86 protein-coding genes and 1 pseudogene (2 of these 87 only partly in view) are annotated in these 115343 nt (G+C 63.0%); 56 read left to right on the plus strand and 31 right to left on the minus strand.

Annotated elements, in window-relative coordinates; translation table 11 throughout:
- Together LDZ21_RS25235 and LDZ21_RS25240 are read right to left on the minus strand one after the other, a co-directional pair.
- Nucleotides 1–259, minus strand: partial view of a beta-glucosidase gene (locus LDZ21_RS25235; protein ID WP_244796846.1) — the start only. Its footprint begins 1091 nt before the window's first position; the window shows 259 of its 1350 coding nt (coding positions 1–259); the start codon lies at nucleotides 257–259; its stop codon lies off the left edge, out of view.
- 701 nt (nucleotides 260–960) lie between these two features.
- Nucleotides 961–3228 (minus strand): two-partner secretion domain-containing protein, encoded by a 2268-nt coding sequence (locus LDZ21_RS25240; RefSeq protein ID WP_244796847.1) that lies wholly within the window; start codon nucleotides 3226–3228, stop codon nucleotides 961–963.
- Between the two features lie 595 nt (nucleotides 3229–3823).
- Between LDZ21_RS25240 and LDZ21_RS25245 the strand changes: the two genes are divergently transcribed.
- Together LDZ21_RS25245 and LDZ21_RS25250 are read left to right on the plus strand one after the other, a co-directional pair.
- A complete protein-coding gene (locus LDZ21_RS25245) occupies nucleotides 3824–5014 on the plus strand; it encodes a glycosyl hydrolase (RefSeq protein ID WP_244796848.1) in 1191 nt (396 codons plus the stop codon).
- An 81-nt stretch (nucleotides 5015–5095) separates the two neighbouring features.
- Entirely contained in the window at nucleotides 5096–5959 is an 864-nt protein-coding gene (locus LDZ21_RS25250; RefSeq protein WP_244796849.1) for a class I SAM-dependent methyltransferase, read from the plus strand.
- Nucleotides 5960–5970: 11 nt separating this feature from the next.
- On the opposite strand, the gene LDZ21_RS25255 is transcribed toward LDZ21_RS25250, so the two are convergent.
- The 4 genes from LDZ21_RS25255 to LDZ21_RS25270 all read right to left on the minus strand — a co-directional run bounded on the left by LDZ21_RS25255 (nucleotide 5971) and on the right by LDZ21_RS25270 (nucleotide 10666).
- Nucleotides 5971–6942, minus strand: coding sequence for a hydroxymethylglutaryl-CoA lyase (locus tag LDZ21_RS25255; protein WP_244796851.1), 972 nt, complete (start codon nucleotides 6940–6942; stop codon nucleotides 5971–5973).
- Nucleotides 6939–8147 (minus strand): CaiB/BaiF CoA transferase family protein, encoded by a 1209-nt coding sequence (locus LDZ21_RS25260; RefSeq protein ID WP_404980593.1) that lies wholly within the window; start codon nucleotides 8145–8147, stop codon nucleotides 6939–6941. Before LDZ21_RS25260 ends, LDZ21_RS25255 begins: the two co-directional genes overlap by 4 nt.
- Before the next feature lie 98 nt (nucleotides 8148–8245).
- On the minus strand, nucleotides 8246–9574 hold the full coding sequence (locus LDZ21_RS25265; RefSeq protein ID WP_244796852.1) for an MFS transporter: 1329 nt from the start codon (nucleotides 9572–9574) through the stop codon (nucleotides 8246–8248).
- A 168-nt stretch (nucleotides 9575–9742) separates the two neighbouring features.
- Nucleotides 9743–10666: a LysR substrate-binding domain-containing protein gene (locus LDZ21_RS25270; protein WP_244796854.1), complete on the minus strand. Its 924-nt coding sequence runs from the start codon at nucleotides 10664–10666 to the stop codon at nucleotides 9743–9745.
- A gap of 348 nt (nucleotides 10667–11014) precedes the next feature.
- Here LDZ21_RS25270 and LDZ21_RS25275 point away from each other — a divergent pair, with 348 nt between their 5' ends.
- The 4 genes from LDZ21_RS25275 to LDZ21_RS25290 all read left to right on the plus strand — a co-directional run bounded on the left by LDZ21_RS25275 (nucleotide 11015) and on the right by LDZ21_RS25290 (nucleotide 15171).
- Nucleotides 11015–11851: an NAD-dependent epimerase/dehydratase family protein gene (locus LDZ21_RS25275; RefSeq protein WP_244796855.1), complete on the plus strand. Its 837-nt coding sequence runs from the start codon at nucleotides 11015–11017 to the stop codon at nucleotides 11849–11851.
- Between the two features lie 29 nt (nucleotides 11852–11880).
- A complete protein-coding gene (locus LDZ21_RS25280; RefSeq protein ID WP_244796856.1) occupies nucleotides 11881–13173 on the plus strand; it encodes an MFS transporter in 1293 nt (430 codons plus the stop codon).
- 239 nt (nucleotides 13174–13412) lie between these two features.
- A complete protein-coding gene (locus LDZ21_RS25285) occupies nucleotides 13413–13865 on the plus strand; it encodes a DUF2231 domain-containing protein (protein ID WP_244796857.1) in 453 nt (150 codons plus the stop codon).
- A 25-nt stretch (nucleotides 13866–13890) separates the two neighbouring features.
- Complete coding sequence (locus LDZ21_RS25290; RefSeq protein WP_244797299.1) at nucleotides 13891–15171, plus strand: PQQ-dependent sugar dehydrogenase; 1281 nt, start codon at nucleotides 13891–13893, stop codon at nucleotides 15169–15171.
- A gap of 146 nt (nucleotides 15172–15317) precedes the next feature.
- Here the strand turns inward: LDZ21_RS25290 and LDZ21_RS25295 are convergent, their stop codons facing one another.
- From LDZ21_RS25295 to LDZ21_RS25305, 3 genes are read right to left on the minus strand one after another with little or no spacing between them, the layout of a single operon-like run.
- Nucleotides 15318–16760, minus strand: a complete 1443-nt coding sequence (locus LDZ21_RS25295) for an efflux transporter outer membrane subunit (RefSeq protein ID WP_244796859.1) — start codon at nucleotides 16758–16760, stop codon at nucleotides 15318–15320.
- A gap of 32 nt (nucleotides 16761–16792) precedes the next feature.
- Nucleotides 16793–18382 (minus strand): DHA2 family efflux MFS transporter permease subunit, encoded by a 1590-nt coding sequence (locus tag LDZ21_RS25300; protein WP_404980595.1) that lies wholly within the window; start codon nucleotides 18380–18382, stop codon nucleotides 16793–16795.
- Nucleotides 18379–19467, minus strand: a complete 1089-nt coding sequence (locus LDZ21_RS25305; RefSeq protein WP_244796861.1) for an HlyD family secretion protein — start codon at nucleotides 19465–19467, stop codon at nucleotides 18379–18381. The genes LDZ21_RS25300 and LDZ21_RS25305 overlap by 4 nt, the downstream gene beginning before the upstream one ends.
- 250 nt (nucleotides 19468–19717) lie before the next feature.
- Between LDZ21_RS25305 and LDZ21_RS25310 the strand changes: the two genes are divergently transcribed.
- Nucleotides 19718–22069: a two-partner secretion domain-containing protein gene (locus LDZ21_RS25310; protein ID WP_244796862.1), complete on the plus strand. Its 2352-nt coding sequence runs from the start codon at nucleotides 19718–19720 to the stop codon at nucleotides 22067–22069.
- Between the two features lie 8 nt (nucleotides 22070–22077).
- Here the strand turns inward: LDZ21_RS25310 and LDZ21_RS25315 are convergent, their stop codons facing one another.
- Nucleotides 22078–23352, minus strand: coding sequence for an MFS transporter (locus LDZ21_RS25315; protein ID WP_244796864.1), 1275 nt, complete (start codon nucleotides 23350–23352; stop codon nucleotides 22078–22080).
- A gap of 105 nt (nucleotides 23353–23457) precedes the next feature.
- Nucleotides 23458–24360 carry a LysR substrate-binding domain-containing protein gene (locus LDZ21_RS25320; protein ID WP_244796867.1) on the minus strand — a complete coding sequence of 301 codons (903 nt, stop codon included), beginning with the start codon at nucleotides 24358–24360 and terminating at the stop codon, nucleotides 23458–23460.
- 175 nt (nucleotides 24361–24535) lie between these two features.
- Here LDZ21_RS25320 and LDZ21_RS25325 point away from each other — a divergent pair, with 175 nt between their 5' ends.
- The 6 genes and pseudogenes from LDZ21_RS25325 (at nucleotide 24536) to LDZ21_RS25350 (ending at nucleotide 29647) form a co-directional block, all read left to right on the plus strand.
- On the plus strand, nucleotides 24536–25657 hold the full coding sequence (locus LDZ21_RS25325; protein WP_244796868.1) for a YbdK family carboxylate-amine ligase: 1122 nt from the start codon (nucleotides 24536–24538) through the stop codon (nucleotides 25655–25657).
- A 17-nt stretch (nucleotides 25658–25674) separates the two neighbouring features.
- Complete coding sequence (locus LDZ21_RS25330) at nucleotides 25675–26277, plus strand: dioxygenase family protein (protein ID WP_244796869.1); 603 nt, start codon at nucleotides 25675–25677, stop codon at nucleotides 26275–26277.
- 163 nt (nucleotides 26278–26440) lie between these two features.
- On the plus strand, nucleotides 26441–26788 hold the full coding sequence (locus tag LDZ21_RS25335; protein ID WP_244796870.1) for a hypothetical protein: 348 nt from the start codon (nucleotides 26441–26443) through the stop codon (nucleotides 26786–26788).
- A 35-nt stretch (nucleotides 26789–26823) separates the two neighbouring features.
- A pseudogene (locus LDZ21_RS25340) lies at nucleotides 26824–27036 on the plus strand (ABC transporter ATP-binding protein); the annotation flags it as partial.
- Nucleotides 27037–27039: 3 nt separating this feature from the next.
- Nucleotides 27040–28269, plus strand: coding sequence for an acyl-CoA dehydrogenase family protein (locus LDZ21_RS25345; protein WP_404980597.1), 1230 nt, complete (start codon nucleotides 27040–27042; stop codon nucleotides 28267–28269).
- A gap of 34 nt (nucleotides 28270–28303) precedes the next feature.
- On the plus strand, nucleotides 28304–29647 hold the full coding sequence (locus LDZ21_RS25350; RefSeq protein ID WP_244796871.1) for an LLM class flavin-dependent oxidoreductase: 1344 nt from the start codon (nucleotides 28304–28306) through the stop codon (nucleotides 29645–29647).
- A gap of 27 nt (nucleotides 29648–29674) precedes the next feature.
- Here LDZ21_RS25350 and LDZ21_RS25355 read toward each other — a convergent pair whose 3' ends face one another.
- Entirely contained in the window at nucleotides 29675–30745 is a 1071-nt protein-coding gene (locus tag LDZ21_RS25355) for an MBL fold metallo-hydrolase (RefSeq protein WP_244796872.1), read from the minus strand.
- Nucleotides 30746–31055: 310 nt separating this feature from the next.
- On the opposite strand from LDZ21_RS25355, the gene LDZ21_RS25360 reads away from it, so the two are divergent.
- Nucleotides 31056–33146, plus strand: a complete 2091-nt coding sequence (locus LDZ21_RS25360) for a putative bifunctional diguanylate cyclase/phosphodiesterase (protein ID WP_244796873.1) — start codon at nucleotides 31056–31058, stop codon at nucleotides 33144–33146.
- A gap of 120 nt (nucleotides 33147–33266) precedes the next feature.
- Nucleotides 33267–34583, plus strand: a complete 1317-nt coding sequence (locus LDZ21_RS25365) for a Gfo/Idh/MocA family protein (protein WP_244796874.1) — start codon at nucleotides 33267–33269, stop codon at nucleotides 34581–34583.
- 9 nt (nucleotides 34584–34592) lie between these two features.
- On the opposite strand, the gene LDZ21_RS25370 is transcribed toward LDZ21_RS25365, so the two are convergent.
- A complete protein-coding gene (locus tag LDZ21_RS25370; RefSeq protein WP_244796875.1) occupies nucleotides 34593–34841 on the minus strand; it encodes an adhesin in 249 nt (82 codons plus the stop codon).
- Between the two features lie 337 nt (nucleotides 34842–35178).
- Here LDZ21_RS25370 and LDZ21_RS25375 point away from each other — a divergent pair, with 337 nt between their 5' ends.
- The 12 genes from LDZ21_RS25375 to LDZ21_RS25430 all read left to right on the plus strand — a co-directional run bounded on the left by LDZ21_RS25375 (nucleotide 35179) and on the right by LDZ21_RS25430 (nucleotide 49033).
- A complete protein-coding gene (locus tag LDZ21_RS25375; RefSeq protein ID WP_244796876.1) occupies nucleotides 35179–36711 on the plus strand; it encodes a complex I subunit 4 family protein in 1533 nt (510 codons plus the stop codon).
- Nucleotides 36712–37313: 602 nt separating this feature from the next.
- Nucleotides 37314–38603 (plus strand): quaternary amine ABC transporter ATP-binding protein, encoded by a 1290-nt coding sequence (locus LDZ21_RS25380; RefSeq protein ID WP_244796877.1) that lies wholly within the window; start codon nucleotides 37314–37316, stop codon nucleotides 38601–38603.
- Entirely contained in the window at nucleotides 38600–39490 is an 891-nt protein-coding gene (locus LDZ21_RS25385; RefSeq protein WP_244796878.1) for an ABC transporter permease, read from the plus strand. Before LDZ21_RS25380 ends, LDZ21_RS25385 begins: the two co-directional genes overlap by 4 nt.
- 112 nt (nucleotides 39491–39602) lie before the next feature.
- Entirely contained in the window at nucleotides 39603–40478 is an 876-nt protein-coding gene (locus tag LDZ21_RS25390) for a glycine betaine ABC transporter substrate-binding protein (RefSeq protein ID WP_244796879.1), read from the plus strand.
- 95 nt (nucleotides 40479–40573) lie between these two features.
- Nucleotides 40574–41869, plus strand: coding sequence for a serine hydroxymethyltransferase (glyA, locus tag LDZ21_RS25395; RefSeq protein WP_244796880.1), 1296 nt, complete (start codon nucleotides 40574–40576; stop codon nucleotides 41867–41869).
- Between the two features lie 58 nt (nucleotides 41870–41927).
- Nucleotides 41928–42815, plus strand: coding sequence for a dihydrodipicolinate synthase family protein (locus LDZ21_RS25400; protein ID WP_244796881.1), 888 nt, complete (start codon nucleotides 41928–41930; stop codon nucleotides 42813–42815).
- A gap of 12 nt (nucleotides 42816–42827) precedes the next feature.
- Nucleotides 42828–44159: an NAD(P)/FAD-dependent oxidoreductase gene (locus LDZ21_RS25405; RefSeq protein WP_244796882.1), complete on the plus strand. Its 1332-nt coding sequence runs from the start codon at nucleotides 42828–42830 to the stop codon at nucleotides 44157–44159.
- Between the two features lie 16 nt (nucleotides 44160–44175).
- Nucleotides 44176–45672, plus strand: a complete 1497-nt coding sequence (locus LDZ21_RS25410) for an aldehyde dehydrogenase (protein WP_244796883.1) — start codon at nucleotides 44176–44178, stop codon at nucleotides 45670–45672.
- A 20-nt stretch (nucleotides 45673–45692) separates the two neighbouring features.
- Nucleotides 45693–46460 (plus strand): pyrroline-5-carboxylate reductase, encoded by a 768-nt coding sequence (locus LDZ21_RS25415; RefSeq protein WP_244796884.1) that lies wholly within the window; start codon nucleotides 45693–45695, stop codon nucleotides 46458–46460.
- A gap of 135 nt (nucleotides 46461–46595) precedes the next feature.
- Nucleotides 46596–47600 (plus strand): LysR substrate-binding domain-containing protein, encoded by a 1005-nt coding sequence (locus LDZ21_RS25420; RefSeq protein ID WP_244796885.1) that lies wholly within the window; start codon nucleotides 46596–46598, stop codon nucleotides 47598–47600.
- A gap of 33 nt (nucleotides 47601–47633) precedes the next feature.
- Nucleotides 47634–48008 (plus strand): cupin domain-containing protein, encoded by a 375-nt coding sequence (locus tag LDZ21_RS25425; RefSeq protein ID WP_244796886.1) that lies wholly within the window; start codon nucleotides 47634–47636, stop codon nucleotides 48006–48008.
- Between the two features lie 317 nt (nucleotides 48009–48325).
- Nucleotides 48326–49033: a flagellar brake protein gene (locus LDZ21_RS25430; protein ID WP_244796887.1), complete on the plus strand. Its 708-nt coding sequence runs from the start codon at nucleotides 48326–48328 to the stop codon at nucleotides 49031–49033.
- An 18-nt stretch (nucleotides 49034–49051) separates the two neighbouring features.
- On the opposite strand, the gene LDZ21_RS25435 is transcribed toward LDZ21_RS25430, so the two are convergent.
- Entirely contained in the window at nucleotides 49052–49417 is a 366-nt protein-coding gene (locus LDZ21_RS25435; protein WP_244796888.1) for a VOC family protein, read from the minus strand.
- 363 nt (nucleotides 49418–49780) lie between these two features.
- Between LDZ21_RS25435 and LDZ21_RS25440 the strand changes: the two genes are divergently transcribed.
- Genes LDZ21_RS25440 through LDZ21_RS25450 form a run of 3 tightly spaced genes read left to right on the plus strand, consistent with a single transcriptional unit; the run spans nucleotide 49781 to nucleotide 53779 of the window.
- Nucleotides 49781–50236, plus strand: a complete 456-nt coding sequence (locus LDZ21_RS25440) for a (2Fe-2S)-binding protein (RefSeq protein WP_244796889.1) — start codon at nucleotides 49781–49783, stop codon at nucleotides 50234–50236.
- A gap of 1 nt (nucleotide 50237) precedes the next feature.
- The gene (locus LDZ21_RS25445) at nucleotides 50238–52472 is read left to right on the plus strand and encodes a xanthine dehydrogenase family protein molybdopterin-binding subunit (protein ID WP_244796890.1); all 2235 of its coding nucleotides are present in this window, start codon (nucleotides 50238–50240) and stop codon (nucleotides 52470–52472) included.
- A gap of 11 nt (nucleotides 52473–52483) precedes the next feature.
- Nucleotides 52484–53779 (plus strand): c-type cytochrome, encoded by a 1296-nt coding sequence (locus LDZ21_RS25450; protein WP_404980601.1) that lies wholly within the window; start codon nucleotides 52484–52486, stop codon nucleotides 53777–53779.
- A gap of 30 nt (nucleotides 53780–53809) precedes the next feature.
- Here LDZ21_RS25450 and LDZ21_RS25455 read toward each other — a convergent pair whose 3' ends face one another.
- Nucleotides 53810–54079: a DUF1488 family protein gene (locus LDZ21_RS25455; protein ID WP_244796891.1), complete on the minus strand. Its 270-nt coding sequence runs from the start codon at nucleotides 54077–54079 to the stop codon at nucleotides 53810–53812.
- Between the two features lie 313 nt (nucleotides 54080–54392).
- On the opposite strand from LDZ21_RS25455, the gene LDZ21_RS25460 reads away from it, so the two are divergent.
- Nucleotides 54393–54746, plus strand: coding sequence for a DUF3331 domain-containing protein (locus LDZ21_RS25460; RefSeq protein ID WP_244797303.1), 354 nt, complete (start codon nucleotides 54393–54395; stop codon nucleotides 54744–54746).
- A 31-nt stretch (nucleotides 54747–54777) separates the two neighbouring features.
- Here the strand turns inward: LDZ21_RS25460 and LDZ21_RS25465 are convergent, their stop codons facing one another.
- A complete protein-coding gene (locus LDZ21_RS25465) occupies nucleotides 54778–56214 on the minus strand; it encodes an amidase (RefSeq protein WP_244796892.1) in 1437 nt (478 codons plus the stop codon).
- A 58-nt stretch (nucleotides 56215–56272) separates the two neighbouring features.
- A complete protein-coding gene (locus tag LDZ21_RS25470; RefSeq protein WP_244796893.1) occupies nucleotides 56273–56980 on the minus strand; it encodes a YceH family protein in 708 nt (235 codons plus the stop codon).
- A gap of 400 nt (nucleotides 56981–57380) precedes the next feature.
- On the opposite strand from LDZ21_RS25470, the gene LDZ21_RS25475 reads away from it, so the two are divergent.
- Entirely contained in the window at nucleotides 57381–58853 is a 1473-nt protein-coding gene (locus LDZ21_RS25475; RefSeq protein WP_244796894.1) for a circularly permuted type 2 ATP-grasp protein, read from the plus strand.
- A 56-nt stretch (nucleotides 58854–58909) separates the two neighbouring features.
- Nucleotides 58910–59938, plus strand: a complete 1029-nt coding sequence (locus LDZ21_RS25480) for an alpha-E domain-containing protein (protein ID WP_244796895.1) — start codon at nucleotides 58910–58912, stop codon at nucleotides 59936–59938.
- Between the two features lie 8 nt (nucleotides 59939–59946).
- Here the strand turns inward: LDZ21_RS25480 and LDZ21_RS25485 are convergent, their stop codons facing one another.
- A complete protein-coding gene (locus LDZ21_RS25485) occupies nucleotides 59947–61008 on the minus strand; it encodes a zinc-binding metallopeptidase family protein (protein WP_244796896.1) in 1062 nt (353 codons plus the stop codon).
- A gap of 131 nt (nucleotides 61009–61139) precedes the next feature.
- Between LDZ21_RS25485 and LDZ21_RS25490 the strand changes: the two genes are divergently transcribed.
- From LDZ21_RS25490 to LDZ21_RS25500, 3 genes are read left to right on the plus strand one after another with little or no spacing between them, the layout of a single operon-like run.
- On the plus strand, nucleotides 61140–64571 hold the full coding sequence (locus LDZ21_RS25490; protein ID WP_244796897.1) for a transglutaminase family protein: 3432 nt from the start codon (nucleotides 61140–61142) through the stop codon (nucleotides 64569–64571).
- 42 nt (nucleotides 64572–64613) lie between these two features.
- Nucleotides 64614–67196, plus strand: coding sequence for a circularly permuted type 2 ATP-grasp protein (locus tag LDZ21_RS25495; protein WP_244796898.1), 2583 nt, complete (start codon nucleotides 64614–64616; stop codon nucleotides 67194–67196).
- Complete coding sequence (locus LDZ21_RS25500) at nucleotides 67193–68101, plus strand: transglutaminase family protein (RefSeq protein ID WP_244796899.1); 909 nt, start codon at nucleotides 67193–67195, stop codon at nucleotides 68099–68101. The genes LDZ21_RS25495 and LDZ21_RS25500 overlap by 4 nt, the downstream gene beginning before the upstream one ends.
- Nucleotides 68102–68122: 21 nt before the next feature.
- Here the strand turns inward: LDZ21_RS25500 and LDZ21_RS25505 are convergent, their stop codons facing one another.
- Complete coding sequence (locus LDZ21_RS25505) at nucleotides 68123–68875, minus strand: FadR/GntR family transcriptional regulator (protein ID WP_244796900.1); 753 nt, start codon at nucleotides 68873–68875, stop codon at nucleotides 68123–68125.
- 136 nt (nucleotides 68876–69011) lie between these two features.
- Here LDZ21_RS25505 and LDZ21_RS25510 point away from each other — a divergent pair, with 136 nt between their 5' ends.
- The 5 genes from LDZ21_RS25510 (at nucleotide 69012) to LDZ21_RS25530 (ending at nucleotide 72928) form a co-directional block, all read left to right on the plus strand.
- The gene (locus tag LDZ21_RS25510; protein ID WP_244796901.1) at nucleotides 69012–69860 is read left to right on the plus strand and encodes an NAD-dependent epimerase/dehydratase family protein; all 849 of its coding nucleotides are present in this window, start codon (nucleotides 69012–69014) and stop codon (nucleotides 69858–69860) included.
- A 121-nt stretch (nucleotides 69861–69981) separates the two neighbouring features.
- Nucleotides 69982–70728 (plus strand): amino acid ABC transporter permease, encoded by a 747-nt coding sequence (locus LDZ21_RS25515; protein WP_035969043.1) that lies wholly within the window; start codon nucleotides 69982–69984, stop codon nucleotides 70726–70728.
- Nucleotides 70725–71378, plus strand: coding sequence for an amino acid ABC transporter permease (locus tag LDZ21_RS25520; RefSeq protein ID WP_035969045.1), 654 nt, complete (start codon nucleotides 70725–70727; stop codon nucleotides 71376–71378). Before LDZ21_RS25515 ends, LDZ21_RS25520 begins: the two co-directional genes overlap by 4 nt.
- Nucleotides 71362–72090: an amino acid ABC transporter ATP-binding protein gene (locus LDZ21_RS25525; RefSeq protein WP_244796902.1), complete on the plus strand. Its 729-nt coding sequence runs from the start codon at nucleotides 71362–71364 to the stop codon at nucleotides 72088–72090. The genes LDZ21_RS25520 and LDZ21_RS25525 overlap by 17 nt, the downstream gene beginning before the upstream one ends.
- Before the next feature lie 43 nt (nucleotides 72091–72133).
- Nucleotides 72134–72928, plus strand: a complete 795-nt coding sequence (locus LDZ21_RS25530) for a transporter substrate-binding domain-containing protein (protein ID WP_244796903.1) — start codon at nucleotides 72134–72136, stop codon at nucleotides 72926–72928.
- Nucleotides 72929–72970: 42 nt separating this feature from the next.
- Here LDZ21_RS25530 and LDZ21_RS25535 read toward each other — a convergent pair whose 3' ends face one another.
- Together LDZ21_RS25535 and LDZ21_RS25540 are read right to left on the minus strand one after the other, a co-directional pair.
- Nucleotides 72971–73651, minus strand: coding sequence for a dihydrofolate reductase family protein (locus LDZ21_RS25535; protein WP_244796904.1), 681 nt, complete (start codon nucleotides 73649–73651; stop codon nucleotides 72971–72973).
- A gap of 57 nt (nucleotides 73652–73708) precedes the next feature.
- Nucleotides 73709–73933, minus strand: a complete 225-nt coding sequence (locus LDZ21_RS25540; RefSeq protein ID WP_244796905.1) for a hypothetical protein — start codon at nucleotides 73931–73933, stop codon at nucleotides 73709–73711.
- 262 nt (nucleotides 73934–74195) lie between these two features.
- Here LDZ21_RS25540 and LDZ21_RS25545 point away from each other — a divergent pair, with 262 nt between their 5' ends.
- A complete protein-coding gene (locus LDZ21_RS25545; RefSeq protein ID WP_309775112.1) occupies nucleotides 74196–74651 on the plus strand; it encodes an SLATT domain-containing protein in 456 nt (151 codons plus the stop codon).
- Here the strand turns inward: LDZ21_RS25545 and LDZ21_RS25550 are convergent.
- Nucleotides 74578–75444: an ATP-grasp fold amidoligase family protein gene (locus tag LDZ21_RS25550; RefSeq protein WP_035969056.1), complete on the minus strand. Its 867-nt coding sequence runs from the start codon at nucleotides 75442–75444 to the stop codon at nucleotides 74578–74580. The genes LDZ21_RS25545 and LDZ21_RS25550 overlap by 74 nt on opposite strands.
- 995 nt (nucleotides 75445–76439) lie before the next feature.
- Between LDZ21_RS25550 and bcsB the strand changes: the two genes are divergently transcribed.
- The 11 genes from bcsB (at nucleotide 76440) to LDZ21_RS25605 (ending at nucleotide 93362) form a co-directional block, all read left to right on the plus strand.
- On the plus strand, nucleotides 76440–78608 hold the full coding sequence (gene bcsB, locus LDZ21_RS25555; RefSeq protein WP_244796907.1) for a cellulose biosynthesis cyclic di-GMP-binding regulatory protein BcsB: 2169 nt from the start codon (nucleotides 76440–76442) through the stop codon (nucleotides 78606–78608).
- Nucleotides 78609–78611: 3 nt separating this feature from the next.
- Nucleotides 78612–79796 carry a cellulose synthase complex periplasmic endoglucanase BcsZ gene (gene bcsZ, locus LDZ21_RS25560; RefSeq protein WP_244796908.1) on the plus strand — a complete coding sequence of 395 codons (1185 nt, stop codon included), beginning with the start codon at nucleotides 78612–78614 and terminating at the stop codon, nucleotides 79794–79796.
- On the plus strand, nucleotides 79781–83596 hold the full coding sequence (locus LDZ21_RS25565; protein ID WP_244796909.1) for a cellulose synthase subunit BcsC-related outer membrane protein: 3816 nt from the start codon (nucleotides 79781–79783) through the stop codon (nucleotides 83594–83596). The genes bcsZ and LDZ21_RS25565 overlap by 16 nt, the downstream gene beginning before the upstream one ends.
- Before the next feature lie 30 nt (nucleotides 83597–83626).
- Entirely contained in the window at nucleotides 83627–85402 is a 1776-nt protein-coding gene (locus LDZ21_RS25570) for a BcsE family c-di-GMP-binding protein (protein ID WP_244796910.1), read from the plus strand.
- Nucleotides 85399–85590, plus strand: coding sequence for a hypothetical protein (locus tag LDZ21_RS25575; RefSeq protein WP_244796911.1), 192 nt, complete (start codon nucleotides 85399–85401; stop codon nucleotides 85588–85590). Before LDZ21_RS25570 ends, LDZ21_RS25575 begins: the two co-directional genes overlap by 4 nt.
- Nucleotides 85587–86351 carry a cellulose biosynthesis protein BcsQ gene (gene bcsQ / locus LDZ21_RS25580; RefSeq protein WP_244796912.1) on the plus strand — a complete coding sequence of 255 codons (765 nt, stop codon included), beginning with the start codon at nucleotides 85587–85589 and terminating at the stop codon, nucleotides 86349–86351. Before LDZ21_RS25575 ends, bcsQ begins: the two co-directional genes overlap by 4 nt.
- 6 nt (nucleotides 86352–86357) lie before the next feature.
- Nucleotides 86358–88889: a UDP-forming cellulose synthase catalytic subunit gene (bcsA, locus tag LDZ21_RS25585; protein ID WP_244796913.1), complete on the plus strand. Its 2532-nt coding sequence runs from the start codon at nucleotides 86358–86360 to the stop codon at nucleotides 88887–88889.
- A gap of 68 nt (nucleotides 88890–88957) precedes the next feature.
- Nucleotides 88958–90541: a cellulose biosynthesis protein BcsG gene (gene bcsG, locus LDZ21_RS25590; protein ID WP_244796914.1), complete on the plus strand. Its 1584-nt coding sequence runs from the start codon at nucleotides 88958–88960 to the stop codon at nucleotides 90539–90541.
- A complete protein-coding gene (locus LDZ21_RS25595; RefSeq protein ID WP_244796915.1) occupies nucleotides 90538–90741 on the plus strand; it encodes a hypothetical protein in 204 nt (67 codons plus the stop codon). The genes bcsG and LDZ21_RS25595 overlap by 4 nt, the downstream gene beginning before the upstream one ends.
- An 11-nt stretch (nucleotides 90742–90752) precedes the next feature.
- Complete coding sequence (locus tag LDZ21_RS25600) at nucleotides 90753–92873, plus strand: phosphocholine-specific phospholipase C (protein WP_244796916.1); 2121 nt, start codon at nucleotides 90753–90755, stop codon at nucleotides 92871–92873.
- 129 nt (nucleotides 92874–93002) lie between these two features.
- Nucleotides 93003–93362 carry a DUF1493 family protein gene (locus LDZ21_RS25605; protein WP_244796917.1) on the plus strand — a complete coding sequence of 120 codons (360 nt, stop codon included), beginning with the start codon at nucleotides 93003–93005 and terminating at the stop codon, nucleotides 93360–93362.
- A 13-nt stretch (nucleotides 93363–93375) separates the two neighbouring features.
- Here LDZ21_RS25605 and LDZ21_RS25610 read toward each other — a convergent pair whose 3' ends face one another.
- The gene (locus tag LDZ21_RS25610; protein ID WP_244796918.1) at nucleotides 93376–97098 is read right to left on the minus strand and encodes a tetratricopeptide repeat protein; all 3723 of its coding nucleotides are present in this window, start codon (nucleotides 97096–97098) and stop codon (nucleotides 93376–93378) included.
- 225 nt (nucleotides 97099–97323) lie between these two features.
- On the opposite strand from LDZ21_RS25610, the gene LDZ21_RS25615 reads away from it, so the two are divergent.
- Nucleotides 97324–98712 carry an FAD-binding oxidoreductase gene (locus LDZ21_RS25615; RefSeq protein ID WP_244796919.1) on the plus strand — a complete coding sequence of 463 codons (1389 nt, stop codon included), beginning with the start codon at nucleotides 97324–97326 and terminating at the stop codon, nucleotides 98710–98712.
- A 1501-nt stretch (nucleotides 98713–100213) separates the two neighbouring features.
- Entirely contained in the window at nucleotides 100214–101455 is a 1242-nt protein-coding gene (locus LDZ21_RS25620) for a glycosyl hydrolase (RefSeq protein WP_244796920.1), read from the plus strand.
- Nucleotides 101456–101552: 97 nt separating this feature from the next.
- On the opposite strand, the gene LDZ21_RS25625 is transcribed toward LDZ21_RS25620, so the two are convergent.
- The 4 genes from LDZ21_RS25625 to LDZ21_RS25640 form a co-directional block, all read right to left on the minus strand.
- Nucleotides 101553–103271 (minus strand): cellulase family glycosylhydrolase, encoded by a 1719-nt coding sequence (locus LDZ21_RS25625; protein ID WP_244796921.1) that lies wholly within the window; start codon nucleotides 103269–103271, stop codon nucleotides 101553–101555.
- 42 nt (nucleotides 103272–103313) lie between these two features.
- The gene (locus tag LDZ21_RS25630; protein ID WP_244796922.1) at nucleotides 103314–104540 is read right to left on the minus strand and encodes a hypothetical protein; all 1227 of its coding nucleotides are present in this window, start codon (nucleotides 104538–104540) and stop codon (nucleotides 103314–103316) included.
- A gap of 115 nt (nucleotides 104541–104655) precedes the next feature.
- On the minus strand, nucleotides 104656–106977 hold the full coding sequence (locus LDZ21_RS25635; RefSeq protein ID WP_244796923.1) for a polysaccharide biosynthesis tyrosine autokinase: 2322 nt from the start codon (nucleotides 106975–106977) through the stop codon (nucleotides 104656–104658).
- Nucleotides 106978–107346: 369 nt separating this feature from the next.
- Nucleotides 107347–108423 (minus strand): glycosyltransferase family 4 protein, encoded by a 1077-nt coding sequence (locus LDZ21_RS25640; RefSeq protein WP_244796924.1) that lies wholly within the window; start codon nucleotides 108421–108423, stop codon nucleotides 107347–107349.
- Between the two features lie 837 nt (nucleotides 108424–109260).
- Between LDZ21_RS25640 and LDZ21_RS25645 the strand changes: the two genes are divergently transcribed.
- Nucleotides 109261–110460: a glycosyltransferase family 4 protein gene (locus LDZ21_RS25645; protein WP_244796925.1), complete on the plus strand. Its 1200-nt coding sequence runs from the start codon at nucleotides 109261–109263 to the stop codon at nucleotides 110458–110460.
- A gap of 24 nt (nucleotides 110461–110484) precedes the next feature.
- Here the strand turns inward: LDZ21_RS25645 and LDZ21_RS25650 are convergent, their stop codons facing one another.
- The 4 genes from LDZ21_RS25650 to LDZ21_RS25665 form a co-directional block, all read right to left on the minus strand.
- Complete coding sequence (locus tag LDZ21_RS25650) at nucleotides 110485–111879, minus strand: hypothetical protein (RefSeq protein ID WP_244796926.1); 1395 nt, start codon at nucleotides 111877–111879, stop codon at nucleotides 110485–110487.
- A gap of 31 nt (nucleotides 111880–111910) precedes the next feature.
- Complete coding sequence (locus LDZ21_RS25655; protein WP_244796927.1) at nucleotides 111911–113104, minus strand: glycosyltransferase; 1194 nt, start codon at nucleotides 113102–113104, stop codon at nucleotides 111911–111913.
- A gap of 1710 nt (nucleotides 113105–114814) precedes the next feature.
- On the minus strand, nucleotides 114815–115153 hold the full coding sequence (locus LDZ21_RS25660) for a hypothetical protein (protein ID WP_244796928.1): 339 nt from the start codon (nucleotides 115151–115153) through the stop codon (nucleotides 114815–114817).
- Between the two features lie 79 nt (nucleotides 115154–115232).
- Nucleotides 115233–115343 carry the 3' end of an AAA family ATPase gene (locus LDZ21_RS25665; protein WP_244796929.1) on the minus strand. 1815 nt of this gene lie beyond the right edge of the window, so 111 of the gene's 1926 nt are visible here — the last part of the coding sequence; the start codon falls outside the window, past its right edge; it ends in the stop codon at nucleotides 115233–115235.

A 115343-nucleotide genomic window follows, 5' to 3' on the forward strand; every position in this document is an offset into this window, starting at 1 on the left:
AGCCGGCCTTCTGACCCGCGCGATAGATGACGCCGTTGGTGACGGTCCAGACCGCGTTCGAAGAATCGACGATCGACGTACCGGACGGGATCGTCGTGCCGCTCGGCGACGGTGCCCGGGTGCCGGCTTTGGCGACCGCGGCGGGATCATTCGCGCTGTTTGCGACGCTCGACGGCAGACTGTCCGCGCCGCCGCCACATGCCGAAAGGATTAACGAGCTTGCGAAGAACGAATAAACGATGAAATGGTTTTTTCTCATTCTGAAAATGGATGAACGTGTTCCAATTCCGACCGCCGAAAAAAGGTCTTCCCTGAGTGCTTTTAAAGCACTCGCAATTCGAACCTGAAGGGAATAGACAGGCGATCAACCAGTGCGCCACAGACAAAGCAGGCGCGTTTCTCAGTCGCTTTTTACTGACCGGACGAAAGCAATGGTACCCGCTCGTTATTTCTTACCGTATGAAAAAGCCCGTAACGGTATGTAACAGTGAACGTTTGCGTGGCAATTCCTGCGCTTCTGCGCATACAAATAAGGACACAAGCCGTATTTCGTCTTGCATCTGATGCCGAAGGTCGCTAAGAACCGGCGTTTTTGAACGATGTGTTCATACGAATAGCGGAATAAGTTACGCGTTATCTTGCCGTAATATTCGTCGCATAAATGAATGTTTTATCGAACGTGTGAACGGTGAAAGATTAACCTTAGGTCGATTATGGTTAAATTGCCGTTCTGAAACATCGATTAGGCGCATTCATCCATATGTTTTTCGAGACGTAATCCGGCTTCATCGCCATCTTGCGAACCGGGTGCAGAATCTTTGTGAAACTCACGTTCGGCCGAATATCGAATCCGGATTTGGCCGGATTGAATCAAGCTAGTATCGAGCCGCTATGGGCGAAAAAAAGCCCGCCATCGCTGGCGGGCCGGGCATCGAAAACGCAGATGCAGTCAGCGGATTGTCAGGACCCGTAGAGCCACCGCAACGACGGCGACAACGATCCCACCGGCAGGGCCCACGCACCCGTCGCGCTGAAGTCCCAGGTCGGACCGAAGCTCGCCGGATCGCTCATTTGCGCGTCGGTCAATCCGCTCGAAGCCGGCGTTCCCGCGCCGCGACCGACGGCCGACGCCACACCCGCTGACTCCCTGTTCCAGAACACGTTCGGAGCGATCAAGCCGCGGTTTCCGCCCACGATGCCGCCCGCCCGCGCGCCCGCGCCGACGGTGAGCGTCGACATGCCATAGGACTCGTAGATGCCGCCTGCATTGCCGCCCACCAGGCCGCCAACGGCCCCGTTGCCCGTCAGCGATTCCTGCGCATACGACTGCACGATCCTGCCGTTATTGATGCCGACGAGCCCGCCGAGCGCGCCTTGTCCGCTGGCCGTCGCGGAGCCGAGCGCGTAGGACCGGGCGATATAGCCGTCGTTGCGGCCCACGAGCCCGCCGACCGCGCTGCCGCCGCTGATGTTCCCGCCGGACCACGATTGCTCGATGCGTCCGAAGTTCTCGCCGACGAGTCCGCCCGCCACCGTCGACGCATCGCCGGTCGCATTGACGACGCCCGATGCACCCACGTTCACGAGATAGCCGCGGTTCGTGCCGACGAGCATGCCGACCGGTGCGCCCGAAGCCGTGGCCGTGGTTCCCGCGAGCACGAAGTTGCGCAGGATGCCGCTCGCGCCGACCACGCCGAACAGGCCGGTCTCGCCGGCGCCGAGGCTGAGGCCCACGGGCAGATGACCCATGCCGTCGAACTGGCCGGTGAACGGTGTCGCCGCCGTGCCGATGCCGCCGAGATCCGTCGCGCCGAAGAGTCCGAGGCTCGAACCGAGCGCGTAGGTGCCGGAAAGATCGTTCTTGACCGCGCGCAGGTCCGCGATCGAATTGACGAGACGATAAGCGGTGTACTGCGTGACGAGCCCGCTGAACGGCGCGGCGCTCCACGATGGATTGACGCGCACGTTCCCCGGTGTATTGACGCCGTTCATGTCGAACAGGACGGAAACGACGCCGTTGCTGCGCGACCAGTCGATCGTGCCGAGGTTCGTCACGCTGCCGCCGTTGTTGAACGCGTTCGCGTCCGCATACAGCTTGAGCGAGCCGGAACCGGCATTGGCGATGGTGACGCCGGGCGCGATCGTCACCGAGTGCGCGGCGTTGAGCGTCAGCGACGACGCGCCGTTCCAGCGCAGATTGGTTGGCACGACGATATCGCCCTTGCCGGTTGCGCCCGCGCTGCCGTCCGTGCCGTCGGCGTTGACGGTGATGGACGTGCCGCGATTAAGACTCGATGTGAAGGTGCTGGCCGTCGCGGCGTCGGCGGTGAATTCGCCCGTGGTGATATTGAGTGCGCTCGCGCTGATGTCCGCGCCGCCGACTCCAACGTTCCTGCCGATGACATCGACGCCGGATGGCGTGCCGTCCGCATTGCGTGCGCTGATCTGCGCGCCGCGTGCATCGACCGAGCCGGTATCGGCGACGAGCCAGACGTGCCCGTCGCGCGTCGCGGTGCCGGTCGCGCGCAATGCGGCGGAGCGGCCGGCGAGCGCGAAGATGTTGCCGTCCGCCGCCTGCAGGTTGATGACCGCCGCCTGCACTTCGCCCGCGTTCGCGACCATGCCGTGACTGCCCACCGCCACGCCGATCTGCTGGTCGTAGCCGGTATCGATCAGCGACACCGAGCGTCCCGTGACCAGATTGGCCGATCCCTCGGGCGCGTCGATGCGTCCCCCGTTCATCACCATGTTCGCGGAGATGAGATACACGTTGCCGCCCGTCGAACTGATGCTGCCGAGATTGACGACGCTCGCATTGGAGTTGCCCGTGAAGGTGGCCTGATAGCCGGAGGCGAAGTCGTCGTTGCTGATGTCGAGTGTCGAGGCGACGAAGTGGCCGCCCGTGGACACGACGCCGCGCGGTCCGATAACCACGCCATGCGGATTGATCAGGTAGACCGTACCGGTTCCCTGTAGCGTTCCGTAGATTGCAGAGACGTCGTTACCGGTCACGCGATTGAGCGTCGCGCCGGTGCCGTTGTTGATCGACACCGTGCGGCCCGAGGCAATCGAAAAGCTTTTCCAGTCGATGATCCCGCGTGCGCCCGATTGCGTGATCGTCATGTTCCCGCCGCTCTGCGCGATGCTTCCCGCGCCGGCGACGAACTGGCCGCCTTGCGGCAGAGGAGCCGCGGCGACGGCCGCCGATCCGACCGACCCGCAAGCCATGGCAATGAGTATCGAAAGAGGGCGGATTGTGAAGCGCGCCGCCCGCGTGCTTGTATAACCGGCACGGCTGCCGGTTTCGAAAGCGCTCAGGTGACGATTGAATGAATGACGCATAAGCCCCCCTTGGGCTGTGACATTCCCCGTTTGTTGTCGCTTATTGGCGCTCTAGTGGCAGGGCAGTGTAGCAGCACTAACGATGATCAAGGGCGGTCTGTTGCGCGTGTGTCGCGCATGTGTCGCGCATGTGTCGAATGGGTGGCGCGCTTCGAATTGTTATGGCACGAGGCGCTGATATCGCGGTTCGGGCGAGATCGAACGGCTCGTGAATGTGCAAGTCGGGATCGACCGGGTTTCGCAGAAACATCGCCATGAACAGGCGAAGGGGTCAGGGCATACCGGTAAAAATGCCGGCTTCGCATTGAGCGTTTCGAAGCGCACATACAAGAGACGATTCAAGCCTGTGCCCGCATGGCCGTAAACGTGAGCATCAACGCCACCTTTCGCGGCCATGCCAGTCCCCAACCAAGCCTCACGACACCGACTATCCCATCCCGCCGCTTCGCTGGATGCACCGAAGCGCCGAACCTTTCTCGCCATGATGCTCGCGTCGGCGGGCAGCGCGGTGCTGGCCGGCTGCGGCGGCGGAGGCGGCAGCAGCGATTCGCAAGCTGCCGGCAAGTCGAGCGCCGCCGCCAATTCGACGACATCGACTTCGACATCGCCTTCGACTTCGAGCGCGTCGGCAGCGAGCGGAGCGTCGGCATCGAACACGACGGATAGCAACAGCGCCGGCGACGCGACTCAGCCCTCGAACACGGGCTCGAGCGATACGAGCTCGCAAGCGTCAGGCGCATCCGACGGTCTCTTTTACGGCATCAACGGGCACATGGCGTGGGGCAACGGCATCTACCAGACGATGCCGGCGGCTGCGCAACTCGCCATCCTGCAGGATCTGGGCGTCACCAACTATCGCTGCGACATTGCCGACGGCGGCATGGCGACCACGCTCGCCAACGCGCTGACGGGCCCGTTTGCGAACAGTGGCGTGTCGATCCTGCCGGTGTTCAATCCGCTGTCCGCGCATTGGGACCCGCACAGCAGCGAAGCGGATGCGTACGCGCTCGGCTATGACCTCGCGGTGCGCTGCACGCGCCCGTTGAAGGGGCTCGTCAAGTACATCGAGTGCGGCAACGAACTCGATGTGGACCTGAAGATCGCCGGCGACGGCAGTTCGACGGCGGACTGGGACCCGGCCTGCTGGCCGTCGTTTCGCGGTGCGCTGCGCGGCATGATCGACGGCGTGCGCGCAATCGATCCGTCTATCCAGTGCGGCGTGAACGTCGGCATTCCAATGGCCTATCGCGCGCTGCAAATGCTGTGGAACGGCATTTCGCCCGACGGCACCACGCAGGGCGTGAGCGGCGCGGCGTCGCTGCGCTGGGACTTCACGAGCTATCACTGGTACAAGAGTTCGGGAGACATCCAGTGCGGCGGGCGCAACAACGCGTGCGTCGACGTGCTGCAAGTGCTGAAGGATTCGTTCAACGTGCCGATCTGGCTGACGGAATGGGGCTGGTCGGGCGCGAACGACACGCCGCAGTCCGCCGCGGCGTACACAGGCAAGGCGCTTAAGCAGTATCGATCGATCAAGGACAAATACAACATCCAGTCCATCATGATGTATGCGGTGATGGACAAGAACTACGGTCTCATGCAGCTCGACGGCGTCACGAAGAATCCGGCGTACGCCGTGTTCAAGGACTTCGTCGCAGCGAACCCGGTGTAAGCCGCGACGCGGCTCGAAGGAAAGAGCGCGTCACGCGATAAACGCGTATCGTGTCGCGTATCCCGAACTTCCTTCGACGCCATGAACGCTACTTGCCTCGACCGGGCGCGCGCAGTCGCGATTGCCGTTACCTTTGCTGCAATCGCACTGACAGGCTGTGCTTCCTCGTCCTCGCGTGATGCGCAGTCGCAAGGCGCGAGCGCCGCATCGCTCGATGCCGCCATCGGCGGATCGCAACGCAGCGACAAGGCGCGTGCGCGTGATGTCTATCGCCATCCAAAGGAAACGCTGGCGTTCTTCGGTCTCGCTCCGACGCAATCGGTGCTCGAAATCGCGCCGGGCGGAGGCTGGTACACGGATATTCTTGCGCCTTATCTGCGCGACTCAGGCCGTCTCTACGAAGCGCAATATCTGAGCACGTCCGCCGATCTCGCCGCTGAAGACAGCGCCACCGATGCCGCGTATCGGCGCAAGCTCGCGAGCGATCCCTCGGTGTATGGAAAGGTGGTCGTCGGGACATTGCATGCGGGCCGGTTCATCGACTTCGACGCCAACGAGCGATTCGACCGCGTATTTACGTTCCGCAATATCCATAACTGGATCAAGGACGGACAAGTCGATGCGAACCTGCGTGCGTTCTACGGCGCGCTGAAGCATGGCGGCGAACTCGGCGTCGAAGAGCATCGCGCGCAGCCGGGGACCAGCGAACAGCAAATGATCGAGACCGGTTACGTGACCGAGGCGTTTGTCATCGAGCACGCTCAGGCAGCCGGCTTTGTGCTCAGCGCGCGCAGTGAAATCAACGCGAATCCGAAGGATACGAAAGACTATCCGCATGGCGTGTGGTCGCTGCCGCCCACGTACAGGGGCGGCGAATCGGACCGGTCGCGCTTTGCGGCTATCGGGGAATCGGATCGCATGACGCTCAGGTTCGTCAAGCCGTAGCGTCACGTCCACTATCGGCTATGCGCGCGTTCCCGGATGGCTTCGAAATCAGCCGGTGGCCGATGCAGGTTGAGACGGCGGCCCGCCTTGACGATCTGACTCGGGATGTCGTGGCCAATGAGCGCCGGCAAGCGCCGCGAAGCATCGACGAGTCCGCCAAGGTCGACGCCCGTGTCGTAGCCCATGAGTTCGAGGCCGTGGACGATTTCCTCGGTGCACACGTTGCCGCTCGCGCCCGGTGCGTACGGACAGCCGCCGATGCCGCCGAGCGACGCATCGAAACGATCCGCTCCTGCGTCGATGGCGGCGAGCACGTTCGCCATCCCCAGGCCCCGCGTGTTATGGAAATGCAGCGTCAGTTCCATGCCGGGCCATCGCTCGCGGAATGCTTTCGTGAGTGCTACGACTTGCGTCGGATAAGCCATGCCGGTGGTGTCGCATAGCGTGACGCCGCGCGCGCCCAGATCGCCGGCGAATGCGCTGCACCAGTCCATGACCGTGTTCGCGGCGACGTCGCCTTCCATCGGGCAGCCGAATGTGCAGGACAGCGAAATATTCACCGATACGCCTGCCTGACGCGCGATCGCCGCGACATCCGAGAGCGCATTGAACGACTGGCTGCGCGTCATTCGCAGATTGGCGAGGTTGTGCGTTTCGCTCGCGGACATGACGAGGTTCAGCTCGTCCGCGCCGGCTTCGATTGCACGTTCGGCCCCGCGCACGTTCGGCACGAGCGCGCTGTACACGACGCCCGACCGCCGCTCGATGCCGCGCAGCACCGCATCGGCGTCGCTGAGGGCGGGAATCGCTTTCGGCGAGACGAAGGCCGTCACTTCGATTTTCGCCAGGCCGGAGCGCGACAACGCATCGACCAGCGCGATCTTGTCCTCCGTCGGAACGAATACCGTTTCTGCCTGCAAACCGTCCCGCGTGCCGACTTCCTGCATGTAAATGCGCCGTCCGGCGCCGTTCCAGAGCGTCATGCGACCACCTTTCTGCCGCGCAATGCGGCGATATCCTGCGTCGAATAACCGAGTTCCTGCAACACCGCGTCGGTGTCATCGCCGAGACCGGGCGCCGAACTGCGCACCGTGCCCGGCGTGCCCATCAGCTTCGGCACGACGCCGGGCACTTCGACCTCGTAACCGTCGCGCGTGGTCTGCGAGAGGATCATGTCGCGCGCCCGGTAATGCGGGTCCTCGACAATATCCTTCGCGGAATATACCTTGCCCGCCGGCACGCCCGCAGCGCCGAGAACATCAAGCACCCGCTGCACGGATTGCGTGAGCGTCCATGCTTCGATTGCCCCATCGAGTTCCTCGGCTCGCGCGACGCGTCCCGCGTTGCCGGCGAGGTCAGGGGCATTGCCGAGATCGTTGCGTCCGATCGTCTCCATCAGGCGCTTGAAGATGCTATCGCCGTTTCCCGCGATCAGCACGAAGCCATCCGTGCATCGATACGCATTCGACGGCGCGATGCCCGGCAGCGCGCTCCCGGCGGCTTCACGCACCGCGCCGAACGCGCTGTACTCGGGAACGAGGCTTTCCATCACGTTGAAGACGGCTTCATTCAACGCGACATCGATGACTTGCCCGACGCCGCCATTCACCTTGCGATGATAAAGCGCAGTGAGAATGCCGATGGTGCCGTGCAAGGCCGCGAGCGTATCGCCGATAGAGATTCCGCAGCGCACCGGCACGCGCCCCGGTTCGCCGGTCACATGGCGCAGCCCCCCCATTGCTTCACCGATCGCGCCGAAGCCCGGCAGATCGCGATACGGCCCGGTCTGGCCGTAACCGGAAATGCGCAGCATGATGAGGCCGGGATTGACGCGCGACAGCGCCTCCCATCCCATGCCCCAGCGTTCCAGCGTGCCGGGGCGGAAGTTTTCGATGAGCACATCGGCTTCGGCGATCAGCTTGCGGGCGATGTCCTGACCCTCGGCGCTACGCAGATCGAGTGCGATCGAGCGCTTGTTGCGTGATTGAACCTGCCACCAGACCGATGTGCCATCCTTGATCAGACGCCAGTTGCGCAAGGGATCGCCGCTGCCGGGCGCTTCGATCTTGATCACGTCCGCACCGAATTCACCCAGCGTCTTTCCGGCGAACGGCCCTGCAATCAGTTGCCCCATCTCGACGACGCGTAGTCCTTGCAACGCGGCGGCGGATATGCCGTTGTTCATCATCGTGCTCCTTCTATTGACGCGTTCGTATCGGGCAGCGCGTCGAGTAATTCGTAACCGGATCTACTTGAAAGTCCGTATTGAAGCGAGGCGGATGCGCGTCAGTTTGCGGACGCATGCTCTTCTCTCGCACGAAGTCTTGCGGGCAACGCGAAGAGCAGAATCGCCGCGCAGGCGATGGCAAGCGCGCCGATCGCATAAAGCGCCGGCGTCGTGCTGCCGGTGACGTCCTTGATGCGGCCGACCATCACGGGACTGACGATGCCGCCCAGCTGACCGAGCGTATTGATGAGCGCGATGCCGCCGGCGGCGCCCGCGCCGGTCATCAGCTTCGGCGGCAGCGCCCAGAAAGCCGGAATGGAAGCGATGATGCCCGCGCCCATGACCGCCAGCGCGCCGATCAGAAAGGACGTGTGCTTGTCGAAGATGCCGGCGCACAGGAAGCCCACGGCGGCGAGCAGCATGAGACCGGCGACGAAGCGGCTGCGATGTCCGCTCGCATCGGACAGCCGGCCAACCACGACCATCGTGATTGCGCCGCAGATATACGGTACCGCGGTGAGAAGGCCAATCGTCGTCGGATGCGTGATGCCCGATGTGCGAATCAGGTGCGGCGCCCAAAAGTTGAGGCCGTAGGAGCAGACTTGAATCATGAAATAGACGAGGCCGAGCTTGAGGAAGCCGGGCGTTTTCAGCGCGCCGAGCAGCGAGTGCCCGCCGATGTGCCGGTTCTGGTCGGCGATACGCTGTGAAAGCAGCGCTTGCTCGTCCGATGTGAGCCACTGCGCATCCTCGATACGGTCTTTCAGCACCTTGAACACGAGATAGCCGAGCGCAATGCAGGGCAGGCCGCCCACCAGAAAGAGCCAGTGCCAGCCGCGCATGCCGAGCACGCCTTCCATCTGCGACAGCACGAGCCCCGCAACGGGCGCGCCGAGAATGCCCGCGAAAGCCGAGGCGAGGAAGAGCGTCGATGTGATGCGGCCGCGATACGCCACCGGGAACCACAGCGTCAGATAGAACAGGACGCCGGGCGCGAAGCCGGCTTCCATCGCGCCGATGAGAAAGCGCAAGGTATAGAACTGCCACTCGGTCTGCACGAACGCCATCAATGCGGTGGCGATGCCCCACGAAATCATGATGCGGCAGATCCAGCGGCGCGCGCCGACCTTGTAAAGCATCATGTTGCTGGGGACTTCGAACAGCACGTACCCGACGACGAACAGGCCCGCGCCGAGGCCATACGCGGTGTCGGTCAGCGAGAGATCGCTCTGCAACGCGAATTTGGCGAAGCTGATGTTGATGCGGTCGAAGAACGCAAAGAGATAGCACACCATGATGAGCGGCATGATTCGCCAGGCGACCTTGCGAATGGTGCGGGCTTCGTCGGGAGGCGCCAGGTCGATGCTGGCGGACAGGGCTTTGTTCACGTTTGTCTCCGGTTTGCACCGGACCGCGCGATGGAGGTCCGGCGGCCAATCAAGAATCGTGCGCTTCTCGTGGCGCATGGAGACATGGTGATGGCGCGCTCGTCGATGGAAAAGCGCAAAGCGGTGAAACCAGCTTTCGCGTATCGCGAAAGCAGGAACGTCTGCCGGTTATCCGCGCGATGACGCTGAGGGGACGGTGCCGGCGTTGCAGAGATGATCGACGAGAAGGCGGGCATGGCGCGGGACGGCGGCCGGATCGCGCATGCCGATCAGCAGCCGGCGTTCGGCCCATGCGTCTTCCAATGCGACTTGCCGCAGATTCAGCGATCGCACGAGCGCATGCACGGCAAGCGATGGCAGCACGGCGACGCCCATGCCGGCGGCAACCATCTGGCACATTGCGTCGAAACTGCGGACCCGGATGCGCAGCTTCAGATGACGCCCGAGCGCTTCGGCCTCCACCTGCATGCGCTCGGCCAGCGACGTCCCCTTCGAAAGACTCACGAAATCGTATTCGAGCGCTTCTTCGAAGCAGATCGAGCGTCGCGCGGCCAGCGGATGTGTCCGCGGCATGACGAGCACCAGACGGTCCACGCGATAGTCCGTCAAATGGATGCCCAGCGCCGGCGTGCGGTCCGCGAAGATGCCGAGATCGGCGCGGCCATCGAGCAACGCCAGCACGATTTCCCTGCTGTTCTGCTCTTCCAGCTCGATGCGTATGCCCGGATTCGCTTCGGTGAACGCGGCGATCTCGGACGGCAGAAACTGCGTAATCGCCGATGTATTGGCCCACAGGCGAACGATGCCCACCATCCCGGATGCGTAGTCGGACAGGTCGGCGGCGAGTCGGTCGACATCGTGAAGAATGCGTTGCGCGTGGTCATACAGCGCCTGTCCGGCGACGCTGAGCGTCACGCCCCGCGAATGGCGCTCCAGCAAGCTGGAACCTACGGCGCCTTCCAGATCGGAGATGCGCTTGCTTGCCGCGCCGACAGCGAGGTTGGCCAGCGCCGCACCCTTGCTGATGCTGCCGGCGCGCACGACCAGATTGAAGAGCGACAGGGAGACGAGATCGAGGCGGTGCAGGTTCATCACGAGGAACTCGGGGGACGATTCGCGCCATTGTGCGCTAGCACGCGGGGTTCTTCGTATCTCCGCGAAAGCGCCGGATGAAACGCACCCGCCAGAACTGCCCGCCCTGCCGCTGTCGCGAAAGCCTTCCGAAAAGTCGCCGTAGGTCATATGACATCTCATACCGTCAATTGAGCTTCTTGTGGATACAAGGCTAGTTAAACGATATCCTTCTACGGGTAATTGCCTAGTGAATTCGCATCCGCGGTCGGCGATAGTACGTCATCGTATGAGTTAGCTAGGGCATTGACTGCAAACGCGCAGCCGTATCGTCCGCAGTCATCGTCATCTTCCCGGAAAAGGTTTTCCATGAAAAAGATTGCTCTCAGCGGCGCCGGAGGGCAGCTCGGCGCTGTTGTCCGTGCTGCGCTCGTTGCGCGCGGCGTTCTGCTGCGCTCGGCCGCCGGCTCGAAAGCGCTTACGCCGCTCGTCGAAGGCGAGGACGTCATGCACGGCGATCTTCGCGATCCCGCCGTGGTGGATCGGCTGCTGAACGGCGTCGATGTATTGATCCACTTCGCCGGCACGAGCGTCGAACGGCCGCTGCCGGAGATCATCGAGAACAATTTGCGCGGGCTCGTCGAAGTGTACGAAGGCGCGCGCCGGCATGGCGTGAAGCGCATCGTCTTCGCAAGCTCGAATCACGCGATCGGCATGTATCCCGTCACCGAGCGTCTCGGTCTCGATTGCGAACTGCGTCCGGACGGCTTCTACGGCCTGAGCAAGGTGTGGGGCGAAGCGCTCGCGCGCATGTACTGGGACAAGCACGGCATCGAGAGCGTCTGCGTGCGCATCGGCAGTTGCCTCGAGCGGCCGACCGAGCCGCGGCATCTGAGCACGTGGTTCGGTCATCGGGATCTGCTGCACTTTCTCGACCGCTGCATCGAAGCGGACGACGTGGGTTTCCTCACCATCTGGGGCGTGTCCGCGAATACGCGCAGCTGGTGGGACAACAGCGGCGCTGCACGTCTCGGCTATCAACCTCTACAAAACGCCGAGGACTACGCCGACGAGATCCTCGCCCGTCCGAATCCGCTCGATGCGCTCGGTCAGCGCTTTCAGGGCGGCAGCTTCGTCGGCATCGACTATTCGCGTAACGATGCAGCCGCAAGCGGTCAGCCCGCTTCGACGGTTGCGCAAGCCTGAGCGCATCCGGACTCGGGAGGAGACTTCACATGAAAATCAAGGGCATTCGCTGGTGGATGGTCAGCCTCGTCGCTGCCGGCCTCATCATCAACTATCTGGCGCGCAACACGCTGTCGGTCGCGGCGCCGAGCCTCATGAAGGATCTGAACGTCACGACGGAGCAGTACGCTCACGTCGTGGTCGCATGGCAGCTTTGCTATGCGTTCATGCAGCCGGTGGCGGGCTTCATCCTAGACACTATCGGGACCAAGGTCGGCTTCGTGGTCTTCGCGCTTGCATGGTCGCTTGCGTGTGCGGCGGCGGCCTTGTCGACGGGCTGGCGCAGCCTCGCGTTCTTCCGCGGGCTGCTGGGCGTGGCCGAGGCGGCGGGCATCCCGGCCGGCGTCAAGGCGACGAGCGAGTGGTTTCCCGCGAAGGAGCGATCGGTCGCGATCGGCTGGTTCAACATCGGCTCGTCCATCGGTGCGCTGCTTGCGCCGCCGCTGGTCGTGTGGGCGCTGATGCACGGCGAGTGGCAACTGGCGTTCGTGCTGGTGGGTGTGGCGGGCATCGTATGGTCCGTGCTGTGGATGGTGCTTTATCAGCATCCGCGCAAGCAGAAGATGCTGGGCGATGCCGAGCGCGACTACATCCTGAGCGGCCAGGAAGCCATTCATGGCGATGCGGCCGGTGCGAAGCGAAGCCGTTTCGCCATGCTGCGCAGCCGCGACTTCTGGGCGATCGGCATCCCGCGCATTCTGTCGGAGCCGGCGTGGCAGACCTTCAATGCATGGATTCCGCTCTACATGATGACCGAGCGGCACATGAACCTGAAGGAAGTCGCGCTTTATGCGTGGATGCCGTTTCTCGCCGCCGATATCGGCTGCGTGCTCGGCGGTTATCTGAGCCCGATCTTCCATAAGTACGCGAAGGTATCGCTCTTCACGTCGCGCAAGATGGTGTTCGTGGTCGGCGCGTTGTGCATGGTCGGACCGGCGTGCGTCGGGCTCGTCGCGAGTCCTTATGCGGCGGTTGCGCTGCTGTGCGTCGGCGGCTTCGCTCACCAGACCTTGTCGGGTGCGCTCTATGCGATCACGTCGGATATGTTCGGCAAGAACGAAGTCGCGACGGCGACGGGCATGGGCGGCATGGCCGGTTATCTCGGTGCGGCGGCGTTCACGGCGCTCTTCGGCGTGCTCGTGACGCGGATCGGCTATAGCCCGCTGTTCGTCGTGCTCGCCGTGTTCGACATCATCGCGGCAGGCGTCGTGTGTCTGCTGGCGAGGCGCGATGACACGACGACCGCGCCGAACTGGGCCGCAGCGGGAGCAGCGGCGAAGTAGGCTTGCATGGCTCCTTGCATCGACGCCGTCGTTTCGTGCAGGAACGAGGGCGTTTTTGCGTCCAAGCGCGCGATGGCCCGTCCCGCACCTCAGGCATCACCGACCTTTTTGTCGGCCTCGTGTCGGACAGCGAAAAGCCCGCTGTAAGCAATGCATCCCATAAGACCGACGACGCTCGTCAGGCACGACTCCTGCAGCTTCCGCATGGCCGTTTCCTTCAACCACAAAGGGATTCGTCCATGACTTCGCTCCGTCCGCGATACCGTTCGCGACTGGCCACGGCGCTCTTCGACTGGCTCAATCCAGTCCCGTATGGCCTCTTCGTCGGCACGCTCATCTTCGACATCATCTACGCGAACACCGCTGTGATCTTCTGGGCCAAGGCCGCCGCCTGGCTCGTCACCGTGGGCGTGCTCTTCGCGATCGTTCCGCGTTTCATCAACCTCGGCCATGTCTGGTTCGCCCCGCGCGGCACGGTCACGAGCCTCGAACGCACCGACTTCTGGCTGAACTTCGGCGGCATCACCGCGGCGATCGTCAATGCGTTCGTCCATTCGCGCGACGCCTATGCGATGGTCCCGCTCGCGACGATTCTTTCCATCGTGACGGTGGCGCTGCTGAGCGTCGCGCAGATTGCGCTCGCACTCGACCGGTTCAACCGCTTCAACTTGCCGGAGGCCGCCCGTGAATAAGCCTACGTTGACCGGCGTGCTGTCGATGGCCGTTGCGCTGTGCGTTGCCGGATGCAACGAGCACGCCGCTTATGATTCGCAGCATCAGGCCGGCGCGAATCCGCCGCTGCCCGGACCGCGCAATTTCTTCACGCCGCCGATGCAGGTGCCGAAGCATGTCGGCTGGAAGAGCGGCGAAGCGCCGAAGGTCGCGGACGGCCTGAAGATCGAGAACATTGCTTCGGGCCTCGAACATCCACGACAGGTGCTCGCGCTGCCGAACGGCGATATTCTCGTCGCGGAATCGAGCAGCCCGCAGGAAGAACCGGTGACGACGCCGAAGCAGCTCGTCGCGGGCATGGTGCAGAGCCGCTCGGGGAAAGAGGCGAAGGGCGGCAACCGCATCACGCTTTTGCGAAAAGGCAGCGGCGGCGCGTGGGAGAAGCATGTGTACATCGAGCATCTGCATTCGCCGTTCGGCATGCAGCTGATCGGCGATACGCTCTACGTCGCCGATACGGATGCGATCCTCGCGTTTCCGTACCAGGCCGGCGCGACGAGCATCGCGCAGCCGGGCGTCGAACTCGCCGACCTGCCGAGCACGATCAACCATCACTGGACGAAGGCGCTGCTCGCAAGCCGCGATGGCAAGAAGCTCTACGTGGGCGTCGGTTCGAACAGCAATGTCGGCGAGAACGGTCTAGAGGTGGAGTACCGGCGCGCGGCGGTGCTGGAAGTCGACATTGCGACCGGCGCGAGCCGCGTGTACGCGTCGGGCATTCGCAATCCCACCGGCTTGCAGTGGGAGCCGAAAACAGGCGCATTGTGGACGGTCGCGAACGAGCGAGACGAGATCGGCGCGGATCTGGTGCCGGACTATCTGACATCGGTTCAGGAACACGGTTTTTACGGCTGGCCCTACAGCTACTACGGGCAACATCTCGACGAGCGCGTGCATCAGCAGCGGCCCGATCTCGTCGCGAAGGCGCTGAAGCCGGATTATGCGATCGGTTCGCACGTCGCGCCGCTCGGCCTGCTGTTCTATACCGGGGGCAACCTGCCGGCGCAATATCGTGGCGGCGCGTTTATCGGCGAGCACGGCAGTTGGGACCGCTCGCCGCTTTCGGGCTATGCGGTCGCGTATGTTGCGTTCGAAAACGGCAAGCCTGTGGGCGAGCCGAAGCCGGTCGTTACCGGGTTTGTGTCGGCTGACGAGAAGGAACTGCGCGGCGCGCCCGTCGGACTCGCGCAGGATCGGGACGGGGCGCTCATCATCGCGGATGACGCGGGTAATGCGGTCTGGCGTGTGACTGCGGCCGGAGGGTGAGGGCGGATAGCGTCTCGGTGCGCAGCATGCTGCATGCAAACGATGATGCCTGTGGCCGCGTTATGTGCAGTGCGCACACGACGCGCCGTCAGACGATCAGCTGTTTCGCATGCAGTGCGCTGCAAGCCGAGTTCATACGAAGCACTTCAATTTGCGGCCACCTGCCCGCTCACCGGGCCGCGCTCGTCCGGCGCGTCCCAGCCGCCGCCGAGCGAGCGGTAAAGCGCGACAGCCGCCTGAGCATGGTGGCGTTTGGCATCGTTCAATGCGTCGGCGTCGCGCAGATACGCTTCTTGCGCGGCGAGCACGTCGAGAAAACTCGATGCCCCGCCTTTGTACAGTTCGTTCGACAGGCGCAGCGCATGGTTCGATGCCTCGAGTGCGCCGCCGAGCCTGACGACTCGCTCGTCGCCATTTACCAGATCGCTGCGCGTGTCCTCGATGTCCTTCAGCGCGTCGAGCATCGTCTGCTGAAGGCCAAGCTGCGATTCACGCATGCGGCTTTCGTTCCGGTCGATATCCGCGGCGATGCGGCCCGCGTTGAAGATCGGGCTCGTCGCATTCAATGCGGCGCTGAAGAGGTTATCCGTCAGCGTCGGCAGTCCGAGATACGACGATGCCAGAATGCCATCGCTCAGGCTCAACCGAAACTTCGGATAGCGCTCGGCTCTCGCGACGCCCAGTTCCGCCGCGCGCTGCTCGACCGTTGCATACGCGCTGCGCACGTCCGGGCGGCGCAGCAGCGCTTCCGATGGCAGCATGTTCGGCACGCTCTGTGCCGGAACAGGGATCGGACGCGCTTCGCCGAGCGTCAGTCCATCGACGCTTTCCGGAGTGCGACCCGCATAGACGGCGATCAGACTCATGTCGTGCTGAATGGCGGCGCGAATCGGCGGGATCTGCGCCTGCAAGTCCTGTAGCTGGTTCTGCGCGCGGGCGACATCGAGCTGCGTCGACAGTCCATAACGCAGACGCTGCTGCGTGAGCCTGAGCGCGCGGCTGCGTATCTGCTCGTTGTCGCTGATGATCTGAAGCTGCGCCTGCGCCCATCGCAAGTCGATATACGCGCTCGCCGCATTCGCCGCCATCGCGAGCCGCAATTCGTCGAGCGCGGACCGGCGCCCGGTGGCTTGCGCTTGCGCCGCCAGCACGGCGAGGCGTTCACCGCCGAATACATCCGGCTGCCACGACGCCGTCAGGCCGACGCCCGCCTGCTTCACATAGCCGAGCGGCGGCGGGGTGTTCTGCCGTGCGTATGATGCGCCTGCGTTCGCGTCGAGTTGCGGCGCGAGCGCGGCATTCTGCTGCTTCACGATGTCTTGCGCCTGCCGCACGCGCTCGACGGCGGCTTTGATGTCGAGATTGCCGTCGAGCACAGTGTCGATCAGCCGATGCATCACCGGATCGCCGAATTGCGACCACCACGCGTTTGCATCAATGCTGTCGACGGGAGCCTCGACGCTCCACGCATCGGGCGCGATGGTCCTGGCCACTTCGGGCAAGTCCTGATGCGATGCCGGCGGCACCGCGCAGGCAGCGAGCGTCATCGCGGCCGCGACGGCAAGCAGTTTTGGAGCGATGGCTTTCATGCTGCACCTTCAATAATAAGGGAGACTAACTATCAATGCGCATCCGGCGGCGGGGCCGTGTTGCCGAACGGGCGTGAAAAGAAAACGCTGACAAGCCCGACCGCAAAGCAGAGCGATACAGCGAGGAAGGTGTCCGAGAACGTCAGCACGAGCGCTTCGCGCATCAGCAGCGCATGCAGTGCGGCGAGGCTTGCAGCAGCGCCATCGAGCACGTCGCCGCCGGCCGCTGCCAAATGGGCGGCCTGATCGCGCAACAGCGCCTCGATGACCGGACGGCCCGCAGTCACGTGCTCATCGAGCCGCTGATAGTGCAGGTTGAGGCGATCGTTGAGCATCGTGCTTGCAACGGCGATGCCGATCGCGCCGCCGAGATTGCGCATCAGGTTGAAGAGGCCGCTCGCCGATTTCAGCCGCGAAGGCGGCAACGAGCCAAGCGCCATCGTGACGATGGGCGGCACGCAGAATTGTTGCCCGATACCGCGAAGCGCCTGCGGAAGAAGCAGTTCGCGCCATCCCCATTCACTCGTCAGCGGCACATAGAGATAACAGCCGACGCCGAAGCAAACGAGACCGAACACCATCAAAAGGCGCATATCGACGAAGCGAGCAAGAAGCGAATAGGCGCTGAGTGCAATGAGCTGGAAACAGCCGACCGAGAGCAGCGCGATACCAATCTGAAGCGAGTCGAAGCCGCGCACGCGCGAAAGAAACACGGGCGTCAGGAATACCGTGCAGAAAAGACCAATGCCCGTGATGAACGACAGCAGACTGCCAATGCCGAAATTGCGAATGGCGAGCGCCTTCAGATCGACGATCGGTTCTTTCGCCGTGAACGCATGCACGAGAAAGAGAAAGCCGCAGATAGCGGATATCCACGTGCAGAAGAGAATCACGTCATCGCCGAACCAGTTCTTGCGCGGCCCTTCCTCAAGCACGTATTCGAGGCAACCGAGAAAGCCCGACATCAACACGATGCCCACGTAATCGCCCTTGCGCAGCAACGAATGGTCGGCGACATCGACATCGACGAAGCGCGGAACCAGTATCGTCACTACCGCGCCGGGCACGAGGTTCAGATAAAAAAGCCAGTGCCACGACCATTGTGACGTGATCCAGCCGCCGATCACAGGGCCGATGGTCGGCGCGAGTGAGGCGAGGGCACCGATCGTTGTCGCGGCGATCAGACGTTGCTTGCCGGGAAAGAGCATGAAGGCTGTCGTGAAGACGGTCGGGATCATCGCGGCGCCGAGCGCGCCTTGCAGGCCGCGAAAGATGATCATCGAGTTGATGTCCCACGCGAGACCGCACAACATGCTGGTCAGCGTGAAGCCGAACGCGGAGAACGTGAAGACCGAGCGTGTCGAGAACACGCGCGTGAGCCAGCCCGACATCGGTATTACGAGAATCTCTGCAATCAGATACGAAGTCTGCACCCACGACAATTCGTCCTGACTCGCCGACAACCCGCCGCCGATATCCTTCAGCGACGAAGCCACGATCTGGATATCGAGCGTCGCCATGAAGAAGCCGAGGCACAGCAGCGAGAAGGCGAAGACCCTGGTCCGCATCGGCAGATCGGCGGGATTCATCGGCGCGTGAGGCGCGTGCGTTGCGCGGCTCATGATGCGCTGTCCGTGCGCAGATGCACTTTTACCATCGCTGAAAGGCCGGGACGCAGCACGCCCTGCATGTCCTTCGGAACGGACAGCCGCACGCGCACCGGCACGCGCTGCACGATCTTCGTAAAGTTGCCCGTCGCGTTCTCGGCGGGCAGCACGCTGAAAGTCGCGCCCGTCGCCGGGGCAAGACTCTCGACCACGCCTTCGATACGGCGGCTCGATGCGTCGAGATCGACATCGACCTTGTCGCCCGCTCTCATCTTCTTCAACTGGTCTTCCTTGAAGTTCGCATCGATCCACAGGCCGCTCGACGGCACCACCGTCAGGAGCGACACGCCGACGTTCGCCAGCGCCCCGACACGCGCGCTGCGGTTGCCGACATAGCCGTCGATCGGCGCGCGGATCGTCGTGTATTCGACGTTTAGCGCGGCCACGCGCCGCGTCGCTTCAGCGGTGGCGATACGTGCGCGCGCATCGTCGATTTGCGCATCGAGCACGCTAAGCTGGCGTTGCGCGGCGGTCAGCGCCGCGTTGTTGCGGTCGACGGCCGCGCGTGCCTTGGCGAGATCGGCATCGGCGCGTTCGACCACCTGATTCGACACGGCATCGTCCTTGACGAGCTGCCGGTATCGTGCGGAGTCCGAAGCGCTTCGTGTCAGCTCCGCGCCCGATGCCCGCACTTCGGCCGACTGCGCGCTGATCGTCGCGATCTGCAGCGACTTCCTCGCATCGAGTTCGGTGACGGCGGCCTGCGCGCGCTGCACTTCGGCGCTTGCCTGGGCGAGGCGGGCATCGTAATCACGCGCATCGAGACGGATCAACACCTGGCCCGCGCGCACAAACTGGTTGTCCTGTACGAGCACGTCGGAGACGAAGCCGTTCACTTTCGGCGCAAGCACCGTCACGTCGCCGCCGACATAAGCGTCATCCGTCGATTCGACATAACGCCCGACGAGCAGCCAGTACGACACGGCCGCCGCAATGACGATGGCGACGGAAATCAACGCGAGCAGCATCCACGGGACGCGCCGGGCGGGTTTTGCTATGCCCGCGACGTCGGGCGAGGCAACCGAAGGAGATGTCGACATTGGCTATTGTGCATGTGCACTGATGAAGGTAGAAAAAGACCGGTCTGCGGATTGGTGCATGCTGGCACGCTGACATGCCGTAAGCCATTGCAATCATCCTGAAAGGCCGGTGAGTTCATCTTCGGCAGTGTATTTGTGCATATGCACTTTGTCAAATGACTTCGCTCCCGACCTAAGCGTTTATGAACTATGCTTGAACGCACTGCGGGACGTTCGTCCGCGGATCGATGGCCTCAGACGGAGGTGCGTCATGTCATGGATGACCGGGCGAGCGCATCGCGCTTGTTTGCCGCGCGATAGTATCGCTTCGCCGTTCTCTTTCTCGCTGACTTCCATCGCGCTTGCCGTGATGTTTGCGTCGAACGCGGGCGCAGCGCCGCCATTGCCCCAGTGCGGCCAGTTCGTGGCGGGGCAAGGTTCCATCAGTACGCAAGCCAAATCCGTCAACATCACGCAGACGACATCGCGCGGCGTGATCGACTGGCGCAGCTTTTCTATCGGCAAAGGCAATACGGTCGATATCAGCAACGGCTCGGGCGCGACGCTCAATCGCGTGACCGGGCTGGATCGCTCGGTCATCGACGGAAAACTCAGCGCGACCGGCAGCCTTTACCTGATCAATCCGCAAGGCGTGGTGATCGGACGCACGGGCGTGGTGACGACCGGCGGGCGCTTCGTCGCATCTTCGCTCGATGCGTCGAACAGCGCGTTCATGGCCGGCGGCGACCTGACGCTTACCGGAACCGGCGATGGCGTCGTGGCGAACCTCGGCAAGATCGGTTCGAGCGGCGGCGATGTGTTCCTGATCGCGCGGACGGCGGTCTTCAATCGCGGCGAAATCAACGCGAAAGAAGGCACCGCGGAACTCGCGGTCGGTAGCCAAGTGTTGCTGCATGACGCAGCGAGCGGTCAGCAAATGTTCGTGCAAGCCGGAAGCCGCGGCACCGTCGATGCGTCCGGCGCCATCGACGCCGCGCAGATCAGCCTGCAAGCCGCCGAGGGAAATGTCTTTGCGCTCGCCGGCCGCCCCGGCGAACTGCGCGCAACCGGCACCGCGACGCGCGATGGCCACGTGTGGCTCGTCGCGGAGAGCGGCGCGGTACACGCGCACGGCCGCATCGGCGCGGCTAATGCGGACGGCAGCGGCGGCACGGTCGACATGAACGGTGCGACGCTGCACGTCGACAACGCATCGATCGACGCCGCGAAGTGGAATCTCGCCACGCCGGTCTTCATGGTCGATGGCGGCGCGGCCGGCGCGCTCGCGAACGCGCTGTCGCACGGCACGTCGGTGGCCGTCGATACCACCGGTAAAGGCGGCAAGACCGGCGACATCGACGTGAACGCGAGCGTGCGGTGGAATGGCGACGCATCGCTTGCGCTCAACGCATTCCACGCGGTCACGATCGCGCCCGCTGCGACCGTCGCGAACAACGGCGCAGGCAATCTCACCTTGCGCGCGGACGCGAGCGGCGTCGGCAACGGCGGCGGCGTGGTGAATGGGGGCGTTATCGACTGGTCGCGCAGCGTGGGCATCGTGTCGATACTGCGGGACATGAACAGCGCGTACACGCCCGGCACGATCACCACGAACGCACAGTGGACCGCCGCACCGTACAGCGGTCTCGCGACGCAGCTCACGGCGTATCGCCTCGTCAACACGCGCGCCGATCTCGACGCGATATCCGCCGATCCCGGCGGCGTCTATGCGCTTGGCAAGGACATCGCGCTGACGACGCCCTACGCGGGCATCGGCGTGTCCTCGCAAACCGCCTTCAGCGGACAGTTCGACGGCATGGGCCACACGATCTCCGGCTTCAGGCTCGTCGATCCGCCCGCCGGAAGTTATGCGCGATTGTTCGGCACGATCGCGACCGGCGGCATCGTGCGCAACCTGAACGTGGACGGAACCGCCGCGACGTATGCGGGCGCGAACATCGGCTTGCTCGCGGGCCGGAACAACGGACACGTGGCCGGCGTGCACACGGCAGGCGCCGTCTATAACGGCCAGGGCATCACTTCGCTGATCGGTGGCGGCCTCGTCGCGGTGAATGGCGGGACCATCGAGCGGTCGTCGAGCACGGCCAGCGTGTCGGGGCTGGAGACGATGGGTGGACTCGCCGGCACCAACTCCGGCGTCATCACTCAGTCGTACGCCACCGGCTCAGTCACCGGCGGATCGCACGCGGATGCGGTCGGCGGGCTTGTCGCGCGCAACACCGGGACCATCGCGCAGTCTTACGCGACCGGTTCAACCTTCACCATTCTCGGCGTCAGCGGCGGGTTCGCCGGCGATAACGCCGGGACCGTGAACCAGTCTTTCGCGACCGGCCCTGCCACGCCGTTCGGCCCGAATCCGATTGGCGGATTCATCGGCGTGAACGGCGGTTCGGTGTCGAATGACTTCTGGGACGTGCAGACGACCGGCAAGACCATCGGCGTGAACGGCAGCGGCGCGGAAGGCGCCACCGGTCTCACGACGGCGCAAATGAGCACGGCGCAGAGCTTCGGGCCGCAATGGGACTTCGGCCCGAACGGGACATGGGTCATCCCGGCGGGCGGCACCCATCCGATCCTGCGCTGGCAGTTGCAGACGCCTTGAAACGCCGGTCACGCACGCGCCGCTTCGCGCTGCGGCAAGTCGATGGTGACGGCTCTGTCGTCGATAGGAAAGTGCAGCAGCGCCGCGACCAGCCCCGCGATCGCCGTCGCGCCCCAGATGAGCGAGTACGAGCCGGTGGCGTCGAACACATAACCGCCAAGCCACGCACCGAGGAACGAGCCAAGCTGATGGCTCAGGAACACGACGCCGAACAGCGTGCCGAGGTGCCGCGTGCCGAACACTTTCGCGATCAGGCCGTTGGTGAGCGGCACGGTGCCGAGCCACGTCAGGCCCATGACGGCGGCGAAGACGACGACCGAGACGCTCGTCGTCGGCAACAGGACGAACAGCGCGATCGCGCCGCCGCGTATCAGGTAGAGCCACGCGAGCACATGATGCTGCCGCAAGCGTCCGCCGAGCCAGCCGCATCCCCAACTGCCGATCATGTTGAAGAGGCCGATCAGCGCGAGCGCCGTCGCGCCGAGGCCGACCGGCATATGGCACAGCAGCAGATAACCCGGCAGATGCGTCGCGATGAACGCAAGCTGGAAACCGCAGGTGAAAAAGCCCAGCGTCAGCAGCCGATAGCCGCGATGACGTGACGCGTAGGCGAGCGTATCGCGCAGCGGCATCGCAAGCTCCTCCATGCCGGGCGATGCCGCAACCGAAGCGCTTCGACGCCGGCTCGCGCGGTCCAGCACGATGCCGAGCGGCGCGGCCAGCAGAATCGCAAAGGCGAGCGCATAGAGCGATGCCGGCACGCCGGCGTGCACGCGGATTTCCTGCGCGAACGGCACCATCAGCACCTGACCGAGCGAGCCGCCCGCGCTGGCGAGGCCCATTGCGACGCTGCGCGTTTGCGGCGACGCGGCCCGTCCCACGGTGGCGAGCACCACGCCGAAGCTGGTGCAACTGATGCCGATGCCCACGAGCAATCCGAGCCCGAGCACGAGCATCCATCCCGATGTCGATGCGGCGGCGAGCGCGAGCCCGGCGGCGAACGTCGCGGCGCCCGTGGCCACGACCGGCGCGGCGCCGTAGCGATCGGCGGCGGCGCCCGCGAACGGCTGCGCGAAGCCCCACACGAGATTGTGCAGCGCGATGGCGAACGCGATCAGCGTGACGGGCAAACCGCGATCGAACGAGAACGGCCCGATGAATAGCCCGAAGGTCTGGCGCACGCCCATCGCGGCGCTCAGGATCAGCGCGGCCGCGCCGATGAGCGCCCAGGTCGCCGCGCGGTTCGTGCGGTTCGTATGTGTTGCCTGCGTTAGGGACGGCATGATCGCGTTCCTCCTTGCGGCAATCGTCGCAGGCCCCGGCACGCGCTGACAAACGAAAAGTTTTCGCGCACGGATGAGCGGCGTTCAACCGTCCGCGCATTCGCTTCAGATACGCCCGGCGAACTCCGCCGCCTGTTCGATCAGCCAGCTTCGGAACGCCGCGCGTTCGGCGCGCTCGCTGGCCTGCGGCGTCTCGCACAGCCAATAGGCGGTTTGCGTTTCGACCGTCGTCGCGAGGGCTTCGACGAGCGTGCCGTCCGCAAGCTCGCGGTCGACGAGCGGCCGCCTGCCGATGGCGACGCCGAGACCGGCGGCGGCGGCATCGAAGGCGAGCTGCACGGTATCGAAGCGCAGCCCGCCCTGGGTGTCGAGCCCGTCGATGCCCGCGCCGTCGATCCACGCCTGCCAGTCCTGGCTCGCGGTATCGACATGGATGAGGGTCGCGTGCGCGAGATCGGGCGCGCCGGTATCGTTGCCCAGCATCGCGCGATAAGCCGGGCTGCACACCGGCACGAGCCGCTCGCCGAAGAGACGCAGCCACGATGCGCCGTCCACCGGGCCGCGACTCAGGCGCAGGCCGAAATCGAAGCCGTCGACGGGAAAGCCGGCCTGGCGGCGTGACGTATCCACGCTCACGTCGATGTTCGGCCAGCGCGTGCGAAAGTCCGCGAGACGCGGGACGAGCCAGCGCGCGGCGAGCGTCGGCGCGCAGGTGACGGAGATCGAGCGGCGCTTGCGCCTGTCGGGCAGCGATTGCGTGCCGATCGCGATCAGCCCGAACGCCTCCGCGATATACGGCAAGTACAGCTCGCCCGCCGCGCTCAGCGAAAGTCCCCGCGCCTCCCGCACGAACAGTTCGACGCCGAGCATGTCTTCCAGCGCGCCGATGCCATGACTCACCGCGCCCGGCGTCAGGTTCAGTTCGGCGGCGGCGAGCTTGAAACTCTTGTGCCGCGCCGCGGCTTCGAAGAGGCGCAGGGCGTTGAGCGGGGGCAGGCGCTGGGGCATGAGCGTGCTTTTCCGGATGGACGGTGACGTTATCGTACAGCCGCCTTGCGTCGCACTGCCCGCGTTGGGATTCGCCTTCCTGTGCGTTCGCAACATCGGCCTTAGCAAACTGAAAGGAGACGCCTAGAATCAATGCACCGCGTACTGCCTCCGTCCCCGTTCAACAGGACAAGACATGCTGCAGCCATTCGCCTCCTCGCAATCGTTCACGATCGGCGTCGAACTCGAAGTTCAGCTTGTGAACACGCATGACTACAACCTCACGAAGGCGACGACGGAACTGCTGAACCGCGTGCGCGCGGAAACCTTCGCGGGCGCGATCAATCCCGAAACAACGGAAGGGATGATCGAGGTATCGACCGGTGTGTGCAGCAACTTCGAGCAGGCGCGGAGCGAACTGCTTGGGCTTCGCGACACGCTGGTTCGCGCCGCCGACTTTCTGAACGTCGGCGTGTGCGGCGGCGGGACCAACTTCTTCCAGAACTGGTACGACCAGCGTTCCGACGGGCGCGCGCGTTCCGAATATCTGATGGGCCTGTACGGCGCGCTTTATCAGCAGTTCACAATTTTCGGCCAGCACGTGCACGTGGGCTGCGCCGATGCCGACTCGGCGCTCGTGCTGTTGCATTCGCTGTCGCGCTATGTCCCGCACTTCATCGCGCTGGCTGCGTCATCGCCCTTCGTGCAGGGAAGCGACACGCGGTTCCAGTGCGCACGCCTGAATTCCGTCGCGCCGTTCCCGTTGGCGGGGCAGGCGCCGTTCGTCACGAAGTGGTCGGAATTCCAGCAGTACTTCGATCGCATGACGAAGACCGGCCTCGTGAACAGCCTCAAGGATTTTTACTGGGACATCCGTCCGAGCCCGGGCTACGGGACCATCGAAGTGCGTGTGATGGATACGCCGCTGCGCGTCGAATGGGCCGCCGCCATCGCGGCTTATATTCAGGCGCTTGCGCGATTCGTGCTCGTCGACGAGCCGCTGCGTCTCAGTGAGCGCGATTACGAGGTGTATCGGACGAACCGGTTCATGGCCTGCCGCTTCGGGCTGGAAGGAACCTGTGTGAATCCGGAGACCGGGCAAAGCGTTCTGATACGCGACGACATTCTCGCTACGCTGGACGCGGTCGCGCCGCACGCGCGGGCGCTGGGAGGAGAGGAGGGGCTCGAGCAGATCAGGCGCACCGTGACCGATGGCCTGAGCGATGCGACGTGGCTGCGGCGTGTCTATGGCGCGCATCATTCGTTGCATGAAGTGGTGCGTCAGCAATGCCGGATATGGCGTGGCGCGCAGGCGTGAGAGCGAGGGCGTCTTCGATGTCGAAACGATTCGTCAGCCAGGGACGGCGCAGATTCTTGCTCGAGTCGCGTGTCTTGCCGTCCGCGCTGCTGCTGATGGCTTTCGGCGATGCGAGGCCCGCGCTCGCCGCCACGCCCGCCTGCAGCGACGGACACGAGCCGACGCCGCGCCAGACGGCGGGTCCGTTCTTCCTGCCGCGCTCGCCGAAGCGGACATCGCTGCTGGAAGCGGGCATCGACGGGACGAAGGTCGTGTTGAGCGGGCGCGTATGGTCATCGCAATGCAAGCCGGTGCCGGGCGCGTTGCTCGACTTCTGGCATGCCGACAATGCCGGCGAGTACGACGTCGATGGCTTCCGGCTGCGCGGGCATCAGTTTGCGGATGGCGAGGGACGGTATCGACTGGAGACCATCGTGCCGGGGTTGTATCCGGGAAGAACGCGCCATTTTCACGTGAACGTGCAGCCGCCCAATGGAGCGGTGCTGACCACGCAACTGTACTTTCCAGACGAGCCGCGTAACGCGCGCGATTCGCTGTTCGACCGGCGCTTGCTGGTCGCGACAGGCGACGAGGGCGGGCGCAAGACGGCGCGATTCGATTTCGTGTTGACGCTCGCATAGCGATTCATCGCACTAGCTTATTCGACGATGTGCGCTTTAGTTATGCATAAGCATTTGTTCCTTTGCACGCCGGTCCGTCTTACCGTGAGCGCTGCGGCAGCAGCACGTTCTGCACGCGCAACGCGAACCGGACGCTCAACGATAGGCAAAGGAACGGCATTACATGGCAGGCTTCAATCGACGTGACTTCCTGATTTCATCCGGTGCGGCCATCGCATCGACGGGACTGTCTTCACTGGCATTCGCACGGAATGAGGGCGCGGCGCCCCGGCGCGGCGGCACGCTCGACGTGCTGATCAACGCCGAGCCGCCCGTGCTCGTGCCGATCTTCCGCGCTCGTCGCAAGCTCGAAAGTGATCGAAGGGCTGCTGCATACGACTTCGATCTCAAGCCAATGCCACGATGGCCAGCCGTTCACGTCGGCAGATGTCGCGGTCTCCATCGAACCGCCGAAGTCCATTCATCCGCGCCACTTCGAGTCGTGGACGCGCGGCGCGAATATCGTCTATGAACGCAACCCGGATTACTGGGACGCGGGCAAGCCCCGAACTGAAACGCGACCTCGGGCTCGCGTATCACTTCATCTCGCATGACCCCTCGGTGGTGCGCTACATCGCGGATCGCGTGCATGTGATGCACGGCGGGAAGATCGTCGAGCGTGGCGATCACCGTGAAATCTGGCGCACACCGCGACACGCGTACACCCGCGCGCTGCTCGATGCGGTTCCCGTCAACCGGTTCGACGCCCAAGCCGCGTAAAACATGACCCAACAAGGAAACCAGATGCCGGAACATCATCACTCCTCGGCCTTGCAGCAGGCCCTCGATGCGCTGCCCGCGCTTGCTGCGGCGATCGGAGAAGAAGCGGCGGCGCGCGAAGTGCGTCGCGAATTGCCGTTCGAAGCGTTCGCACGCTTTCGTGAATCGGGGCTCGGCAAGCTGCGTCTGCCGGTGGAATGGGGCGGCTTCGGCGGCTCGCTCGAAGATGTCTTCCACGTGATATCGACGCTCGCCGCGCATGAGAGCAATGTCGCGCATGCGTTGCGCATTCATTTCGACCAGACCGAAGCGCTCTTGCTGTCACCGCGCACGCCGTTCAACGAACTGCAGATCAGACGCGTGGCGGAAGGCGCGATCTTCGGCGGCGCATCGACGGAAGCGGGCACGTCGCGGCCCGGCGAAATCACGACGCAACTGAGGCGCGACGGCGATCACTATCGCCTGAGCGGCCGCAAATACTACGCGACGGGCACAGCGTTCTCCGACTATGCGCGTCTCAACGTGCAGGACGAATCCGGCGAGCCGGTCATCGCGATCGTGCCGACCAAGCGCGAAGGGCTGAACGTGCTCGACGACTGGGACGGCATGGGCCAGCGCATGACCGCGAGCGGCAGCCTCGTGTTCGACGACCTGCTCGTGCACGCCGACGAAGTCACGCCGCGCACGCTGACGACGCTCGCGGGACGGCACGGCGGCGCGCTGCGGCAACTGCATCTGGTGGCGGTGGCGGCGGGCATCGTGCGCAACGTCGTGGCCGATGCGAAGCGCTACGTGCTTCGTCACGGGCGTCCGGTGCTGCACAGTCCCGCGCCGTCCGCGCGGGAAGACGGCTTCATTCAGCAAGTGACCGGCGAGTTGTCGGCGCATAGCCATGCGATCGATGCGCTCGTGCGCGATAACGCACGCGTGCTCGATCGCTCGTCGCGGGCGATTCGCAACGGCAGCGCCGATGCCGATGCCCTCGTGCTCGAAGGCGCGCTGGCCACCGCGCGCACGCAGCTCGTCGTCAGCAAGCTGGCGCTCCATGCAGCGGAGCGCATGTTCGAGGCAGGCGGCGCATCGGCGACGGCGCGCGCGCATAACTTCGACCGTCACTGGCGCAATCTGCGCACGATCTTCAGTCACAACCCGCTGCTGCACAAATCGCGCGTCATCGGCGATTACGAGCTGAACGGCGTGACGACGCATCTCACCGAAGGACGCGTGTTCTGACGCGCTTCGCCCATCACTCGAACCGGAGTCTTCCATGAGCGGCGAATTTCCGCGCCAGTTGCATCTGAACATCAACGCGCTGCACTCGGGCTTCGTGCCGTCCGCGTGGCGCGTTCCCGACGCCGATCCGCGCGCCTTCCTCGACGTGAACCATTACGTGCGCCTGGCCCAGACTGCGGAGCGCGCGTGCCTCGATGCGATCTTTCTCGCCGATAACGCCGCAATCTCCGATCAGCTCGACATGCGTCCGATCACCGCGCTCGAACCGACGCTGCTGCTCACGAGCATCGCCGCCGCGACGACGCATATCGGACTGATCGCGACGGCATCGACGAGCTATAACGAGCCGTACAACATCGCGCGGCGCTTCGCGACGCTCGACCTCGTCAGCAAGGGGCGCGCGGGATGGAACATCGTGACGACGGCGGATCTGCCTTCCGCCCGCAACTTCGGGCTCGACGCCGTGCCCGATCATGCGCAACGCTATGCCCGCGCCGACGAATTCGCGTCGCTCGTCAAGGCGCTGTGGAATAGCTGGGAAGACGACGCGTTCATCGCGGACAAGGCGAGCGGCCGCTTCGTCGATCTCGGCAAGCTGCATCCGGCTGCGCATCGCGGGCGCTTCTTCGGCGTGCAGGGCGCGTTGAATCTGCCGCGCTCGGCGCAGGGTCATCCGGTGCTGGTGCAGGCAGGCGCATCGGGCGACGGGCGCGATCTCGCCGCGCGTCACGCGGAAGCGGTGTTCTCGGCGTCGCAATCGTTCGATGAGTCGCGGGCGTATCGCGAAGATCTGAACGCACGCGCCGCGCGTTACGGACGCGGCCCGCACGCGGTAAAAGTGCTGGCCGGGCTGACGACGATCATCGGCGCGACCGAGGCCGAAGCGCTGCGCCGCCGCGACGAACTCGTCGACCTGATTCCGTGGCGCTACAGCCTGAACCGGCTGGCGGGAACGCTCGGCGTGCCGGTCGATTCGCTCTCGCCCGACAAGCGGCTGCCCGACGATCTGCCGCTGCCCAATAACGGCAACGGCAATCACACGTTCTTCAACGCGACGCTCGCGCAGGCGCGCACGCACGGCTACACCGTGCGTGAGCTGGTACGGGCGCTGGCGGGCGGGGGCGGGCATCGCGTGATCGTCGGAACGCCGGAACAGGTCGCCGACGACATCGCGCACTGGTTCGAGAACGGCGCCGCCGATGGCTTCAATCTGATGCCCGACGTCCTGCCCGACGGGCTCGAAGCATTCACGGAAGGCGTCGTGCCGATCCTGCAGCGGCGCGGCATCTTCCGTCGCGCTTATGAAGGCGATACGCTGCGCAGCCACTTCGGGCTCGCAAAGCCGGCAGGGCATGCGGCGGCGCGCGAGGCGGCGTAACGAAGCATCCGGCAGCGACGCGGCCCGTCACGGCGAGACGGCGTCCGCCTCCACCGGCAAGCCCTCCGCCTTCCACCTCAACATCCCGCCGGCGAGATTCGCCACCTTCCCGAATCCGGCTTTGGTCAGCAGCACGCTGGCCTGAGCGGACCGCACGCCCGAGCGGCACACCGTCACGACCGGCCGCTCGCGATCCAGTTCGTCGAGCCGGCCGATCAGATGCGACAGCGGCACGAGCTTCGCGCCCGGCAAATGCCCCAGCCGGTCGATGAACTCGGGCGCCTCGCGAACATCGACGATTTGCAGCGCGTCTTGCCGCTCCAGCAGCGCCGTCGGTTCGATCTCCCATACGCCGCTGAATCGCAGCGTGAGCGGCGCCCAGTCCGGCATGTCGTCGGCCTGCGCGTCGTCTTCGGGCTGTCCGCAGCGCAGGTTCGCTGGTACCGCCACGGCCATCCGTTTCGGATGCGGCAGATCGAGGTGGCTCATATGTCCCATGAAGTCGCCGATATCCACGTCGCCGCCGAGTCGTGGATTGAAGCGCCGCTCCTCCGCGACGCTCGTCACGGTGATGCCGCGATAGTCGTGCGCGGGGTAGAGCAGGCAGTCGCCGGGCAGCGTCAGGATTTGCTCGCGCACCGAGGCGAACAACTGGCGCGGATTGCCGTGCTGGAAATCGGTGCGGCCACAGCCGCGAATCAGCAGGCTGTCGCCGGTGAAGGCCATGCGCTCATCGTCGAGCACATAGGTGAGGCAGCCGTTGGTGTGACCGGGCGTTGCGCGGACCGTCAGATGGCGGCCGCCGAAGCCGATGCGATCGCCGTGTTTCAACGGCCGGTCCACGCCCTCGGCGCCCGCTGCTTCCGCAAGCGCGATCGAGCTGCCGCATCGACGGCGCAGCCGCCACGCGCCGGTCACGTGATCGGCATGCACATGCGTGTCGAGCGTGGCGCACAGCCGCAAGCCGAGCTCTTCCAGAAGCGCGAGGTCGCGCGGCGCCTGCTCGAAGACGGGGTCGATCAAGAGCGCCTCGCCGGCATCGCCGAGCAAATACGTGTAGGTCGAGGACGCGGCATCGAAAAGCTGACGAAAGATCATCGCGGGTGTCCGAAGGATGAAGGCGCGTACCGATGCGGGCGGCCTTTACCTTCATTCAAGCCGGTTCGTGGCGAATGCTCAAGCCCGTCGCGCCGCCGCTTTTCGTGACCAGGACAAAGTGCTGTCGAAAAGGCAATCCTATGAATGTTTTCGATTGCCAAGCCTCATGGTTGGCAACATACTTGCTCGCTCGTGGGGCCGCGTTTTTGCGTAGTTTCGGGCAAGTTCGCCCGGCGGCCAAAACCTCCGCTCCACCGACATCCGCGCATGAGCGATGATCGAAGATTGGCGCTTCCAACGATAACGGCCGATGCTCGCCAATACCTATAACCCGCTGTTGGTCGTCTGTTCGCTCCTCGTGGCCATGCTGGCCGCCTACACCGCGCTCGACATGGCGGGGCGCATCGCGCTCGCCGAAGGTCGCGCCGCGCGCTACTGGATGATCGGCGGCGCATGCGCGATGGGCCTCGGCATCTGGTCGATGCACTTCATCGGCATGCTCGCGTTCAACTTGCCGATTGCGCTCGGCTATGACCCGGCGATCACGCTGCTGTCGCTGCTCATCGCCATCGCGGCGTCGATGTTCGCGCTCTGGCTCGTCGGCCAGAAAACGCTTCCTTCATCGCGGCTGATCGTCGGCGCCTTGCTGATGGGGCCGGCCATCGCGGGCATGCACTACACCGGCATGGCGGCCATGCGGATGCGGCCGGGCATCGAGTACGAACCGGCGCTAGTCGTGTTGTCCGTGACCATCGCCATCGTGGCGTCGGGCGCGGCGCTGTGGATCGCTTTCCGCTTGCGGGAGGCGTCGGGCAGGCTCTTTCTTCGCGGGATCGCATCGCTGGTGATGGGCGTCGCAATCGTCGGCATGCATTACACCGGCATGGCCGCCGCGCATTTTCCGCTCGGCAGCGTCTGCGATGCCGCGCGGGACGGCGCCGATCCCGCGTGGCTCGCGCTGGTGGTGATCCTCGTGACGCTGGCGGTGATCGCCATCGCGCTGATCATCTCCGTGCTCGACCTGCGGATGGAAGCGCGCACGGCGGTGCTCGCGGCGTCGCTCGCGGAGGCGAACAAGGAACTCGCCTTTCTCGCGCTTCACGACAGTCTCACCGGCTTGCCCAACCGCGTGCTGCTCGAAGACCGGCTCGAACAACTGGTGCGGGGCGCGCGGCACACGAAAGGCCGCTTCACGCTGATGTTCATGGACCTCGACAGCTTCAAGGCGGTCAATGACGCGCTCGGTCATCGCGTCGGGGACAAGCTGCTCGTCGACGTGTCGCGGCGGCTGCGGGATGCACTGCGATCGCACGATACGATCGCCCGCGTCGGCGGCGACGAGTTCGTGCTGCTGTCGGACGTCGGGGACGAGACAGGCGCGGCGGCGGTCGCGCAGGCGTTGGCCCGGGCGATCGAAGCGCCGTTTCAGGTGGAAGGCCACGATGTCCGCATTTCACTCAGCATCGGCATCGCCATTTATCCGGACAACGGCGCGGATCAGGAGGAACTGCTCAGCAACGCCGATGCAGCGATGTACCACGCCAAGGCGCTCGGCAGCGGCAGTTGCTGCTTCTTAGAGCCGTCGATGCAGGCCGACGTCTATGAGCAGATGCAACTCGCGCATGAGTTGCGTTCGGCGCTCACGGCCGGCGAGATGGTCCTTCATTTCCAGCCGAAGTTCGCCGCGCTGAGCGGCGTGGCGGTCGGCGCCGAGGCGCTGCTGCGCTGGAATCATCCGGTGCGCGGGTTGTTGTCGCCGGACCGCTTCATCGCGCTCGCGGAGAAGACCGGGGCGATCGTGCCGATCGGCATGTGGGTGCTCGACGAAAGCTGCCGCCAACTGAAGCTGTGGCATTGCGCGGGGCACGTCGACTGGAGCATCGCGGTCAATCTGTCGCCCTTGCAATTCATCGACGACGGTCTCGTGCAAGCCGTGCAGGACGTGCTGCGCCGGCACGACCTGCCGGCGCATAGCCTGATTCTCGAAGTGACGGAATCCACGGCGATGCGCGACGTCGATGTCAGCCTCGCGGTGCTGCAACAGCTTCGGCATACCGGCGTGCAGATCGCCATCGACGATTTCGGCACCGGCTATTCGAGCCTGCTGTATCTCAAGCGGCTGCCCGCGACGGAACTGAAGATCGATCGCGGTTTCGTGGGGCAACTGTCTCACGGCACCGAGGACGCGGCGATCGTATCGGCGGTCGTGGCGCTCGGGCGTACGCTCAATCTGCGAATCGTCGCGGAGGGCGTGGAGACGCGTCAGCAGCGCAAGCACCTGACCGAAGTCGGCTGCGACATTCTGCAAGGTTATTTGCTGGGCCGGCCGATGCCCGCGAATCTTTTCGTCGAAGCGGTGCTGAATGCGCGTGCGCCGCTCGCGTCGACGCTCGTGCGTTAGCCTCGCATTTGTCGTTGTTTTGCCCATCCCGGTGTCCTCGACAGGGCGATGTAACGGAACGGCGCTTGCTCGAACACGTGTTCGCATCGAGCGCCCATCCAACCATCACCGATCCCTCCCATGCCGACGACTCCGCCTCTCGACGACGAGCACGCCCCGCTCGACCCACACACTCCCCGCCGGCGCTTTCTTCAGCGCACCGGAACTGGCGTCGCGGCCGCGCTGCTTGCAGGCGGCGCGGGCACGGCGCGCGTTGCGAACGCGGCGCAAGGCACGCCCGGCGACGCCGACGCCGTCAAGCTGCCGCCCATCGCCGATATTCAGACCGAGCAGCAGGAAGAGACACCCGATCCGCGCGCTCGTCCGGATGAGCGCGTCGGCTTCGCGGTAGTCGGGCTCGGGCGCTTGTCGCTGAACCAGATTCTCCCGGCGCTCGCATCGTCGAAATATGCGAAGTTATCCGCGCTCGTCAGCGGCGACGCCGACAAGGCTCGCAAGATCGCGCGTCAATACGGGCTGCCCGACACCGCCATCTACGGCTACGACAGCTTCGAGCGTCTCGCCGACAATCGCGACGTGCAAGTCGTCTATATCGTCCTGCCGAACAGCATGCATCGCGAATACACGGAGCGCGCGGCGAAGATCGGCAAGCACGTGCTGTGCGAAAAGCCGATGGCGACGAGCGTCGCCGACTGCCAGCGCATGATCGACGCGTGCCGCAACGCGAACCGGCTGCTGATGATCGCGTATCGCAGCCAGTACGAGCCGATGGACCGCCTCGTCGCGAAGTGGATCAAGGAGAAGCAACTGGGGCCGGTGACGGAGTTCATCGCCGGCAATTCGCAGAATGCGGGCGATCCCGGCCAGTGGCGGCTCAAGCGCGCGCTGGCGGGAGGCGGGCCGCTGCCGGACGTCGGCATCTATTGCATCAACGCAGCGCGATTTCTGCTGGACGAGGAGCCGACGGAAGTCATCGGCACCGTCGTGCAGCCGGCTTCCGATCCGCGTTTCCGGGAGGTCGAGCAGAGCGTGCATTTCATCCTGCGCTTTCCGAGCGGCGCGACCGCAACGTGCGCGTCGAGCTACGCGACCCACGAAGCGCGATTTTTCCGCGTGCAGGGCGCGAAGGCATGGGCCGAGATGAATCCCGCGTTCGCGTATAACGGGCTGCGGCTGCGCAAGGGGATGCTGATCGAGGAGAAGAACGCGGCGACAGAAATCACGATCGATCCGGTCGATCAGTTCGCGCGCGAGATCGATCACATGGCGCTGTGCGTAGTGCGCAATCGCACGCCGCATACGCCCGGCGAGGAAGGGCTGCAGGATCAGCGGATCATCGAGGCGATCTACGAATCGGCGCGCACCGGGCGCGTCGTCAGGCTCGTGCCGCCGCCGGGACCGACGCGCGGGCCGATGCCCGACGAAGAGAAGTTCTAGCGGCGCGCGTCAGCGCATCGCCTGCCATGCGGCCGGTCGCGATCCGCCCGTCACCAGGCATTGCGACCGGAAGGCGCTGCCCTGACTGCTGGCGGCGGCGTGGCTGAAGCCCTTGTCGAGCGCATCCATCCGGACCTGCTCGGCGCCTCGCACGCACGACGAGGCGTCGACGTCGCGCGCCTGGGCGTGCAGCATGGCGCGATCGGCCACGAGATAAGCGACGACGGCAAAGACGACAGCGTTGAATACCTTTCTCATTCTTTGTCTCCTTTGCCGCTAGGCTAAGGGCCACACCGCCCGGCGCAAATCAGGGCAAGCACGGAGCAAGGCGAACCGTCGGTGAGGCGTCAATCGATCTGGCGCGGCTTGTCAATGCCGCCACGCGCAATGACTTTGATCCCCGCCAATTCCCCGAAAACTTTTTCTTTGGGTTATTCTCGTTAACCCTAGAAAAACGTAGCTTTCAATTCGGTTGCGTTCCGGACTTCGGATCAACAGCACAACCGTTCCGCCTGTCAGCTCATCGTCAACTTCGCAGTCCCTGCGCGTCCACGCGGCGTGCGGGAGGCGTTTTGCGCTTCAAACCGCTCAAACTATGCATCTGCCGTCTGTACTCAGTTTTCTCATCTGGATTCCAGTGGTGTCGGGCATCTTCGTATTCACCTTCAGCCCGTCCGCCACGCTGTCGCGCGCTGCCGCGCTGTTCGGCGCGGTGCTCGGGCTGCTCCCGGTGGCGCCGCTGCTCGCGCGCTTCGATGCCTCGTCGAGCGCGATTCAGCTCGCCGAAAGGATCGACTGGCTGCCGCAGTTCGGTATTTCGTACCACCTGGGCGTCGACGGCATCTCGCTGTGGTTCTCGGTGCTGACCGCGGTGACGACGCTGATCGTGTTCGTCGCGTCATGGCGCAGCGTCACGAAACAGGTCGCGCAGTATTACGGCGCGTTTCTCATACTGTCGGGCTGCATGCAGGGCGTGTTTCTCGCGCTCGACGGCATGCTGTTCTTCGTCTTCTTCGAGGCGACGCTGATTCCGCTGTATCTGCTGATCGGAACATGGGGCTCGGAGCGTCGCGTGTACGCGGCGATGCGCTTTTTCTTCATCTCGCTGTTCGGCTCGCTCGCCATGCTCGCGGCGCTCATCTATCTCTGGAGCCAGTCGCATACGTTCGATATCGACGCGTGGCGGCACCTGAAGATCGGCTTCGCGCCGCAACTGGTCGTGTTCGTGTGCTTCATGGCGGCGTTCTCGGTGAAGGTGCCGATGTGGCCCGTCCATACATGGCTGCCCGACGTGAACGCGGAAGGTCCGACCGGCGCGGCCGTGCTGCTCGGCATGTTGAAGATCGGCGGCTACGGCATGCTGCGTTACGTGTTGCCGATCGTGCCCGATGCATCGCACTTCTTCGCTCCGGCGATGATCGCGCTCGCGCTCGTCGCCGTCCTCTACGGCAGTCTCGTCGCGCTCGCGCAGACCGACATGCGCAAGCTGCTCGCGTATTCGGCGGTCGCGCACATGGGCCTCGTCACGCTCGGCCTCTTCACCTTCGACCCGATGGGCACCGAAGGCGCGGTCGTGCAAATGCTGTCGTACGGCGTGGTGTCCGGTGCGATGCTGCTGTGCACCAGCGTGCTGTTCGACCGCACCCGCAGCGGTTCGATCGATGCTTATGGCGGCGTCGTCAATACGATGCCGAAGTTCGCCACCTACGCGATGCTCTTCTCGATGGCCAACGTCGGCTTGCCTGGCACGTCCGGCTTCGTCGGCGAATTTCTCGTGCTGATGGGCGCGATCCGCTTCAACTTCTGGGTCGGCGCGATTGCCGCGCTGTCGCTCATTCTGAGCGCGGCCTATACGTTGTGGATGTACAAGCGCGTGATGTTCGGCGCGATCAGGAACGAGCGCGTCGCGATGCTCAAGGACCTCGGCAAGCGCGAGTTCGTCGTGCTCGGCGCGATGGCCGTGCTCGTGCTCGCCATCGGCGTTCATCCGAAGACCTTCACCGATGCGATCGGTCCGTCGGTCGAAGCAGTTGTATCGGCGGCGCAGGCATCGTCCCTGCCGGCGAATGACAACGCGCCTTCTTACGACGCGCATCGCGCGGAAGCATCGAAGCGCTTGCCCGGATAAAACGAGAACACCGCGTTCTCTGCGACGGCCTCGGCGTGAATGCACGTCGAGGCCGTTCTTCTTCTGGGACGTATGCGCGAATCATCGCCATGCCCCGGGCAAGACGGTTCATTACCGTAAGCCGACTAAGGGCGATCCCTTAGTCGTTCGTTTAAGGACATTCCCTAGGTCCGCTGTTTCAGGCGCGAAGCATCGGCCATGGCGATCGATGCAGCCGGGCGGTTCGCACGCGCCTCCAAGCCTCACTCCATAACGCTCCGGGCGATATAGCTCTGAGGTGGTGCGTCTGCACGCGTGAATTCCCTCAAAAGCAGCATTACCAAAAGTAGGGCATATGGCCAAGGAAATGTTAGTGGGCGTTCGAATTTGACTTGATACGCTTTGACCCGTGCATGAATGAACCGATGACAAGCACTGACGAATCAGATGCTTTGATTTGCAGGCGATAAGAACACTGTGTGATTCGCATGCGCCACATTAGACGAGCAAAGCCGTTTGGTGACAGGGCATAAAGCCGGACAGCAAGGCCACGCGATGCGCTCGATGCGGGCCGCGCCGGACAGTGTGCTGCCGTATTCGTTGACTATCAGTCGGAACAGAAGATGACACCCAACTTGACCCTTGCGCCGGAGAACCTGGCACACGTAAGTGTTCCTGAGGGCACGGCCGCCGCTTCCAGCAGGGAAGCCGGCATTGCGGCCGGCGCGGAGATTCTGCAAGTCAGGAACCTCTCGAAGATCTTCGGACAGAAGCCCGAGCGCGCGCTCGACATGATGCGGCAAGGCCGCGGACGCAACGAAATTTTCGAACTCACCGGCAACATGGTTGCAGTAGACGATGTCAGTCTCAGCGTCCGCGCCGGGGAGATTTTCGTCATCATGGGGCTGTCCGGATCGGGCAAGTCGACGCTGGTTCGCCTGTTGAACCGCCTGATCGAACCGACATCCGGAAGCGTCATTCTCGAAGGCCGCGACATCGCCCCGATGTCCACCATCGAGTTGCGCGAAGTGCGGCGCCAGAAGATGTCGATGGTGTTTCAGTCGTTCGCGTTGCTGCCGAATCGCTCGGTGCTCGACAACATCGCTTACGGGCTCGAAGTGTCGGGTCAGAAGAAGGCCGAACGCTATGAGACCGCTCGTGCAGCGCTCCAGCGCGTCGGGCTCGGTTCGTACGAGAAGCTGCTGCCGAGCGAACTGTCGGGCGGCATGCAGCAGCGCGTCGGTCTTGCGCGCGCACTCGCCGTCAATCCTTCCGTACTGCTGATGGACGAGGCGTTCTCCGCGCTCGACCCGCTGATCCGCTTCGAGATGCAGAACGAGTTGCTGCGTTTGCAGAAGGAAGAGCAACGCACGATCGTTTTCATTTCGCACGATATCGAAGAGGCAATCAAGATCGGCGGCCGTATCGGCATCATGAAGGACGGCCGGCTCATTCAGGTCGGCACGCCCGCCGAACTCATTCAGACTCCCGCCGACGATTACGTGCGGGACTTCTTTCGCAACGTGGACGTCTCGCGTTTCCTGACGGCATCGAGCCTGATGGAGAAGCCGCAGAAGGGCGTCTTCGCGTGCGACGTGGGCGCGTCAGCGGAGCGCTATCTCACGGACATGATCGATTCGAACGTCGATTGCGGATACGTCTGCGACGAGGCCGGCCGCTTCGTGGGCTGCGTGACGCTCGACCGGCTGCACAAGGCCGGCAATCGCACCGTTCGCGATGCGCTGCATCCGGAACTGCATGCGGTGCAAGCGGAAGCCGACCTGCACGAACTGGCTTCCGTCGCGCTCAACCGCGAGTACGACGTCCCGGTCGTGGACGGTGACGGCAAACTCGCCGGCGTCGTGTCGTGCCGGACCATCCTCAGGCAAGTGTTGGAGCGGAGAGCAGCATGAACTCGTCATCATCGATTTTCGGTAAGTTCGCGGAAGACCTCGTCAACTTTCTGTTTCAGCATTTTCGCGGCGGATTTGACGCCTTTTCGTCGGTCCTCGGCGCATTCGTGAAGCTGTTCGAAGATGGACTGGCCGCGGTGCCGTTCATCGCCATGCTCGTGATTCTGATGGCGCTCGCGCTCTGGCGCCGCGGTGTGGCGTTCGCGGCCTTCGTCGGCGTGGCGCTGTACGTCATCAACTACATGGGGCTGTGGGCGCAGACGGTATCGACACTGGCGCTCGTCATAGCTGCCACGTTCTTTAGCCTCGTCATCGGCGTGCCCATGGGAATCTGGGGCGCGCGCAACCGGCGAGTCGAAGTGGTGCTGCGTTCGCTGCTCGACTTCATGCAGACGATGCCGGCCTTCGTGTATCTGATTCCCGCGGTCATTCTGTTCGGCCTTGGCCGCGTGCCTGCGGTGATTGCAACGATCGTGTTCGCGATGCCGCCGGTGGTGCGCCTGACGACGCTCGGCATCAAGCAGGTGCGCGAAGAACTGCTCGAAGCGGGCCGCGCGTTTGGCAGCACGGATGCGCAATTGCTGTGGAAGATTCAGCTTCCGAACGCATTGCCGTCGATCATGGCGGGTGTGAATCAGACGATCATGATGGCGCTGTCGATGGTCGTCGTTGCATCGATGATTGGAGCGGGCGGTCTTGGCGAGTACGTTCTGAGCGGCATTCAGCGCCTCGATATCGGCATCGGCTTCGAGGGCGGGCTGGGCGTCGTGCTGCTGGCCATCGTGCTGGACCGCCTCACCGAGAGCTTCGGCGTCAAGTCGAAGAAGAAGCCGCGCAAGTCGGCGAAGTCCCTGAAGCAAGGCGCGAGCAGCGCCGCGCAGACCTGAACGTCCGGCTTCGCGAGGGTGACGAATCACCTCGCGCAGCCGATGAAAGAACGGCAACACTCACGATTAACCACGCGATCTAACGACTGTACGAACTATAAAGGAGTGCAAAATGGCGGACGGCTTCCTCAAAGGCTTTTTAGCAAAGACGGCATTGGCCGTGACGTTCGGCGTGACGGCGATATCGGCGGGTGCTGCCGAGCCCATCAAGATCGCCGTGACGAACTGGGCGGACGTGCTCGCGGTCGCGAACGTGGCGAAGTACGTGCTCGAGACGAAGCTGCAACAGCCGGTCAAGTTAGTTCAGGCCGACATCGGTATTCAGTATCAGGGCGTTGCGCGCGGCGACCTCGACATCATGGTCGGCGGATGGTTGCCGGTGACGCACGGGGCGTATTACTCGCGTTACAAGAACGACATGGCGGACACCGGCATCATCTATACCGGCGGCAAGAACGGCTGGGCGGTGCCGGACTATATCCCCGAGAGCGAACTCGGTTCTATCGCCGATCTCAACAAGCCCGAGGTCAAGAGCAAGCTGAACGGGACCATTCAGGGCATCGAGCCGGGCGGCGGTCTGATGCAGGCATCGGAAAAGGCGATGAAGGAGTACGACCTGTCCGGCTACAAGCTGCAGTCATCGAGTGAAGCCGGCATGCTCGCCTCCATCTCCCGCGCGTATCAGTCCAAGAACTGGGTCGTCACGACGGTGTGGAGCCCGCACTGGCTGTGGCAGAAGTTGAAGATGCGCTACCTGAAGGACCCGAAAGGCGCACTCGGTGGCGAAGAACAAGTGCACGGCTTCGCATCCAAGCAGTTCGCGACGAAGTTCCCGCGCGCCGATGTGTTCTTTCGCCACTTTAAGCTGACGCTGGCGGATGTGGAGTCTATCGAGTACGAAGGCAACACGACCAACGATTGGCCCGGCGCCGCGAAGAAGTTCGTCGAAGCGCATCCGGAGAAAGTCAAAGCGTGGCTCGAGCAGTGAGCGTCGCCGGCGCTTTCTTTCGCTGAAGCTGTCCGGAAGAAGGCGCCAATGGAATATCGACTACGTTTTATCAGCAAGTCGTCGGAGTCGGATACATGAATCAAACAGAACGCTTCTTCGCGGAGACGCTTCAGGACCGCGATCCGGTGATTGCCTCGGAAATTACACTGGAATTTTGCCGCCAGCAGACGCAGATCGAGTTGATCGCTTCGGAGAACATCGTCTCGGCAGCGGTCATGCAGGCTCAGGGCACGGTTCTAACCAATAAGTATGCCGAAGGATACCCGTCGCGCCGCTATTACGGCGGTTGCGATCACGTCGACCGGATCGAATCGCTGGCGATTGATCGCGTCAAGGCCCTTTACGACGCGGAATTCGCGAACGTGCAGCCGCACTCCGGCGCGCAAGCCAACGGCGCGGTGATGCTCGCGCTCCTCAAGCCCGGCGACACGGTGATGGGCATGGCGCTCGACGCCGGCGGTCACCTCACGCACGGCGCGCGCCCGGCGTTGTCGGGCAAGTGGTTCAACGCGGTGCAGTACGGCGTGAGCCCCGACACGTATCGCATCGACTTCGAGCAGGTGCGGCGGCTGGCTGAAGAGCATCGTCCGAAGATGATCATCGCCGGTTATTCGGCTTATCCGAGGGCGCTCGATTTCGCCAGATTCCGCGAGATTGCCGATAGCGTCGGCGCGTTGCTGATGGTCGATATGGCGCATATCGCGGGCATCGTCGCGGCGGGCCGTCACGAGAACCCGATCCGCTTTGCGGACGTGGTCACGTCGACGACGCACAAGACGTTGCGAGGCCCACGCGGGGGCTTCGTGCTGACGAACAACGGCGATATCGCGAAGAAGATCAACTCGGCGGTATTCCCCGGCTTGCAAGGTGGACCGTTGATGCACGTCATCGCGGGCAAGGCGGTGGCTTTCGGCGAAGCGTTGCGGCCTGAATTCAGGACCTATATCGATCAGGTGTTGAAAAACGCGGGCGCGCTCGGCGATGTACTGAGCGCAGGCGGCGTGCGTCTCGTCACGGGCGGCACCGACAACCATCTGCTGCTCGTCGATCTTCGCACCGAAGGACTTACCGGCACGCAAGCGGAAAAGGCACTGGAGCGCGCCGGCATTACCTGCAACAAGAACGGCATTCCGTTCGACACGGAAAACCCGACGGTGACATCGGGCGTTCGTCTCGGCACGCCAGCGGGCACGACGCGCGGCTTCGGCGCGAGGGAATTCGAGCTGGTCGGCGAGATGATTCTCGAAGTTCTGGACGCCCTCGAGAACGATCCGCAGGGCAGCGACGCCGTCGAGCGTTCAGTGCGCAGCCGCGTGCGCGATCTGTGTAGCCAGTTCCCCATCTACTCGCCTGCCGACGCGCTCGTCTGAGAACGGCGTACGTACGGACTTTTACCGCAACTTCATAACCGAATCGAGAGAGAACACGATGGTCAGCTTCGAAGGAGTTCACGCACCGCTGGTAACGCCATTCACTGGAGACGGCGAAATCGATCACGCACTGCTCGCGAGGCACGCGAACGGACTGGTGGGCCGGTTGAGCGGCCTGGGCGTCGGTGGCACGACGGGTGAGTATTACGCGCTGACGCTCGACGAACGCGTGAAGACGTATCACACGGTCGTCGATGCGGTCGGCGGCAAGACGGTGCTATCCGCCGGCATCAATGCAACGACGACGAAGGACGTGATTCACCTCGGTCTTGCGGCAAAGCGGGCGGGCATGTCGGCGCTCCTGATGGCCACGCCTTACTACGCTCAGCCGACGCAAGAAGAGCTTCTGACGCACTTTCTCAAGGTCGATGACGCCGTCGATCTGCCGATCATGCTGTACAACTTTCCCGCGCGAACGGGCACCGAAATCAGCGACGCGGTATTGGAAAAGCTGCTGGAACGCCCGAATTTCCAGGCGATGAAAGAAAGCACCGGCGATATCGGCCATCTGCATCATCTGGCGACTCACTTCAAGGATCGGCTGGTGCTGAGTTGCGGCATGGACGATCAGGCGCTCGAGTTCTTCGCGTGGGGCGCCAAAAGCTGGGTCGGCGCGGCGGCGAACTTCATTCCCGAGTCGCACGTCGAGTTGCTGGAAGCCTGCACGCAAGGCGATTTCGTGAAAGGCCGTCAACTGATGAGCGCACTGCTGCCGGTGCTCGAATTGCTCGAACGCAGCGGCAAATTCATTCAATACGTGCGATACGGCTGCGAGCTCGCTGGCGTGGCCGTCGGCAACGCGCGTGCGCCGCTCGGCACGCTGACGGACGAAGAACGAAAGGCATTTGCTGCCGTCGTCCAACCCTTGCTGCGCAACGCACAGTAAACAGAAGATCGTATGAGCTCCAAACTGGACTTCGGGCGCGTACCGACTCCCGATGGTGTGAATGGCTGGTGGGAAAGTCTTCCGCCGCCGGCCAATGCGGTGAAAGTCGCTTCAACCCTTCGATTCGATTGGGTGGTCATCGGCGGAGGCATTACGGGACTGTGCGCGGCCCGGCGTCTTGCGGAGCTCGGTCCTGATTCGTCGATTGCACTGGTGGAGGCGGATCGCATCGGACGCGGCACGGCCGGACGCAACTCGGGCTTCTTCGTCGACCTGCCGCACGATATCAGCAGCGAAAGCTATTCGCGCAGCGTCGAAGCCGATAAAGCCGACATCCGCTTGCAGCGTCATGGAATCGACTATGTGCGGTCCGCCGTCATCGAACATGGAATCGACTGCGACTGGCGCGACGACGGCAAGTATCACGCCGCCGTCAACAAGCGCGGCAAGGGGGCGCTCGAGCACTTCGCCAAGGGGCTGGAGACCATTGGTGAAAAGTTCGAATGGCTCGACGAAGCGGCGATTCGCGCGGTGACGGGCAGCGATTTCTATAAAGCGGCCATCCTCACGCCCGGATGCAGCACGGTACAGCCCGCCGCGTTGATGCGCGGGCTGGCGGCTGCTCTGCCAGACAACGTCAAGGTATTCGAATCGAGCGCGGTGAAGGGCATCGAATCCGGCGCTGGTGTGAAAAGGCTTACGTTCGCCGAAGGAGAGATCGTCGCGAAGCAGGTGATTCTATGCACGAACTCTTACGCTGCCAGATTCGGGAAGGACGCCAACGGCTTGCTGCCCGTGTACACGTTCGCATCGATGACCCGCGTAATGAATCGCGATGAAGTGGCGAGGCTCGGCGGTCAGTCGTCGTGGGCGCTCATCCCGGCCGATCCCGTGGGATCGACGGTGCGCAGGTTGATTACCGATCGCATCTGTGTCCGCAATCATTTCGCGTTCCGGCCAGATGTAAGTATTTCGGACGCCGATATAAACAAAGCCAGGGCGATGCACCAGCGGTCTTTCGACCGGCGTTTCCCGATGTTGAAAGACGTCGAATTCGAATACACGTGGGGCGGCGCGTTGTGTCTGTCGGCGAATAGCGGATCGCTTTTCGGCAAGCGGGACGACGGCATTTATCAGTCGATCGGCTGCAATGGGCTTGGGCTCAGTCGCGGTTCGTCGGCGGGAAAGCTGATCGCCGAGTACGCACTCGGCAAATCGAACGAACTCGTGCAGCAGGTGTTGAAGCAACCCAAACCCCGTCCGCTTCCCGGCCGGCCGATCTCTGACATCGCTGTATCGACAGCCATTTGGTTCAAGGAACTCTCGGCAGGCGCCGAACTTTGATTTCGCGAGGTCAAACATGAGCACATACGAAGAATGGAAGCAGATGGCCGCGAACGCATCACTCGATGGCCGCGCGTTTATCAACGGCCAACGATGCGCGGCTGCATCCGAGGCAACGTTCGAAACACTCAATCCTGCCACGGGCAAAGTGCTGGCGAAGATCGCCCGGTGCGAGCAGGCCGATGTCGATCGCGCGGTGATTGCGGCCCGCGAAGCGTTCGAAAGCGGCGTCTGGGCGAAGGCCGCGCCGTCACATCGCAAGGCGGTCTTGCTGCGGCTCGCGCAACTCATCGACCAGAACGCCGAAGAGCTCGCGCTGCTCGAAGCGCTCGAAGCGGGTAAGCCCGTCAGCGAGTGCATGGGCCTCGACATTCCCGAATCGGCAGCGTGCATCCGTTGGCATGCCGAAGTAACGGATAAGCGCTATGACGCATTGTCGCCGTCCGGCGCGGGCGTCGTAAGCATGATCACGCGCGAGCCAATCGGCGTCGTGGCGGGCGTGCTGCCGTGGAATTTCCCCGCGCTGATGCTCGCATGGAAGATCGGTCCGGCGCTATCGGTCGGCAATAGCGTGATCATCAAGCCTGCGGAGCAGACGTCGCTTTCCACGCTGAGAATCGCGGATTTCGCGGCCGAAGCGGGATTGCCTGCGGGCGTGTTCAATGTCGTCACGGGCTTTGGCGAGGGCGCGGGTCAGGCGCTGGGCCTTCATCCCGATGTCGATCTCGTTGCCTTCACCGGTTCGACGGAAACCGGCAAGCGGTTCCTTCGCTATTCGGCCGATTCGAATCTGAAGCGCGTCGTGCTGGAATGCGGCGGCAAGAATCCGCAGGTGATCCTGCCCGACGTCGCGAATCTCGATCCCGTCGCGGAGAACGCAGTCGCCGCCGCGTTCTGGAACATGGGCGAGAACTGCAGCGCGGGCTCACGCATCATCGTGGCGTCGAGCAAGAAGGCGGAATTGCTCGAAAAGGTGCTCGCGGTGCTGGACGGCTGGAGAACCGGCGATCCGCTCGATCCTGATGTCAAGCTCGGGGCGCTCATCGAATCCGGTCATTACGACAAGGTGCTCTCGCACATCGAAAAGGCCAGGAAAGAAGGCGCGAATCTGGTGTGCGGCGGTAAGGCTGTGCAAACCGAATCGGGCGGCTGGTTCGTCGGGCCCACAATCTTCGACAAGGTCACGCCGGACATGAGCATCGCTCGCGAGGAAGTGTTCGGGCCGGTGCTCTGCATCATCGAATACGACGAAGTAGAAGACGCCGTGCGTATCGCCAACGATACGTGCTACGGCCTGGCCGCGTCGCTGTGGACCGACAACGTCAATCTTGCGCACAAGATCGCATCGCGGATTCGGGCAGGCACGGTTACGGTCAACTGCTTCGGTGAAGGCGACTTGTCGACGCCGTTTGGCGGCTTCAAACAATCCGGGTTCGGCGGACGCGACAAGTCGGTGTATGCACACGACCAATATTGCGAACTGAAGACGACGTGGATCAAGCTGGAAGACTAAGCCAAAAGGACAGGAAGAATATGCGAATAGGATTCATTGGGTCAGGCGGCATCACGCGTGCAGTCGTCACGGGTCTTTGCGATGGCGGCGCGAAGCATGAAATATCGCTTTCGCCTCGTAATGCCGAAGTGGCCGCGCAACTCGCGCAACTCGATGATCGCGTGCGGGTGTGTGAATCGAATCAGCAGGTTGTCGATGCGAGCGATGTCGTGTGCATCGCCGTCGTCCCGAACATCGCCGAGGAGGTGTTGCAAGCGCTGACGTTTCGGGCCGATCAGATCGTCATCAGCTTCGTGGCGGGCCTGACGGTCGAACGCTTGAAGCGATGCCTTCGCGGCGATCCAGCGATGGTTCGCGCCATTCCCTTGCCGGCGACGGCGCACGGAAGTGGCAGCACCGTCGTCTATCCCCGCAACGCGCAAGCGAAGGCGATATTCGATACGATCGGCACGACCGTCGAAGTGACAGAGGAAGCGCAGTTCGACTTGTTCTCGGTGGCGACTGCGACGATGTCGACTTACTACGGCTTCGTGGAGGCACAGGCGAAGTGGCTCGCGGCAAGAGGCGTTCCTTATGAGGGTGCGCGAGCATTCCTTGCGGGCTATTACTCCGGATTGGCAAAGCTGGCTCAGGTCAGCAACGACTCGTTCAGCGGACTGGCGAAGCAGTGCACGACCGAGGGCGGCATCAATGAACTGATGCAACAGAAGCTGCAGTCCGAAGGCTTCTTCGATCAGGTCGGCAGCGCGATGGACGCCGTCGAGAAGAGACTCTTGAACGGGAAGTGACACGGGCGCTTCGGAGCGCGACACGGATCCGGCTCCCCATAAAAAAAGCTGCGCGGTAAGATATGGAAGCTGTCGAGCCTATCGGCAGATTCCCGGAGCGTTGAATGCTCGCCGCGCGACAAGAGGTTCCAGACCATGCAGAAGAAGCAGATCTTCACTGACCGGTTGCTCGCGCAGATGCCTTCGCTGCGAGCCCTTAAATGCTTCGTGACTGCCGCGCGTTACGAGAACTTCACGCAAGCTGCCGACGTATTGTGCGTGACTCAGGCGGCGATCAGCAGACAAATAAAAGAACTCGAGGACTCTCTCGAAGTCGCGCTGTTCGATCGCTCCGGAAAACATATCGCACTGACCGAGGCGGGGCGTCTGCTTTACAACGCGTCCTATCTGTCGATCATGAATATCGCGGAGACCGTGGAGACGGTTCGGCGAGCGGGCCGCGCCGCGCTGACGATCTGTGTGTCGCACACGTTCTCCGCGCTTTGGCTTGCGCCGCGCATGCAAGCCTTCAGGAAACACTTCCCCGATGTGAAGCTGCATGTGATCGTCACCGATCACTTCATGGAGTTCGACAGGCTCATTGACCCTGACATCATCATCACGAAGAACCCGCCGCGCGAAGCCGAATACGAAGTCGAACGCCTGTTTCATGATGTCGTGTACCCGGTCTGCAGCAAACGGTTCTTCGACGAAGAATATCGCGGCAGAAAGGTGTCCGCGCTGGACCTGCTCGTGCATCCCACCTTGAACCTGTCGCCTTTGGGCCGAACGCAAGTGTGCGAGCACGTCGACTGGCGCGTATGGCGCAACTGGTTTCAGCAGGGCGAATCCGGCGAGCGGCTGGTCGAGACGGATCATCTCGAGAGCAATGACTATCGCCTGCTCGTATCGCAAGCCGAGGAGGGCGAGGGCACTTTGCTCGGATGGCATCACCTCGTGCATCGGCAAGTGCAACAGGGCGTGCTGGTGCGCCCGGTCGAAGAAAGCCTCGTATTTCGCGATCGATATCACTATCTCATCACGCATAAGAACGCAGTCGAGCGGCCCGAATACGAGCTGTTCCGGACGTGGCTCGTCAGCGAGGTCAAGGACATGATGGCGAGCTGGCGCGAAGACGCCGAAGAACGTGTGGTCTCGTGAAACGCCTTTTTCGTTTCAATACAACCGACGCATATGACCGACAAAGACATCGCCTTTGATGAAGCGAATATTGGCCGCCGGCTTCACACCATCGAGGACGACGCGTGGGAACCCATGCTCATCGAAGGAAAGCGCCACCCCGGTTTCTGGATCATCCCGTTAGTCGACGATGAAAGCGGCGCCTGGACAAGCTACTGGATGCGGCTGGAAGCAGGCGCAAAGTCTCTGTTTCATACGCACACGTCGACGGAACTGCTGTTCATCAAGGACGGCGTGTACACGGACCAGGACGGTACAGACGTGACCGCGGGCCAGGTCGTGACGTTTGCGAAGGGCACATCGCACTGGGCTTATTCGCGGGAAGGATGCACGGTGCTCGTCGTGACGAACAGCGAATCAGCGTTGTAGGCGAGGGTTTTTTGTAAGCGCAGTGCTGTTCAAGTTTCGTCGGATGAATGCGCGGTCACGCACTTAAATAGTGCGGTGGGTGGGTTACGGTAGCGCAACAGAAAACAGAACAGGTCAGTTGCGCCATGAACCTTGTCAAAGTTGCCCCGCACGAACTAAAAATTGGAACGCCCCTGCCTTTCGCGGTGTATTCCGCAACCGGCAAATTGCTTCTCACGCGAGGCTATTGCGTGCGATCGGAAAGCCAGCGTGACAGGATCCTCACGGCAGGCGGATTCCGCGACGACGCTGCGCCAGCGGATCGTACCGAAGCGCCCATGCCTGCGCCCGCCAACCTGCTCATCTCGACCGCGAAGCACGACGCTCCCGCACGAGAAAGCGCCAGCCCGGTGACGAGCATTGCAGGCACCTTGCCGAAGGTGATCGACGCGATGCAGTTGTCGATTGTCGGACACACGCACGCGCCCTTGCAGACCGATTACGTCGGCTCGATTGACGGACAAGCGCTTCTATTGACCGCCACGACCGGACACGAGCTATTCGAACCGGGTGTGGAAGTCGAGTGCAAGGCGCTGCGCGGCCGAAAGGTTTATATGTTCCGCAGTACGGTCATCGGGCGAAGCGAGTTGCCAGTAAGACTCGTCTATCTCGCGCAGCCGGACATCGTGCGTACGCATATCGTGCGAAAGCATGTGCGTGTATCGACGGAACTGGCGGGCAGGCTCATTCGAAACGACTGTATCGCGGCGGGCTTCGACGTCACCGTCGTCAACGTGAGTCTTGGCGGCGTAGCATTGAGCGCAACCGATGTCATCGTGAACGTCGGCGAGCACTTCAAGCTCTCGCTGCGGCTGCGCGCCGACGGCAAGCTCCATGCAGTCGTGTTGAACTGCATCGCGCGCAGTCTCCGGCATGTCGACGGTGCGGTGCTCGTCGGTGTCGAGTTCAGCAATCGCACTCCGGACATAACGGCTCTGCTCAGAGCACATCTGTTCGAAATGGCGACGGGCAGCGGGGCCGACTGAATGCGAATGCCTGCGTGCTTAAAACGGCACTTCGCCGACATGCCATAGCACGCCCGAAGGATCGAATACGAATCCGACCTTCATGCCCCAGCTTTGCATGGCAGGCGGACGTGCTGCGTTCACTTGAAAGCGGCCAGCGAGCGCTTCCGGGTTCATCTGCTGCCACCATGCGTCGACGTCTCTCACCAGCAACTGCAGCATGCAGTTTTCAGCGAACTCCTTCACGTAGTAGTTCTGCAGGATAAAGCTGAAGCTCTCGGCTTTGAGCATCGCGATCTCGCCGTCCTCGTGCGAAATGCGAAAACCGAGTGCCTGATAAAAGCGCTTCGACACGTCGAAATCTTTCGCGGGCACGAATGGCCGCAGGGAGAGAAGTTGGCTCATCGTTCGAATGGGGGACGAGTGGAAGAGCGGACAGTGTAATCGACGTCTTCTTTTTCTCGCGCAACTAACTGTCTTTCGCATCGCCCGACTATATAAACGACGAGTGAATTCATCGCCATTCAGGCTTTGCATTGAACTGTCTCTGGTCTGCAAGGCCATCGTCATGTCAGCTTGATTCTTTGAGCGGCGCTACAATCCCGAAGCCTTGCAATGCACAGCCGCCGGTGCCATCGCGTCAAGCGGCGGTCGAACTGATAACGACTCAACCCCGCGACGCATGTCACCCTCAGGCCGTTGGCCGCCGTCCACGCGGCCAACCAATTGCGCTACCGCTTTAGTCAACGCACAAGCCCGGAGCCGCTCATGACCACGCTTTCCATCAATGGCCAGTCTCATACCGTCGATGCGCCGCCCGATATGCCGCTGCTTTGGGTGCTTCGCGATATCGTCGGCCTGACTGGCACCAAGTTTGGCTGCGGCATTGCGCAATGCGGCGCTTGCACAGTGCATCTCGATGGCGTCGCCGTGCGCTCTTGTGTGCTGCCGATCGCGGCTATCGGCGATCGCAAGGTCACGACGATCGAAGCCGTCGGCGAAACGCCTGCGGGCAAGAAAGTGCAAATGGCATGGAATCAACTGGACGTCGTGCAGTGCGGCTATTGCCAGTCGGGGCAGGTCATGTCGGCGGCAGCCTTGATCGCGACCGTTCCTCATCCGACCGACGCGGATATCGACGCTGCAATGGCCGGCAACATCTGCCGCTGCGGAACCTATAGCCGCATTCGTGCGGCGATCAAGCAAGCAGCCAAGGAGGCGTGAGATGTCGCGAGGATTACTCGAAGCGGGACGCCATCACGCTTCTGCAGGCTTTTCGCGCCGGTCGTTCCTTAAGTTCGGATTGACAGCGAGCGTTACCGCGAGCGGCGGATTTCTCATTGGCTTTAGCGTGCCGGCCGCGAGTCAGGACCAAGGAAAAGGCAAGTCCGTCATTGGCGGCGACGGAGTAGAGACGCCGCAAGACGGTGTCTTCGCGCCGAATGCTTTCGTGCAGATCGACAAGACCGGCAAGGTCGTGCTGATCATGCCGAAAGTGGAAATGGGGCAGGGTGTCTACACCGCATTGCCGATGCTGATTGCAGAAGAGCTCGAAGTGCCACTGGATAGCGTGACGATCGATCATGCGCCGCCCAATGAGAAATTGTTCATGGACCCGCTGTTGGGCGGGCAATTAACGGGCGGTTCCACCTCCGTTCGCTATGCATGGGAGCCGATGCGCAAGGCGGGCGCCGCCGCGCGCATGATGCTGGTTTCGGCAGCCGCGCAGCAGTGGCAATGCGATGCGTCGACGTGTCGTGCAGAGAACGGCAAGGTCGTTCATGCAGGGGACGGCCGCAGCGCAAGCTATGGCGAGCTTGCGCAAGCGGCAGCGAATGTGCCGGTGCCTAACGATATCAAGCTGAAAGACCCGAAAGACTTTCGCATCATCGGCACGCCGGTCAAGCGCCTGGATTCGCCCGAAAAATCCAACGGCACAGCGGTCTTCGGCCTCGATGTCCGTTTGCCTGGAATGGTCTATGCGGTCATCGTGAACTGCCCGGTATTCGGCGGCACGCTCGCCTCCGTCGACGACACTCACGCCAAGAAAATCCCGGGCGTGCGTCAGGTCATCAAGTTCGATAACGGCGTCGCCGTAGTAGGCGACCACACATGGGCCGCCAAGCGCGGGGCCGCGGCGCTTGCGATTCAATGGAATGAAGGCGCGGGCGCGAACGTATCGACTCAAATGCTCTTCGATGAGATGGCGAAGGCATCGGAGAAATCAGGCGCGGTCGCGCGCAAGGACGGCGATGTAGGCAAAGGCTTCGCTAATGCCAAGACACGGGTCGATGCCGTATATCAACAGCCGCTGCTCGCGCACGCAACGATGGAGCCCGTCAATTGCACGGTGCATGTGCGGCCCGATGGATGCGATATCTGGATTGGCACGCAAGTGCCGACGCGCGTTCAGGGCGCAGGCGTTCAGGCGACCGGATTGCCGCCCGAGAAGGTCGTCGTGCATAACCATCTGTTGGGCGGCGGCTTCGGCAGACGGCTCGAATACGATATGGCGACGCAAGCGCTCAAGATCGGCAAACAGCTTGGCGTGCCCGTGAAGCTGACTTATTCGCGGGAAGAAGACATACAGCACGACATGTATCGTCCGTGCTACTACGACAAACTCTCTGCGGCGCTCGACGCAAACGGAAAGCCGATCGCGTGGACGCATCGCATCGTGGGATCGTCCGTGCTTGCACGATTTGCGCCGCCTGCGGTGAAGGACGGACTCGATCCTGACGCGATCGAAGTTGCAGCCGACCTTCCCTATGACTTGCCCAATCAGGTAGTCGACTATGTGCGTCAGGAACCGCGCCATGTGCCGACTGCGTTCTGGCGCGGTGTCGGGCCTACGCGAGGGACGTTCGTCGTCGAAAGTTTTATCGATGAACTCGCGGTGCAGGCAAAGATCGATCCGGTTCAATACCGGCGCGACTTGCTAGGCAAGACGCCGCGTGCACGAAACGTACTGGACGTCGCGACGCAAGCGGCAGGCTGGGGCAAGCAATCCATGCCGCAAGGACAGGGACGCGGTGTATCGGTGATGCACGCGTTCGGCAGTTACTTCGCGATGGTCGCGGACGTCACGGTCGACAAGGAAGGCGGCGTGAGAGTGAATCGCGTCGTATGCGCGGTGGACTGCGGCATGGTAGTGAATCCGAATACAGTGGAAGCGCAGGTGCAGGGCGGCATCATCTTCGGCATCACCGGGGCGCTTTACGGAGAGATCACCATCAAGAATGGCCGCGTCGAACAAAGCAACTTCACCGACTACCGCATGCTGCGCATCGATGAAACGCCGCCTATCGAAGTGCATATCGTCAAGAGCAGTGAAGCGCCGGGTGGTATCGGCGAACCCGGTACAGCCGCGCTGGCGCCTGCCATCACGAACGCCATCCACGCAGCAACCGGCAAGCGGCTAAGGCAATTGCCGGTCGGTTATCAATTGCGCAGCGCCTGAGGAGGCCAGTCATGACGAACATGTTCACGCCTCTCAAGTTGACGCTCGCCGCAGCGAGCGTTGCGCTTGCAATGGTTCCGCTGGTCGCGCGTGCCGATGCCGCCAGCGATGCGCTCGTCTCGCGAGGCGCTTATCTGGCCAAAGCCGGCGACTGCATCGCCTGCCATACTGCGCCGCGCGGCAAGCCAATGGCAGGCGGCTTGCCGATGACGACACCGCTCGGCGCGATCTACACCACGAACATCACACCGGACCCGGATACAGGAATCGGCCGTTATAGTCAGGACGACTTCTCGCGTGCCGTGCGTGAAGGCGTTGCAAAGGATGGCCACAATCTCTATCCCGCGATGCCTTACCCGTCCTATGCCAAGATAAGCGACGCGGACATGCAGGCGCTTTATGCTTATTTCATGCATGGGGTATCGCCTGTCAAGCAAGCGAATCGTGAGCCCGGCATGAAATGGCCGCTCAATATGCGCTGGCCGCTCAAGATCTGGAACGCGTTCTTTCTCGACAAGGGCGTCTACAAGGACAAGGCCAACCAGGACGTCGCGTGGAATCGCGGCGCTTATCTGACGCAAGGCCTGGGACACTGCGGCGCGTGTCATACGCCGCGTGGCATTGCGTTCCAGGAAAAGGCACTCGATGAAAGCGGCGGCGCCTATCTGACCGGAGGCTTGCTCGATAACTGGTTCGGCTCGAACCTGACCGGCGACCACAACACCGGACTCGGGCGATGGTCGGAGCAGGAGGTCGCGACGTTCCTCAAAACGGGCGCGAATGCGCACGCGACCGCGTTCGGTTCGATGACGAGCGTCGTCAACAACAGCACGCAAGCCCTCAGCGACAGTGATGTTGCCGCAATGGCGCGCTATCTGAAGTCACTGCCGGCTGCTGGCGGCAATGGCAACCCGCCTTATTCGTATGATCCCAAGGCAAGCAAGGTGTCGTTGACACGGCCCGCTCCGACTGAGTCTGGCGCGCGCGTGTATGCGGCGTTCTGCATGCACTGTCACGGGATCGACGGTCGCGGGTTTGCACCGATGCTCGCGCCGCTCGCCGGCAACCCCAACGTGCTGGAGAAAGATACGTCGTCGCTGATCAACGTGACGCTGAACGGCACCGAGGATCTCGTGATTCAGGGCGTGCCCGCGCCTTATCCGATGCCGCGCTATGCGCCGGTATTGAATGATCAGCAGATAGCCGACGTCGTGACGTTTATTCGCGGCGCATGGAACAACAACATGCCGGCTGTGAAGGTCGAAGACGTGGCGAAGATGCGGAAGTCGACGGAAGCGGCACGTTGAGGCCCGCCGTTTTTTCCGATTCGAAGGCGCTCAGGAAGAAAAATCAATGACGTCGAGGTGGATCGAGTTCGACGGATGGGCCAGGAATTTCCGATGCACGCGGGCGCTGATGCGCTCGTAACCGTCGCTCAACGCTTTTAATAGGCGCTCGTCGCTGGCCCCGGCGGGCGCCCAGAAACACTGCTCCAGTGCCTTGCGGGTGATGTTGCATTGGATTTCCCGTTCGCGCGTGAAGGCGACGAAGCTGACCGAAGCGCGGTCCGCCGATATAGTGGCATTGATCGAGAGCTTGCTTGTCATGATTCGACAGGAGTGTCCGGTTCGCTTTATTTTATTTTGTCAGAATTCAGCGTTTTTGCGCATCCTTCTTGCAGCGCGCAACGTGCGCAAGCGGGCATATGTTGAACGTATGCCTTTGCTTGGTAACTAAACGATCGTTCGTAAAAACCGCTATCAATAATCGTCGCGAGTCCGGCCTCGACAAAACGCGGGCAAGAAAACGAAACGAGACTTGCTCAGGTGTACTACTCTAAGAACCGTCACCGAAGCCGAGCCGCAGGGAGAAACCATGAGGCATGCGTCGCTGATGGACCCGTGGAGTTGCACCCTCGCCATGCTGGACGACCGAGCGAGCCGTGGCGTTCGCTCGAACGATATTCACGGCAGCCGCAATGACGCTCATTGCGCGCGTTCGGTCAATATCCGGCTCGTGGAGCGTTTGAGCGAGTCGACACTTGCACTATCGTGGCACGACCCGACGTCGTTCAATTACTCGGAGCAAGTCTGGGCGCTTTGCACTGCACGCAAGCGGGGCGTATGCGTGCTGAGTGGCGAGACGATCCGGCGCGGGCAACCTGTGTATCGGCCAAGACGCGTAGGCAGTTGTGTGCCGCTCAATAGCGGAGCGATGATCCTTGCCTTTGCGCTTGCACCTTGGGATCAGGAATCGCACGCGGAGTCGGAGTGATGCCTGGCCGTTGGCGGTCTCTATTCTGAACTCAATCGAGTAACGTACTCCGTACGCGCGAGTAGCCGCTTGCACGATCATAAGCCAGTCCCATCTGCATGACGGCCAGATCCATCTGAGCAGGACCGATAATCTGCAATCCGGCCGGCAAGCCATTCGGCCCAAAGCCGGCCGGGGCGCATAACGCGGGCAAGGAAGCCATCGTCGCCGCAACGACCGCTTCCATCCAGCGATGATACGTATCCATTTCGCGGCCGCCTATGCTGGCGGGCCAGTGGAGTGTTGCATCGAACGGAAAGACTTGCGTTGCGGGCATGACGAGAAAATCGAAGCGCGTAAAGAGCGCATTCAACGTCTGATACCACGCGGACCTGTCGCGTGCGGCGCGCGACACGTCTTCGCCCGACAAGCGCAAGCCGCGTTCGATCTCCCATACCGCCTCGGGCTTAAGCTGCGCCCGCTTCGCGTCGTCGCGGTAAAGCGGCGCATTCGTACCCGCGAACGCAAAGCTGCGCAGATCGAGCCACGCTTGCCACAAGCGTTCGAAATCGAAAGGCACGTGAACCGGTTCGACGATGCAACCCACGGCCTCGAAATGCTTCAACGCCGACGCGCAGGTATCGGCCAGGCCCGCTTCCATCGGCAAGTGGCCGTTGAGATCGCCGAGCCATCCAATGCGAACGCCGTGCATATCCCGTTCTAGCGAATGTGCGAATGCGGCGGGGGTGTCGCTTCGGCGCGAGAGTGGTGCGCGTGCGTCGAAGCCCGCCTGCGTCGAGAGCAACAGGCCGAGGTCTTCGACCGTGCGCGCGATCGGACCGACGACGCTGAACTGCTGGAAGAAGACATCGTCGGCTGGCGCATACGGCACGCATCCCGGTGACGTGCGGAAGCCGAACACGTTGTTGAATGCAGCGGGCGTGCGAAGCGAGCCCATCATGTCCGATCCATCGGCGAACGGCAGCATGCATAGCGCGACGGCGACTGCAGCGCCTCCGCTGCTTCCGCCTGCCGAGCGCGAGAGATCGAACGCATTGCGCGTTGTGCCATAGACGGGGTTATAGGTGTGCCCGCCCAGACCGAATTCCGGCGAATTCGTGCGTCCGATAAAGATCGTTCCCGCGCGACGCATGCGCTCGTACACGATGGCGTCTGTCTGACTGATCTCGCCCGCATAGATTGGGGAGCCTTTAGTCGTCACCATACCGGCGACGGGCAAGATGTCCTTCGGCGCTTGCGGAAATCCGTGCAATGGTCCAAGACTCTCTCCGCGCGCGAGTTGTTCGTCGCGTTGTCTTGCCTGGCCGATGAGCGCATCGCGATCCTGCATCGCGACGATCGCATTGACTTGCGGATTGAAGCGCTCGATGTGAGCGAGATAAGCCTGCATGACTTCGACGCACGATACATCGCGCGTCTGAATGGCTTTCGATAGTGCGACCGCTTCGAGTGCAACGATATCGTTCATCGCGTTAGTCTGTTGGTAGCGCGTTGAGCTGCGTCGAATAAGGGGCTCAGGAAGGCTGTCACGCTTGCGACGATGGCTTCTCGAACGTTACGCCCAGTTCATTCGCCATGCGTTCCACCATGGCGCGTAATTCCGCGACTTCATGCACGAGGCGCTTCTGTTCAGCCTTGAGCGCCTCGAATTCGGATGGCGCATAGCTTTCACCGGCGTCGGCCTGACGCACAGGCATGTCGCTCACGCTCACTGCGCCACACAGAAGATGCACCCAGCGGCTTTCCCGCTCTCCGGGAGTGCGCGGCAGTTTGACGACGCGCGGCGGATCGTTCGCAGCGAGTTCATCGAGAAAGCTTTCGACAGACGATATATCCGCGAAGCCATGCAGCCGCGCGCTGTTGGCGCGCAATTCGGCGGCCGTTTGCGGGCCGCGCAGAAAGAGCGTCGCGAGCAACGCAACGGATTGACTCGGCACGCCAAGCACGCGGTTGATGTTGTGCTCGAAACGCGGCACGCGGCTGCTGCTGCCCTCGATCAGGAGCGAAAGGCGCTTGAGGCCGTCGATGGTCGTCAGCACTTCGTCCTCGGTGACATTCATCACCGGTGAGCGCGCGGTCTTCTGATTGCAGCCGGCGATAAGAGAATTCAGCGATAGCGGATAGGTGTCCGGGACGGTCTGCTGCTTTTCGACGAGGACGCCGAGCACGCGCGCCTCCAGCGGCGTCAATTCACGCAAGGCGGGGCGAGGTGCGGCTTCGGAAGGTGTATTCATCGTGTCCAGGGATCGTGCGTTCAGATCCCTATCATACCGGCGTGGCGACGCTTAACATTGGAACGCGCACCATCGTGCGGCATGGACGTGCGCTGCCAGGTGTGCAGATGCTTCAAATGCCGCGCTGTTTCGGTGCAGTGGGACATACCGCGGGCCGAAAGGCTGACATGGCACCGATGTTGCTCCTGTTGAATCGGCACTGGGCCGCCCGCGCAATTGAAGCCGACGCAATACGGCATCGTGCTTAGAGGTTGCCTGAGGAAAACCGCATGTCGGCATGGTGCATGATTGCATCAGGCTTGCCGCGCCGTTAGGCTCTTCGATCATTGCGAGTGCAACCAGATTGAGTAGATAAGAGAGGGATCACGATCCCGGCCCGCACTGATAGGGAAGTCCGCCCATGACGCAAGCATTCTTCAACGAGATGTTCGAGCGCAATACTCTGGAGGTGCGCGGCGTGCCTCCATCGGCGTTTCGGGGTGTCGGCGATCCGCGCACGCATTACCGCGAATTCCTGGACTGGCTGAGCGCGCAAAGCGAGCAGCAAATCGACTTGAAGCGAGCGGAAGCGGACCTGAATTTCCGCCGCGTCGGCATCACATTCGCCGTCTATGGCACGAGTGATCTTCCCGGCATCATCCCCGAGCGAACCATTCCGTTCGACGTCATTCCGCGCATTTTTCCCGCAGACGAATGGAGGGCGCTCGAACGCGGTCTCAGGCAGCGCGTCAATGCGCTGAATCGTTTCATTCACGACATCTATCACGATCAGGACATCGTCCGCGCGGGCATCATTCCCGAAGCGCAGATCGTCGGCAACGCGCAGTATCGGCCGCAGATGCGGGGTGTCGACGTGGCGCGCGATATCTATGCGCATATCGCCGGCATCGATATCGTGCGTGCGGGGCAGGGCGAGTTCTACGTGCTCGAAGATAACCTGCGCGTGCCGTCTGGCGTGTCGTACATGCTGGAAAACCGCAAGATGATGATGCGGCTCTTTCCCGATCTCTTTGCGCGCAATCGCGTGGCGCCGGTCGCGCACTATCCCGACTTGTTGCTCGATACCTTGCGCGCAGCGGCGCCTGCCGGCGCGGACAACCCCAATGTCGTGGTGATGACGCCGGGCATGTACAACTCCGCGTATTTCGAGCATGCGTTCCTGGCGCAGCAGATGGGCGTTGAACTGGTCGAGGGACAAGACCTGTTCGTCGATGGCGGTTACGTCTTTATGCGCACGACGCAAGGGCCGCAGCGTGTGGACGTTATCTATCGCCGCATCGACGATGACTTTCTCGATCCACTCGTGTTTCGCTCGGACTCGGCTTTAGGCGTCGCGGGACTGATTTCCGCTTATCGCGCGGGCAAAGTATCGCTTTGCAATGCGGTAGGCACGGGCATCGCGGATGACAAATCCATTTATCCGTATGTCCCGGACATGGTGCGCTTTTATCTCGGTGAAGAGCCGATACTGAACAACGTGCCCACATGGATGTGCCGCAAGCCGGATGATCTGAAGTACGTGCTCGCGCATCTGCCCGAACTGGTCGTCAAGGAGACGCACGGCGCGGGCGGTTATGGAATGCTTGTCGGACCGGCGTCGACTACGGCGCAGATTGAAGAATTCCGCGCCGTGCTCGAAGCCAATCCCGAGAAGTACATCGCGCAGCCCACGCTTGCGCTTTCCACTTGCCCTACTTATGTCGAAACGGGCATCGCGCCGCGCCACATCGACTTGCGACCGTTCGTCTTGTCCGGGACCGAAGTGCGGATGGTTCCTGGCGGCCTGACGCGCGTTGCGTTGCGAGAAGGCTCGCTCGTCGTCAATTCGTCGCAAGGCGGGGGCACCAAGGACACGTGGGTGTTGGAACGCTAAGAACACTAAGGCGCTGAAGGGCGGATGGACCACCAAGACACAAAGCGAGAAAACCCATGCTAAGCCGCACCGCGGATCATCTCTTCTGGATGGCGCGTTATACCGAGCGCGCCGAGAACACCGCGCGCATGCTCGACGCAAACTATCAACTCTCGCTCTTGCCGCAATCGGACGAATACGCGGAACTCGGCTGGCGCGCAATGCTGTCGATCTCGGAGTTGAGCGGCACTTACTCGGCGGCGCATCACGGGATGAAGAGCCGGGAGGTGATTGAATTCATGGCGCGCGACATGAAGAATCCGTCGTCGATTCTCAGTTGCCTGCGCGCCGCGCGGGAAAATGCACGTGCGGTCCGTAGCTCGACAAACAGCGAACTGTGGGAAACGCTCAATACGACATGGCTCGATGGTCAGCGCATGCTTGCCGATGGCATTCTAGATCGCGAGCCGTATACGTTCTTCGAATGGGTGAAGTTCCGCTCGCACTTGTCGCGCGGCGTTCAGCTCGGCACGCTCGTCAAGGACGATGCGTTCTATTTCATGCGGCTGGGCACGTTCATCGAACGTGCGGACAACACGGCGCGCATCCTCGACGTCAAGTTCGAGATGATGGAGCAGCGAGCCGACACATCCGCACAGCCCTTCGACTATCACCATTGGACAGCGGTGCTCGGTTCGGTATCCGGCTTCGAGGTTTATCGCAGGGTATATCGCGATGTCATCACACCGGAGCGCGTCGCCGGCTTGCTGATTCTTTATCGTGACTGGCCGCGTTCGATGGCCGCGAGCATCGCGGAAGCCGAAGAACTGATCGCGCGAGTCACCAAAGGCCGCCAATCAGACGCCGCACATTTAGCCGCGCAATTGAGCGCGGAACTAAAGAACGGCGACATCGGCGCGATTCTGCAAGGCGATCTGCACGCCTATCTCGTTCACTTTCTTGCGAGAGTGAATGATCTCGCAAGTCAGATCAGCCGCGAGTTCCTGCTGCCTATCGCACCGGAAACGACAGAGACACCGCAAGCGCCGGCGTCTTCGCCGACGCCGACACAGTCGCAGTCACAATCGCAAAGCTCGTCGAGTTGAACGTGCTCTTATCGCCTGGCCGCCGCCGCCACGACACGATGCACGAAACGCAATTTGTCGATCACGGGCGGCGCAAGCGCGAACGGATAACCGTCCGGCATGCCGAGACTGCGGTTCAGGCTGTTCAGTACATACGTGAGCGGAAACCAGCGAGTCATGAGGTTATCGAACGTTGTCTCTTCGACAGGCGTTTGATCGGTGAGCGTCGGTTCATTCGGACTGTCCGGCACCAGCACGAGACCGCAGGACACGGCCGTATCGAGCGTATCGACGATATGCAGATAATGGGCCCACGTCTCCGCCCAGTCTTCCCAGGGGTGCATCGTTGCATACGCGCTGATGTAGTTGTCGGCCCAGTTGGGCGGCGGACCTTCCTTGTAATGGCGGTCGAGCGCCGCCGAATAGTCTTGCTGTTCGTCGCCGAAAGCGGTGCGAAACGCCTTGACGCGGGGCGTATCCGCGATCAGGCGATCGAAGAAATAGTGCCCTGTTTCATGGCGGAAATGGCCGAGCAGTGTGCGATACGGTTCGTGAAGCGAAGAGCGGACCTTCTCGCGATGGGCGTCGTCGGCCTCGGCGATGTTCAGCGTAATGAGGCCATTGTCATGGCCCGTCATCACGCCTTTGCCTTCCGCATCGGCTTCGAGGAACTGGAATTCGAGCCCGTGCTCCGGATCTTCCTGACGCGACTTTACATCGAGGCCGAGTTCGTCGAGCGTGTAAAGCAGACGACGCTTCGCGTTCTCGAGCCGATACCAGTAAAGACGGTTGTTGGGCTGCGTGAGATTGGGAATGGTGCTCGTCAACTGACAGGAACAGCACAACGTATCGTCGGAGTCCGCAGGAATGACCCAGTTGCAGACGTTCTCCACGGAATAGTTGTGACAGGGCTTATAGAACGAATCTTCAGCGAGCGGATGCAGGCTTTTCCAGCGGCCGTCTTCATTCTCCTCGAAGGCGCTGATCTGGCTCAACTCAGGCACAAGCCCGAGTCGTGCGCCGCATTTTTCGCAGTGCGTGTTTTCAAAGAACACGAGTTGATTGCATCGATTGCAATGGAAGGTCTTCATGTTGGGGACCGGAAGGAGGGATCGGGCCGAATGTTGCGCGGTGGGCCAGCGCGATGGTTGCAAGGAGCGTGCCGCTCGCCCGGCGATGCCCGAGCCCGCTAACAGAACGAGAACTGATCGAGGAGTTGCGTGTGTCTATTCGCGTCGCGTTGAACCATGTCACGCATTACCACTATGACCGCCTTGTCGGCCTCTCGCCGCAAGTGGTGCGCTTGCGGCCCGCACCGCATTGCCGTACGCCAGTGCTTTCGTATTCGTTGCGCGTGGAGCCGGAAGAGCACTTCATCAACTGGCAGCAGGATGCGTTCGCGAACTATCAGGCGCGGCTCGTTTTCCCCGAGAAAACACGGGAATTCAAAGTAACGGTCGATCTCGTCGCGGAGATGGCTGTCTACAATCCATTCGATTTCTTTCTTGAACCGTCTGCGGAAACGTTTCCCTTCAGCTACGCGCCGGATCTAAGGCACGACCTCGCGCCTTACATGATCAAGCGTGAGTTGACGCCGCGCTTTGCGGCTTTCATCGAGAGCATCGACCGGTCCTCGGCACATCCTACGGTGGACTTTCTCGTCGAACTGAATCAACGCCTGTCGCAGGACATTCGCTATCTGATTCGGATGGAGCCGGGCGTGCAGACGCCGGAGGAGACGCTTGCGCGCGCGGCAGGGTCATGCCGCGATTCGGGATGGCTGCTCGTGGAAACGCTGCGGCATCTGGGGCTGGCGGCGCGTTTTGTATCGGGCTATCTGCTGCAACTCGCGCCCGACACGAAGTCGCTCGATGGTCCGAGCGGCACGGAAGTCGATTTCACCGACTTGCACGCCTGGTGCGAAGTCTTCCTGCCTGGCGCAGGCTGGATCGGCTTCGATCCGACTTCGGGACTGCTTGCGGGCGAGGGGCATATTCCCGTTGCCTGTACGCCGGAACCGGACAGCGCAGCGCCGGTGTCCGGCGCCGTCGAAAAGTGCGAAGTCGAGTTCAGTCATGCGATGTCGATCGAACGCGTGCTCGAAACACCGCGCGTCACGAAACCCTATAGCGAGGAGGAATGGGACGCGGTGCTGCGCACGGGGGCGCAAGTCGATGCGCAACTCGACGCCTCTGACGTACGCCTGACGATGGGCGGCGAGCCGACCTACGTCTCGGTACGCGATCGCGATGCACCCGAATGGAACACCGACGCGCTCGGGCCGACCAAGCGCGCGTACGCGGTATCGCTGATGAACAAGCTGCGCGCGCAGTATGGCGATGGCGGCTTTCTGCACATCGGTCAGGGCAAGTGGTATCCGGGCGAGCAGTTGCCGCGCTGGGCCTTGTCGCTTTACTGGCGCGCGGATGGCGAGCCATGCTGGACCAACCCCGCGCTTTTCGCCGACGAAAGACATCCGGCGAACTACACATCCGACGACGCCGCCCGTTTCATCCAGCATCTCGCCGGCAAGCTGTCATTGAATTCTGAATTCATTCAGCCCGGCTATGAAGACACGTGGTATTACCTGTGGCGCGAACGCCGGCTGCCCGTCAACGTCGATCCTTTCGACTCGCGCCTCGACGATGAGCTGGAACGCGTGCGCCTGCGCCGCGTCTTCGATGCGGGCTTGCCATCGGTGATCGGCTATGCGTTGCCGATTGCGCGTGTCGAAGCCGATGCCGCGCAGCCTGCGCGATGGACGAGCGGCCCGTGGTTTCTGCGCGACGAGCGCATGTACCTCGTCCCGGGCGATTCCCCGATGGGTTATCGCCTGCCCCTCGATTCGTTGCCGTGGGTGTCGGAAGGCGACTACCCGTGGCAACACGAGCACGATCCGTTCGCGCCATCGGTCCCGCTGCGACGGGCTGCCGAGCTTCGCGTGCAATACGCGGATTTGAATGCGGCATCCGGCATGCCGCATTCAAAAGACCGCATGCAAGTGGATTCGACAACGGCGAACACCGAGCGCATGCCTGCGCATGGCGAATCGGCCGCATGGGTCGCGCGCACGGCGGTGTGCGTCGAAGCACGCGATCCCGCGCGCGCCGCTGGCCCCAAGGCTGAAGCGCAAGCGTTGGAGAAGGGCGGCCGGGCGAGCAAGCTGATTCATGTCTTCATGCCGCCGCTGACCGGTATCGACGATTACCTCGACCTGCTCGCCGCCGTCGAAGCGACTGCGGCAGAGCTTAAGGTTCCCGTCATCATCGAAGGCTATCCGCCGCCGCGCGATGCACGGCTGAAAGTGCTGCAAGTCACGCCCGATCCCGGCGTGATCGAAGTGAACATTCATCCGGCGTCGAACTGGCAGGAACTCGTCGACCACACCGAATTTCTCTACAACGCAGCGCACGAGTCGTATCTGAGTCCCGAGAAATTCATGCTCGATGGCCGGCACACCGGAACGGGCGGCGGCAATCACTTCGTGCTCGGCGGCGCCACGCCGCCTGACAGTCCGTTCCTGCGACGCCCCGATCTGCTCGCGAGCCTCATCGCGTACTGGCACAACCATCCGTCGCTGTCGATGCTGTTCTCCGGTCTATTCATCGGCCCGGCGAGTCAGGCGCCGCGCGTCGACGAGGCGCGCAACGATCAGGTCTACGAGCTCGAGATCGCATTCGCGGAACTTCAGCGACAGATCGACCTGCTCGGCGGGCGCGACAGCGCGGCCGTGCCGCCGTGGCTCACCGATCGCATTCTGCGCAACATTCTGATCGACGTGACGGGCAACACGCATCGCGCGGAATTCTGCATCGACAAGTTGTATTCACCGGACGGTTCGACCGGCCGGCTCGGGCTGCTCGAACTGCGCGGCTTCGAGATGCCGCCGCATGCGCGCATGAGTCTCGTGCAGCAGTTGCTGTTGCGCGCGCTCGTTGCCCGGTTCTGGCAGACGCCGTACACCGCGCGCCTCACGCGCTGGGGCACGGAATTGCACGACCGCTTCATGCTCAGCACTTTCGTGCAGATGGACTTCGACGACGTGCTGACCGACCTGCGCGACGCGGGCTCCGCATTGGAGCGCAACTGGTTCAATCCGCATTTTCAATTCCGTTTTCCGCTCGTGGGTGAATACGATACGAACGGCCTCTCGCTCAGCATCCGCAATGCGCTCGAGCCGTGGCATGTGCTGGGCGAGACGGGGGCGATCGGCGGCACCGTGCGTTACGTCGACTCATCCGTTGAGCGGCTCGAAGTCCGTGTCATCGGCATGAACGATAACCGCCATGTGGTGACCGTCAACGGCGAGCGGCTGCCGCTGCAATCGACGGGGCGTGTGAGCGAATACGTCGCGGGCGTGCGCTTTCGTGCGTGGAGTCAGGCGCAATCGCTGCATCCGACAATCGACGCCCATGCGCCGCTCACGTTCGACATCGTCGATACATGGACTGGCCGCTCGATCGGCGGCTGCCAGTATCATGTGGCGCATCCGGGCGGGCGAAACTATGCGACGTTCCCCGTCAACGCCTATGAAGCCGAAAGCCGCCGGCGAGCACGCTTCTTCGCGAGCGGCCATACGCCGGGACGCGTGGAGACGGAGCCGCTGGAACGCAGTATCGAGTTTCCGTTCACACTCGACATGCGCCGTCTTTGAACATCGCCAACAGCGCACGCATACAACACGGAAGAGACGACCTTGGCGTTTCAATCGACACTGCCATTCGATGCGACGGCCTCGCGCATCGAGCTGCTCACGCTATTGCGTGCGTTGCCCGCTCGCGAGGGCCGTTGGGACGAATTGCGCGATGCATCGGGACGATTGCGCGAGCCGTGGCGTCACTTCTTCGAGCTGCTGGGCGAACAGGGCATCGCGCGTCTCGACGATAACGTCGCCGCAGTCGCGCAACAGGTCCGCGACAACGACATCACGTACAACGTCTATGCCGATAACGGCGAGCCGCGAGCATGGTCGCTCGATCTGCTGCCGCTCGTGATCGACGAGGACGAATGGGCCGCTATCGAACGCGGCGTGGCGCAGCGCGCGCGTCTGATGGAGGCCATCGTCGCGGATGTCCATGGTCCTCAAACGCTCCTTCAGCGCGGGCTTTTACCGGGTGCGCTCGTGTTCGGGCATCCTGGCTATCTGCGTTCGGTGAAGGGCTTCTTGCCGCCGAACGGGCGCTTCCTGCAGATCGTCGCGGTCGATCTCGCGCGATCGCCATCGGGTACATGGACGGTCATCGCGCATCGCACGGAAGCGCCTTCGGGACTGGGCTATGCACTGGAGAACCGGCTGATCGTCGCCAGCCTCTTCACCGAGCCTTTCCGTGCGATGCGCGTAAGCCGCCTCGCATCGATGTATTCGCAACTCGTGGCCACGCTCGCGCAAGCGGCACGCGCGACGATGCGCGACGACGAAGCCGATCGCAACGATGCGCCGCACATTGCGTTGCTGAGTCCGGGCCCTTTCAGCGAGACCTATTTCGAGCATGTGTTTCTCGCGCGCTATCTCGGCGTGACGCTCGTCGAAGGCAAGGACCTCACGGTGCGTCAGGACAGGCTCTACCTCAAGACGCTTGCAGGGCTCTCGCGTGTGCATGCCGTGCTGCGCCGTCTCGACGATGCGTTCTGCGACCCGGTCGAACTGCGCGCGGATTCCAGCATCGGCGTGCCCGGTCTTTTGCAGGTGATGCGCGCGGGCAACGTGGCAATATCGAACGTGCCGGGCGCGGGCTTCGCCGAATCGCCGGCGTTCAGTGCTTTCTTGCCCGGCATCGCCGATGCGTTGCTGGATGAAGCCCTGGAACTCCCGACGGTCCCAACATGGTGGTGCGGCGAAGAGGCGGCCCGCCGTGAAGCGTTCGAACAGCTCGATGCCGCGTTGCTCGTGCCGACGTGGCCGGGTGCGCAGGCGAATCACGTGCCAGGCATCGAAGCGGGCGTGCAGCAGCTTGCGCAATGGCGCGAGCGCATCGAGAATGCGCCCGATGGGTTCACGGTGCAGGAGAACTTGCCGTTCTCGTGCGCGCCGCGCTTCCACGATGGCGCGCTCGGCGCGCGTCCGTGCGTATTGCGCGCCTACGCGATCGCCGATATCGACGGGACATGGCGCGTCATGCCCGGAGGCTTCACGCGCCTTGCAGCCGATCAACGTGCGACGGTGTCCATGCAGTTCGGCGGCAGCAGCGTCGATACATGGGTGCTGTCGAGTCATGCCGTACCGGCCGCGCCGCTGCGCCCTTCGATGCAGCCCGGTGATCTGCGCAAGCATCGCATCGTATCGAGCCGTGCCGGCGAGAATCTTTTCTGGGCAGGCCGCTATGGCGAACGCGCGGAAAACAACGTGCGCCTGTGCCGCCTGTTGCTCGGTTCACTCGATACGAGCGACGCCGATGCGATGTTCAGCACGCTCGTCGAACTTGCGACGCAATGCGGACTCATCCCGTCGATCGACACGCACGCACGCAGTTCGCCGCATGCGTTCGAGCGTATGCTCGTTGCGGGGCTCGCGGAGCATGCGACGGCGACGAGCATCGGCGGCAATCTCGCGGATCAGACGCGCGCATGCGGCGAGATACGCGACAGGCTTTCGACCGATCACTGGCGCACCATCCTCGCATCGCGCAACGACTTCCGCGATGCGCTTGCGCGTCTCGGCCTGACATCGCCGGAAGCGGGCGCCGATTATGACCGCGTGATGCTCGCCGGCGCGCTCGAACATCTTGCGACGCAACTCCTTGCGATCAGCGGCGCGCAAGGCGATCGCATGACACGCGATCAGGCATGGCGGCTCATCTTCATCGGGCGGATGATCGAACGCGTATCGACGATGGCGACCTTCCTACGCGTCGCCGCCGGGCACAACACGCTCGGTTTGCCTGCGGGCTTCGATCTGCTATTGCAGCTCTTCGATAGCACGCTGACGTATCGCTCGCTTTATCCGGGGCGGATAGAAGTGCCTGCGCTCATTGATCTGATCGTGGTGGACCGGACCAATCCACGCGGACTCTATGGCGTCTACGCACGCCTGTGTGCGAAGCTCGATGAACTAGCCGCTGCGGCGGGCGGAAGGCGGCACGGAATTTTCTCCGGAATCCTTAGCGAACTGAATGCGTTGCCTCAACTCGAAGCGCTTTGCGAAACGGGCGGCGACGGCCGCCATGTCAATCTCGTTCGCTTATGCAATTCGATGATCGCATCGGTGAGCGCCGCGTCGAGCGAGATCAGCGCGCGCTATTTCAGTCACGCAAACCCGCTTGCTGCGCAGGTTTCATCATGAACGCGACGCTCGACGCCAGCGATAAATCCACGACGCTTGCAGTCACCCATCGCACGACCTATCGCTATTCGACGCCTGTCGAAATCGCGCAGCATCTGGCGACCATTCGTCCGTTGCATTGTCCGTGGCAGCAGGTGATCGCGCATACGGAGCGCATCGAACCGCCGCCGTCGTACGTGCACAGCCGTGTCGATGCATTCGGCAATGACGTGCTTTACTTCTCGCTCGATGCGCCGCACGAACGCCTCTCGATGACGAGCGAAACTACGGTGCGTCTGAGTCCGCGCTGGAACAAGCTCAATCCGAACGCGACGCCAGCCTGGGAAGACGTCGCCCACAGGCTGCGCTTTTGCGCGGGTGCGGCTTTCGTGGCGGAGAGCGAGTACTGCTATGCGTCGCCCAACATCGTGATGAACGAAGCACTGCGCGATTATGCAGGAGCGAGCTTCACGAAGGGCACGCCGCTGATTGCGGGCGCTATCGACCTCATGCATCGCATTCATGCCGACTTCGAATACCGTCCCTTGTCGACCGCATTCGACACGCCGGCCACGCGCGCCTTCGAACTCAAACATGGCGTATGTCAGGACTTCGCGCAAGTGATGATCGGATGCCTGCGTGCTTTGGGCCTGCCCGCGCGCTATGTCAGCGGCTATTTGCGCAACGATCCGCCGCCGGGCCATCCACGTCTGATCGGCGCGGATGCCTCGCATGCGTGGATTTCACTGCATTGCCCGCAAAGCGGATGGATCGACCTGGATCCCACTAACGATGTCCTTGCCGATCTCGATCACGTGACATTAGCAACGGGCCGCGATTACAGCGACGTCTCGTTGTTGCGCGGCATGATATTGGGCGGCGGTTCGCATCATGTCGATGTGGCGGTGAATGTGCTCGCACTGTGAGCGCCTCGTACCGGTGACGCGTCAGCTCTGCGCGCGTCGCAGTCGCTCCCTGCTGTTGATGAGATGCAGACGCATCGCGGTGCGGGCCGAATCGGCGTCGTTGCGCTCGATCGCGTCCGCGATCTGCTCGTGCTCGCGATTCACCCGCAGCAGATAATCGGCGTACTCGTTGTCCGGAATCGCCGTGGCCGTCAGCCGCGTGCGCGGGAACATGCGCAAGCCGAGATGCTCCATGATTTCGACGAAATAGCGATTGCCCGTCGCGTGCGCGATCTCGAGATGGAAGCGAAAGTCCGGTGAGACCGTGTCTGCCGCGCTGTCCACGCTGGCCGCAAAATCGTCGAGCGCGGCGCGCATCTTCATGAGCCTCGCGGCATCGCTGCGCATGGCCGCAAGGCCCGCGGATTCGGTCTCAAGACTGATGCGCAATTCGAGGATCGCGAGCGCATCCATCGAGCCGGCGACATCGGCGGGATCGAGTTGCAAAAGCGGTGATGCCGCCGCGTCACACACGAACGTGCCGATGCCATGCCGCGTCTCCACGAGCCCCGCTGCCTGCAACCGCGACAAGGCTTCGCGCACGACAGTCCGGCTCACGCCGTAGCGTTGCACCATCTCGGCTTCCGTCGCGATCCTGCTACCCGCCGATAGCGCATGCGATTCGATCTGCGCGCGCAGCGCATCGACGAGTTGTGTCGTCAGACTGCGCCGCGCACCGGGCGCGTGTGATGTTGCTGCATTGGCTAAGACAAACGAATCGGGCGGTGGCGTCACGGCGCTCCTGTGTGGTTTTGACAAGCGTTGACAAATCGTCCGGTAAGTGATGATATGCGGCATGTTGTGATATGACAACGTACAAGAAACGCGCGCAGGGTAATCCCTAGTCGTGAATGCAGGAGACAAAATTCGCATGGCATACCAAACAGACGCGCCGGGGCAAGGCGACGGCTTCACACGCTTGCTGCTGACGGGCGCAGCGGGCGGCATCGGCACGGCAATCCGGCATCGCGTGGCCGAGTTCGCACGAAGCATTCGAATCTCGGATTTGCCCGGCGCGATCTCGAACGACGTCGTGCCGCACGAGGAAATCGTGCCCTGCGATCTCGCAGACCGCCAGGCAGTGGACGCACTCGTCGCCGGTTGCGACGCGATCGTTCATCTAGGGGGCGTATCGGTGGAGCGGCCCTTCGAGGAAATTCTGGAAGCGAACATCAAGGGCGTCTTCCATCTCTACGAAGCGGCGCGCCGGCATGGCGTGAAGCGCATCGTGTTCGCAAGCTCGAATCACGTCACCGGGTTCTATCGGCAGGACGAACGGATCGATGCCAGCGCGCGCAAGCGGCCCGATGGCTACTACGGACTGTCGAAGTCGTTCGGCGAAGACATGGCCCAGTTGTACTTCGACCGCTACGGCATCGAGACCGTGAGCATTCGCATCGGCTCGGTGTTTCCGGAGCCGAAGGACCGCCGCATGATGGCGACGTGGATGAGCTACGACGACTTCCGCGACCTCCTGCGGCGCTCGCTGTTCACGCCGGACGTGGGACACACGATCGTGTTCGGTATGTCCGCGAACGCGTACACCTGGTGGGACAACCGCGAGGCCGCGCATCTGGGATTCACGCCGCGAGACTCGTCCGAGCAGTTCCGCGCCAAGGTGGAAGCGACGCCGCCTCCCGCCGCCGACGACCCGGTCGCCGTCTTCCAGGGCGGCGCATTCACGACGATCGGGCCGTTCGATCCGCTGCCGCCGGTTTAATGCATGCCGCATGCAACATGCTGAATGCCATCGAGCGTAGTCAGTCGTCATACGTCAACTACGCTCGTTTGGCATAGCTGGCCGAACCGAAGTCTGCGCCCCGTCAAAGGACATCGCTGTCATGTTTTCTCTCGACTTCTCTCCATTGCTGCCGTACTGGCCGACGTTCCTTCTGGGTGCTTGGCTCACGCTCAAGATGACGTGCGTGGCCGTGTTCTTCGGCCTGATACTCGGCATGGCCGTGGCCTTCGCCAAACGCGCGAAAGTACCCGTCGTGTCGCGCCTTTGCATCGTCTATGTTGAGGCCGTGCGCAACACGCCGTTTCTCGTGCAAATCTTCCTGCTGTACTTCGGGCTCGCGAGCATCGGCTTGCGCATGCCGACCTTTGCGGCTGCCGCGCTCGCGATGACCATCAACATCGGCGCTTACGCAGCCGAGATTATTCGCGCCGGTCTCGAATCGGTGCCGCGCGGACAGATCGAAGCCGCCGAATGTCTTGGGCTGCCGAAGTGGCGTATCGGCTGGCATGTGATGCTGCAGCCGTCGATCGAAAAGGTGTATCCAGCACTCACCAGCCAGTTCTTGCTGATGATGCAAGCCTCCGCGATTGCCTCGCAGATATCGGCTGAAGAGCTCACGGCGGTCGCCAACACAGTGCAGTCCGATACGTTCCGCTCGCTGGAAACTTACATCGTGGTGGCTGCGCTCTATCTCGCGCTGTCTTTGCTGATCAAACTCATTGCGTGGGCCATCGGCGAGCATGTGTTCAAGCGCCGCCGCGCGATCCGCCTTGCGGCCAAACGTGCGGGCAAGACGCCGCCGGACCAGCAACGCATCGATACGGTCATTCCCGGAGGCGCGGCATGAGCGGCGGATTCACATACTCTCATCTCGTCTATCTGGTGCAATCCATCGGCTGGACGCTGGTGTTGTCCGCGCTTGCCTTCGTGCTCGGCGGAATAGGCGGCTTCGCCGTGATGCTCGCGCGCATCTCGCCGCGCCGGTGGCTCGCGCGGGCGGCGCTCGTGTTCATCGAAGCGATTCAGGGCATCCCGTTGCTGATTCTGCTGTTCATCGTGTACTTCGGGCTGTCGGTCTATGGCTATCAAGTGCCCGCCCTCGTCGCGGCAGGCATGGCGTTGATGGTCTATTCGAGCGCTTATCTCGGCGATATCTGGCGCGGCTGTATCGAAGCGATGCCAAAGCCGCAATGGGAAGCCGCTGAGTGCCTGTCGCTTTCGCGCTGGCAAAGCCTGCGGCTCGTGATCATTCCGCAGGCCATGCGCCTCGCCTTGCCGCCGACAGTCGGCTTTCTCGTGCAGCTCATCAAGATGACGTCGCTTGCTTCGGTGATCGGCTTCATCGAATTGACGCGTGCGGGCCAGATCATCAACAACTCGATTTTCCAGCCATTCCTCATCTTCGGACTGGTCGGCGTGTTCTATTTCCTGCTGTGCTATCCGCTCTCGCGCTGGAGCCAATCGATGGAGAACAAGCTCAATGTCAGCAATCGTTAAGGTCGACGATATTCACAAGAGCTTCGGCTCCAATCACGTGCTCAAGGGCGTTTCCTTCGAGGTCAACAAGGGCGAGATGATTGCTGTGATCGGCGCGAGCGGCTCCGGCAAGAGCACGGCGTTGCGTTGCATCGACCGGCTCGAGACCGTGGATCAGGGGCAAATCGAAGTGTGCGGCATTCGCGTCGATGATCCCAAGGTCGATTTGCATCACTTGAGACGCGAAGTCGGCATCGTATTTCAAAGCTATAACCTGTTCCCGCACCTGACGGTCGAAGAGAACATCATGCTCGCGCTTCGGCACGTCAAAAAAATGCCGCGCGACGAAGCGCGGCGCATCGCTATGAACGTGCTGGAGCAAGTGGGACTCGGGCCAAAGGCCGATGCGTATCCCGAACAATTATCGGGCGGACAGCAGCAGCGCGTGGCGATTGCGCGTTCGCTTGCCATGTCGCCCAAAGTCATGCTGTTCGACGAAGTGACCTCCGCACTCGACCCGCAACTCACGGGCGAAGTGCTGCGCGTGATGGAGGACCTCGCGGCTGACGGCATGACGATGCTGCTCGTCACGCATGAAATGGCCTTCGCCAAGCGCGTGGCGGATCGCATCATCTACATGCATCACGGCAAGGTCTGGGAAGTGGGCGATGGCGGGATGCTCGACGCCCCGCGCACACCCGAACTGCGAGCGTTCCTCGATAACGGTCTTTAATCGGCTTCAACTTCTTGCACATTCATAACGACGGAGACACCACTTGAAAGCCAGTAAATTCATTGCACGCGCTGCTTTGGCAACGTTCATGTTCGCGGGCGCGATGCATGGCGCGATGGCCGAACAACTCGACGACATCAAGAAAGCGGGCGTGGTTCGCGTGGCCATCGCGATGGGCACGCCGCTTTTCAGCTATGCCGACGAGAACCTCAAGCCGGCCGGCTCCGATGTCGATACCGCTGCGGCGCTTGCGAAAGACCTCGGGGTGAAGCTGGAACTCGTGCAGATCACCAACGCCGCGCGCGTGCCGACGTTGCAGGCGAAGCGCGCGGACCTCGTCATCGCCGACCTTTCCATTACGTCGGAGCGTGCGAAGGTAGTCGATTTCTCGACGCCGTACGCGGTCATCACGATCATCGTGGGCGGCATCAATAGCGCGAAGGTCAGGGACTATGCCGATCTCGATGGCAAGACCATCGGCCTCACGCGTGCAACCGTCAACGACACGCTGACGACGCAACTCGCCAAGGGCGCGCAGATTCAGCGCTATGAAGACGACGCGACGCTCATCACGTCGATGGTGACGGGCCAGATCGACGTCTTCTCGAGCACGCCGTCGAACCTGCAGGAAATGCAGCGCCGCGCGCCGCAACGCCACATCGAAATGAAATTCGAGCAAAAGAATTTCGATCTTGGCATTGCGATGAACAAGGACCAGCCGCGTCTGAAAGAGTGGGTGAACAACTGGGTCCACACGAACATGCAGAACGGCAATCTCAATACGATCTACAAGAAGTACCACGGCCGTGACTTGCCGGATGCCGTGCGCAAGAGCTAAGTCGTTCTGGAGGCGGCGGATATCCGCCGCTTCGTCAGGCCATCAGGCCTTGCGCGTATAGCGCAGCCAGACGACGTCATTGTCGAGTGTCTGCACTGACTCCAGTTTCAGATATGCCGGCTTTTGCCACTTGTTCATTGCGACTTCGAACGACGACGGATGCGCTTCGCGTCCGTCGACGAGTGGAATCAGCAGGACGCTGACCTCGTCGGCCAATCCCGCATTGACAAAAGCGCCCGATACGTGGCCGCCTCCTTCGACGATCAGCTTTTCGATTGCCAGTTCGCGCTCCAGCGTATCAACGACGCGTTCGAGATCGAGATCTTCTTTCCCGCCGAACACATACGACGCGCCAATGGATTGCAAGTAGGCGAGATAGTCGTCCTCCACCGTTTCAGCAAGCACTTCGACGATATGGGAATCGAGTGCGGTGCTGCTTTTCCATGCGACACGTCCCTTCGGATCGATGGAAATGGCATATTGACTGGCGTCGCGCGTAGCGAAGTGGTCCGTGCGTGGAATCGGCTCTTTAGCCAGGCCGCGCGGATAGTCCCGGTCCTTGCCGTGTGAGATTTCCTGCATCGTCGCGCGGCCGCACGCCCACGCGTCGGCCTTGAACGTGGCAGCGGCTTCTTCATAGCAAGGGGAGGCGAAGCTGAGATGCCAGCCATCGGTCAGGCTGCGGCCATCGACCGACGACATCATGTGGCAAACGATATGCATGGCTACTCCAGCGTTGTCGAGTGCAACGCTGGCGCAAAGCCTGTGCCTATATCGGACTCAGGCTGGCTTCTGATCCGGCGGCAGCGGCCCTTCCTCGTCGATGGTGCTTCCCTGACGCCAGACGTCCTTGCCGGCCTCGGAGAGTTTGCCGCTGCTCGAATTCTTGCCCGCCTCTGTGCCTTCGACCGCCATATCGCCGCCTGCCTGCTCTTGCGACGGTAGCTTCTCGCCTTCGCGCGCCGCGATGCGATCTTCCTGCGACCTGCCTGCATGTGTTGACATAGGCCCTCCATGAAATGGAACTACTGGCCGATACAGCAAGCGTCAGGCCCATCACACGCGAAGCACGTAAAAGACGATAGATGTCTCTGTCGCCATGCACAGTGTCAGTCATTAACCATAAAGTGCTTCAAACATGACTGACTTTGCGACGAGCACGGAGCAAGCTAAAGACTGCCTCAAATGTCATCCGCCGGACGATACTCGATCGTTACTGCTTCAATGGATAAGACGCGCGCGCGATGCGCAAATCCGCCACTATGCAATGGCGGACCGGCTATCGGCATACGGGAGACACCTCGGGCTTGCAGTGATCGGAATGACCGCGCTAACGGGTACGTCGTCGTTTCTATCGCTGGTGACGACTGCCGTGTCACCCGAGTTGAGAATCATCGTCGGGATGACGAGCATGGGCGCGGCCGTTCTCGCTTCGTTGCAGACCTTCTTGCGCTTTAGCGAGCGCGCTGATCTGCATCGAAGAGCCGGCGCTCGCTATGGCGCTGTCCGGCGACGACTCGAAGCGATGCTCGTGCGCAGCACGAACGGCCAGGACATGTGCGACATGACGGCGGTGCGCGATGAACTCGATCGCATCGCGCAAGCGGCGCCGCATGTACCGCGACGCGTCATGCGCTGCCCGCCGCGCGTCAGCTCATCAACCGGCCCCATTCATAGTCGACGGCATCGGGACGCATCGGAAACACGCCCGCCCCCGGCGTGAACGTCAATTCGCCGAAGTAGATCTTGTCGCCGGGCGCATACAGATCGACTCGCACGTATTCGAAGCCTTCGGCAAGCGCGGTCGCAATCGACAGCAGCTTGTCGAAGTTGTCCGGGCGAGGCAGCGGCACGTCGCTGCGCGCGTAATGGCCAATGGCGATGTCGAGCCGGTTCCAGTCGCCGTCGTACATGTCGCCGCGCGGATGTTCGCCGAAGCGGTCCGAAATGAGCGCGGTGAAGACCGTCGGCTTGCTCTCGCCGGCGCGGAAGAAGCAATGCATCTTGATGTCCGCGGGCACGATGCCGGTCTGCTCGAGCAGCAGCTCCTCGAAGAAAATGCGCGGGCTGATAGTGCGGTAATGGCGTTCGCGCGCCACGCGATAGAAGTCCGTTGCCAGCCACTGCTGCGCCAGCGCATGCAATTCTTCGAAGGTCGTCTCCGATTTGTTGCGGACCAGCTTGACGAAGCCGCTTCCGTGATTCGCCTTCATCACGAAGCGATCGGGAAGGGCGTCGAAGACATCGCGCGTGAACTTGTCCGGCGCGGCGTAGAGCTTCGGCAAGTGCTCATCGCCAATCTTGCTGCGGACATAATCGCGCACGGTCAGCTTGTCCGTCAGATCGACGAACCTCGGGTCCGGATACAGGCAGCGGTAGAGAATCTTCTCGTTGAAGGTCTTCGGCGCTTTGATATTAGGAAAACGGCCGACCTTGTGCAAATGAGCGATGCGCAAGAAAACGCTATCGGGCAGCCAGTCCTTGGCGCCGTCGACCAACCTTTTGGAAAGCGACATTCTTTCTCCCGGATAGGACGCGGTGTGTCGTTGTGTCAGTGATCGAACAAATGATACTTACGTTTGTAAATTAGGCAACGGTTTGACCACCTGAAAATGCATCCGCTTGCGCCGTGCGGGGTATCGCACAGACATCGGGTTATTCGCCTGACCTTGCGCTAACAGAACGGTCGTGCGTACGGAATTAGCCAACGCATTAATACCGGAATGGAGATCGTAGCCCGAACCCCACGCAAACGATGCAAGCAATAGTAACGAGGCTTTGCCAAAATCTTTGCGTTCGTAAAACCGGTCATGAAGTCCGCTAAATGCGACCGATTTACCGTTTAACGGCTTCCGTTCAATTGGCGAGTGATACAGGTGAATAGGTAAAAGCGGTGATGTCAAGGACAGCGATCAATGGCGCGAAAATGGCGGCGGTGACATCTGGACAGAAGCGAGCATCTTGCGGTCTCGCGTAAAGGGCCTTACTAAATTCGCAGAGAAACCAGACACTAATCACCGCGCTACCATCCGTCGTTTTCCAATCCTCAACGATTGCTTCTAGCGATTCACCGGCGAGGTAGTAGTTGCCTGGAGCATTCAATGCCGGGTTAAATGGAGTCGAATCACTCCACTTAGGACGACACATCGTTAATGCCGATTTACGTAAAACGCCTCACAGCTTTTCCACGCCTTTTTGACAAACGTGTGAAACGAAATGAGAATTCGTAAGCCTGCGTGCGGAACCGCACATTGCCGCTTATCCTGTGTTTATAGAGTTGTTTCCGGGACGCCCACGCCAACGAACTCCAGATTGCACGGGCCAAGCGGTAAGAAAGACTGAGAGCTTTGAAGACAGGCCCGCAAAAACGAGGTCGGAATTAGTGATGCTAACGATTCAAACAGAACCGAAGGGGGGCGGGGCGGGCGGGCGTCCGAACGTGCGCTCTAAACCGAGAGTTCGGCCGTTAGTCTGGATAACGGAAAGATTCGGCTTCCCGTTCGTCGTCGCGATGATCGCGTGGCTGGCAACCGTTCTGACACCTCCCGCTCTCGCTGCACCGAACGCTACGCAGGCATCGCTCACGGGGACCGGGGACGCGAGCGACGGCAAAGTCCACATTCCTTTCTCTGCGCTGGGCGCATACCGCACGCTAAGTCTTCGCGGACTGGAAGACGTACGCACGGTGAACGTGGGCGTGAGGCGCGATCGCATCGTCAAGGCTGCGCGTCTGCGGCTTGTTTATTCGTATTCGCCAGCATTGCTGTTCCCGATGTCGCATCTGAAGGTGTCGATGAACGACCAGGTCGTCGCGACGCTGCGGTTCGCGCCTGAAAGCGCGGGGCGGACGGTGACGCAGGACATCGAGATCGATCCGCGTCTGATGACCGATTACAGCGCGTTGCAGCTGAAGCTGATCGCGCACTATTCGATGGAGCACTGTGAAGACCCGGGCAATACTGGTTTGTGGGCCGATATCAGTTCGAACAGCGAGATCGTGCTCGACGAAGTCCCGATCACGTTGCCCAACGAACTCGCGCTTTTGCCCGCGCCGTTCTTCGACGAACACGACGTCAACCCGTTGCGGCTGACGTTCGTGCTGCCGTCGAATGCAAGCGATGCCACGCTGCGCACCGCATCGGTGATCGCATCGTGGTTTGGATCGCTCGCGGATTACCGCAAGGCCCGCTTCCCCGTCACGCCCGACTTGCCGAAGGACGATCACGCCGTGCTCGTCGGCCGTCTCGAGGACTTGCCGCCGAACGTTCGTCCCGTCGGCGTCAGCGGACCGGCGCTCGTCATCGCCGACAACCCCGCCGCGCCCGGCCACAAGCTGCTGATCGTCACAGGGGCGAATGCACAGGATGTCGACAGCGCCGCCTATGCACTGGTGCTGCGCACGCCGGGCCTTTCGGGGCCGGTTGCGAACATTGGCCGCCGCGATCCCGAACCCGAGCGCAAGCCCTATGACGCGCCGCGCTGGACGCCCGTCGACCGGCCCGTTCGTTTCGCTGAAATAGTCAAGCGTCCTGAACAATTGCAATCGCTAGGCGGCGCGCTCGAAACCATCAGCCTGGAATTGCGCGTGCCGGTCGACCTCACGTCGTGGAACGAAGTCGGCGCGCCACTCGACGTGCGCTATCGCTACACCGCGCCGAGCGTGCAGAACAACTCCGCGTTGTCGATCGAGATGAACAAGCAGTTAATCAAGTCGTATCGCCTGACGCCGAACGGCGACACAGCCGGTGTGAAGTCGTCCGGTGCGCGCGGCTCGACGGCTGAACTGGAAGTGCCGGCCTATCAGCTCGTCGGCGATAACCAGCTAGATTTCCGCTTCAATCTCGATTCCGAAAAGAGCACGCTGTGCGCCGGCGCGACCGGCAATCCGGCGCGCGCGTCCATCGATCCCGAATCGACCATCGACTTCAGCCGCTTCGTGCACTACGCATCGATGCCGAATCTCGCGTACTTCGCCAACAGCGGTTTCCCGTTCTCGCGCATGGCCGACCTGTCGCAGACGGTCGTCGTCGTGCCCGTGCACCCCGCGCCTCACGAACTCGAAACCATGCTCACGATGCTGGGCCGTATCGGCAAATGGACCGGCTATCCCGCGTTACGCGTGCAGGTCGCGCGTCCGTCGGAAACCGCGCGTTTTGCAGACAAGGACGTGCTGATGATCGGCGGATCGCCGGCCGCGCCGCTCGTCAGCGCATGGAGCGAGTCGATTCCGCTCGCCGTCGATACGCGCGCCGCCGATGTGAAGCGCGTCGGCTTCTCGAAGGCGCAGCAAGCGGGAGCCGGCGCGCTGCGCCTCAACGTCGACGCGGCGCTGTCGGCGGTGTATGGCTTCCAGTCGCCGGCGGCGAAGGGGCGCTCGGTCGTCGCGCTGGTGGCGAGCGACGCGACCCGCGCCCGCGAACTGCTCGATGCGTTCGATGACCCGCAGCTCGTCGGCCTCATCCGCGACGATGTCGCCGTGATCCAGCGCGACAGCGTCGAGAGCGCGCGCATCGGCGAACGCTATGCGGTGGGGCATGTGCCCTGGCGAGACCGGGTGCTAGGCTTCGCGTCGCGTCATCCGGTGCTGCTCGGCATCCTCGGCGTGCTGGCGGGCCTGCTGCTCGCGGTCGGCGCGTTCAACTTCCTGCAGCGTCTCGCGCAGCGTCGACAGGAATTCTGAGCGATGAACCGCCGCCCCACATCCCCTCTTAGTTTCTGGCTGCTCATCGGCGTGGCCGGGCTTATTCTTGCGCTCGTCTTCGCGCCCGCCGCGCGCGTCGAAGCGGCCGAAGGCTGCGGCCCATGGCCCGCGTGGGAGCAGTTCAAGCGCGATTTCCTGTCCGACGATGGCCGCGTGATCGACGCCAGCGAAGCCGACCGGCGCACCGTGTCGGAAGGGCAGTCCTACGCGCTCTTCTTCGCGCTGGTCGCCGGGGACCGCGCCGCCTTCGACAGGGTCATGCACTGGACCGAGAACAATCTTGCGGATGGCGACCTGACCGGCCATCTCCCGGCGTGGCTGTGGGGACGCGCGAACGACGGCTCGTGGACCGTGCTCGATTCGAACCCCGCTTCGGACGCGGATTTGTGGATCGCCTACGCGCTGCTCGAAGCCGGCGCGCTGTGGGGCGAGCGCACCTACTCGCTACGCGGCGCACGACTCGCGGCGCGGGTGCTGGAAGACGAGACGTTTCCCGTCGCGGGCGTGGGGCGGTTCCTGTTGCCGGGCACGACGGGATTTCGTCCGACCGACGATACGTGGATCGTCAATCCGAGTTATGCGCCGTTGCAAGTGCTGCGCGCACTGGCGACGCGTTTTCCGGCCGAGCGCCGCTGGCAGCAGCTGGTCGATGGCAGCGCCGTCATGCTGCGGGATTCCGCGCCGCGCGGCCTCGCGCCCGACTGGGCGACGTATCGCGCGGGCCATGCATTCGACCGTGACGCAACCGCCACCGACGACACGACCGGCTCCTACAACGCAATTCGCGTCTATCTGTGGGCCGGAACGCTCGATGCGGACGACCCCCGCGCTGACGGGCTGCGCCGCCATTTCGTGCCGTTCGCCGACTTCATCGCGGCGCGCGGCGCGCCGCCCGAAAAGATCGATGCCGCAACCGGCGCGGCAGCGGCCAACGACGGCAACGCGGGCTTCTCGGCGTCGGCGGTGCCGTTCCTCGTGTCGCTCGGGCAGCGCGCGCTGGCGGCGGGACAGGCCGCCCGCGTCGCCCGGCTGAACGCGGAGAGCGCACCGGGCTACTACACGAGCGTGCTGACGCTGTTCGGCATCGGCTGGTACGAGGGGCGCTATCGCTTCGCCGCCGATGGCACGCTGCGTCCCGCATGGAGCGCCACATGCACGCCACGGTGAAACAGGGCGCCTGCGGCGGCGCTGTTGCGGCGTTGCTCCTCGCTCCGGGCGCGGGGCGAGCGTCGGGCGCATCGCCGCCGGACGCATTGCCCGAGGATGCCGGCCGCTTCTACGACATGTCGCGGATGTGGGCGGCGAAGCATCGCGACGATCTTGCGCTGTCGCAGCTTCAGAAGGCGCTGCTGATCGCCCCGGACGATCCGATGCTGCTTGCCGAACAGATCCGCATTCTATTGCGGCTCGGTCAGCCGGACCCGGCGAAGGCCATTCTCGACGGCTTGCGCAAACGTTCTCCTGATGCCGTGGAGACGCGCTGCATCGAAGAAGAATATCGGGTTGCGACCACGGGCCGTCAGGAGATGGCGGGTATCCGCCTGCTGGCGCGCAGTGGCCGCGCGGACGAAGCCCTGCGCCGGCTGAAGGCGTTCTTTCCGAACGGCGCGCCGTGCGGGCCGCTCGGCGCGGAGTACAACAAGATTCTCGGCTCGACCGATGCCGGCCGTCCGCAGGCGGTTGCCGCGCTGCGCCGCGCGCTGGCCGCGAACCCGAACGACGTCGACGCCGCGCTCGTGCTGTCCGTCCTGCTCAACGAACGCGCGACGCGCCCGGAAGCCGAACGCATCGCGCATGGGCTCGTCGGACGCGACGACGTGAGCCGCGAGGTATCGCTCGATGTCTGGCGGCGCGTGCTGAAGGCGGGATCGGACGAGCCGGTGTTTTTGCCGTCGTTGCGCGCGTATGTCGAGATGGTCCCCGACGACGATCAGATGCGCGAGCGCCTTGCCGGGCTCGAAACGGCTGTCGGCGCCCAGCAGCGCGCCGAACGCGATCCGGCGTATATCGCGCGTCAGCATGGCCTCGCGGCGCTTGCCCAGGGCGATCTGGCGCGCGCGGAGCCGTTGCTCGTGCGTGCGGCGGCGGCCCGTCCGGACGATCCCGACGCCGTCGGCGGACTCGGATTGCTGCGCCTTCGCACCGGCGATCAGGACGCCGCGCACGCGCTCTTCATGCGGGCGGCGGAACATGCGCCGGACAATCGCAGCAAATGGGTCGGCCTCGCGCGCACGACCGAACTCTGGGGCGCGCTCGCCAAAAGCCGCGAGGCGCTGGCGAATGGCCGTCCCGCCGATGCCGAACGCGCCGCCCGCGCGGGCCTGCGCATCCAGCCGAAGAACGACGATGCGCGCCTCCTGCTCGCGAACGCGCTCGTCGCCCAGCAGCGATGGACCGACGCGGAGCCGATCCTGCGCGGTCTGCTGGCCGCGCGCAAGCCGAATCTCGACGCGGTCGCGCCGCTGCGCGTCGTGTACGAGCGGACCGGCCGCACCGCCGAGCTGGATAGCCTGTTCGATTCGCTGCAGCGCCGCGTCACGTCGCCGAAGGAGAAGCGGGAGATCGCGCAGATGCGCGCGGAGCTGCTCGTCAAGCAGGCCGAGCGATTCCACGCCGATGGCCGGGACGGTCCCGCCGCCGATCACTACGAAGCCGCGCTCAGGCTCAATCCCGACGCCGCGTGGACGCGCTTCGCGCTGGCGCGGCTGTATCGCGATCTGGGTTCGCCGGACCTGGGCCGCCGCGTGATGGAGGACGGGCTCGCGGCGAGTCAGGCGCCCTCGATGCGCTATGCCGCCGCGCTCTACGACAACTCGCTCGACGACGTCCGCAGCGCGAAGGCGCTGATCGCGCCGCTGCCGGAAAGCGAGCGCACCGACGGCATGCGCGAACTGGTCCGCAAGCTAGACGTGCACGAGGCGCTGGAAACGTCGCGCGAGGCGGCATCGCACGGAGAACGCGAACGCGCCGCCGCCGCGCTGAAGGAAGCACGCGACAAGGCGGGCGACGATCCGTATCTGCTCGCGTCGGTCGGCGCGGCGTATATCGATCAGGGCGAGCCTGACCGGGGCGTGGTGCTGCTGCGCGACTGGATCGACGCACACCCGAACGCCGCCGATGCCGACATCCGCCTGCGCTACGGCGATCTCCTGAGCAGTTCGCACCGCGACCGCGAGTTGCAGGCGTGGCTCTATGCGTTGCGCGAGCGCGGCGGACTGAATAAGCGGCAGCTCGCGCGTCTGGAAGATCAGGCGCTGCGGCTCGCGCTGCGACAGACCGACGAAGCACTGGAGAACGACGACTTCGAACGCGCGCGCAAGGTGCTCGCGTCGGTGAGTCCGGCGGGCCGGGCGGACCGGCGCTACACGCTGGAACTCGCGGATGTCGAGCGCAGGCAGGGCAATTTCGCGGTGGCGCGCGAGCAGCTCGAACCGGTGCTCGCGAAGGCCCCCGACGATGCCGAAGCGCAACTCGCGCTCGCCCGCGTGCTCGAAGACAGCGGCGAGCGCGCGGAGGCGTTGACGGTGACGCGCCGCGTGCTGTCGCAAGTGCCGCCCGATGACGTCGACACGCGGCTCGGCGCGGTGCGCCGGCTGGCATCGCTCAAGGAGACGGACGAGGCGCGGGCGGTCACGGCGGGCTTGCGGCAGGAATATCCGCAGCGGCCCGATGTGACGGTGCAGGCCGGGCGGCTTGCGCAGCGCGCGTATCACTTCGACGAAGCGGCATCGCTCTACAAGACGGCGATCGCGCAGGAAACGGCGACCGGGCTTGCCGCCGATCGTGGCACGTCGCCCGCGCAGCGCGCCCTCGATCAGCTCGAAGCGCGCCGCGAGCCGGACGTGGAAGCGGGCCTGTTGTTCGCCTACAAATCGGGCGATGCTGGCATTTCCAATTACCACGCGCAGCAGGTGCCGGTGTACGGACAGGTGCCGATCGGCTACGCGGGCCATCTGTTCGCGCACGTCGACACCGTGCATCTCGACGCGGGCACGCTTCAGAATCCCGACATCGACAGCTATACGCGCAACACGTTCGGCACCTTCGCCGCGCGTGCAGCCGGCACGCCGCTCGTCGCGTCGGTGCATCAGCGCGCGTTCGGCGTCGCGATCGGGGCAGGCTACCAGTCGGACGCGTGGCGCTTCGATCTCGGCACGACGCCGCTCGGCTTCCCGGTGCAGTACGTCGTCGCGGGCCTGCGGTATCGCTTCGAGACCGACAAGGCGAGCGTCACCGTCAGCGCATCGCGGCGGCCGGAAACCAGCAGCGAGCTGTCGTACGCGGGGGCGCGCGATCCGGTGACGGGCGTCGTGTGGGGCGGCGTGCGGCGCGATGGCATCGACGTGCGCGGCTCCGTCGATATCGGCAAGATCAACGTGTTCGCGAGCATCGGCGGCGGCGTGCTGACCGGGCACAACGTCAAGACCAATCAGGAAGTGACGGCGCGCGCCGGCTTCGAAGTGCCGGTCTACGAGCGCCCGGACATGCGCGTATCGACGGGTCTCGTCGGCAATGCGTGGCACTACACGAACAACCTGCGCTTCTATACCTACGGACAAGGCGGCTATTACAGCCCGCAGCGCTATCTCGCGCTCGGCGTGCCGGTCGAATGGACCGGACGGCGCAACGCGTTCACGTGGGACGTGGAGGCGGTCGTCGGCATGTCGTGGACTTACGAGCGCGATTCGCCGTATTTCCCGATCGGCCTGCCCGCGTCGGCGAATGTCCAGGGCGGCGGCAACAACGTGTTCAAGGGCGGCTCGGGCGGCGGCTTTTCGTATGCGTTTCGAGGCGTGCTGGAGTATCGCTTCAATCCGAAGCTCGTTGCGGGCGTGCGGCTCTCGATCGAACATTCGCACGATTACATGCCGAGCGCGGGCATGGTCTACGTGCGATACGACTTCGATGCCCGCAAACGCGACACCAGCATGCAGACGCGGCCCGTCCGTCTTTATTCGAGCTACTAACGAAAAATCATACAACGAGGGAAAAAAATCATGAACGACGCGACCTGCGCCAGTTATAGCCGGACGACCACGAGGCCGACGGGATGGCTCGCCGGCTTACGCGCCTCGGTGCAACGCCTGCCGCACGCGGGGCACACTGAACGTCTGGGCATCGACGGCTTGCCGGACAGGTGGTCGACGCTCGCACGCGGCGCGGTGCACGGCATCTACACGACGCCCGGCGCCCGCGCCTGCGATGCGCTCATCTGGAACACGGCGCGCAAGGCCGGGGCCGAGCACGTGACGGTCGTGCGCGCGCTTGCGAGCGGCGAGATCGCAGCGCAACTGCGCGCGCGCGGCTTGTCCGCCGACGAACGCGCGCCGGGCTGGCCGCGTCATCTGACCGTGCTGGCTATGCCTCCGGACGATATGGACACGCCGCTTCGCGCAGCCTTGCGCGCGCTGTGCAAGCGCGGCTTGCGCTCGCATTCGCTGTCGATCATCGAGGGCGCGGAGCGCTGGTTCAGTTGGGACGATCCGGCCGCGCTCAGCCGTGAGGGCGAGTTCCTCGCGCGCTGGTGCGCGAAGCGCCGCGTCTCGATGCTCCTCGTGTTCCGCGCCGAGCCGCCGGCGCGCGCCTACGCTAGTTCCGAGACGCTTCACGTGCGTTTCGCGGGCGTCGCGCGAATGGGCGAGATGGCGGGCGAATTGCGCTGGCACGTCGACTTCTGGCGCACCGGGCAGACGCTCGTCGCCAACGAGACCTGCGCGCTGCGGCTCAACGCGGCGGATGCGCTCGTCGCGGAGCCGGAGTCGCCGTCGCATGGACGCATTCCGTCGAAGCCCTTCACCGACGATGAGCATCGCGTAGTCATGCCGCGTGCGCTCGCCAACACCGAAGCATGGTTTCCGGGCGACTGGGAACTGCACGCGGACAACGCGTCGGTGTTTTCCGCGTGTGCCGAGGCGCGGGCCGCATCGGTGTTCTTCACGCTCGACGCGCAGTCATCGCTTGGAGAGTTGTGCTCGATGATCCACGCGCTGCGCAAGCAATGCGGCGGCGCCCTCAAAATCGCCGTCGCGCAAAGCAGCGACGCCATCGCGCTGAATCACGAACTGCTGCTGCTGCGCGTGGGCGCGGACGCGGTGCTCGCCAGCCGTGACCTGTCCATTTCGCGATTGCTTTGCACGCTGCGCGCGCTGCAGGGGCATATTCACACCGGCGCGACCGTCGAAGATCCCGCCGCCGCGCTCGCCGCCGCTCAGCCGGACCCGGTCGGCGGTTATGCGCCGCTCGCGCGCTTCTGCGATCGCGTCGCGGCGGTGCTGCAACGCAGTGCGCTGCTCGCGCTGCCGCATGTGCTCGTCGAGTTGACGCTCGGCCCCGATGTGTCGCATCTCGATGCGCTGTGCGCCACGCTGTCGCGGCAACCGGGGCGGCTCGCAACCGTCGACGCCACGCGGGTCTATCTGTTTCTCTTCGGGTGCGAGCCGCCCGACGCGCAAGAACGTCTCGCGCAGATGCTCGGTACGTCTGCCGCCAGCTTCTTCGCGGAACGCAAGCTGTACGCGGGCAGCGCCATTGCGCGGCAGATCGAGGCGATGCGCGACCGCGCCCGCCATGCCCACGCGCCCGACTATAGCGACGTGCTGCCGGTCGCGCCCGCATCGATGCCGCGTGCGCCATTGGGCGGCGGTGCGTCGTCGCGCGTGCTGGATTGGGCGCCTGTCGCTGTCGCTGGCGCGGCGGCGCCGGAGCGTGAGCCGGGCCGATCACGGCATGCGGAGCGTTGCGCGCTGCCGATCCGGCGAGAGGTGGACGCATGATGGGGATGCTGCTGGCCTGCGTCGGCGCGGGCGTCGCCATTGCGATACCGCTCTGTCTCATCGGTCATCGACGGCGGGCGCGCCGGGACGCGCTGCCTGAACCGCGGCTCGAGCGCGTCGTCAGCGAGACGCGGCTCGTGCGCGCCGAGGGCGGCGCAAGCAGCCAGCCAGACGGGAACCCGCGATGACCGTGATCGCAGTGGTATCGACGGCGGGCGGGGCGGGGCGCACCACGATTTGCAGTGCGCTCGCGGTGCTGCTCGCGCGGCGGGCGCGTCAGGTTTTCGCGATCGAGCTGGACGCGCAGAATATCCTCGGGGCGTATCTGGGCCTCGAAACGCTTGCGCCGCGCGGACTCGTCCATGCGTTGCTCGACAGCAGCACCGACTGGCACGCGGAGTCATTCCGCAACGACGACGGCGTGATGTTCGTGCCCTACGGCGCGCTCGACGCGGAGCAGATCGGTGCGAGCGAAGCCGCGTTCGCCGCGTTTCCGGGCTGGCTCGCGGGCGCGCTCGGCGACATCGACCAGCGGCCGGATGCCGCCGTGCTGATCGACGCCGCGCGTTATCCGTCGCAGCAGGCCGAACAGGCGATGCGCGCCGCCGATCTCGTGCTGTGCGTGACGACGCCGGAGCCGGCGGGATGCGTGTCGCTGGCGGCGTCGATCGGACCGATGCGGCGGGGCGGCGCAGCGTTTTTCATCGTCGTCAATCAGTTGCATCCGACGCACGAGATGCATCGCGATGCGCTGGCCTTGCTGCGGGCGCGCGTCGGCGACGGGGTGATCCTGCCGCAGCGGCTGCATCGCGATGCGGCGCTGCCCGATGCGTTCGCACGCGGCGCGTGGGTCTTCGACGCCGCGCCGCATGCTCAGATTTCCCACGACCTGCACGGCCTCGCCCGCTGGCTCGACGGCTGGCTGTCCGCGCACGCCGAAACGGGTTGATGCGCCATGCAGCCCATCGACGCGACCCGCCCATCGCTACGTTCGAGATTCGCGAACTGGCTCGCGCCGCGCCTCGGTCTCGACGGCACGCGCACGCCTGCCGACTGGCTCGTGCGGCTGCTGTTTCATGCGCCGCGCCCCGGCCGCCGCGATGTGCCGCAGCTCGTGATCGCCGCGTTCGTCGCGCGGCTCGCGAGCGAGTGGCAGATCGCAGCGCGTGCGCCGCTCCCGGTGTGGTTGTGGCGCGCGTTCGTGAAACCGGCGCGCGCGGGCGGCGTGAGGACGTCGGTGCGCGCGGGCATCGCGGGAGCGTCGCTCGTGTGGAGCATGGCGACCGCCTTCGCGCATCGCCAGCAGCGCCGCTTCGATGCCGCCCTCGCGCGGCTGCCGTGGGCGCCGCTATCGGCCGCACTGGAAGGCGCGAGCCGTGTCGCGGGCCGTGGGCGGCTCGCGATGTTCGTCGTCGTGCTGACGGGCGGCGCGCTTTTCGTGCTGGCCAGCACCGCGCCGCTCTCGACCACCGCGCAGTTGCAGTTCGGCGCGGTGTCGCTCGCGGCGTCGCTGCTCATTCGGCGCATGCCGGGCCGGCTGCCGCTCTTGCTGCTGTCGTCGCTTGCGCTGCTGATGACCGCGCGCTACGCCTACTGGCGCGCCACCGCGACGCTCGATTTCCGGTCACCCGGGGATACGCTCGTCGGCTATGCGCTCTTCGGCGCGGAAGCGTACACGTGGATGATCCAGTTGTTCGGCTTCATCCAGACCGCCTGGCCGCTCCATCGCGCGATCGTGCCGATGCCGCCGGACCCCGCGACATGGCCGACCGTCGATGTCTATATTCCTACGTATAACGAACCGCTTTCGGTCGTGCGGCCGACGGTGTTCGCCGCGCAGGGCATCGACTGGCCGGCGGACAAGCTGCGCATCTACCTGCTCGACGATGGCCGCCGTCCCGAGTTCCGCGCGTTCGCGCATGCGGCGGGCATCGAATATCTGGTCCGCGACGACAACCATCACGCGAAGGCGGGCAACATCAATCGCGCGCTGGAGCGCACGCACGGCGAATACATCGCCATTTTCGACTGCGATCACGTGCCCGCGCGCTCGTTCCTGCAAACGACGATGGGCACCTTCCTGCGCGAGCCGAAATGCGCGATGGTGCAGACGCCGCATCACTTCTTCTCGCCCGATCCGTTCGAGCGCAATCTCGCAACGTTTCATCGCGTGCCGAACGAGGGTTATCTGTTCTACGGGCTCGTGCAGGCGGGCAACGATCTGTGGAACGCGTCGTTCTTCTGCGGCTCGTGCGCGATCATCAAGCGCAGCGCGCTCGAGGAAGTCGGCGGCGTGGCGGTCGAGACCGTGACCGAGGACGCGCATACGGCGCTCAAGCTGCATCGCCGGGGCTACACGACGGCGTATTTGCCCACCGTGCAGGCGGCGGGCCTCGCGACCGAGAGCCTCGCGAGCCATATCCGCCAGCGCGTGCGATGGGCGCGCGGCATGGCGCAGATTTTTCGCATCGACAATCCGTTCTTCGGGCGCGGCCTGAGCATCTTTCAGCGGCTGTGCTACGGCAATGCGATGCTGCATTTCTTCTATGGCATCCCGCGCCTCGTCTTTCTGACGATGCCGATGGCCTATCTCTTCTTCCACATGCATTTCATCCACGCGCCCGCGCCCGCGATCGTCGCGTACGTGCTGCCGTATATCGCGCTGGCGAATGTCGCGAACTCGCGGCTGCAGGGCGGCTTCCGGCATTCGTTCTGGGCGGAGGTCTATGAGTCGGTGCTGGCGTGGTACGTCGCGCTGCCGACGACCATCGCCGTGCTCAGTCCGAAGCACGGCAAGTTCAATGTCACCGACAAGGGCGGGCGCATCGATCAGGGCTATTTCGACTGGTCCGTGTCGCGCCCGTACATCCTGCTCGTCGCGCTCAACGCGCTGGCGCTCGCGGTCGGCTGCTGGTCCCTCGTCGCGGGCGATCCCTACGAGGTGCCGACAGTGCTGATGAACATGCTCTGGACCACCTACAACCTCGTGCTGCTCGGCGGCGCGCTGTGCGTGGCGCGCGAGGCGAAGCAGACGCGGGCCAATCAGCGCATCGCGATGCGCCTGCCCGCGACGCTCGTGCTTGCCGATGGCCGCTCGATCGCCTGTACCACGCGCGACTGTTCGATGGGCGGCTTCGGCCTCTCGCTGCCCGAGGGACAGCGTTTCACCAGGGACGAGCCGATGTCGGTGTGCGTGAGGCGTCCCGAGCAGGAGTTCAGCTTTCCGGTGCGCGCGGTCTGGCAATCGGGCACGCAACTCGGCGTCAAGCTCGAACAGCTCGATCTCGAAGCGGAGCGGCGGCTCGTGCAACTGACGATGGGCCGCGCGGATGCGTGGATCAAATGGCACGACACCGAGCTTGCCGACAGGCCGCTGCGCGGATTGCGCGATGTCGTCGGCGTGGGCGTGCGCGGCTACGGACGGCTCGGACACGATGCGGTGCGCGCGACGCGAGCGTGGTTCGCGGCTGCGAGAGCACGATCATGAGCACGCCCGTAAGCACGAGAAGCGCACGCCGATGAGCACGCGCATGACATGAACCGGAGCACGAAGCGATGGCGTTCTGGAATCTCTACTTCATCCTGAAGCTGTATCTGTGGGCGAGCGGCCATCTGACGCCGGTCTGGTTAGCCAATCTCGCGTTTGCTCTGACGCTCGGCGCCACGTCGTTCTGGCGCGCGAGGCTGGCGCGCATCGCACGCTTTGTCGTTGCGCTCGCAATCGCGTTGCCGCTGATGTACAGCGAGTCGAAGCTGCCGCCGTTCTCGCGGCTCGTGAGCGAGCTTGGCGCGATGCTGCACTTCAGCGCCGGTTACTGGCTCGAACTGGCGCAGCGCTTCGTGCCGCCGGCGCTTCTCGTGGCGGGCGTGGGCGCGGTCGTCGTGTATGTCGTGGTGAATCGCTGGGTGCGCGTGTCGACGCTCGTGATCGCGGCGCTGATCACCGCGCCGGTCTATGAACTGGGCCGCGCGATCCAGTTGCCGGGCAACGCGGCCTCGCCCGCCGGAACGTCGCCGCAGGCGCTTTCGGAGAAGATGCGCGCGGGCAATGCAACGGGGCAGCCCGGCGCGGCGGGCCACGACACTGAACTTGCCGCTTTCCGCACCGAAGAATCGAAGCGCCGCGTGAGCTTCCCGCCTCTCACGAGCGATGCGGGCGGGCAGTTCGACATCATCGTGCTGCATGTGTGCTCGCTGTCGTGGAACGATCTCGATGTATCGAAGGCGCGCGAGCATCCGATGCTCAGTCACTTCGACTACGTGTTCACCAACTTCAGCACGGCGGCGAGCTATAGCGGCCCGGCGGCCGTGCGCGTGTTGCGTGCGGCGTGCGGGCAGGAGCCGCACCAGAAGCTGTACGAACCCGCCGATGCCGATTGCTACCTGATGAGCGCGCTCGCCCGCGCGGGCTACACGCCGCAGGTGCTGCTCAATCACGATGGCCATTTCGGGGATTTCGCGCAGACGGTCGCGCGCAACACCGGCGCGCCGAACGTGCCGTTCCTTCCGAACGGCGCCGCGCCGGTGCAGATGCGCTCCTTCGACGATTCGCCGATCCGCGAGGACTACGGCGTACTCGCCGGCTGGTACGCGCAGCGCGCGCAAGTGCAGGGGCCGGTCGCGCTGTACTACAACACGATCAGCCTGCACGACGGCAACCGGCTGCCGGGTGTCGCGGGCACGAGCCTGCAAACGTATCCGCGCCGCGTGCAGAAGCTGATGACCGATTTCGACCGCTTCGCTGATCTCGTCGCGACTTCGGGCCGGCGCGCCGCGATCATCTTCGTGCCGGAGCACGGCGCGGCGCTCGCCGGCGACAAGGATCAGATCGCCGGGCTGCGCGAGGTGCCGACGCCGCATATCGTGCATGCGCCGGTCGGCATCCGGCTCGTCGGATTCAGCGGGACGCGTCCGGCGGCGACGGTCATCGCGCAGCCGTCGAGCTTTCTCGCGCTGGCGCAACTGCTCGCGAATCTCGTCGCGCGCAGCCCGTTTCAGCCCGGCGCGACGCTTCCCGAGTACGCGGCCAATCTGCCGCGCACGCGCATGGTCGGCGAGAACGAGCAGACGGTGACGATCGGCACGGCGCAAGGCTTCTCGGTTCGCACGCCGGATGGCGTATGGGTGGATCAGCAATGAACGATACTTCGAACGAGCCCGACGACTGGCCCGAGAACGACGTCCGCGGTCTCGCGGCCCGTCTGCCGGGTCTCGATCCGCAGACGTACTACGATGACGAAGCAGCGCGTGCCTACGATGCCGCGTTGCGCCGCTGCCCGGCGCTCGCGCGGCTGCTCGGACTTCCCGCGCCCCCGGCCGGGCACGCCCCGATTTCCTGACGGTGAACGCGATGGCCGCCACGACCCGAAGACAATTTCTGCGTACGATGTCCGCGTGCGCCGGCGCGTTGCTTGCGCCGCCCGCGCCGCCGATCCGCGCCGCGCTCACGCTGCCCGCGACCGGCCGCACCGGCACGATCCGGGACGTGGGGCACGTCGTCATTCTGATGCAGGAGAATCGCTCCTTCGATCATTACTTCGGCACGCTCGGCGGCGTGCGCGGCTTCGAAGACCCGCGGCCGCTGGTCCTCGCGAACGGCCGGCCCGTGTGGTATCAGCCGGGGGCGTCGGTGTTCACGAGCGAATATCAGAGCCGCGGCTTGCCGAATCATGCGCCGTATGTGCTGCCGTTTCATCTGGATTCCAAAGCAACGACCGAATTCACGCCCGGCACAGACCATAGCTGGAGCACGGGCCATCTCGCGTGGAACGAGGGCCGCTACGACGCGTGGGTCAATCAGAAGCAGGACCCGCTGACGATGGCCTTCCTGCGCCGCGCGGATCTCGCCTATCACTACGCGCTCGCCGATGCCTTCACGGTCTGCGATGCCTACTTCTGCTCCGTTCACGCCGATACCGCGCCCAACCGGCTGATGCTTTTCAGCGGCACGATGGACACGCGCAACCGGCTGGGACCCTTGCGCACCGGCCCGGGTTTCAGCGAGCGCGACGCAGGCGATCCGTATAGCTGGACCACGTATCCGGAGCGGCTGGAATCGGCGGGCATCGAATGGAAGGTGTATCAGGGCGGCACAGGCTTGCCCGGCGACGCGACCGACAACTACACGAACAACTCGCTGGAGTTCTTTCAGCGCTTTCAGGCTGCGCATAACGCGCCGGCGTCGCTGGTGCAGAAGGGCGCATCGCGGCATACGCTGCTCGAGTTTCAGCGCGATGTCGATGAGAATCGCCTGCCGGCGGTGTCGTGGGTGATTGCGCCGAAGATTTATTGCGAGCACCCGAACGGCTGTCCGGCCGATGGCGCGTTTTACATCAACCGCATTCTCGAGGCGCTGACGTCCAATCCGGGGGTGTGGGGCCGCACGGTCTTCTTCATCAATTACGACGAGAACGACGGCTTCTTCGATCACGTCGTTCCACCGATGCCGCCGCTCACGAGCGCGCAGGGCAATGCGGGACTGGTGTCGCGCAAGCTCGTCGACAGTCTGGGCGATGAGTTCGTCGATCTGGACGAGTATCCGCGCCACAAGCGGCCGCTGATTCCGAACGCCGATCCGGGCGGGCGGCAACCGATTGGCCTCGGGCCGCGGGTGCCGATGATCGTCGTGTCGCCGTGGACGAAGGGCGGATGGGTATGCTCGCAGGTCTTCGATCACACGTCGGTGCTGCAGTTCCTGGAGGCGCGTTTCGGGGTGGCGGAGCCGAACATCAGCGCGTGGCGCAGGGCGGTGTGCGGCGATCTGACATCCGCGTTCGATTTCACCGTGAATCCGGATACGGCGAAGGGCCCGTTCGGGCCGGTGGCGCGCGTCGGGTCGCGGGGCGCGGCCATCGCGATTCCCGATCCGCAGGCGATGCCCGGCTGCGAGCGCACCACGCGGCCCGCGCGGGCGCTGCCCTATGCGCTGGCGATGAACGGCCGTATCGCCGATGACCTCTTCTTGCTGGACTTTCGCAATGGCAGCCGCGTGGGCGTCGCGTTCTATATCTACGACCGGGTGCGTGCCCCGAGCGCGCCGCGCCGCTACACGATGGCGGCAGGCGACGCGTTTTCCGACTTCTGGCCGCTGCGCGATTCGCAGGGCCGCTATGACCTGTCTGTCTACGGGCCGAACGGGACCCTGTTCGAATTTCGCGGTTCTGCCGAGGGCAATGCGTTGCCGGAGGTTCAGCTTTCGCTCGATCCGGGCGCTTTGCTCGCGACGCTGCGCGTGACGAACGGAGGGCGCGTCGCGTGCCGGTTGCGAGTGGCCAATGCGTACGACACGGCGTCGGCGCGCGCGATCAGCGTGAGTCCGGGGGAGACGCTGATGGATCGATGGGATGTGTCGGGGCGATCGGGGTGGTATGACCTGAGCGTGTCGTCGATCGACTTCGACGGGTTCGCGCGGCGCTATGCGGGGCATGTGGAGACCGGCGCGCCGTCGATGAGCGATCCGGGGCCGGTTTGAGGGGGAGGCGCTGAGGTGGGCGTTGCGTGTCGCAGCGCTTGATCGTTGACCTTCTGTTGCAGTCGAGACAAGGGAATCGAAGTAGTATCGCCATCGACTTGCAATGCTCACAGGTTCAAAAGCAGACCGATGACGCAACCGTCGACGCTCTGGGCTGAACTCGAAAAATTCATTCGCGCCCGGATAGGTCTTTTATCGACACCAGCACTGAGTGTGTCGAGCAGTCTTGAACGCGATCTGGGCCTCACCGGCGACGATGCCGCTTACTTCATGGAAGCCTGTTTCGAGCAGTTCCACGTCGAAGTGAGCGATTTCGATTTCCCTCGATACTTCGTGGAAGAACGCGCGCCGGGACCGTTTCTTCTTTTAGCCAGCCTGGTTTTCAAGCCGGTTCGAAAGCGCTACGAACGCGAGCCTGTGACCGTTGCGATGCTTCAGCGCGCAATCGATATCGGCGCATGGTATAGCGCCCGGCTTCGAATTCAATAAAGCCGCCGCGGAATCACCGCCCCGAATACGTCGCGGCGATCAGCTTCAGATACCGGCGACAGTCTTCCACCGCAATCCGTCGCTCTGCGATCGCATGCGCTCCGTCAGCGTACGTGCGATCCACCCACGCAAGCCCGTTCGCCTTGCCGAGGCCAGCCGCTGCCTCCAGATCGCGTATCGCGCCTTCCGTATCCCCGCGCTCACGACGAAGCAAACCGCGATTGCGATGCGCGAGCGCATCCCCGGGCGCGAGGCGGATGGCTTCATCGAAATCGCATAGCGCGCCGTCCGTGTCGCCCAGATTCCGGCGGACGACGCCACGGTTGTTCAATGCATCCGCGTGAGCGGGCGCCACGCGAATCGCTTCATGCAAGTCGAGCAGCGCGCCGTCGATGTCTCGCCGTTCGAGCCGCGCGACGCCCCGATCGTTCAGCGCATCCGCGTGACCGGGCGCGAGGCGGATCGCTTCGTCGAGATCGGTTAGAGCGCCGGGCACATCGCCCGCGTCGTGGCGTGCTCTTGCCCGGCGCGTGTAGGCGTCGGCGTAGGCGGGGTCGAGGCGAATCGCTTCGTCATAATCGGCGAGCGCGCCGTCGATATCGCCCGCGCCCGCCCTCGCCGCGCCACGATTCGCATACGCGACGGCGTGATCGGGCGCGAGTTCTATCGCACGATCGAAGTCGTTCAGCGCGCCCTCGATGTCGCCGCTGGCGTGGCGCGCGTTGCCCCGGTTACAGTGCGCGTCGGCGCGGCGGGGATCGAGACGGATCGCTTCGTCGAAGTCGCCCAACGCACCGGCCAGATCGCCGTTGCGGGCGCGGATCACGCCCCGGTCGTTATAAGCCGCCGCGAAATCGGGCGATCGCGCGATCGCATCGTCGAGGTCCCGGAGCGCGCCCGGCGTATCGCCCAACTTCGTGCGCGCGACGCTGCGGTCATAGTATGCGGCGGCAAGATCGGGCTGGAGGCGCAAAGCCTCGTCGAAATCCCGCAACGCATCGTCGGGCAAATCATTCGCCATACTGACGATTCCGCGATTCGCGTAAGCCTCCGGCCGATCGGGAGCGAGACGGATGGCCGTGTCGAAGTCCTGCATCGCGCCGTCGAAATCGCCGACGCGTCCGCGCGCCGCGCCGCGATCCACATATGCCCCCGCGAAGTCGGGCGCGAGAGCGATCGCACGGTTGAAGTCGCCGAGTGCACCGTCGATGTCGCCGTCTTCGCTGCGCAGCGAGCCACGGGTGTAATGCACGCCGGGATCGTCGGGCTCGAGGCGAATGGCTTCGTCCAGATCACGCAGGCCGCTCTGCCGGTCGCCACGTTTGGCATGCAAAAGACCACGCGCTATATAAGCGTCCACAAAATGCGGTCTGATGCGGATGGCTTCGTTCAGATCCGCGAGCGCGCCTTCCGTATCGCCGCTGCCGGCGCGCATATCGGACCTGAGCACATAAGCCGATGCGCGGCCCGGTTCGAGCCGCACCGCTTCGTCCAGATCGTGCAGCGCGCCTTGCGCGTCGTTCATCGCGAGCCGCAATGGTGCGCGCAACGTGTATGCATCAGCCCAGGCGGGATCGATGCGAATCGCGTCGTTCAGATCGGAAAGCGCGCCCGGCAGGTCGCCCCGCTCGCGACGCGCGTTCGCACGGTTGAACCACGCCACCGCGTAATCCGGATCGAGACGCAGCGCGACGCCGTAATCGCGCAGCGCGGCGTCGAAGTCGCCCTGGTCGCAAAGCACGTTGGCGCGGTTGTTGTGCGCGACGGCATCGTCGGGACGCAAGCGGATGGCGGCGTCGAAATCACGCAGCGCGGCGTCGAAGTGGTCTTGCTGGACGCGCACGAGGCCACGGTCGTGATAGGCGGCGGCATCGTCGGGAGCGAGGGCGATCGCGCCATTGAGATCGGCGAGCGCGCGTTCGGTGTCGCCGAGCTTCGCGCGTGCATTGCCGCGTCGTGCGAGGGCGCGGGCGTCGCGTGGACGCAGTGCGATCGCTGCGTCGAAGTCGTGCACGGCGGCTTGCCAGTCGCCCAGCGACTGCCGCGCGACGCCGCGTTCGACATACGCATCCGCCAGATTCGGCTGCGCGACGATCGCTGCATCGTAGTCTTCGATGGAGGTCGCGACATCGCCGCGTTCGAGCCTGAGGCGTCCCCGCTTCAGCCGGGCATCGGCGTCATCGGGCGCGATGCGCAAGCAGGCGTCGTAGTCGCCGAGCGCGGCGTCGAAATGGCCGGTCGCGTGATGCACGTCGGCGCGTCCACAGTAGGCTCGTGCGTGGCCCGGGTCGAGCGCGAGCACGGTGGCGAAATCGTCGAGCGCGCCATCGGCATCGCCCTGGCGCGCACGCACCAGTCCGCGTTCATACGATGCCCGCGCGTTGCGTCCGTCAATGCCGATCGCATGATCGAAGTCCCGCAATGCGCCGTCGAGTTCGCCGATGCACGCCCGCGCGATGCCCGATTCGACATACGCGGCGACGTGGCCGGGCGCGGAGCGGATCACATCGCCGAAATCGCGCAGCGCGCCCGCGACGTCGCCCAACTGGCGGCGCAGGCAGCCACGATCCATTTTTGCGTCGACGAGTCCCGGCTGAAGGCGCAGCGCCTTGTCGTAATCGAGCAGCGCGCCGCGTGCGTCGCCGCGATTGCCGCGCACGTTGCCGCGCAGTCGATACGCAGCCGCGCAGTCAGGCTCGATACGGATCGCGCGATCCAGGTCGGTCAGCGCGCCATCGAAATCGCCCTTAGCGGCGCGCACGCGTCCCCGATGACGCAGCGTGTTCGCATCGCCCGGCGCGAGCCGCAACGCGCGGCTGAGATCGACGATCGCGCCGTCCGCATCGCCCTTCGCATGACGCACGAGTCCGAGCGCAACGTGAGCGTCGATACACCCGCGTTCGATATCCACCGCGCGGCGATAGTCGAGCAGCGCGCCGTCGAGATCGCCGTTGGCTTCGCGCGCATGGCCCCGGCCGAGACGGCTCGATAGCTCGTCCGGCTCGCTGCGCAGCGCGGCGTCGTAGTCGAGCAAGGCGGCGTCGAATTGCCCTTGCATCTTGTGCACGCGCGCCCGTTCGCGAAACGCGGGCGCGCAGAGCGGATCGAGCCGGACCGCTTCGCCGTACAAGCGCAATTTCTCGTCGATGGACGCGGCGGCGACACCCTGCTCGAAGCATTGCTGCGCGGCGAGTTCTTCCATCGCGACAGCCCGCGCCGAGCGCGCGGCGGCGCGTTCGTTCAGCGCGGCGTCGTGCGCAAGGTCGATTCCATCCGCCGGCAGCGGCGCGCGCCACGCATCGCGAGGCTGGTAGTGCTGGCACCGGCGATGTATCTGCGCGATGCCTTCGTCGCACCGATGCGCGTCGATTGTCAGCGGGTCGTGTTGTCCGAGCTTCGCCAGCTTGCCTTTGAGCTGGCCGCCGATCGCAGGCGACTCGAACCCGCAGCCCTTTACCACTAGCGGAATCACGTGGCAGCGGGCGTCGAGCGCGGCCTCGACCTCGCGGCGCAGCCGGTCGTCCGGGCCGGAAAGGTCCTGGAGCGCCGATGGCGTTAGCAGGACGACGAAGTGCGCGCAAGTCTGAATCTGTGTGCGGGCGATGCGTTCATAGGCGGTATCGGCGACATCGAGAAAGTCGAAGATTACGTCGTATCCGTGCCGCTCCAGATGCTGGAACATCGCAATGGCCCAGGGCCGGTTGCCGCGGTGATAGCTGATGAACAGAGACCGCATGAGACGCTCCATTGAGGACGGTCGTTCGATGAAGCGGTCGCGTCGATGGCAAGCGGCGGATGTGCGTGTGTGCGCTTCGATAACGCTTTTGTAGCAGCAACAAAACGCTGCGACAACTCGGTCCGGTCCGGATATGACGATGTCCGCAGCTTGCCGCGCCCGAGCACGCATGCTTTACTGCTGTTTGATAAGCAAGAACCCATTGAACACGGAGACACGCAGCACATGACGGCAAGCGAAGCTGTAAGCGCATTGCGCCAAACCCTCGGCGCGGACGTGGTCGCGCTGCCCGGCGAATTCGGCGAGCGGCGGGTCGTCGACTGGAGCGGCTTGCCCGGCGAAGTGCCTCTCGCCATCATCCGGCCGCGCAATACGGAAGAGGTCGCACAGGCGCTCGCCATCTGTTCGCGCTACGGGCAATCCGTGGTCACGCAAGGCGGACTGACGGGACTCGTCGGCGGGGCGAACGCGCGGGGCGGGGAGGTCGCGCTGAGTCTGGACCGCATGAACCGCATCGTCGAGATTGATGAAGTGTCCGGCACGATGACCGTCGAAGCCGGCGCGGTGCTGCAAACGGTACAGGAAGCGGCGAGCGCGGCGGGCTTCTACTTTCCGCTCGATCTCGGCGCGCGGGGAAGCTGCACCATCGGCGGCAACCTCGCGACGAATGCGGGCGGCAATCGGGTCATCAAGTACGGGATGATGCGCGATCAGGTGCTCGGGCTCGAAGCGGTGCTCGCGAGCGGCGCGGTCGTCGGCGGTCTCACGAAGATGATCAAGAACAATAGCGGCTACGATCTGCGGCATCTTTTGATCGGCAGCGAAGGGACGCTTGCGGTCATCACGCGCGTCGTGCTGCGGCTGCGGCCCAGGCCGACCGCGACCGCCACCGCATGGTGCGGCCTGCCCGGCTTCGCAGCGGTGACGACGCTGCTCACGCGCGCGCAGGCGGGACTCGCGCCGGGCGTATCGGCGTTCGAAGTCATGTGGGCCGGTTATCACGATGCCGTGCTCGGCAATCTGCCGAATCTGCGCGCGCCGCTCGGGTCGCCGCATCCGTTCTATGTGCTGCTCGAAAGCGTCGGCACCGATCCGGTTCGTCACAACGAGGCGTTCGAAGAGTTTCTCGGCGCGATGCTGGAAGAGGGCATCGTGACGGATGCGGCCATCGCTTCATCGGAAGCGCATGCGCTGGCATTCTGGGCGATTCGCGATGCGCCCGGCGAGTATCAGCGCTTCATTCCGAATCACGCGGCCTACGACGTGAGCTTCTCGATCGGGCAGGTCGGCGAGGCGGCCGCGCGTTGCGAGGCGCGTCTGCGCGAACGCTGGCCGCAAGCGCTTGTTCTGATCTACGGACATCTGGGCGATGGCAACATTCATATCGTGGTCGACGTGCCGGGCCTGGGCGCACACGATCACGACGACATAGACCGCGTCATCTACGATGTCACGCGCGAACTCGGCGGATCGATTTCGGCGGAGCACGGCATCGGCGTGAAGAAGCGGCATTACCTGCCGCAAAGCCGTCGCGAGACGGACATCGACGCGATGCGCGCGATCAAGAGCGCGCTCGATCCGCTTGGCATTTTGAATCCAGGTAAGGTCGTCTGAGGCGGGGTGTGCGGGCGCTGCGTATGGATTATGCGGCGCTTGCTTGTTGTCAGAGCGCCGAATTGGTTCGCCTCTCGATAGCTGGGTCTTTTTCCTGCATTTCTGCACGCGTCGTCGTTATGCAGTGCCATCGACGGCTGTGCGCAATTCGTGGCAATCACAACGGTCCCTATAGATCGACCCTCCCTCGCGGAAAAGCGTGCCGGCTTGCCTGGTCGCCTGTATATCGACTTATGGTTGGAATGACGCGTGAACTTGCTCCGCTAGTGGATAGAACGTAGGCAGGCGTCGTCGGCTCTCTTCCATAGTTCTTGCGAACGGTACCGCATCGACCGGTGAAGAAGCCTCAACTCACGCGTGCCTTGCGATGCACGATCCAAAGTGCTCCTAAGCCAGATGCGCGAAGCGATTAGGTAAAGGATCGGTGATGCGCGATCTCCACGGCGTCAGTGTCCTCGTAGTGGAGGGTGAGAAGGCGATCGCCACGTTCATGCAAGACATACTCGAACGGCTCGGGTGCAGCGCCGTTGATTGAGTTTCTACGCTGCACGATGCCTGCGCAAGCGCGATTCGACTCGTTCGACGTCCCTATTCTCGACACAACCCTCCACGGTAATCGCGTGAACGCGGCTGCCGAACCCGTGAGACAGCGCGCTCGTCGCTCGCTGCACGGGCGTAAGTAAGTTCTCGGCGCGACTTTGTGACAAGACTTTTCTTCGCATGGACCGAAGCGCACGCGCTGTACGGTAGGAACTCACTAAAGCGCCAACTTTTCCAAGAAGCGGCCCGGAGAGAATTCTTTCCGGTAGTAGCTCAGCAAGGGACGTTATTTCCGCTCGCCGGACTTCTCTAGACCTGTCAAGGGCGGCTCGACAAGGGTTAACGCTGTTTCACCTCTTCCGTCTTCGTCTTTTGCATCGGAAAAAACTGCCTGTGGAACGTTATCGCTCATCGTTGAGACGCTCAGTCAAATCTCCCGATCCTAAGCCCAGTAAGCGTTAGCCCGGTGTTTTCCCGCGTATTCAATCGACCGAGCCGTTTCGCGAACCTAACGATCGGTCGAGCGACTAACCGCGTTTCGCGCATATTTCAGGTACTTTTGACGTACGAAATGATTCGCATCTTTCGAAACCGGACCAATATTGACCGATTCACTGTCATTCGTCTTAAATAACGCGAACGTTTGTTCCGGCTCTGCAAACGTTTGCAGGAGGATTTCCCGCCTACGGTATGAATAAAGCAAGCGATTACTTTTCTGCCTTCCTGTTACATTCAGAAACGTCTTAGGGAGTTTTAGGACTTTATACTCCGGTCTCCTTAACGCAGACATGAATAAATTCCCGTGCCTTCGAACCAGCCCACCCGATCGCAAGACGAAAATTCCTTGTTTCCCGTGCTCAACCGCGAGAACGCTCCCGTTTCGCGTAGAGGCTTCCTGTCTCTGATGATGGCGAGCGCCGGGAGTGCCGCGTTGGCCGCATGCGGCGGCGGTAGCGAAGCAATGTCTGCGGATAGCGTCGTCAACGCTCAGGCCGTCGCAAAGAGCGCCTCGGCAAGCGGTACCGTCATCCCGCCCGCAGCCTCCATCACCGATAGCTCAGGCGCCGTGTGGACGCTCGTCGGTGGCCGCGTGAATCGCAACGGCGCTGGGGTAGCGACCGGTTCGCCCGCGGCGCTCACCACCATCCTCTATTACAACGGCGCGATCTACGCGAAGAACTCCGCCGGCACGTGGTTCAAGAACGGCAGCACGTGGCAGAACGTCGGTACCACGGACCCGCGCGGCGTGGCGTCGGCGGCAGCAGCGACTTCCGGTTCGAAGTTCTACGGCATCAACGGTCACCTCGCTTACGGCTCGGGCATCTACAAGACGATGTCGGCGGCGGCGCAGCTCGCGATCCTCAAGGATCTCGGCGTGACCAACTACCGTGCCGACGTCGCCGATTCCGGCATGGCGAAGACGATTGCAGCCGCGCTCACCGGCGCCTTCAAGGGCAGCGGCGTGTCGATCCTGCCGGTTCTGAACCCGCTTTCGTGCGGCTGGAATACGTCGCTCAGCGAGTCGTCGGCCTACACGCTCGGCTACAACCTTGCGACGGGCGCGACGACGCAGCTCAAGGGCCTCGTGTCGCACATCGAATGCGGCAACGAACTCGACGTTCCGCTCAAGATAAGCGGCGACGGCAGCAGCGCGGCAAACTGGAGCGCCTCGGCATGGCCGTCGCTGCGTGGCGTGCTGCGCGGCATGATCGATGGCGTGCGCGCAATCGATCCGTCGATCAAGGTCGGCGTGGGCACCGGCATTCCGCTCTCGTATCGCGCATTGCAGATGCTGTGGAACGGCGTCTCGCCGAACGGCACCACGAATGGCGCGAGCGGCGCGGCGTCGATTCGCTGGGACTTCACCTGCTATCACTGGTACGAAAGCTCGGGCGACATGCTGTGCGGCTGGCAGAACAGCAAGTGCTACGACGTGCTCCAGGCGCTCAAGGATTCGTTCGGTGTACCGATCTGGTTGACCGAGTGGGGCTGGAATGCTCAGAAGGACACCGCGGACCAACAGTCCGCATACATCCCGAAGGCGCTGGCTCAATACCGGTCGCTCAAGGACAAGTACAACATCGAATCGATCATGATGTACGCGGTCATCGACGACAACTACGGCCTGATCGCGGGCGATGGCGTGACGAAGCGCGCGTCGTACAACAACTTCAAGAACTTCATCAAGGCGAACCCGGTTTAAGCGGACGCTTCGACAGCACGGGCTTTGAACGCTCTGACTCTTCGCGAGTCGGAGCGTTTTTTTATGCGTGCGTGAATCGCGGTGCTTTATCGCTTCGTTACTTCGCCGGGATCAGATACTTGGGCAGCGCCCCCAGTTTCCACTGGAAGCCTTCCTTGACCGTCAGCGTCGACGTCGCCCCTTGCCAGTCGATCTGCTTGTACGTGCCCGGCGGAACCGGCACTGACGTCGGCACCGGGTCCGCGTCCACATCGCTTCGCCAGCCGACGATCACGCGGTCATCGCCGCCATACTGGAAGACCTTCGTATCGCCGTTATCGACGAGCGCGCGGTCCCATGCACGCGAGCCGATGTTGCGCATGAGCGTCGTCACGGCGACGTACGCGGGCTTCGGCGTGAGATCGAGCCGCACGAGGCCGAAGTTCGCTTCCTTGTCGGCCGGCTTTACACCGTCGTCGACGAAGTCGTACCACATGACGGTTTCCACCGCGTTGAAACGCCGCGAGAGCAGGAACGTGCGGGCCGCGTAGGCGGCCTGCTTCTGCTCCGAGAGACCCGCTGCCGCCGGGCTCGACGGCCAGCCGATCTCGGTGATGTACACCTTGAGCCGCCCGATGTCCGGCCGCGGATGGGACTTCGTCATGTCACGGAGATGCGGCCATACCGTCGGCACGTTCACGCGCGGCAGCGGCGATCCTTGCGCGCTGTAGCCGTGATCGGGATCGTAGGGCGACATGTACGGATGGATACTGAAACCGTCCTGATACTCGAGCGCACCGGCTTTGACGATCTGCGCGATGCAGTCGCCACCCGGCCCGCCGCCCGCGCCGCCTCCGCCGCATGACACGACGTTTGCATCGGGGCTGACCTTCTTGATCGCGGTGTAAACAGGCTTCAGCAGCGCAACGTAGTTGTCGTAGCCGATGCGCGAAAACGCGGGCTCGTTCCAGATTTCCCACGTCTTCACGTCGTCGCCATAGAAGCCGACGACCTTCTGCGCATAGCGCACGAAAAGATCGCGCTCCTGATCCGTTCGCGGAAAGCCTTGCGGTCCCCTGAAGAGAGCAGGGTAGGCGCGAGCGTTGCCGTAATCGAGCACGATCAGCGGCTTGATGTTCATCTTCGCCGCCTGACGCACGTATCCGCCGTAGTCGTTTTCGTTGCGCCCGAACTGAAACTTGCCCGGCGTCTTCTCGACTTCGCTCCAGTACAGTTCGTCGCGTATCCAGGTGAAGCCCGCGCGCTTGATGAGTGAAAGCACCGTCGCCGGGTTGCCCTTGCGCTGGCCGAAATGCGTGGCGACGCCCGCGTCCTTGAAGGTGCCGTTGCCCGATGCAAGCGCGGCGAGACTCACCTTGACCGATTCGCCTTCCCCGCCGCTCGCGGATACGAGTTTCGCATCGAGAACATACAGGCCGGGACCGGGCAAGGACACGTTCACCGCCACTTGCGCGCCCCCTTTGCTATTCGATGCCGACGCGCGGTAAGTATCGACTGGCGTCTGTGAAAGCTCGGCGTTGTCGTCATAGCGATACAGCGTCGCGACGACCTGCGCACCTTCCGATGCGCTTCCCGGCGCGAGCTTGAACGTGATGCGCTTGCTGCCGGCATCGTCGCTAATGAGCGTGCCAGGGGCATTCGATACGGTCAACGCGCTGGCGGCGAACGCATCGCTGGTGAAGGCGAGTCCTGCGAACTGCGCCGCGAGCATCAGCGTGGCCGATGCAATGAGGCGCGGACGAATCGATCGGGTGTAAACGGAGCGGGCGTGACGCGGGCCGCGCGACACGGCCCGCATCGTGCGAGGCACTTGCATTGAAACTCCTTCGGACTGCGTACCTGTGGATGGTTCGGCGGGTCATTCGCCTTCTACGACACGCATCGCGCGCGCGCGAGGCGTGCGCGGCGGCGAAAAGCGCCGCGCACGCGTGATTGCGCTGCGCGGTCCCTTGTGCCATGCCGCGAGCCGTTGCTCCGCGATATAGGCCTGGAAACGCGGCCAGTACAGAAGCAGGTAGCCGAGCGGCACGAACGACGTGACCGTCGTGATGCTGACGGTCGACGATATCAGCAGGAACAGCAACAGAACGAAGCCATCCGATGCGGTGAACGCCACCACGCCGAACAACAGAAGCGCGCTGAAGAGACCCATGTCCGCGACGGACGCCGGCAGACCCGCGAACGGCACGCCCGCCACCATCATGTCCGCTTCGATGAGGCGGATATAAGGCAGATAGCGGTAGTGCTTGAGAATCTCAGGGGCGCTAATGCCGGAAATGAGATCTTCGAGCTTGGCTTCGACCATGAACGGATAGCCGCCGAAGCGATGCCCGAACGTCTCCGAACCGAAGAAGTTGTGGTTCCCCATGAAGACCGACAGCGCCGTGATCGAGACTGCAAACGCGCAGAACACGACGAGCGGATGCGCTGCGCGCAGCGGCTTGCGGAAAGGGTAGAGCGCAGCGAACAAAAACAACAGCATCGAGGACTTCGAGAAGCTGATGATCAGGCCGAACACGTAGAGCGCCACCACCCGCTTGTCGATGCGCTCGCTCGTCGCGAGATAGACGACCAGCGATGCAACCAGCAGCGACGAGAAGAAACCCGCTTCACGCGACAAGCCGGAGACGCGCGCAAAGTAGAACACTTCGAAGAAGTTCGTATAGGCGGCTGTCGCATACGAACCCCAGATCATCTGTCCGAGCGCGCGCGGACCCAGCGCCATCGCGAGATCGCGGTTCACGTAGTACAGCACGAACTGCAGCGCGGCGAACCCGATGTTGATCAGCATCCACACGTGCAGATAGAAGATGCGCCGCTGCTTCGAGTACAGCAGATAGCCGATGCATATCGCGAGCGAAATCACGCGCACGGCCACCGTCGGCGATCCGATGAGACTGACCGCAACCGCGACCGCGAGCGGCCCGCTCCAGCGACGCACGGTGCTCGTCAGAAAACGCGTGAAACCGGGATCGAAGAACGGAATGAAAAGATAGAAGTAAACCGTGAAGCCCCCCACCTGCGGATTGAGAATCACGCAGGTAAAGAACATGTAGAACAACATCGAGATGGTGCGTGCGTACATGGGTCTCTCCGGACGCTAGCGTCCATCGACTCGAATTGTTATGACGCCTTTGGCGGGACCGCGCGCCGGTGAATCGGCGGCGTTCCGGCAGTCTTGTCCAAAGGTGACGATGAGCTTAGTCCTCTTCCGTCGTCACGTTGGACATGTAGGCGCTCGCGTACGCATACGTGCGTTTCTCGCTGCGGCGCTTGGGAACCGCATTGAAGATCACGCCCGCGATACGTGCGCCCGTCAAATCGAGGCGCTTGATGGCTTCCTGCAACTCGCCTTCGCTTTGGGCGCTCGGCCGCACGACGACCACCGACGACCCCGCGTTCGCGGCGATCAGGTTGGCGTCGCTGACAGCGAGCACGGCGGGCGTATCGATGATGACGAGGTCGTAACGCTGTTGCAGCAGATCGAGGATCAAAGGCAGACGCGGCGTCGACAGCATCTTCGACGGGTTCGCCGGGAAGCGGCCCGAGGTCATCAGCGAGAGACCCGGCACATCCGTTTGGCGAATCGCCTGATCGATCTGGATCTTGCTCGCGAGCACTTCCGCGAAGCCGTTGCCGCCGTGTTGCCCGAAGATCGAAGCGATGCGGCCGCGTCGCATGTCGCCGTCGATCAGCAGCACGTTCTTGCCGGTTTGCGCATGAAGCACGGCGAGGTTCGACGCGACGAAGGTCTTGCCGGTGCCCGGTGTAGCGCCCACCACGGCGAGCACGTTGTTCGGCGCCGGGCCGATATCCAGCATCAGCGATGCATGCACCGCGCGCAACGCTTCAACGGCCATGTCGCGATCGCCGAGCGCGGAGAGCGGGTGATGACCCACGTCATCGGAGGAAAGTCCTTGCGCATCGCGCTCGTCGCTCAATACGCGGCGCGACGGGTCGCTCGTCAAGGCACCCGGCCGGCTCTTGCCAGGCAGAAGCGATGCCTTCGAAGGACGATCGAGACGCGCCTGAATCGGGCTGAAGCTGACCGCGCCGAACACCGGCAGGCTCAGGCGGCTTTCGACCGAGTGCGGGCTCTTCACGCTGCGCGAGAGTTGATCGCGGAAGAACACGAACAGAATACTTAGGACTACACCTGCAGCCGCGCCGCCAGCGATGACGAGCGGACGCTTCGGCTTCGACGGGTCCGTCGGATAGATCGCCGAGTCGATCAGATGCACGTTGCCGATGGTGCCGGCGCGCGTGACTGCAAGCTCGCTCGCTTTCTGGCGCATCGCGACATAGATGTCTTCCGCGACCTTCGAATCGCGCGTCAGGTCCATCAGCTTGCGTTCGGAGCCCGGCAACTGGCCGAAGCGCTGATCGAACGCCTGCTTTTGCGCCCTGAGCGTGGCGAGTTGCTCGTCGATCGTGCGCACTTCACGCGTGTTCGGTGCAAAACGGGCCGCCGTCTGCGTGCGCTGCATCTGCAGCGAAGCGATTTGCCGTTCGATGTCGAGGCTGCCTTGCAGGTACGAGGTCGCTTCCGTTCCCGGCTGCATCGAGTTGGACGAGCGGCGATAGTTGGTCAACTCGCTCTCGGCGCGTTGCAGCTCGCGCTCGAGCCGCGGCAGTTCGCCCAGTATGAAGTTGCGCGTGACGCTCGCTTCTTCGCGATGCTGATCGACATGCGCCGCAATATACGTCTGTGCGATCGCATTCGTGATTTCCTGCGCGAGACGGGGATCTTCGTTCTCATACAGCACTTGAACGACGCCCGAGTCCTTCGTCGATTCCATCACCTTCAGGTTCTTGGCGAAACGCGTCACAGCCTGATATTCGCTGAAGCGCGTGACGTTGAACTCAGTGCCGGGACGAGCGACGAGTTTGTCAATCATCACCGAGATGCCGTCGGCGTTCACTGCGCGGCCTACGGTGCCGTGCAGGATGGAATTGCCGTCGGGATCGACCAGCTCGTATGCGCCTTGCGGCAGCACGCGCAGCATGAGCTTTCTGTTTTCGAGGCGCGGGGGCACGTCGAGCTGGCTGACGTTCACTTCTTCGCCGCCCCATGCAAACGAACTGAAACCAAGCACGGGCGCAGAAGGCTGGCCAGGCGTAGCCAACAGTTCCGAGACGCGGCCGGCGAGCGGCATCTCGCGCGGCGCAACCAGCACGTCCTGGTGATACTTCTTGATGACCGGCAGAAGCACCGCGCGGCTTTGAATGATCTGAATCTCGGCGTCGGTCGGCAGCGTCGACGGAACGACCTGCTGCTGGCCTTGCGTGTTGTTCACGCCAAGCGCATTGGGGTTCGGATAGTCCACCTTGATGAGCGCATCCGATGCGAACATCGGTGTGGCGAGGTAGGCGTAAGCCGTCGCCAGCGCCGTGATGCCGATGATGATCGACACCACGAGCCAAGCGTTATCGACGATGAGCTTCCAGAAGTCGCTCGCGGAGAACCCGTCGTCTCGGCTGCGCACAGGGACTGGATCGATCCCAAGAACTGGTGTGTTCATTAGAGAGTTTCCTTATGGATTCGAATGTCGGTCCAAAAAACCAGCGGCGTGCGGTGCAAGGAATACCGATCCCGCAATCGCACGGCTAGTAAAAAATTCCAACGTTTGCTAAAGAAGGAGATGTTTGGGACGTCGAAACACCGGACGGAACCCCCGAAAAAGACAAAACTCGGGAAAACGCGTAGCCGTCGCAATACTGCTTACCTTCAAGCCTCGTCAAATTAAGGTACGTGCGCTAACGCACACTCCGAATAAAGGGACGTAGCACAGGCAATAAGTAATAGTTGGTTGCATTGTTGCCCTTGACGCGCCCGCTCTTTTAATCCAAGTGCCAATGTTGCATTGAACAAGAAAAGCGAACGTGTAATCTCAACGGGCCGTTTGTAGAATCTGCATGAGTTTCTTTGCGGCGCCGTCCCAGCGAAATTGCGCTGCATGGGCGAGCCCCGCGCGGCGATGCTGCTCGCGAAGCACGTCGTTCGTCGCCATCAATTCGATCTTCGCCGCGATGTCTTCGACCGACGTCGCATCGCAATACATAGCCGCGTCGCCGCATACCTCGGGCAACGAGGCTTCCTTCGACACGATCACCGGACAACCGCAATACATCGCTTCCAGCGGCGGCAATCCGTAGCCTTCGTAGAGAGAAGCAAATACCAGGCACGCCGCGCTGCTATACAACGCCTTCAGTTCACCATCGCTGACGAAGCCCGCCCAGATCACCCGGTCGGAGTACGACTGCGGAGTGGAATCGCTATTGGCGAACACACGCGGATTCGCGCCGCCGGCAATGACGAACTTGAAGTCCTTGTCGAGATGACCAAGCAGCTTCGTGGCGGCCAGCACGCGTTGCAGGTTCTTGCGCGGATCGAGACTGCCGACGAGGATGCAGTACTTGTCCTTGCTCAGTGAGAGTTTCTCAAGAATCGATGGCTCTGCCGTGACACGGTCCATGTGATCGGCGCCGGGCCTGATGACTTCGACACGCGATTCATCGAGGCGCAGGTGATGGCAGATGCGCTCTCGCGAGAACCGCGACACCGTCAGTATCAGGTTTGCTTGTCGGCGAAGAACAGAAAATCTAAGCCGATACCACATCACGAACTTCTTCGAAAACCCATGCGGCACGTCGTAGACGGCCATGTCGTGGATCATCAGCAGATGGCGGCGCTTGAACAGCGGACCGGTATTGCAGAGACTGATCAGCGTGTCCTGCCGCGATTCGAGCGGCAGCGTGATCTGCTCCCAAAGATTTCCTTTGAGATTGCGCGCGATGTGCGTAGTGCGCGCGGCCAACCCGAGATCGGTTGCGTCGGGAGGCACCAGCACGGGGAGTTCGGTCGGCGATGACGCGCGTGACTGCATGGCGCGCGTCAATTCATACGCCACGCGTTGCACGCCGGTAATGCGCTGTGAGGCGAACTTGCCGTTGATTGCAAAGCCCATCGAGTGTCCTTGGTTTTTTGCGAATGCCAATGCTGCCTATGACGCGGACGCCGGCCCTCGCATCGACAGGCGTGCGCCAACACGCAGACGAACGAAGGAGCCTTTCTATCAGACAAGAATTGATTTGTCATTCGCATTCAGTGCGCTTGTGTGCGGTAGCGGACGCCTGAGGATCGTTTCTTCGAATCCGTGAACCTATTTGAACGATGTCAGTCACTTACTGCTTGTGACCAGCTTCGAGGACAGCAGTTCTCTCCCGGACGACCGATCGTTTTTATTCATATCGGTGGCAATGCGCTTCATTGCCGAAGTTCAGCACTTCGCTTAGAGTGTCGACTTTGCAGCGCGCCATTAAGGGCGATTGCTCTCGTCAATGCGGGCGCCTGAAGCTCGTCTTCGCATCGAGCCGGCGCGCACTTGCGCGTCTTGGCATCAAGCGTGCTAGTTGTCGATGCCGCGTCGTTACCCTCGGATCAGGCGTGCGAATGTTGTCGTCGCACGGAGAGTCGCGAGCGCCGTGCCGTGCCTTCTCCGGAACGACACATATGAACGTATGGAACAAGCAATGTCATTCGTCACGCGTGTGAACTCGTTCGTCGGGCTCATCGCACGCGCACTCGAAATCGTCCGGGTAATGGGCCTCTTTTTCCTGGCGACTCTGTCGATGTGGCTCTTCGAGACCGCAGAGAGGATGTGGAGTCGGGTGAAAGGTAGTCGTCAGTAATTCAGGCGGCGTCGCACTGCGTCTTCTGTTCGCCGCAAGCGGCGCTGTCGTTGCAACTCAATACACCGTTGACAGTCTTCCAATCCGGAAGCGTCCATGTATCAGGAGAGACTGTGAAAGTTGCCATTGTCCACGACTGGCTCGTGGTGACCGGCGGAGCCGAGAAGGTATTGCAGCAGATCATCGACTGCTACCCCAACGCCGACATCTTTACCCTCGTCGACTTTCTGGAAGACCGGACCTGCCTCAGGAATCGTCCGGTCAAAACGTCTTTCATTCAGAAGCTGCCTTCAGCCAAGAAGCGCTATAGAAGCTACTTGCCGCTGATGCCGCTGGCCATCGAGCAGTTCGATCTTTCCGGCTATGACCTCGTGATATCGAGCTCGTATGCAGTCGCGAAGGGCGTCATCACCGGACCGGATCAGTTGCATATCAGCTATATGCACTCGCCGATTCGCTATGCGTGGGACTTGCAGCATCAGTACCTGACCGAAGCAGGGCTCTCGAAGGGCTTCAAATCATTGCTCGCGCGGGGCCTGCTGCACTACATTCGCGGCTGGGATGCACGCTCGACGAACGGTGTCGATCACCTGATCGCGAATTCGCATTTCATTGCACGGCGCATCAAGAAAGCATATCGCCGTGACGCGACGGTCATTTATCCGCCGGTCGATGTCAGCGCATTTGCGATGCGGCCGCAGAAGGAAGACTTCTATGTGACCGCGTCGCGCATGGTCCCGTACAAGCGCATCGACATGATCGTGAAGGCGTTCTCGATGACGCCCGAGCGGCGTCTCGTCGTGATCGGCGACGGTCCGGACATGCACAAGGTCCGCGCGGCCGCGGGCCCGAACATAACGATTCTCGGCTATCAGTCGTTTGAAGTCTTGCGCGATCATCTTCAGCGTGCGCGCGCCTTCGTCTATGCAGCCGAGGAAGACTTCGGCATTTCGATCATCGAGGCGCAGGCATGCGGCACACCTGTCATCACCTATGGCAGGGGCGGTGCGCTGGAAACGGTGATCGGCATCCCGCGCGAGCGGCCCACGGGCGTGTTCTTCAAGGAACAGACGCCGGCATCGCTGAATGAGGCGGTCACGCGCTTCGAGCGCAATCTGCACGCGTTCGATCCGCGCGTGTGCCGAGAGAATGCCGAGCGCTTTTCCACCGAGATCTTCAAGGCGTCGCTCACTTCGTTCATCGAAATGCGCTATGCGCGTTTCCAGGCGGAAGCGGCGGTCGACCGGCGGCCCGTGCATGGTGACGTTGCGGTGCATGAGGCTGCGGTCGCATCGGTCGAGCCTCTGGAGTAAAGGCGTTCGGTCGAGGCTGATCGACTAGCTGGCAGTCTTTGCCGTATCGATGAGTGACGTGGCGGCGACAGGCCTGAAGCCTGTCGCTATCGCAGCAAGCGCCGCGCCGACAGTACGCGCCGCCACGGGCACCTGAACAGTCGACGCAGATCGCGCCGTCTCGGAGCGTTCCCGCGCGGTGACGGGCGTGGGTCCGTAGAAGGACAAAAACGGGCCTGCGTTGGCTCTCGCGCGAAGATACATGCGCGACTTCTCGGTCAGAGCAATCAGCATCCTCTGGTCAATCACGCTCTCATGGCGTCGAAGCACATCGAGCGCATTGGACGCAACGGTCAGTGATTGCGCGAGCACGGGCAGCGCGCGCCCGATGCCCACATCCAGCAGGCGAAGGACGCGCGAAAGATCGGAGGGGCTATCCGCAAGCTCACGGTTCGCTAACAGGATGGCCGCGTCGGCCGATCCCCGCGCGCTCTGAAAAAGCCCCACTGCATCCGCAAGCGTGAATCTGTCTCGTGCGCGGAGCCGGATGGCCGCATGGGCCAGCGCGCACCCAATCAGCGGATCGTCGCGCACGCTGTTCCAGTCGAATCCATTAGTCAGTTCTTCGGCAAGGCGTGGCGCTTGCACCATCTCGTCCATTGCCAGAAGAGACAGCAATGCGTTGCGAGGCCCTTCCGAGACACGCGAAACAACGATGTTCAACGGGTAGTCGTCTGCCTGAGCGTTCAAGCCCGGCGTCAGCAGCACCTTCACGTGACCGGTCGGAAGCGATACGAAACACGCGGGAAGTTCGGGTCCGCCGATCTGCAACAGTGAAGGCTCGCCTGTGATCAATTCGAACTGCTTTGCATAGTCATTCGATCGATGCTCCGTGCTTACGAGCTCGACCGGCCGCCATGCACCAAAGCGCTGCGTCCAGAGTCTTCCCCAAACCTGATATGCACGCGTCCTACTGAAGGAGAAGCGCGATGCTTCCGCCAGATCGACATGCGCGGCCGCCCACGTGAGCCAGTCGGGGACATCGTCAGGTACGAGGTCGATCGTATGTTGAGCGAAACGTCCGATGAACGGAATGCGGCGTGTGATGTTCGGGCCGTTCATCGTCGCCACCTTGACGACCACTGCCGATAAACCGCTGTGACCGGATCGTCCGACGCTTTCCGCTTGTCTTCTTGTCATGCCCGCGTCGTCCGGCAGTTCCACTGTGGTTGCGTGTCGCGTCGAGATGATGACCCGTTCGACAGCCGACCCCAGTTCGCTCTTGACCTCCGCAGGCAAGGCGACGTCTTCCTTATCGTCATCACTCAACGACGCGAGACTGAGGATAACGACTCGGCTCATGACATGAGGCTCTTCTGAAAGGGAAGGAGCATAGTAGTTCAAATTAAACGCTTTTACTATGAGCAAAGTCGCTTGCACGTATGCGGTGCAAGACGCTGAACTGGCAACGCTACTTCTTCAGAACGTCCGGGCTCGGTGCGGAGGCAGGATCGAATGTGTCCGCCGGCGGAGCAGGAAGCGTCATCACACGTTGTGCCTGTGCATCGAATACTTCCCTCGAAAAGCGGCGGCGAAACTCTTGCGCAATCGACGCGACCGGTACTTCGCGCGCCGCAAAGATGCGCTCGACGAATGCGTTGTGATCGCCGGGCGGAAAGAGCAGTGCGTTCGGCAAGTACGCATCCAGTCCCGAAACGCGCGACACGACAATCGGACGCTCCGCCAGTATCGACTCGATCATGACGAGCGGCACGCCTTCAAATGCAGAGGGAAGCACGAGCGTATCGGTTGCGACGATATAGGGAAGCACGTCGGTCTTGCGCCCTAATATACGCACGCATTCCGACAACACGGGGCTTGCTTCCACCATTGCCGCCAGACGCGCGGAATCCGGTCCTTCGCCAATGATGATCACGATGGTGCGTTGAAACGCAGCGGCATGACGTTCGATCGATTCGAGCAGGAAGTCGTGCCGCTTGTGCTCGAAGTCGACGCGTCCGATATGAGCGATGATCCTCGTGCCGTCATCGGGCAAGCCGAGCTTCGCACGCGCCTCGGATCGAGTCAGCGTCGAATGGCCGAAGCGCGGATCGACGTAGTTCTCGAGGATCATCGTGCGCGCGTGTGGTGCGAGCAGACGCAGCTTGGCGCGCAGATGCTCGTTCAAGGTGACGTACTCATTGGGCATGCGGTACACGCCGCGCTTCGCGAGCCACTTCACTTTATCGATGAAACGAGTGCTCTTGGGACTGTCATCGACGAGCGGCAGATAGCTCACGCTTCGCGTCCCCGACAGGCGCGCGGCAAAAAGACCCGCGAGGCCGGAGACGATGGTGCCCTGGGCGATCAGCAGTTTATGCAGGCGAAAGTCGCGCAAGATGGCCGCTGTCGATCGCGACATGCGAAGCATTGCCCAAAGATTGCCGCGAATGGACTCTGCGGTATAGGGAAGGGCAATCGTCTGTACTTTGCGGTGGTCGCGTGCAAGGTCGACCACGTAGCGAAAGAGCGCTGCATTGTCTCTCGGCACGAAGATGTGCAACGCATCGATCTCCGCGCTTTGTACGAGCGCAAGCATGAAGCGCTTGAGCATCTCTTCGTGCCCGCCGTTTATGCCCGAGTCGCAATAGATTCCGACCTTCACGACATTCTCCCTTTGTGCGCGCCTTGATGCGCGTCTTCACGGCCTGTCTGTCGTTGTGGATGAACTCGTCTGTGCATGAAGACCTTAATGACCGCTTGCTGTCGATGTCCGGGAAACATCATTGACCGACGCCTCTGAAGCTTAGGCAAGAAAAAATAGAAATATTAGAGCGTAATGGTTTCAAAAAGGTCTCGCGTGGCCACTCGCGATCTTGCACGTGCATCGAAACCAGGAAAAGCGTGCTGCAAGAGCATTATTGGGGCCACCTATGCACGCGGCGATGCCATTCCCACAATCGACACGTCGTATCAAAGCAACGCACGTGTGTTCAGCTTACAGTCTTCCTGCGTCGAACGCTTGCACGATCGTTCGCAGGGCTATCGATTGTACCGGCCGGGAGCGTTTTTTTGGCTATCTAACGGTGCATCGGTGTGCTAACGTCGAACGAAACATCAAACGCAGCCGTTAACAAAACAGTTGAAGCGGTCCCGCCGCTGCGCCTCGACCACGAGCGCGGCTTGTAAAAGGTGAGAATAGTGCTGCCGGGCTTTCGCGCTCCAACGGGTATGACCATGGATCAGCAGGAAGAGTTGCGGTCGCTTTACTCCGTGATCTGCCCGCGTTGCCAGAGCGTCTCGCAGGCAGGCGATATCGCATGTCCATACTGCGGGGCCGATCGACACGGAGCCGTGCTCACAAGAGCCGACGAACCACTCGTGTCCCCGGAACGCATCGCAAAGGCGGTCATGCCCTCTTTCGAGGCAATCGGCGATAGGCACAATATGGCGGCGCTCCCGCCGGTTGGCGCCACTGCGACCACAAGAGATCGTGCTGCTGTCCTGGCGGTGATCCTGTGCATCATGGTCAGCGCTTATGGATTAGTGCGCGCGTTTTCACAACATGGCGTGCATGGGACAAGAGACGATGGCGTGAGTGCTACAGGAGCCGTATGGCCGGTCTCTTCAGTGAAAAACGCAGCGCGCGCCAATGACAGTGACGCGGCGCAAGCGTTTCAGCGCGATCGAACAAGCTCGATTCCGCGGGACCGCTCGCAGCCAAATCAAGGATCGCCGCAGTCAGTAGCGTTTAACGTGCCCGCTCCATGGGGAGCCCCGGCGTGCACCGTTGACGGCGCGGCGGCGTTCGGGATTGGACTGTTCTGGTGCGGCTCGCGATCAACGCAGGGCGTGCCCCGCGCTATGGATGCAGTGAAGTCGGCTCAAGCGTCCGAAGGTGAGCGTTCAGCAAAGGCGTTACCCTCGACCAAGACGGGACGAGACACATCGCGTATTTACGCGGGTACTAAAGACAAACGAAGCTCGACGCAGCACGTAGGGCGATACGTCGCTTTCTCAAAGCCGCACACGTGTTCGCACAGGAGAGGGGACGTTTGTGGTGGCAAGGATCGGCCCCGCAAGACACAACAGCGAACGGTGGCCTGGAATCACGCGCTATCGTCAGACGTAAAGACGGGAAGCGTTGAATACTCTCGTGACCCTGTCATCGTCCCGTCAATGACCAAGCCGGCGATGACATCAACGGGCAGCTCGACGCCCAGTCCCGACTCACCTGCTGTCACCGGGAGGGCACAAAACAGTGCATCGGCTCAAGGCGCGCATGCGGGTGCGCCGAACCGGGGTCGAGGTGAAGCGCATTGACGCATCGGGTCGTGCGCTTGGACGTTCATCAATCAGGATGACGAACCGAGAGCTAGGGCACTCTCTTCCTTGAGTATTTGCCGGCCGCGAAACCCAGTATTAACCCTATCAGCAGAAGCACGACGCCTAGGCCGCTTAGTGATAGAACCTCGATTCTATCGAATGTGAAGCGTGGCGATACGACTGCGGCGAACTCGCGTGTATCGATTTGCGTCATAGTGGGAATTTCAGCGACACCATAGACGCATATTTCGCCGGTAGGCAGCGAGCAGAAGCGGTCAGCGGGGCATTGCTTGAGGATCTTTTGCGGCGCGCCGTCGCCGCATGCCGCGCCGGCGCCTTTCAAGACCCGAAGCGTCACGTCCGGGTATTTGGTGATCTGTTCCGGCATGAGATAGCCGCCTTCGTCGAACGAACACGGACCATCACCAATACGCGTTCAACGCGAAGGCTGCAAGCGGACGTCTCTTTTATGCCGCGAGCGCCTCGTCGATTTCGTCGATATCTGCGATCGCTTTCCCAGCCGCCGCATGCTCGCCAATCAACGCATACACCGTTTCGCCCGGCACCGTCTCCGATTC

The sequence above is a fragment of the Caballeronia grimmiae genome (assembly GCF_022879615.1).
Taxonomy (GTDB): Bacteria; Pseudomonadota; Gammaproteobacteria; order Burkholderiales; family Burkholderiaceae; genus Caballeronia; species Caballeronia grimmiae.

Coding starts and splice junctions, on each gene's coding strand:
- LDZ21_RS25325 (WP_244796868.1), top strand. CDS start 24,536: ATGCTGCAGCCATTCGCCTCCTCGCAATCGTTCACGATCGGCGTCGAA.
- LDZ21_RS25520 (WP_035969045.1), top strand. CDS start 70,725: ATGAGCGGCGGATTCACATACTCTCATCTCGTCTATCTGGTGCAATCC.
- bcsB (WP_244796907.1), top strand. CDS start 76,440: ATGATCGCGTGGCTGGCAACCGTTCTGACACCTCCCGCTCTCGCTGCA.
- LDZ21_RS25535 (WP_244796904.1), bottom strand. CDS start 73,651: ATGCATATCGTTTGCCACATGATGTCGTCGGTCGATGGCCGCAGCCTG.
- LDZ21_RS25525 (WP_244796902.1), top strand. CDS start 71,362: ATGTCAGCAATCGTTAAGGTCGACGATATTCACAAGAGCTTCGGCTCC.
- LDZ21_RS25370 (WP_244796875.1), bottom strand. CDS start 34,841: ATGAGAAAGGTATTCAACGCTGTCGTCTTTGCCGTCGTCGCTTATCTC.
- LDZ21_RS25270 (WP_244796854.1), bottom strand. CDS start 10,666: ATGAACCTGCACCGCCTCGATCTCGTCTCCCTGTCGCTCTTCAATCTG.
- LDZ21_RS25425 (WP_244796886.1), top strand. CDS start 47,634: ATGACCGACAAAGACATCGCCTTTGATGAAGCGAATATTGGCCGCCGG.
- LDZ21_RS25605 (WP_244796917.1), top strand. CDS start 93,003: ATGACGCAACCGTCGACGCTCTGGGCTGAACTCGAAAAATTCATTCGC.
- LDZ21_RS25240 (WP_244796847.1), bottom strand. CDS start 3,228: ATGGCTTGCGGGTCGGTCGGATCGGCGGCCGTCGCCGCGGCTCCTCTG.
- LDZ21_RS25500 (WP_244796899.1), top strand. CDS start 67,193: ATGAACGCGACGCTCGACGCCAGCGATAAATCCACGACGCTTGCAGTC.
- LDZ21_RS25260 (WP_404980593.1), bottom strand. CDS start 8,147: ATGATGAACAACGGCATATCCGCCGCCGCGTTGCAAGGACTACGCGTC.
- LDZ21_RS25350 (WP_244796871.1), top strand. CDS start 28,304: ATGAGCGGCGAATTTCCGCGCCAGTTGCATCTGAACATCAACGCGCTG.
- LDZ21_RS25595 (WP_244796915.1), top strand. CDS start 90,538: ATGAACGATACTTCGAACGAGCCCGACGACTGGCCCGAGAACGACGTC.
- LDZ21_RS25335 (WP_244796870.1), top strand. CDS start 26,441: ATGGCAGGCTTCAATCGACGTGACTTCCTGATTTCATCCGGTGCGGCC.
- LDZ21_RS25255 (WP_244796851.1), bottom strand. CDS start 6,942: ATGACGCTCTGGAACGGCGCCGGACGGCGCATTTACATGCAGGAAGTC.
- LDZ21_RS25455 (WP_244796891.1), bottom strand. CDS start 54,079: ATGACAAGCAAGCTCTCGATCAATGCCACTATATCGGCGGACCGCGCT.
- LDZ21_RS25315 (WP_244796864.1), bottom strand. CDS start 23,352: ATGCCGTCCCTAACGCAGGCAACACATACGAACCGCACGAACCGCGCG.
- LDZ21_RS25415 (WP_244796884.1), top strand. CDS start 45,693: ATGCGAATAGGATTCATTGGGTCAGGCGGCATCACGCGTGCAGTCGTC.
- LDZ21_RS25445 (WP_244796890.1), top strand. CDS start 50,238: ATGTCGCGAGGATTACTCGAAGCGGGACGCCATCACGCTTCTGCAGGC.
- LDZ21_RS25310 (WP_244796862.1), top strand. CDS start 19,718: ATGTCATGGATGACCGGGCGAGCGCATCGCGCTTGTTTGCCGCGCGAT.
- LDZ21_RS25360 (WP_244796873.1), top strand. CDS start 31,056: ATGCTCGCCAATACCTATAACCCGCTGTTGGTCGTCTGTTCGCTCCTC.
- LDZ21_RS25470 (WP_244796893.1), bottom strand. CDS start 56,980: ATGAATACACCTTCCGAAGCCGCACCTCGCCCCGCCTTGCGTGAATTG.
- LDZ21_RS25390 (WP_244796879.1), top strand. CDS start 39,603: ATGGCGGACGGCTTCCTCAAAGGCTTTTTAGCAAAGACGGCATTGGCC.
- LDZ21_RS25625 (WP_244796921.1), bottom strand. CDS start 103,271: ATGCAAGTGCCTCGCACGATGCGGGCCGTGTCGCGCGGCCCGCGTCAC.
- LDZ21_RS25320 (WP_244796867.1), bottom strand. CDS start 24,360: ATGCCCCAGCGCCTGCCCCCGCTCAACGCCCTGCGCCTCTTCGAAGCC.
- LDZ21_RS25420 (WP_244796885.1), top strand. CDS start 46,596: ATGCAGAAGAAGCAGATCTTCACTGACCGGTTGCTCGCGCAGATGCCT.
- bcsQ (WP_244796912.1), top strand. CDS start 85,587: ATGACCGTGATCGCAGTGGTATCGACGGCGGGCGGGGCGGGGCGCACC.
- LDZ21_RS25570 (WP_244796910.1), top strand. CDS start 83,627: ATGAACGACGCGACCTGCGCCAGTTATAGCCGGACGACCACGAGGCCG.
- LDZ21_RS25615 (WP_244796919.1), top strand. CDS start 97,324: ATGACGGCAAGCGAAGCTGTAAGCGCATTGCGCCAAACCCTCGGCGCG.
- LDZ21_RS25640 (WP_244796924.1), bottom strand. CDS start 108,423: ATGGGCTTTGCAATCAACGGCAAGTTCGCCTCACAGCGCATTACCGGC.
- LDZ21_RS25450 (WP_404980601.1), top strand. CDS start 52,484: ATGACGAACATGTTCACGCCTCTCAAGTTGACGCTCGCCGCAGCGAGC.
- LDZ21_RS25305 (WP_244796861.1), bottom strand. CDS start 19,467: ATGTCGACATCTCCTTCGGTTGCCTCGCCCGACGTCGCGGGCATAGCA.
- LDZ21_RS25330 (WP_244796869.1), top strand. CDS start 25,675: ATGTCGAAACGATTCGTCAGCCAGGGACGGCGCAGATTCTTGCTCGAG.
- LDZ21_RS25460 (WP_244797303.1), top strand. CDS start 54,393: ATGCTGGACGACCGAGCGAGCCGTGGCGTTCGCTCGAACGATATTCAC.
- LDZ21_RS25380 (WP_244796877.1), top strand. CDS start 37,314: ATGACACCCAACTTGACCCTTGCGCCGGAGAACCTGGCACACGTAAGT.
- LDZ21_RS25405 (WP_244796882.1), top strand. CDS start 42,828: ATGAGCTCCAAACTGGACTTCGGGCGCGTACCGACTCCCGATGGTGTG.
- LDZ21_RS25375 (WP_244796876.1), top strand. CDS start 35,179: ATGCATCTGCCGTCTGTACTCAGTTTTCTCATCTGGATTCCAGTGGTG.
- LDZ21_RS25385 (WP_244796878.1), top strand. CDS start 38,600: ATGAACTCGTCATCATCGATTTTCGGTAAGTTCGCGGAAGACCTCGTC.
- LDZ21_RS25575 (WP_244796911.1), top strand. CDS start 85,399: ATGATGGGGATGCTGCTGGCCTGCGTCGGCGCGGGCGTCGCCATTGCG.
- LDZ21_RS25300 (WP_404980595.1), bottom strand. CDS start 18,382: ATGAGCCGCGCAACGCACGCGCCTCACGCGCCGATGAATCCCGCCGAT.
- LDZ21_RS25295 (WP_244796859.1), bottom strand. CDS start 16,760: ATGAAAGCCATCGCTCCAAAACTGCTTGCCGTCGCGGCCGCGATGACG.
- LDZ21_RS25345 (WP_404980597.1), top strand. CDS start 27,040: ATGACCCAACAAGGAAACCAGATGCCGGAACATCATCACTCCTCGGCC.
- LDZ21_RS25600 (WP_244796916.1), top strand. CDS start 90,753: ATGGCCGCCACGACCCGAAGACAATTTCTGCGTACGATGTCCGCGTGC.
- LDZ21_RS25400 (WP_244796881.1), top strand. CDS start 41,928: ATGGTCAGCTTCGAAGGAGTTCACGCACCGCTGGTAACGCCATTCACT.
- glyA (WP_244796880.1), top strand. CDS start 40,574: ATGAATCAAACAGAACGCTTCTTCGCGGAGACGCTTCAGGACCGCGAT.
- bcsA (WP_244796913.1), top strand. CDS start 86,358: ATGCAGCCCATCGACGCGACCCGCCCATCGCTACGTTCGAGATTCGCG.
- LDZ21_RS25275 (WP_244796855.1), top strand. CDS start 11,015: ATGAAAAAGATTGCTCTCAGCGGCGCCGGAGGGCAGCTCGGCGCTGTT.
- bcsZ (WP_244796908.1), top strand. CDS start 78,612: ATGAACCGCCGCCCCACATCCCCTCTTAGTTTCTGGCTGCTCATCGGC.
- LDZ21_RS25620 (WP_244796920.1), top strand. CDS start 100,214: ATGTCTGCGGATAGCGTCGTCAACGCTCAGGCCGTCGCAAAGAGCGCC.
- bcsG (WP_244796914.1), top strand. CDS start 88,958: ATGGCGTTCTGGAATCTCTACTTCATCCTGAAGCTGTATCTGTGGGCG.
- LDZ21_RS25435 (WP_244796888.1), bottom strand. CDS start 49,417: ATGAGCCAACTTCTCTCCCTGCGGCCATTCGTGCCCGCGAAAGATTTC.
- LDZ21_RS25635 (WP_244796923.1), bottom strand. CDS start 106,977: ATGAACACACCAGTTCTTGGGATCGATCCAGTCCCTGTGCGCAGCCGA.
- LDZ21_RS25430 (WP_244796887.1), top strand. CDS start 48,326: ATGCCTGCGCCCGCCAACCTGCTCATCTCGACCGCGAAGCACGACGCT.
- LDZ21_RS25480 (WP_244796895.1), top strand. CDS start 58,910: ATGCTAAGCCGCACCGCGGATCATCTCTTCTGGATGGCGCGTTATACC.
- LDZ21_RS25565 (WP_244796909.1), top strand. CDS start 79,781: ATGCACGCCACGGTGAAACAGGGCGCCTGCGGCGGCGCTGTTGCGGCG.
- LDZ21_RS25285 (WP_244796857.1), top strand. CDS start 13,413: ATGACTTCGCTCCGTCCGCGATACCGTTCGCGACTGGCCACGGCGCTC.
- LDZ21_RS25660 (WP_244796928.1), bottom strand. CDS start 115,153: ATGCCGGAACAGATCACCAAATACCCGGACGTGACGCTTCGGGTCTTG.
- LDZ21_RS25250 (WP_244796849.1), top strand. CDS start 5,096: ATGAACGCTACTTGCCTCGACCGGGCGCGCGCAGTCGCGATTGCCGTT.
- LDZ21_RS25410 (WP_244796883.1), top strand. CDS start 44,176: ATGAGCACATACGAAGAATGGAAGCAGATGGCCGCGAACGCATCACTC.
- LDZ21_RS25465 (WP_244796892.1), bottom strand. CDS start 56,214: ATGAACGATATCGTTGCACTCGAAGCGGTCGCACTATCGAAAGCCATT.
- LDZ21_RS25545 (WP_309775112.1), top strand. CDS start 74,196: ATGGCGGACCGGCTATCGGCATACGGGAGACACCTCGGGCTTGCAGTG.
- LDZ21_RS25440 (WP_244796889.1), top strand. CDS start 49,781: ATGACCACGCTTTCCATCAATGGCCAGTCTCATACCGTCGATGCGCCG.
- LDZ21_RS25630 (WP_244796922.1), bottom strand. CDS start 104,540: ATGTACGCACGCACCATCTCGATGTTGTTCTACATGTTCTTTACCTGC.
- LDZ21_RS25355 (WP_244796872.1), bottom strand. CDS start 30,745: ATGATCTTTCGTCAGCTTTTCGATGCCGCGTCCTCGACCTACACGTAT.
- LDZ21_RS25280 (WP_244796856.1), top strand. CDS start 11,881: ATGAAAATCAAGGGCATTCGCTGGTGGATGGTCAGCCTCGTCGCTGCC.
- LDZ21_RS25475 (WP_244796894.1), top strand. CDS start 57,381: ATGACGCAAGCATTCTTCAACGAGATGTTCGAGCGCAATACTCTGGAG.
- LDZ21_RS25290 (WP_244797299.1), top strand. CDS start 13,891: ATGGCCGTTGCGCTGTGCGTTGCCGGATGCAACGAGCACGCCGCTTAT.
- LDZ21_RS25365 (WP_244796874.1), top strand. CDS start 33,267: ATGCCGACGACTCCGCCTCTCGACGACGAGCACGCCCCGCTCGACCCA.
- LDZ21_RS25515 (WP_035969043.1), top strand. CDS start 69,982: ATGTTTTCTCTCGACTTCTCTCCATTGCTGCCGTACTGGCCGACGTTC.
- LDZ21_RS25485 (WP_244796896.1), bottom strand. CDS start 61,008: ATGAAGACCTTCCATTGCAATCGATGCAATCAACTCGTGTTCTTTGAA.
- LDZ21_RS25550 (WP_035969056.1), bottom strand. CDS start 75,444: ATGTCGCTTTCCAAAAGGTTGGTCGACGGCGCCAAGGACTGGCTGCCC.
- LDZ21_RS25540 (WP_244796905.1), bottom strand. CDS start 73,933: ATGTCAACACATGCAGGCAGGTCGCAGGAAGATCGCATCGCGGCGCGC.
- LDZ21_RS25245 (WP_244796848.1), top strand. CDS start 3,824: ATGATGCTCGCGTCGGCGGGCAGCGCGGTGCTGGCCGGCTGCGGCGGC.
- LDZ21_RS25510 (WP_244796901.1), top strand. CDS start 69,012: ATGGCATACCAAACAGACGCGCCGGGGCAAGGCGACGGCTTCACACGC.
- LDZ21_RS25610 (WP_244796918.1), bottom strand. CDS start 97,098: ATGCGGTCTCTGTTCATCAGCTATCACCGCGGCAACCGGCCCTGGGCC.